At 58.1% G+C, this 82,474-nt stretch carries 75 protein-coding genes and 1 rRNA gene; 45 read left to right on the top strand and 31 right to left on the bottom strand.

From position 1 onward, the window contains the following. Window positions 1-112: 112 nt before the first annotated feature. Together CF137_RS21125 and mpl are read right to left on the bottom strand one after the other, a co-directional pair. Complete coding sequence (locus CF137_RS21125) at window positions 113-724, bottom strand: flavin prenyltransferase UbiX (RefSeq protein WP_139721481.1); 612 nt, start codon at window positions 722-724, stop codon at window positions 113-115. After that, the gene (gene mpl / locus CF137_RS21120; protein WP_139721479.1) at window positions 721-2,091 is read right to left on the bottom strand and encodes a UDP-N-acetylmuramate:L-alanyl-gamma-D-glutamyl-meso-diaminopimelate ligase; all 1,371 of its coding nucleotides are present in this window, start codon (window positions 2,089-2,091) and stop codon (window positions 721-723) included. The genes CF137_RS21125 and mpl overlap by 4 nt, the downstream gene beginning before the upstream one ends. Window positions 2,092-2,276: 185 nt before the next feature. On the opposite strand from mpl, the gene CF137_RS21115 reads away from it, so the two are divergent. After that, the gene (locus CF137_RS21115; RefSeq protein ID WP_139721477.1) at window positions 2,277-2,978 is read left to right on the top strand and encodes a phosphatase PAP2 family protein; all 702 of its coding nucleotides are present in this window, start codon (window positions 2,277-2,279) and stop codon (window positions 2,976-2,978) included. A 70-nt stretch (window positions 2,979-3,048) separates the two neighbouring features. On the opposite strand, the gene galE is transcribed toward CF137_RS21115, so the two are convergent. The 7 genes from galE to barA all read right to left on the bottom strand — a co-directional run bounded on the left by galE (window position 3,049) and on the right by barA (window position 11,961). Then, window positions 3,049-4,062, bottom strand: a complete 1,014-nt coding sequence (galE, locus tag CF137_RS21110) for a UDP-glucose 4-epimerase GalE (protein WP_139721475.1) — start codon at window positions 4,060-4,062, stop codon at window positions 3,049-3,051. A gap of 95 nt (window positions 4,063-4,157) precedes the next feature. Then, window positions 4,158-5,147, bottom strand: a complete 990-nt coding sequence (locus CF137_RS21105) for an FAD-binding oxidoreductase (protein WP_139721472.1) — start codon at window positions 5,145-5,147, stop codon at window positions 4,158-4,160. A 121-nt stretch (window positions 5,148-5,268) separates the two neighbouring features. Continuing rightward, window positions 5,269-6,918 carry a hydroxylamine reductase gene (hcp, locus tag CF137_RS21100; protein ID WP_139721470.1) on the bottom strand — a complete coding sequence of 550 codons (1,650 nt, stop codon included), beginning with the start codon at window positions 6,916-6,918 and terminating at the stop codon, window positions 5,269-5,271. 231 nt (window positions 6,919-7,149) lie between these two features. Further along, window positions 7,150-7,617 carry a Dps family protein gene (locus tag CF137_RS21095; protein WP_101348091.1) on the bottom strand — a complete coding sequence of 156 codons (468 nt, stop codon included), beginning with the start codon at window positions 7,615-7,617 and terminating at the stop codon, window positions 7,150-7,152. 146 nt (window positions 7,618-7,763) lie between these two features. Further along, on the bottom strand, window positions 7,764-8,639 hold the full coding sequence (locus tag CF137_RS21090; protein WP_139721468.1) for an N-acetylmuramoyl-L-alanine amidase: 876 nt from the start codon (window positions 8,637-8,639) through the stop codon (window positions 7,764-7,766). Between the two features lie 35 nt (window positions 8,640-8,674). Further along, window positions 8,675-9,154, bottom strand: a complete 480-nt coding sequence (locus CF137_RS21085) for a YehS family protein (protein ID WP_139721466.1) — start codon at window positions 9,152-9,154, stop codon at window positions 8,675-8,677. A 95-nt stretch (window positions 9,155-9,249) separates the two neighbouring features. After that, entirely contained in the window at window positions 9,250-11,961 is a 2,712-nt protein-coding gene (barA, locus tag CF137_RS21080; RefSeq protein WP_139721464.1) for a two-component sensor histidine kinase BarA, read from the bottom strand. A 153-nt stretch (window positions 11,962-12,114) separates the two neighbouring features. Between barA and rlmD the strand changes: the two genes are divergently transcribed. The 5 genes from rlmD (at window position 12,115) to eno (ending at window position 20,085) form a co-directional block, all read left to right on the top strand. Then, window positions 12,115-13,437 (top strand): 23S rRNA (uracil(1939)-C(5))-methyltransferase RlmD, encoded by a 1,323-nt coding sequence (gene rlmD / locus CF137_RS21075; protein WP_139721462.1) that lies wholly within the window; start codon window positions 12,115-12,117, stop codon window positions 13,435-13,437. Window positions 13,438-13,714: 277 nt separating this feature from the next. After that, complete coding sequence (gene relA / locus CF137_RS21070; protein WP_139721460.1) at window positions 13,715-15,928, top strand: GTP diphosphokinase; 2,214 nt, start codon at window positions 13,715-13,717, stop codon at window positions 15,926-15,928. 189 nt (window positions 15,929-16,117) lie between these two features. Then, complete coding sequence (gene mazG / locus CF137_RS21065; RefSeq protein WP_068977695.1) at window positions 16,118-16,915, top strand: nucleoside triphosphate pyrophosphohydrolase; 798 nt, start codon at window positions 16,118-16,120, stop codon at window positions 16,913-16,915. A 141-nt stretch (window positions 16,916-17,056) separates the two neighbouring features. After that, complete coding sequence (pyrG, locus tag CF137_RS21060; RefSeq protein WP_068977696.1) at window positions 17,057-18,694, top strand: glutamine hydrolyzing CTP synthase; 1,638 nt, start codon at window positions 17,057-17,059, stop codon at window positions 18,692-18,694. A gap of 89 nt (window positions 18,695-18,783) precedes the next feature. Further along, window positions 18,784-20,085: a phosphopyruvate hydratase gene (gene eno, locus CF137_RS21055; protein ID WP_042023643.1), complete on the top strand. Its 1,302-nt coding sequence runs from the start codon at window positions 18,784-18,786 to the stop codon at window positions 20,083-20,085. Between the two features lie 123 nt (window positions 20,086-20,208). Here eno and CF137_RS21050 read toward each other — a convergent pair whose 3' ends face one another. The 6 genes from CF137_RS21050 to CF137_RS21025 all read right to left on the bottom strand — a co-directional run bounded on the left by CF137_RS21050 (window position 20,209) and on the right by CF137_RS21025 (window position 24,041). Next, window positions 20,209-20,694 (bottom strand): GNAT family N-acetyltransferase, encoded by a 486-nt coding sequence (locus CF137_RS21050; protein ID WP_139721458.1) that lies wholly within the window; start codon window positions 20,692-20,694, stop codon window positions 20,209-20,211. Between the two features lie 145 nt (window positions 20,695-20,839). After that, the gene (locus tag CF137_RS21045) at window positions 20,840-21,376 is read right to left on the bottom strand and encodes a hypothetical protein (RefSeq protein WP_204787391.1); all 537 of its coding nucleotides are present in this window, start codon (window positions 21,374-21,376) and stop codon (window positions 20,840-20,842) included. Window positions 21,377-21,475: 99 nt separating this feature from the next. Further along, complete coding sequence (locus CF137_RS21040; RefSeq protein WP_139721456.1) at window positions 21,476-21,823, bottom strand: hypothetical protein; 348 nt, start codon at window positions 21,821-21,823, stop codon at window positions 21,476-21,478. Between the two features lie 140 nt (window positions 21,824-21,963). After that, window positions 21,964-22,302 (bottom strand): hypothetical protein, encoded by a 339-nt coding sequence (locus CF137_RS21035; RefSeq protein WP_139721454.1) that lies wholly within the window; start codon window positions 22,300-22,302, stop codon window positions 21,964-21,966. Window positions 22,303-22,586: 284 nt separating this feature from the next. Continuing rightward, on the bottom strand, window positions 22,587-23,015 hold the full coding sequence (locus tag CF137_RS21030; protein ID WP_139721452.1) for a VOC family protein: 429 nt from the start codon (window positions 23,013-23,015) through the stop codon (window positions 22,587-22,589). A gap of 429 nt (window positions 23,016-23,444) precedes the next feature. Beyond that, window positions 23,445-24,041, bottom strand: coding sequence for an MliC family protein (locus tag CF137_RS21025; RefSeq protein WP_139721490.1), 597 nt, complete (start codon window positions 24,039-24,041; stop codon window positions 23,445-23,447). 282 nt (window positions 24,042-24,323) lie between these two features. On the opposite strand from CF137_RS21025, the gene CF137_RS21020 reads away from it, so the two are divergent. The 3 genes from CF137_RS21020 to CF137_RS21010 all read left to right on the top strand — a co-directional run bounded on the left by CF137_RS21020 (window position 24,324) and on the right by CF137_RS21010 (window position 26,509). Next, window positions 24,324-24,704, top strand: coding sequence for a hypothetical protein (locus CF137_RS21020; protein WP_139721450.1), 381 nt, complete (start codon window positions 24,324-24,326; stop codon window positions 24,702-24,704). Window positions 24,705-24,890: 186 nt separating this feature from the next. Further along, the gene (locus CF137_RS21015; RefSeq protein WP_139721448.1) at window positions 24,891-25,841 is read left to right on the top strand and encodes a transposase; all 951 of its coding nucleotides are present in this window, start codon (window positions 24,891-24,893) and stop codon (window positions 25,839-25,841) included. 287 nt (window positions 25,842-26,128) lie between these two features. After that, window positions 26,129-26,509 carry a hypothetical protein gene (locus tag CF137_RS21010; protein WP_139721446.1) on the top strand — a complete coding sequence of 127 codons (381 nt, stop codon included), beginning with the start codon at window positions 26,129-26,131 and terminating at the stop codon, window positions 26,507-26,509. A gap of 172 nt (window positions 26,510-26,681) precedes the next feature. Here CF137_RS21010 and CF137_RS21005 read toward each other — a convergent pair whose 3' ends face one another. From CF137_RS21005 to CF137_RS20990, 4 genes are all read right to left on the bottom strand, one after another. Further along, the gene (locus tag CF137_RS21005; protein WP_101325762.1) at window positions 26,682-27,044 is read right to left on the bottom strand and encodes a DUF2061 domain-containing protein; all 363 of its coding nucleotides are present in this window, start codon (window positions 27,042-27,044) and stop codon (window positions 26,682-26,684) included. A 266-nt stretch (window positions 27,045-27,310) separates the two neighbouring features. Beyond that, entirely contained in the window at window positions 27,311-28,180 is an 870-nt protein-coding gene (locus CF137_RS21000; RefSeq protein ID WP_139721444.1) for a 23S rRNA (adenine(2030)-N(6))-methyltransferase RlmJ, read from the bottom strand. Beyond that, window positions 28,174-28,635, bottom strand: coding sequence for a DUF2390 domain-containing protein (locus CF137_RS20995; protein ID WP_162516001.1), 462 nt, complete (start codon window positions 28,633-28,635; stop codon window positions 28,174-28,176). The genes CF137_RS21000 and CF137_RS20995 overlap by 7 nt, the downstream gene beginning before the upstream one ends. Then, complete coding sequence (locus CF137_RS20990) at window positions 28,628-30,538, bottom strand: ABC transporter ATP-binding protein (RefSeq protein WP_139721442.1); 1,911 nt, start codon at window positions 30,536-30,538, stop codon at window positions 28,628-28,630. The genes CF137_RS20995 and CF137_RS20990 overlap by 8 nt, the downstream gene beginning before the upstream one ends. A gap of 67 nt (window positions 30,539-30,605) precedes the next feature. Between CF137_RS20990 and CF137_RS20985 the strand changes: the two genes are divergently transcribed. From CF137_RS20985 to CF137_RS20955, 8 genes are all read left to right on the top strand, one after another. Beyond that, entirely contained in the window at window positions 30,606-32,138 is a 1,533-nt protein-coding gene (locus tag CF137_RS20985) for a tyrosine-type recombinase/integrase (RefSeq protein ID WP_162516000.1), read from the top strand. A gap of 324 nt (window positions 32,139-32,462) precedes the next feature. Continuing rightward, window positions 32,463-33,047, top strand: a complete 585-nt coding sequence (locus CF137_RS20980) for a recombinase family protein (RefSeq protein ID WP_240038586.1) — start codon at window positions 32,463-32,465, stop codon at window positions 33,045-33,047. Between the two features lie 1,041 nt (window positions 33,048-34,088). Next, a complete protein-coding gene (locus CF137_RS22205) occupies window positions 34,089-34,877 on the top strand; it encodes a hypothetical protein (protein WP_204787390.1) in 789 nt (262 codons plus the stop codon). A gap of 136 nt (window positions 34,878-35,013) precedes the next feature. Continuing rightward, entirely contained in the window at window positions 35,014-35,289 is a 276-nt protein-coding gene (locus CF137_RS20970; protein WP_204787389.1) for a hypothetical protein, read from the top strand. Next, window positions 35,286-35,708, top strand: coding sequence for a hypothetical protein (locus tag CF137_RS20965; RefSeq protein ID WP_139721438.1), 423 nt, complete (start codon window positions 35,286-35,288; stop codon window positions 35,706-35,708). Before CF137_RS20970 ends, CF137_RS20965 begins: the two co-directional genes overlap by 4 nt. 161 nt (window positions 35,709-35,869) lie before the next feature. Further along, window positions 35,870-36,943, top strand: coding sequence for a hypothetical protein (locus CF137_RS20960; RefSeq protein ID WP_139721436.1), 1,074 nt, complete (start codon window positions 35,870-35,872; stop codon window positions 36,941-36,943). 99 nt (window positions 36,944-37,042) lie between these two features. After that, window positions 37,043-37,204, top strand: a complete 162-nt coding sequence (locus CF137_RS22025; protein ID WP_162515666.1) for a hypothetical protein — start codon at window positions 37,043-37,045, stop codon at window positions 37,202-37,204. Window positions 37,205-37,406: 202 nt separating this feature from the next. Then, window positions 37,407-37,820: a CBS domain-containing protein gene (locus CF137_RS20955; protein WP_139721434.1), complete on the top strand. Its 414-nt coding sequence runs from the start codon at window positions 37,407-37,409 to the stop codon at window positions 37,818-37,820. A gap of 120 nt (window positions 37,821-37,940) precedes the next feature. Here the strand turns inward: CF137_RS20955 and CF137_RS20950 are convergent, their stop codons facing one another. The 3 genes from CF137_RS20950 to CF137_RS20940 form a co-directional block, all read right to left on the bottom strand. After that, window positions 37,941-39,602, bottom strand: a complete 1,662-nt coding sequence (locus CF137_RS20950; protein ID WP_139721432.1) for a hypothetical protein — start codon at window positions 39,600-39,602, stop codon at window positions 37,941-37,943. 126 nt (window positions 39,603-39,728) lie between these two features. Continuing rightward, window positions 39,729-40,238, bottom strand: coding sequence for a hypothetical protein (locus CF137_RS20945; RefSeq protein ID WP_139721430.1), 510 nt, complete (start codon window positions 40,236-40,238; stop codon window positions 39,729-39,731). A gap of 42 nt (window positions 40,239-40,280) precedes the next feature. Then, a complete protein-coding gene (locus tag CF137_RS20940; protein ID WP_139721427.1) occupies window positions 40,281-41,672 on the bottom strand; it encodes an aminotransferase-like domain-containing protein in 1,392 nt (463 codons plus the stop codon). 116 nt (window positions 41,673-41,788) lie between these two features. Here CF137_RS20940 and CF137_RS20935 point away from each other — a divergent pair, with 116 nt between their 5' ends. From CF137_RS20935 to CF137_RS20900, 8 genes are all read left to right on the top strand, one after another. Next, window positions 41,789-42,385: a LysE family translocator gene (locus CF137_RS20935; RefSeq protein ID WP_139721425.1), complete on the top strand. Its 597-nt coding sequence runs from the start codon at window positions 41,789-41,791 to the stop codon at window positions 42,383-42,385. A gap of 125 nt (window positions 42,386-42,510) precedes the next feature. Beyond that, window positions 42,511-43,101, top strand: coding sequence for a LysE family translocator (locus CF137_RS20930; protein ID WP_101348108.1), 591 nt, complete (start codon window positions 42,511-42,513; stop codon window positions 43,099-43,101). 128 nt (window positions 43,102-43,229) lie between these two features. Beyond that, a complete protein-coding gene (locus tag CF137_RS20925) occupies window positions 43,230-43,928 on the top strand; it encodes an aspartate/glutamate racemase family protein (RefSeq protein ID WP_101348109.1) in 699 nt (232 codons plus the stop codon). A gap of 129 nt (window positions 43,929-44,057) precedes the next feature. Further along, complete coding sequence (locus tag CF137_RS20920) at window positions 44,058-45,164, top strand: 1-acyl-sn-glycerol-3-phosphate acyltransferase (protein ID WP_101325752.1); 1,107 nt, start codon at window positions 44,058-44,060, stop codon at window positions 45,162-45,164. Window positions 45,165-45,477: 313 nt separating this feature from the next. Beyond that, the gene (locus CF137_RS20915) at window positions 45,478-45,948 is read left to right on the top strand and encodes a NanQ anomerase/TabA/YiaL family protein (protein ID WP_139721423.1); all 471 of its coding nucleotides are present in this window, start codon (window positions 45,478-45,480) and stop codon (window positions 45,946-45,948) included. Window positions 45,949-46,189: 241 nt separating this feature from the next. Next, the gene (locus CF137_RS20910; RefSeq protein WP_139721421.1) at window positions 46,190-47,389 is read left to right on the top strand and encodes an acetate kinase; all 1,200 of its coding nucleotides are present in this window, start codon (window positions 46,190-46,192) and stop codon (window positions 47,387-47,389) included. Window positions 47,390-47,530: 141 nt separating this feature from the next. Continuing rightward, window positions 47,531-48,772 carry a mechanosensitive ion channel family protein gene (locus CF137_RS20905; RefSeq protein WP_101325749.1) on the top strand — a complete coding sequence of 414 codons (1,242 nt, stop codon included), beginning with the start codon at window positions 47,531-47,533 and terminating at the stop codon, window positions 48,770-48,772. Window positions 48,773-48,959: 187 nt separating this feature from the next. After that, window positions 48,960-49,886, top strand: coding sequence for a L,D-transpeptidase family protein (locus CF137_RS20900; RefSeq protein WP_101319518.1), 927 nt, complete (start codon window positions 48,960-48,962; stop codon window positions 49,884-49,886). A 68-nt stretch (window positions 49,887-49,954) separates the two neighbouring features. Here CF137_RS20900 and CF137_RS20895 read toward each other — a convergent pair whose 3' ends face one another. Continuing rightward, the gene (locus tag CF137_RS20895; protein ID WP_139721419.1) at window positions 49,955-50,848 is read right to left on the bottom strand and encodes a VirK/YbjX family protein; all 894 of its coding nucleotides are present in this window, start codon (window positions 50,846-50,848) and stop codon (window positions 49,955-49,957) included. Window positions 50,849-51,173: 325 nt separating this feature from the next. Here CF137_RS20895 and putP point away from each other — a divergent pair, with 325 nt between their 5' ends. The 10 genes from putP to rpoS all read left to right on the top strand — a co-directional run bounded on the left by putP (window position 51,174) and on the right by rpoS (window position 59,601). Further along, window positions 51,174-52,691, top strand: a complete 1,518-nt coding sequence (gene putP / locus CF137_RS20890) for a sodium/proline symporter PutP (RefSeq protein WP_101319514.1) — start codon at window positions 51,174-51,176, stop codon at window positions 52,689-52,691. Window positions 52,692-52,899: 208 nt separating this feature from the next. Next, window positions 52,900-53,217: a cell division protein FtsB gene (ftsB, locus tag CF137_RS20885; RefSeq protein ID WP_068977717.1), complete on the top strand. Its 318-nt coding sequence runs from the start codon at window positions 52,900-52,902 to the stop codon at window positions 53,215-53,217. Further along, window positions 53,210-53,902 carry a 2-C-methyl-D-erythritol 4-phosphate cytidylyltransferase gene (ispD, locus tag CF137_RS20880; RefSeq protein WP_139721417.1) on the top strand — a complete coding sequence of 231 codons (693 nt, stop codon included), beginning with the start codon at window positions 53,210-53,212 and terminating at the stop codon, window positions 53,900-53,902. Before ftsB ends, ispD begins: the two co-directional genes overlap by 8 nt. A 113-nt stretch (window positions 53,903-54,015) precedes the next feature. After that, on the top strand, window positions 54,016-54,492 hold the full coding sequence (ispF, locus tag CF137_RS20875; RefSeq protein ID WP_042021443.1) for a 2-C-methyl-D-erythritol 2,4-cyclodiphosphate synthase: 477 nt from the start codon (window positions 54,016-54,018) through the stop codon (window positions 54,490-54,492). Continuing rightward, window positions 54,492-55,550, top strand: coding sequence for a tRNA pseudouridine(13) synthase TruD (truD, locus tag CF137_RS20870; RefSeq protein ID WP_101319506.1), 1,059 nt, complete (start codon window positions 54,492-54,494; stop codon window positions 55,548-55,550). The genes ispF and truD overlap by 1 nt, the downstream gene beginning before the upstream one ends. Next, on the top strand, window positions 55,531-56,277 hold the full coding sequence (surE, locus tag CF137_RS20865; protein ID WP_101319504.1) for a 5'/3'-nucleotidase SurE: 747 nt from the start codon (window positions 55,531-55,533) through the stop codon (window positions 56,275-56,277). Before truD ends, surE begins: the two co-directional genes overlap by 20 nt. A gap of 4 nt (window positions 56,278-56,281) precedes the next feature. Then, entirely contained in the window at window positions 56,282-56,899 is a 618-nt protein-coding gene (locus CF137_RS20860) for a protein-L-isoaspartate(D-aspartate) O-methyltransferase (RefSeq protein WP_101319502.1), read from the top strand. Beyond that, on the top strand, window positions 56,896-57,477 hold the full coding sequence (locus tag CF137_RS20855) for a YqaA family protein (RefSeq protein WP_162515999.1): 582 nt from the start codon (window positions 56,896-56,898) through the stop codon (window positions 57,475-57,477). The genes CF137_RS20860 and CF137_RS20855 overlap by 4 nt, the downstream gene beginning before the upstream one ends. Before the next feature lie 9 nt (window positions 57,478-57,486). Then, entirely contained in the window at window positions 57,487-58,557 is a 1,071-nt protein-coding gene (locus CF137_RS20850; protein ID WP_139721414.1) for a peptidoglycan DD-metalloendopeptidase family protein, read from the top strand. Window positions 58,558-58,602: 45 nt separating this feature from the next. Next, window positions 58,603-59,601: an RNA polymerase sigma factor RpoS gene (gene rpoS / locus CF137_RS20845; protein WP_042021453.1), complete on the top strand. Its 999-nt coding sequence runs from the start codon at window positions 58,603-58,605 to the stop codon at window positions 59,599-59,601. A 125-nt stretch (window positions 59,602-59,726) separates the two neighbouring features. Here the strand turns inward: rpoS and CF137_RS20840 are convergent, their stop codons facing one another. Then, window positions 59,727-60,764, bottom strand: coding sequence for an alkene reductase (locus tag CF137_RS20840; protein WP_162515998.1), 1,038 nt, complete (start codon window positions 60,762-60,764; stop codon window positions 59,727-59,729). Window positions 60,765-60,963: 199 nt separating this feature from the next. Between CF137_RS20840 and CF137_RS20835 the strand changes: the two genes are divergently transcribed. After that, the gene (locus CF137_RS20835) at window positions 60,964-61,530 is read left to right on the top strand and encodes a TetR/AcrR family transcriptional regulator (protein ID WP_139721409.1); all 567 of its coding nucleotides are present in this window, start codon (window positions 60,964-60,966) and stop codon (window positions 61,528-61,530) included. Window positions 61,531-61,592: 62 nt separating this feature from the next. Here CF137_RS20835 and CF137_RS20830 read toward each other — a convergent pair whose 3' ends face one another. Next, window positions 61,593-61,937 (bottom strand): endonuclease domain-containing protein, encoded by a 345-nt coding sequence (locus CF137_RS20830; protein WP_139721407.1) that lies wholly within the window; start codon window positions 61,935-61,937, stop codon window positions 61,593-61,595. Between the two features lie 698 nt (window positions 61,938-62,635). Next, on the bottom strand, window positions 62,636-63,589 hold the full coding sequence (locus tag CF137_RS20825) for a LysR family transcriptional regulator (RefSeq protein ID WP_139721405.1): 954 nt from the start codon (window positions 63,587-63,589) through the stop codon (window positions 62,636-62,638). Window positions 63,590-63,745: 156 nt separating this feature from the next. Between CF137_RS20825 and aguA the strand changes: the two genes are divergently transcribed. Both aguA and CF137_RS20815 read left to right on the top strand, forming a co-directional pair. Continuing rightward, a complete protein-coding gene (aguA, locus tag CF137_RS20820; protein ID WP_139721403.1) occupies window positions 63,746-64,843 on the top strand; it encodes an agmatine deiminase in 1,098 nt (365 codons plus the stop codon). A gap of 125 nt (window positions 64,844-64,968) precedes the next feature. Beyond that, a complete protein-coding gene (locus CF137_RS20815) occupies window positions 64,969-66,672 on the top strand; it encodes an amidase (protein WP_139721401.1) in 1,704 nt (567 codons plus the stop codon). A gap of 172 nt (window positions 66,673-66,844) precedes the next feature. Here the strand turns inward: CF137_RS20815 and CF137_RS20810 are convergent, their stop codons facing one another. Next, window positions 66,845-68,056: an AAA family ATPase gene (locus CF137_RS20810; RefSeq protein ID WP_139721399.1), complete on the bottom strand. Its 1,212-nt coding sequence runs from the start codon at window positions 68,054-68,056 to the stop codon at window positions 66,845-66,847. Window positions 68,057-69,015: 959 nt separating this feature from the next. Here CF137_RS20810 and cphA point away from each other — a divergent pair. Then, window positions 69,016-69,780 (top strand): CphA family subclass B2 metallo-beta-lactamase, encoded by a 765-nt coding sequence (cphA, locus tag CF137_RS20805; RefSeq protein WP_139721396.1) that lies wholly within the window; start codon window positions 69,016-69,018, stop codon window positions 69,778-69,780. A gap of 215 nt (window positions 69,781-69,995) precedes the next feature. Continuing rightward, a complete protein-coding gene (locus CF137_RS20800; RefSeq protein ID WP_139721394.1) occupies window positions 69,996-71,267 on the top strand; it encodes a hypothetical protein in 1,272 nt (423 codons plus the stop codon). 74 nt (window positions 71,268-71,341) lie between these two features. Here the strand turns inward: CF137_RS20800 and CF137_RS20795 are convergent, their stop codons facing one another. The 3 genes from CF137_RS20795 to CF137_RS20785 all read right to left on the bottom strand — a co-directional run bounded on the left by CF137_RS20795 (window position 71,342) and on the right by CF137_RS20785 (window position 74,821). Further along, window positions 71,342-72,592, bottom strand: coding sequence for a DEAD/DEAH box helicase (locus CF137_RS20795; protein WP_139721392.1), 1,251 nt, complete (start codon window positions 72,590-72,592; stop codon window positions 71,342-71,344). A gap of 98 nt (window positions 72,593-72,690) precedes the next feature. Further along, a complete protein-coding gene (locus CF137_RS20790; RefSeq protein ID WP_139721390.1) occupies window positions 72,691-74,166 on the bottom strand; it encodes a GGDEF domain-containing protein in 1,476 nt (491 codons plus the stop codon). Between the two features lie 190 nt (window positions 74,167-74,356). Beyond that, the gene (locus tag CF137_RS20785; RefSeq protein WP_139721388.1) at window positions 74,357-74,821 is read right to left on the bottom strand and encodes a hypothetical protein; all 465 of its coding nucleotides are present in this window, start codon (window positions 74,819-74,821) and stop codon (window positions 74,357-74,359) included. Between the two features lie 198 nt (window positions 74,822-75,019). Here CF137_RS20785 and CF137_RS20780 point away from each other — a divergent pair, with 198 nt between their 5' ends. Next, on the top strand, window positions 75,020-75,928 hold the full coding sequence (locus CF137_RS20780; protein WP_139721386.1) for an SAM hydrolase/SAM-dependent halogenase family protein: 909 nt from the start codon (window positions 75,020-75,022) through the stop codon (window positions 75,926-75,928). 177 nt (window positions 75,929-76,105) lie between these two features. After that, the gene (locus CF137_RS20775) at window positions 76,106-79,144 is read left to right on the top strand and encodes a cytochrome c peroxidase (RefSeq protein WP_139721383.1); all 3,039 of its coding nucleotides are present in this window, start codon (window positions 76,106-76,108) and stop codon (window positions 79,142-79,144) included. A 72-nt stretch (window positions 79,145-79,216) separates the two neighbouring features. On the opposite strand, the gene CF137_RS20770 is transcribed toward CF137_RS20775, so the two are convergent. Then, entirely contained in the window at window positions 79,217-79,777 is a 561-nt protein-coding gene (locus CF137_RS20770) for a gamma carbonic anhydrase family protein (RefSeq protein WP_005343397.1), read from the bottom strand. 204 nt (window positions 79,778-79,981) lie between these two features. On the opposite strand from CF137_RS20770, the gene CF137_RS20765 reads away from it, so the two are divergent. The 3 genes from CF137_RS20765 to CF137_RS20755 form a co-directional block, all read left to right on the top strand. Then, on the top strand, window positions 79,982-80,623 hold the full coding sequence (locus CF137_RS20765) for a ribonuclease T2 family protein (RefSeq protein WP_139721381.1): 642 nt from the start codon (window positions 79,982-79,984) through the stop codon (window positions 80,621-80,623). 131 nt (window positions 80,624-80,754) lie between these two features. Further along, entirely contained in the window at window positions 80,755-81,798 is a 1,044-nt protein-coding gene (locus tag CF137_RS20760) for an NAD(P)H-dependent flavin oxidoreductase (RefSeq protein WP_139721379.1), read from the top strand. Between the two features lie 581 nt (window positions 81,799-82,379). Then, window positions 82,380-82,474, top strand: a 16S ribosomal RNA gene (locus CF137_RS20755); the annotation flags it as partial.

Raw genomic sequence — 82,474 nt, 5'->3', positions numbered from 1 at the left:
GTTACGGGAAGGGAGTGAATATCAAAGCGTGTCTGCATGAGGCGCTGGGGCACCCCATGCAACACGTAATTGGGACATAGCCTTTTTTTATGGCCGGATGGGGCGGGTCACCTCAGTGGTGGCCATAGCCCCAGCGGCTGGTCAGTGCATGCTCGACACCCAGATGATCGAGGATGCGGGCGACCATAAAGTCCACCAGATCTTCGATGCTTTTCGGCTCATGATAGAAACCGGGGGCGGCGGGCATGATGGTCACCCCGAGCCGCGCCAGTTTCAGCATGTTCTCCAGATGGATTGCCGAGAAGGGGGTTTCGCGGGGCACCAGAATCAGCTGGCCGCGCTCCTTGATCACCACATCCGCCGCCCGCTCCAGCAGGTTGTCGGAGGTGCCGTTGGCAATGGCCGAGACGGTGCCCATGGAGCAGGGGCAGACCACCATCTGCTTGGGCGCCGCCGAACCGGAGGCCACCGGCGAGAACCACTCCTCCTTGCCGCAGGCGACGATCTGCCCATCTTTGGCACCATACTGGCGACAGAGATAGGCCGAGAGCTCTTTCGGCGAGCCGGGCCACTCCTGCTGCTGCTCGGTCTTGAGTACCACACGAGCCGCCGAGGAGGCGAGCAGGTAGACCTTATAGTCCGCCTGCACCAGACACTGGAGCAGACGCAGGGCGTAGGGGGCGCCGGAGGCGCCGGTCAGCGCCAGGGTGATTGCTTTGTTCATAGTTCGCCGTGGTAATCCTTGAGGCGGGCGATCAGCTTGTCATGAATCCCGCCAAAGCCGCCGTTGCTCATGATCAGAATATGGTCGCCATCGCGGCTCTCGGCCACCAGCCGGTTGATCAGGGGCTCCAGATCGTTGAACACCTTGGCCGGTCGGCTCATGTGGGTGGTCACCTCGCCGAGATCCCAGCCGATGTTGGGGGGCTGGAAGAAGAACACCTCGTCGGCACCATCGAAGCAGCCTGCCAGCTCTTCTTTGTGCACTCCGAGCTTCATGGTGTTGGAACGCGGCTCCAGCACCGCCAGAATACGGGCCGCACCCACCTTGGCGCGCAGGCCGCCGAGGGTGGTCTCGATGGCGGTGGGGTGGTGGGCAAAGTCGTCATAGACGCTGATACCGGCCACCTCGCCCTTGAGCTCCATCCGCCGCTTGGGGGATTTGAACTGGCAGAGGGCTGCTATGCCGTGCTCCACCATCACACCGGCATGGCGGGCGGCGGCGATGGCCATCAGACCATTGTTGACGTTGTGCTCGCCGATGCACTCCCAGTGCACCTCGCCCTGCTTCACGCTATCCAGCCACACCTCGAAGGCGGAGCCGTCATCGGCCAGCTTGACCGCCTTCCACTTGGCGTCGTCCTGACCCACCAGCTCCACCTCGCTCCAGCAGCCCATCTTGCGTACGGCGGTGAGGTTGTCATCAGCTTGCGGGAACAGCACCCGGCCGTTGCTTGGCACGGTGCGCATCAGGTGGTGGAACTGGCGCTGGATGGCGGCGAGATCCGGGAAGATGTCCGCGTGATCGAACTCCAGGTTGTTCATCACCAGAGTGCGCGGGTGGTAGTGAACGAACTTGGAGCGCTTGTCGAAGAAGGCGCAGTCATACTCGTCCGCTTCGATGACGAAGAAGGGGGCAGAGCCGAGACGGGCCGATACCGGGAAGTTGCCGGGCACGCCGCCGATCAGGAAACCGGGTTCCAGCTTGGCGTACTCCAACACCCAGGCCAGCATGCTGGCGGTGGTGGTTTTGCCGTGGGTGCCGGCGACGGCCAGTACCCAGCGATCCTGCAGCACATGCTCCAGCAGCCACTGGGGGCCGGAGATATAGGGCAGATTGCGGTCCAGCACATATTCAACACAGGGGTTGCCACGGCTCATGGCATTGCCGATCACCACCAGATCCGGCGCCGGATCGAGTTGGGAGGGGTCATAGCCTTCGGTCAGCTCGATGCCCTGTTGCTCGAGCTGGGTACTCATGGGGGGATAGACGTTGGCATCAGAACCGGTCACCCGGTAACCAAGCTGTTTTGCCAACACCGCCAGACCACCCATAAAGGTGCCGCAGATCCCGAGAATGTGAATATGCATACCGCTTCCTTTCGCAGTAAAGGGAAGTGCGCATTCTAGCAAGGTGACAGAAATTTGGCAGACCCAAGGAGATCACTGGCTGGATTTAACTTCGTTAGCTTTATTTGGAGCTTGATTTCAGCTGGAATCGCCTTAAAATGCCTCGTTTTTGTGATGGCTGTCGCATATTTCTGGGGAGAGTCTGTATGGGCAAGTTTTTGCTTTGCTATCTGGTCGGTGGTCTGGTGGCCATCAGTTGGGCTGCGCTGCCAGCTCATGGTCCCTGGGACCAATGGGACCTCGCGATTTTTCATACCGTTAACGGCTGGCTCGGGCAGTCGGCGCTGTGGGCCGATCTGGTGGCTATCACCAATAACCGGCTGTTCGATCTGGCGGTACTGGCCTGTATGGGGCTGATCCTGGCCCGCAGTTTCTTCGCCCGGGATCTGGCGGGTCGTCGCCAGCTGGTGGCGATGGGCATAGTGATGTTGCTGAGCGCACTGGTGATCAACCAGCTTGGTCACAGATTGCCGGTGGCGCGACCCAGCCCGACCCTGATGGTGGCCGATGCGCTGCGGGTGACCCAGATCAGCGGCATTCCGACCAAGGACTCTTCCGGCGATAGCTTCCCGGGGGATCACGCCCTCTTTTTGATGATCTTCGCCGGTTTTGCCCTGCGCTATCTGCCGCGCTGGGCGGGTGTCACCGCATTGCTGATGGTGCCAATCTTTTCCGCGCCGCGCATTCTGGCGGGCGCCCACTGGTTTACCGACGTCTATGTCGGCGCGCTGGGGCTGGCGACCCTCTGTCTGCCCTGGTTGCTGCTGACTCCGCTGGCGGATCGGCTGATTGGGCGAATTGTTCCCTATCTGGCTCCGTTGCCACTGCTGCGCAGCCAGACCAGCTGAGTCACTGCCGCAAAATAAAACGCCCCGACATCTTGATGTCGGGGCGTTTTGTTATCAGCCCGCTAGATCATCAGCCTTGATAGCCGTTCGGGTTGTTGCTTTGCCAGCGCCAGGTATCGACCATCATCTGCTCCAGACCGCGCTCTGCCTGCCAACCCAGCTCGGCACGGGCCAGCGTCGGTTCGGCCCAGCACTCGGCGATGTCGCCCGGGCGGCGGGGTTTGATCTGGTAGGGAATGGGGCGGCCGCTGGCTACCTCGAACGCCTTGACCATCTCCAGTACCGAGTAGCCCTGACCGGTGCCCAGGTTGTAGGTGAAGACGCCGCTGTTGCTCTTGATGCGCGCCAGTGCTTTCAGGTGGCCGATGGCCAGATCCACCACATGGATGTAGTCGCGCACACCGGTGCCATCCGGGGTTGGGTAGTCGTTGCCAAATACCCCCAGCTCCTTGAGCTTGCCGACACCGACCTGGCTGATATAGGGCAGCAGGTTGTTGGGGATGCCGTTGGGGTCTTCACCAATCAGGCCGCTATCATGGGCGCCGACCGGGTTGAAGTAACGCAGCAGCACGATAGCCCAGCGGGGATCGGATTTGGACAAGTCACGGAGGATCTCTTCCACCATCAGCTTGGAGCGACCGTAGGGGTTGGTGGCGCTGGTGGGGAAATCTTCCCGCAGCGGTACCGAAGCGGGATCGCCATAGACGGTAGCCGAGGAGCTGAATACCAGCCGGAAAACGCCAGCCTTGGCCATCTCTTCGCACAGCACTAGAGTGCCGCTGATGTTGTTCTGGTAGTAGGTGAGCGGGATCTGGCTTGACTCACCGACCGCCTTGAGACCGGCGAAGTGGATCACCGATTCGATCTGGTGGTTGGCAAACAGTTGCTGCAGACAGGCTCTGTCCAGCACATCCCCTTCGACGAAGGTGACCGGCTTGCCGGTGATCTGCTCGACCCGCTTGAGTGACTCCGGTGAGGAGTTGGAGAGGTTGTCGAGTACCACGACCTGTTGCCCCGCGCTGAGCAGTTCAACCAGGGTGTGGGAGCCGATATAGCCGGCGCCGCCTGTGACCAGTATTGTCATTTTTTATCCCGTGTTCTGGTGAAACTGGGGGCAGAGTCTAGCGCCCCTGCCCACTTGGGAAAAGGCTGGGATACCGATGACGCCTTCACCACGTCTCAATAATCGAGGCTGATATCCCCCTTGGCACAGCAGGAGCAAGCCAGAGCAACGCCGCGCTCCAGATCATGCGGGCTCAATGTCATCACGCTCAGGCGCTCGATGTCACCTGTGGTGGTGCAACGACAGCTGCCACATACCCCGGCGCGACAAGCCGCCATCATGGTTTCACCCGCCGCTTCCAGCGCCGCCAGCAGGGTCTGGCCCGGCAGGATTTTCACTTTCTTGCCGCTCTTTTTTAGGGTCAGCCAGAAGTGGTCGCTGGTGGTTGTGGCGGGCTCTGCTGGAGGAAGGCCAAAGGATTCCTGATGCAGTTGCTCTGGCGGCAATCCCAGCTCCGTCAGCATGGTTCTGACCGCCGCCATATAGGGCGTGGGGCCACAGAGATAGACATGGCGAGCGAGCAGATCAGGGGCCAGTTCGGCCAGCATGGCGGGGGTGAGGCGACCAACCCAGGGGTGACCTGAAGGGGCCTGTTCCAGGATCAGGGCATGCCGTACACCGGGATGGGCCTCGGCCAAGGCTGCCAGCTCGTCGGCGAAGATCACATCCGCTGGCGAACGTGCGCTGTGGAGAAAGTGGATGTTTGCATCCGGCCGTTTGGCGAGCTCGTCTCGCACCATGGCCCACATGGGGGTGATGCCGGAACCGGCACTGAGCAGCAGCGGCCGTTCGCAGGGCAAGGCGGTCAGATTGAAATCGCCGAACGGGCCATCAGCCCTTATTTGATCACCCACCTGCAAGGTCTGGTGCAGATGGCGGGAGACCCGCCCCACCTCCTTGATGGTCACCTGCCAGTATGAATCCTGCGGGCTGGAGGAGAGGGTATAGGCACGGCACTCCGGCTGGCCATCAATCTCGGTATGCAGGGTGATGCACTGGCCAGCCAGTACGGGAGGGAGGCTGCCTGCAACCGGCGCCAGCTGCCAGCTCACCACATCGTGGGTGTTCTGTTGGCGGCCAATACAGGTGAGGGTGAGAGCGGTCATCACAAGGCTCCTTGGGTTTGATAAGGTTTGAAACAGTTTGAAAAACGTCTGATGAAAAAGCCGGATCCAGAAAAAAGGCGAGCCGGGCGGCTCGCCAAACGCTTACAACATGAGGTGCTGATCAGGCTGCCAGGATCTCGGCCAAGTCAGCCTCGGCCGTAGTGGTCCCTTTCAGGCCAAACTGCTCCTCCAGCACCTTGAGCAGAGCCGGGGTGAGGAAGGCGGGGGCGGTCGGGCCGGTACGAATGTCTTTCACCCCGAGGGAGAGCAGGGTGAGCAGAATGACGATGGCTTTTTGCTCGAACCAGGAGAGCACCAGGGTCAGCGGCAGATCGTTGATGCCGCACTCGAACGCCTCGGAGAGCGCCAATGCCAGCTGAATGGCGGAGTAGGCATCGTTGCACTGGCCCACGTCCAGCAGGCGCGGAATGCCGCCAATGTCGCCAAAGTCGAGCTTGTTGAACTTGTACTTGCCGCAGCCCAGGGTGAGCAGCAGGCTGTCTTTTGGTGCAGCCTTGGCAAATTCGGTGAAGTAGGCGCGCTCGGCCTTGTCGCCATCACAGCCCCCCACCAGAAAGAAGTGGCTGATCTCCCCGGCTTTTACCTTCTCAATCACCGCGGGGGCAGCCTGCATCAGGGCGTTGCGGGCAAAACCGATGGTGATGAAGTGCTCGAGCTCGGTGTGTTTGAAGCCATCTAGTGCCAGTGCCTTGGCAATCACGGCGGAGAAATCATCCCCCTCCAGATGGGTTACGCCTGGCCAGCCGACGATGGAGCGGGTGAAGATGCGATCTGAGTAGTTACCCACATTCGGGTCGATGATGCAGTTGGAGGTCATCACCACGGCGCCCGGGAAGTTGGCAAACTCCTTCTGCTGGTTCTGCCAGGCGGAGCCGTAGTTGCCCACCAGATGGGGGTACTGTTTGAAGAAGGGGTAGGCCAGCGCGGGCAGCATCTCACCGTGGGTGTAGACATGAATGCCGGTGCCAGCGGTCTGCTCCAGAATGAGCTTGAGATCCACCATGTCGTGGCCGGAGACCAGAATGCACTTGCCGGGGATCGGCGTGACCCTGACCTGGGTCGGTTCCGGATGGCCGAAGGCGCTGGTTTCACCCAGATCCAGCATCTCCATGATCTTGAAGTTGAGCTGACCGATCTCCATAGCGCAACTGAATAGCCGACCCATTTCGTTCGGGTCTGTGCTGAGCCAGCTCATGATGCGGTGGAATTCGGCGGCCACCTCGTCACTCTGTTGATCCAGCACCCGGGCGTGCTCCATGTAGGCGGCGGCGCCTTTGAGGCCGTAGAGGCAGAGCAGGCGCAGCCCCATGATGTCCTCGTTCACCTCACTCTTGCCCCGATTAGGGGCGGCAGGTGCGGCATGGGCGAGCTGTTCCAGCAACTCGGCGCCGGGCTCGAAGTGGGCGGACTGCGGCAAATCGTTGGCCTGCACCGCCATGGCGGTCAGACGATCGGCCAGCTGCTGGCGATAAGCGAGGGCCTGATTGACGTAAGCCACGATGCGGGCGGAGTCAAAGTTGACGTTGGTGAGGGTGGCAAAGAAGGCCTTGGGCACGAAGGCATCGATTTCGCGGTCGATGATGTTGTGCTCGCGGGCGGCCTGCGCCCAGGCGCTGAGCCCTTGCAGGGTATAGATCAGCACATCCTGCAGATCCGAGGTTTCCGCCGTTTTGCCACACATACCTTGTGCGTAGGCACAGCCATTGCCAGCCGGGGTACGAATTGTCTGTTCACATTGCACACAAAACATTATGCCTCTCCTAATTGGACATTTCAGTTGTCTGTTTTGTGGTGATTCTATTCCCCTCACGAAAAACTTAATAGGCATTCAATTTGCCAATTAAGGTTCCCTTGATGCAGATCAAAAACAAAAAAGCCGCCCAAACAGGGCGGCAAGCGGGTGGATAACAGGAGAGACAACGCTGGTTTACAACAAGGGTTTATAACGATTTCTTGCAACAACACTCATTTTAACAATGGGTTAGGCCAGGTAAGCACGCAGCATCCAGACCAGTTTCTCCTGCTGTTGCACATAGTCGGAGAGGATGGAGGCGGTGCCCTCATCACCGGCTTCGGCGGCCTGCCCCAGAATGCGGCGCTGGGCGACCAGCAGTTCACGGAAGCTCTCCAGCAGCGATTCGACACAGGCGCGGCCATCGTGCAGCCCCTTTTGCTCGGGGATGGCAGAGACTTTCAGATAGTCGCTGAAGCTGTGCATGGGCACGCTATCCAGCGTCAGGATCCGCTCGGCCAGGGTATCGACTTTGAGCAGCAGGTCGTTGTAAATCTCTTCAAATTTCAGGTGCAGTTCGAAGAACTGGTTGCCACGGATATTCCAGTGGAAGCCGCGCACGTTCATGTAGAGGATCTGGTAGCTGGCCAGCAATTTGTTCAACTCGGCTGCCAGGGCTTGTGATTGAGCAGTATCAAGACCAATCGGGCTTTTCATCATTCACCTCCAGATGTGGAAATCGGTTTGAAATTGTCTTTCGGAACGCAGTAAGAGTAACGCCTTGCAAAATAGAGGGACAATTGCTCGTGGCTAACGGTTTGATAGCTAATGGCTATCAAACCGTACGTAGTAGTGCGGGGGGATCAGGAGAAGTATTTTTCGAGCAGCGCCATCAGGATGGCCTGACATTCGCGGTCCGCTTCGCTATCGACTTTGCTGGCTCGAAAGTGGAGCTGAAAGGCGCGCATCACGGCGCGGCTCTGCTCATCCCACTGGCCAGTCTGGGGCAGACCGTAGCCGTAGCGGGCCAATTGCTGCTGCCACATGGCCACATCCCAGTCAGGCAGGGGGCTGGCCAGCAGCTCGGCCACCCTAGCTTCGTCGGGCCAGGCGCCGACCCCGTATTCCAGATAGAGCTGGCGCCAGGGGAAGTGGGGGCCGGGGTCCTGTTTGCGCTCGGGGGCGACATCGCTGTGGCCCAGTACCTGAGTGGCCGGGATCTGGTAGCGGGCGACCAGCTCCCGGCTGAGGGCGCCGACGGCGGCAATCTGCGCCGGGGTGTAGGGTTGCCAGCGCCGCGCATCGGGGGCCAGCGGCTCATCTTCTGGTGGATAGCCGAGGTTGACGATCTCGATGCCAAGGGAGCTGGCATTGAGCCCGGCATATTGGTGCCAGCGGCTGCGCCCTGCATGCCAGGCGCGTTCGCTGTCCGGCACCAGCTGATAGATCGGCAGCGGGGTCTCGCGGTTTTCGCGGGGGATCAGGTAGTGGGCGCTCACCTTGTGCTCCGGCTCGGTCAGCAGGCGCAGGGAGTTGGCATCATCTTCGTCGGTGTAATGGAGGATCAGAAAGGCGATGCGGGCGTTCTGGTTGGCACTTTGATGGCGGGTAGAGAGCTGATACTCGGCCGGCGTGCAGCCGCCCAGCAGCAAGAAGAAGAGGGGGAGTAACAAGCGCCAGCGCCATCCCCCTGCTGCAGCCGGTCCGGTGAGCGTGGTAAGAGTGAGTCGCTGGCGCATGTCGGGCTCTCTGGATCGGTCAGCCGCGCTGCTTGTTAGCCGCGGTACTTGGCAGTGAGGCCGATCAGGAAGTTGCGCAGGATCTGATCCCCGCAATCCTGAAAGTGCTTGTGATCCTTGGAGCGGAACAGGGCACTGAGCTCGGATTTGGAGAGGCTGAAGTCGGCGAGCTTGAGGGTGCCGAGCATATCCTCTTCTTTGTAGTTGAGACCAATGCGCAGCTTGCGCAGGATCAGGTTGTTGTTGATCCGGTTCGGGATCACCTGGGCGGGGGCATCCGCTCGCACACCACGGCGGGCAATGATGAAGCCATCCAGAAATTGGCTCAGGGCCGCATCGGGGCAGGCCACATAGCCTGCTTCTTGCTCTTCCCCTTCCGCCGCTTCTTTCATCAGCCAGCTGTGCAGATCGGTGTGGGTGACCGGCAAGTTGCCTTTGGCGAACATGTCGACCATCTCATCGTTGCTGATGGTGAGGGCGTAGCGCAGACGGCGCAGAATATCGTTGTTGGTCATGATGACTCCTGTTTAAACGGCGCAACTTTACCATCTGGCGGCCCCCGCGTCAGAAAAAGCGGGGACCGATACAGTTTCAATCAAGCAAATTGGCGTCAGGGAAGATAGCGGGGTGCCTCCTGACGCACCAGTTCCAGCGCATCCTGCAGCTCCAGCAGTTCGGGCTCCAGCTCGCTGACCACCATGCCGTCACGCAGTTGCTGCTCCAGCTGGGAGAGTAGCCGCTGCAAGCCGGGTACGCCGGAGTAGGCGCAACCACCGTTAAGGCGGTGGATCTGGGTCAGCACCTCCTCATCTGCAACTTCACTCGCCAGCGCGGCATCCAGCACTGGCTCGACTTCGTCGAAGTTGGCCAGCAGCATGGTCAGCATCTCTTTGGCGAGATCCTCTTTCCCCGCCGCCTGACGCACCGCCAGTGCCCAGTCGATCTGCTGGGCACCGTCATTCTGATGACGACGATGGGCAAAATCGGTGATCAGCTGGGCCAACATGCTCTCGTCGATGGGCTTGGTCAGATAGTCATCCATCCCCTGGCGGATCAGCCGCTCCCGTTCACCGGGAATGGCGTGGGCGGTCACCGCCACGATCGGGGTGGTGGTGTTGAGTGACTGGTTGCGGATCGCCTGGGTGGCGCTGATGCCATCCATGATCGGCATCTGGATATCCATAAAGATGATGTCGAATGGCTGGCTGCGGGCCTGTTTGACCGCCTCTTTGCCGTTCTTGCACACCACCACCTGACTGACCATCTCCTTGAGCATGGCGGCGATCAGCTTGAGGTTGGCGGCGTTGTCATCCACCGCCAGCACCTTGATCGGCTGCAATGGGTGGTGGGCGGGCTGCGCTGGCAGTTTGTGGCGGCTCGCTTCCGGTGAGAGCAGGGCGTGCAGCAGCTTGCGATGGTTGACCGGTTTGGAGAGGCAGTGCTGGGCACCGTGGGCCAGCATAGCTTCATAGAGCGCCGGTTCGTGGCTGCTCAGCAGCACTATGGTGTTCTGCTGCTGCCCGCTCAGGCTGTCGAGCCGCTGGAGCACTTGCTGCGGTATGTGTCGGGTGCTGCTGCCGATCAGCACCATATCCTGATCGCTTATCGCGGGCCAGGGGGCGTCAATGGCCAAGGGGTGCACGTCGAGCTGCCACTCGGCCAGCAGTGCAAGCAGCGAGGCCTGGGCGAAGGTGTCCGGTTCCAGCAGCCAGAGCCGTTTACCCTGAATACGATCCAGCGGCAGCTGGTCGGTTTGAGGCAGCGGTGAGACCTCCACATCCAGACTGAACGAGAAGGTCGAGCCCTGGTCCAGTACCGATTCAAAACGGATCTGGCCACCCATCTGCTGGACCAGCTTCTGGGTGATGACGAGTCCCAAGCCCGTGCCGCCGTAGCGGCGAGAGATGGAGGAGTCGGCCTGGTTAAAAGCCTGGAAGAGCTGGCGCTGTTGCTCTGGCGAGATGCCGATGCCGGTATCGCGGATCTGGACGTTGAGTCTCACCTTGTGGTGGCCACTGCCGATCTGTTCGATATGGACATCTACGTTGCCCTGCTCGGTGAACTTGATGGCGTTGCCAGTGAGGTTGGTCAGCACCTGTTGCAGCCGCATGGGGTCACCGGTGAGGGTGTCCGGTACGTTCGCATCCACCCGTAACGACAGTTCCAGCTGTTTGTCGTGGGCACTGGGGCCGAGCAGATGCATGGTTTCGTTGAGGGTGTCGCGCAGGCTGAATGGAATGTGCTCCAGCTGCAGCTTGCCTGCCTCCAGCTTCGAGAAGTCGAGGATGTCGTTGATGATGCCAAGCAGGTTGCGCGCCGACTTCTCGATGGTCTGCATGTAGTCGGTCTGGCTCGGGGTCAGGCTGGTTTTCAGCAACTGGCGGGTGAAGCCGATGACGCCGTTGAGCGGGGTGCGTAGCTCGTGAGACATGTTGGCCAGAAACTCCGATTTGACCCGCGCCGCCTCCTGCGCCCGTTTCTTGGCCATGTCGAGCTCGACGTTCTGGATCTCAATCTGTTCCAGCGTTTCTCGCAGATCCGAGGTGGCCTGATCGATATTCTGTTGCATCTCTTCGTGATATTCGGAGAGCGCCTTGGCCATGGCGTTGATGCCGTTTTTCAGCATATCCAGCTCGCCGGTGAGCTGACCGCTGACCCGGGTATCGAGCCGCCCCTCCCTGATCTTGTGCACCGCCTGCACCATGTTGGTGATGGGCTGGGTCACGCTCTTGACCAGCCGGAAACCAAACAGGGTGCTGAAGGCGACGCCGATGATCACCATGATGATGGCGAAGAAGGTATCGCGGTACTGCAGCAGCATGGCCCGATCTGTGGTCATCTGCATCGCGATATAACCGATCATCGGTGGCTCGGCATCGCTGGGCAGCGGGAAACCGTCCATGCTGGTTTCGGCCTGGATCGGGGTGCGCAAAATGATGTCGTCCCCCTGCAAGGTGATGCTGGTCAGATCCGGGATCGGCACCCCATCTGGCAATCTGAGCCGGGTGAAATCCCGGTGATAGTTCGAGGTGACGAACAGCTGATTGTCCTGGGTGAAGACAGCGATGGACTTGATCAGCGGAGAGTTTTTGCGGTGGGTCAGGCCAATCAGCCGTTTGAGGGACTCGCGGCTGTGCTGGGTCATGCCATATTCACTGGCAATCGCCAGGGGTTCAATGATGTTGATCCCCTGATCGATGAGGTTGTTTTCCAACTGCTGATAGCGGTGGAAGGTAAAGTAACCGGCCATCAGGCCACCGATGATCAGGGTGGGCAAAATGGTAAAGGCGAGAACGCGTGCTCTCAGGCCATATTTGGTCATACGAACAGGTCACCAGTGAACTGGATTGGCGATAGGGTCGATGGCAATACACGGGCTCTGTGGCCGTATTTGGTCATACTATTATTCTTGTGGGACAATACCCAGCTGCAGATTCCACAATCATGACATAGCCACCTATAGGCACCAAGTTTTATGGCCCAGTTTTTCAAGCCCCAAAAGAAGTCAACCCAGCTCCAACGTATTGAATTTACGATAGACAGTCTGGATCATCATTGCGTCGGTATTGGTCGTCACCAGGGTAAGGCGATCTTCGTTGAAGGGGCGCTGCCCGGCGAGGTCGTCAAGGCTCGTATCACCGAAGACAAGAAACAATATGGCCACGCGGCGTTGCAACAAGTGGTAACGCCAGCGGCCAATCGCATTGCCCCCTTCTGTAGCCACTTCCGCGAGTGCGGCGGTTGCAATGCCCAGCAGATGTCAGTGGCCGATCAGCAGAGTGCCAAGGCAGCGGGACTGGTCAGTCTGTTCGAGCGGTTGGGCAATATTCAGGCCCCGGCACTGGATCCGGTACTGACCGGTGAAGATCGCGCCTACCGCCGGGTCTGTCGACTGGCCATCAAATTTGACAAGAATGGTCGCTGCACCCGGGTCGGTTTTCGCCGTCGCAACAGCAACGATTTGGTTGAAATCGACGGCTGTCCGGTGCTGACCGCACCGCTCTCGGCACTTATCCCGCCGCTGCGTGAGTGCCTCAACCGGCTCAAGAGCCAGCGTGAGTTGGGCCACGCCGAGCTTATCCAGGCCGAGCAGGGGATCTTGATGCTGCTGCGCCATACCGGTCGCCCCAATGAGGCGGATCGCGCCCTGCTGGTGGCGTTTGCTCAGGCTCAGGGGATCGACCTCTACCTGCAGGCGGCGGATGAGCGTATCGAAGCACTACAGCAACAATTTTCCCCGTCCTACTCACTGGATGGCCTGTCTCTTGCATTTGTTCCCGGTGATTTCATTCAGGTCAATGGCCCGATCAACCAGAGCATGGTTGAGCAGGCGTTGGCATGGCTCGGCGCGACCAAAGATGACAAGGTGCTCGATCTGTTCTGCGGCATAGGTAACTTCACCTTGCCACTGGCCCATCAGGCCCGGGAAGTAGTCGGTGTCGAAGGTGAGCTGGCCATGGTGCAGCGGGCTGAAGAGAACGCCCGTCGCAACGGCATCACCAATGCCCGTTTTTACAAGGCGGACCTGAGCGGTGACATCGTCGGCATGTCCTGGGCGCGGGAAGGGTTTGATCTGGTGCTGCTGGATCCGGCTCGCCCCGGTGCGCTGGAAGTGATGGGACACGTAGTGAAACTTTCCCCCAAGCGGGTGGTCTATGTCTCCTGTAACCCGGTCACCCTGGCTCGTGACAGTCAGGTGCTGGTGAAAGGGGGCTACCGTCTGGTGCGTCTCGGCATGCTCGACATGTTCCCTCACACTGGCCATCTGGAATCCATGGCGCTGTTTGAGCGGACCTAGGAAACGGCTTCCCAGATGCTCCGCAGTGGCCATCTGGGGTCTTTGGTTCGGTTGCGCGAGAGCGACAAAAGTCCACCCTGTGTTACAGCTTGGCGCTGTTTGGGCTGTCGTGATTGGGGTAAGCTAGGCACTCGTACATAGGTAGGGTCGGTGGGGCTACTCTATTGTCTTTTTTGACAATATGCCTTGAAAAGCACCCTGAACATCCCCATTTGACGCAGTCTCATGAGGAGAGAAAGCGCTAGCTTTCGGCCCGATAATTTAAAGGATTGATACCATGGTGGCGGTTCGCGATATTCATTTGAAAGATAACTTCACTCTGGAGGAGTGGGTTGGCTCACTCGCACTGAGTGACAGTGACAAAGATCAGCTGCGAACCGTTTACCAGTATTGTCTGACGCTCGGAGACGAAGCCCTCACCAGCCGCCTGCTGGTGCGTGGCGTCGAGATGGCGGGCATCCTGTTGATGCTCAGCATGGATCTCGGCACCCTCAAGGCTGCGATCATCTACCCCTTCGTCGAGGCGGGTCTCATCAGTCAGGAGCGGATGGACGAAGACTTCGGCCCCAAGATCGCCAAGCTGGTGGAAGGGGTGCTGGAGATGGAAGCGATTCGCTCCCTGCAGACCCTCCATCGCAGTGAAACCTCGCCGGAACAGGTCGATAACGTGCGCCGCATGTTGCTCGCCATGGTCGAGGATGTGCGCGCCGTGGTGATCAAGCTGGCGGAGCGGATCGCCTGCCTGCGGGAAGCAAAGAAGGCTGATGAAGAGACCCGGGTCTTGATGGCTCAGGAGATCACCAACATCTATGCGCCGCTGGCCAACCGGCTCGGCATCGGCCAGCTCAAGTGGGAGCTGGAAGATCTCGCCTTCCGTTACCTGCACCCGGACACCTACAAGCAGATCGCCAAGCAGCTCGATGAAAAGCGTCTTGATCGGGAGCGTTACATCCGCGAGTTTGTGCAATCGCTGCGAGATGGCCTCAAAGAGGCGGGGGTCGAGGCTGAAGTCAACGGTCGTCCGAAACACATCTACAGCATCTGGCGCAAGATGCAGAAAAAACACCTCGAATTCAACGAGCTGTTCGACGTGCGTGCGGTACGGGTAGTGACCAAGCGGCTGCAGGATTGCTATGCGGCGCTCGGCATCGTGCATACCCACTTCCACCATATTCCCCGTGAGTTTGACGACTATGTCGCCAACCCCAAACCCAACGGCTATCAGTCGATCCATACCGTGGTGGTCGGGCCCGAAGGCAAGACCGTCGAGATCCAGATCCGTACCGATCAGATGCATCAGGATGCGGAGCTCGGCGTAGCGGCTCACTGGCGCTACAAGGAAGGGGCTCATGCGGTCAACAAGGCCAACAACTTCGAAGACAAAATTGAGTGGCTGCGCAAGCTGCTTGCCTGGCAGGAGGATCTTTCCGAGAGCGGTTCCCTGCTCGAAGATCTGCGTAGTCAGGTGTTCGAAGATCGGGTCTACGTCTTCACCCCGAAAGGGGATGTGATCGACTTGCCAGCAGGGGCGACTCCGCTCGACTTTGCCTATCACGTCCACAGCATGATCGGCCACCGCTGCATTGGTGCCAAAATTGATGGCCGCATCGTGCCGTTCACCTATGCGTTGCAGACCGGCGATCAGGTTGAGGTGATCACCCAGAAGGAGCCGAACCCGAGCCGCGACTGGATGAACCCCAACTCCGGTTTCCTGCGCTCCAGCCGGGCGCGGGCCAAGGTGGCGACCTGGTTCAAAAAGCTGGATCGGGACAAGAATATCGTGGCCGGTCGCGAGCTGTTCGAGAAAGAGCTGGATCGCCATAACCTCAGCATGTCCAAGATCGACAAGGGCAACATGCTGCGCCGCTTCAATCAGGAGAGCACCGACGATCTGCTGGCCGGTATCGGCAGTGGCGATATCCGCATCAACCAGGTGCTCAACTATCTCGACACCTGCTACAACAAGCCGACGGCGGAGGAAGAAGATCGCCGCCTGCTGGAGAAGCTGGAACAGAAGGCCAATGCGCCGCTGCGCCACAAACCCAAAGATCACATAGTGGTGGAAGGGGTCGGCAACCTGATGACCCATATCGCCCGCTGCTGTCAGCCGATCCCGGGAGACTCCATTCAGGGCTTCATCACCATGGGGCGCGGCGTCTCGATCCACCGGGAAGATTGCGAGCAGCTCAAGGAGCTGTCACGGCGCAATCCGGAGCGGCTGATCGATGCGGTGTGGGGGGAGAACTACTCCGGCGGATACGGCCTTACCATCCGGATCATCTCCAACGATCGCTCCGGCTTGCTGCGTGATATCACCACAGTGCTGGCAAACGAGAAGATCAACGTGATGGGGGTGCGCTCGCGCTCGAATATGCGTGAGCAGACCGCCGAGATCGACATGGAGCTGGAGATTTACAACATCAACGCCTTCAACCGGGCGTTGGCCAAGTTGAGCCAGCTTAACGATGTGATCAGCGCCAAGCGTCTCTGATTGTCATCAAGCCCCAACTCGTGACCGGCCGCTAGGTCGGTCACTGTTTTTCTCCTGTGGTACGCATCAACAAGCGAATATCCCGTGTCCCAGCGTTACGACCGCTCTCACTTGCTCGACATGAGATTGACCGGCTGCGCGGCTTGATGTTGCTTGATCCCCCTTTAACGAATCGATAGTGAGTAGCCCATGTCCCAACGTTACGACCTTCCCCAACTGCTCGACATCATGGCTCGTCTGCGCGATCCGCAAACCGGTTGCCCCTGGGATCTGAAGCAGAACTTCCAGAGCATAGTGCCGCACACCCTGGAAGAGGCCTATGAAGTGGCCGATGCCATCGAGACCGAGGATTGGCAGGGGTTGAAAGGGGAGTTGGGCGATCTGCTGTTTCAGGTGGTGTTTTATGCCCAGCTTGGTAAGGAACGAGGACTGTTCGATTTTGCCGATATCATCGATACGGTGAGTGAAAAGCTCATTCGCCGCCATCCTCACGTCTTTTCTGATGCAGACCTCGATAATGAGCAGGCGGTGAAGGCCAATTGGGAAGCGGAAAAAGCCAAAGAGCGGGCGGCCCTTGATAAAGAGAGCGTGCTGGATGATATCCCGCTCTCCTTGCCCGCCTTGACCCGCGCCGCCAAGATCCAGAAACGCTGCGCCACCGTCGGCTTTGACTGGAAGACACTCGGCCCGGTGGTGGACAAGATCCACGAAGAGATCGACGAAGTGATGGAAGAGGCACTGATGGCCGATGTGGACGAGGCGCGGGTCAGCGACGAACTCGGCGATCTGTTGTTTGCCACCGTCAATCTGGTGCGCCATCTGGGCAAGGATCCGGAGCAGGTGTTGCGAGGCGCCAATGGCAAGTTCGAGCGGCGCTTTCGTCAGGTTGAGCAGTTTATCGCCGCAGAAGGCTTGAAAATGACCGATTGCACCCTTGAAAAGCTAGATGCTGCCTGGGATCGGGCCAAGGAAACCGAGCAAAATTGATTTGGCGCAAGATGGGGTGACGATGAGCCTGATAGATTTTTGTTCATTGTTTGGGAGAGGGGTTTTTGCTATATTGTTTCCCCGTCCTGCTTCATCCCCGAAGCACCCCTTAAAACTCCCTAAACTTCTTTCAGGTTCAGCATGACGACAAAATATATTTTTGTAACTGGTGGCGTTGTTTCATCCCTCGGCAAAGGCATTGCCGCAGCTTCTCTGGCGGCCATTCTGGAAGCCCGTGGTCTGGATGTGACCATCATGAAACTGGACCCGTACATCAACGTGGATCCGGGCACCATGAGCCCGACCCAGCATGGTGAAGTGTTCGTAACCGAGGACGGGGCCGAAACCGATCTGGATTTGGGCCACTACGAGCGTTTCATCCGCACCAAGATGACCCGTCGCAACAACTTTACCACCGGCCGTATCTACGCCGATGTACTGCGTAAAGAGCGCCGTGGTGACTATCTGGGTGCCACCATTCAGGTTATCCCGCACATCACCAACGCCATCAAAGAGCGGGTGATTGCCGGTGCCGAAGGCCATCAGGTTGCCATCGTCGAAGTGGGCGGTACCGTGGGTGATATCGAATCCCTGCCGTTCCTCGAAGCGATTCGCCAGCTGGCGACCATCGTTGGCCGCAACAACGCCATGTTCATGCACCTGACGCTGGTGCCTTACCTGGCGGCTGCCGGTGAAGTGAAGACCAAGCCGACCCAGCACTCAGTTAAAGAGCTGCTCTCCATCGGTATCCAGCCGGATGTGCTGATCTGCCGCTCTGACCGTGCCATTCCGGCCAACGAGCGCGCCAAAATCGCCCTGTTCTGCAACGTGCCAGAGCGCGCCGTCATCTCGATGAAAGATGTCGACTCCATCTACAAGATCCCGGCACTGCTCAAGTCCCAGAATCTGGACTCCTACTTCACCGAACGTTTCGGTCTGGAGTGCAAGGAAGCCGATCTGTCCGAGTGGGAACAGGTTGTGTTCGAAGAGGCCAACCCGACCGCAGAAGTGACCATCGGTATGGTCGGCAAGTACGTCTCCCTGCCGGATGCCTACAAATCCGTCAACGAAGCACTCAAGCACGGTGGTCTCAAGACCCGTCTTTCCGTCACCATCAAGTACATCGACTCCCAGGATATCGAGACCCGTGGCTCCGAGCTGCTGGAAGGTCTGGATGCGATTCTGGTCCCGGGTGGCTTCGGTGAGCGTGGCGTGGAAGGTAAAATTCTGGCGGCCCAGTATGCCCGCGAGAACAAGATCCCCTACCTGGGTATCTGCCTCGGCATGCAGGTTGCCATGATCGAATTCGCTCGCAACGTCGCGGGCATGGCTGGCGCCCACTCTTCCGAGTTCAAGAAAGATTGTGCCTATCCGGTTGTCGGCCTCATCACCGAGTGGGTTGATGAAGAAGGTAACGTCGAGACCCGTACCGAAGGCTCTGATCTGGGCGGCACCATGCGTCTGGGTTCCCAGCTCTGCCACTTGGTCGAAGGTTCCAAGGTGCGTCAGATGTACGGCAGCCCGACCATTTATGAGCGTCACCGTCACCGTTACGAAGTGAACAACAAGCTGCTGCCGCAAATTGAAGCAGCCGGTTTGAAAGTGACCGGTCTCTCCGCCGACAAAAAGTTGGTGGAAATTATCGAGATCCCGGATCACCCCTGGTTTGTGGCAGCGCAGTTCCACCCGGAGTTCACTTCCACTCCTCGTGATGGCCACGCTCTGTTTGCCGGGTTTGTGAAGGCGGCAGGCGAGTATCAGAAGCGTAATTTGAAGTAATTTAAAATAAATGCGGTTGGGGCTCTGTGCCACAGCCGCTTTTTTTGGCATATTTTTGTTGTTTTTTTACGAAACCTGAGGAAATACACATGTCCAAGATCGTTAAAGTAATCGGTCGTGAAATCATCGACTCCCGTGGTAACCCGACCGTTGAGGCCGAAGTTCACCTGGAAGGTGGTTTTGTTGGTATGGCAGCAGCTCCGTCTGGCGCATCTACCGGTTCCCGCGAAGCGCTGGAACTGCGTGACGGCGACAAGAGCCGTTTCCTGGGTAAAGGCGTTCTGAAAGCCCTCGAAGCCGTAAACGGCCCGATTGCTCAAGCTCTGCTGGGTAAAGATGCCAAGGACCAGGCCGCTATCGACCAGATCATGATCGACCTCGACGGCACCGAGAACAAATCCAAGTTTGGCGCCAACGCCATCCTGGCTGTTTCCCTGGCTAACGCCAAAGCCGCCGCTGCTGCCAAAGGCATGCCGCTGTATGCTCACATCGCTGAGCTGAACGGCACTGCTGGTGTTTACTCCATGCCGCTGCCGATGATGAACATCATCAACGGTGGTGAGCACGCCGACAACAACGTCGACATCCAGGAGTTCATGATCCAGCCGGTTGGCGCCAAGACCCTGAAAGAAGCCGTTCGCATGGGCGCTGAAGTGTTCCACAACCTGGCCAAAGTGCTGAAGTCCAAGGGCTACAACACAGCAGTCGGTGACGAAGGTGGTTTCGCTCCTAACCTGAAATCCAACGCCGAAGCACTGGAAGTAATCGCTGAAGCCGTTGCTGCTGCCGGTTACAAGCTGGGCACCGACATCACTCTGGCGATGGACTGTGCTGCTTCCGAGTTCTACGACGCAGAGAAGAAAGAGTACAACCTGAAAGGCGAAGGTCGTATCTTCACCTCCAACGGTTTCTCTGACTACCTGGCTGACCTGACCACCAAGTTCCCGATCGTCTCCATCGAAGATGGCCTGGACGAATCTGACTGGGACGGTTTTGCTTACCAGACTGCTGAACTGGGCAAGAAAATCCAGATCGTTGGTGACGACCTGTTCGTAACCAACACCAAGATCCTGAAGCGCGGTATCGACAACGGCGTTGCCAACTCCATCCTGATCAAGTTCAACCAGATCGGTTCCCTGACCGAAACTCTGGCTGCCATCAAGATGGCCAAAGACGCTGGCTACACTGCCGTCATCTCCCACCGCTCCGGTGAGACCGAAGACGCGACCATCGCCGACTTGGCTGTTGGTACTGCTGCTGGCCAGATCAAGACCGGTTCCATGAGCCGTTCTGACCGTGTTGCCAAGTACAACCAGCTGATCCGTATCGAAGAAGCTCTGGGTGCCAAAGCTCCTTTCCGTGGTCTGAAAGAAGTTAAAAACCAGGCTTAATTTGCTGGTTTACCAGCCTCGGCTGGAATGAAAAAAACCGGAACCCTTGGGTTCCGGTTTTTTTATGGCTGATCCTTGCCACAACGGCCTGAGAGAGGAGGGCGTTGTGTCTCTGGTCTCGGGTCAGACAAACGGGAGCGTGCGCTGATAGCGCCCCGTATGCGCCTTGAAGCCCAGCTTTTCAAACAAGGCAATAGAGCGGACGTTATCTGCATCGATATCTGCGGTGAGGCGGGTGACCCCCAGCGTACTGGCGTGGGCGAACAACAATCCCAGCGCTTCCGACATAAGCCCTCTGCGCCAATAGGCCGCATTAAGCAGGCAGCCCACCTCGCAGCAGTGGCCCGCCTCGCTGAAACTGTGTATGCCGCAGGTGCCGATCACCTTATTGCTCTTCCGCTCGACAATCGCCCACTCCAGCGACTCCCCCGTTTGCTCCAGCCGCACCACGCTCGCCATCATCTGCGTCACCATGGCGGGGGAGGTAAAGCAGGGATCAGAGGCAAACTCCATGGTTAGTGGATTGCCATAAATCTCGAACAGATCGGCGGCATCCTGCGGGCTAATCGTGCGCAGCACAATCCGTGTGCCGGTTAAGTCAGGCTTCATTTATCTCCTTGGCGGGTGTTATGCCAGTAAATATACAGGTGAATAAAAAGACCGTATAAAAGTCGGTCTCTGAAGGCAACTGGTACTATTACGACATATTTGTATCGCGAACGTCCGATTACGCTTCGCTAATCGAACCTAGGTGCTACGGGCCTAATTCCAGTTTGTTATTTTCACTCGTTGCCTGATAAATGAGCTGACTGTAACCAAGTGACATATCTTCAATAAAATCTTCCCCAATTGTAGGAAATCCATATACTAGAGGTTCGCTTTCTATAATATTGAATAGATCATACAGATAGCTGTCACCTTTATGGGAAACATGTACAACCTCAAATGGACGATTTGTTATAATTTTTTTATTTAATTCTTTTTCACTAATGATATTGTATTGATCACCAGTTATGTCAATAGCAATATCATTAATTTCTAGCCAATAATGAGTTATGTGGTTATTTTTTCCTGTGGCTGCACTTATGCCTTTTATCTCTAGGTTTGGCCATAACAAGAGAATATGATAGGCTAAAAGCATAGAAGATAATTTACAACTCATAATGGGAAAGCATTCAATTACTAGCTTTGTATTTTTCTTATCACACCTCTCAATTAAACCTCTGAATTTAGTCGCTTCTTCTTTTATTTCAGTGATTGTTGGCAAAATATATATTCCTTGAGTATACATGATTCTGCGTTCAATAGATGGGGCATTGCATTGAAAGTTGAAGGTTCCTGTGAGCGCAGAAATTGTTTGAACCTATTATTAAAGGAGTAATTTTTCACATTATGTAGGATACAAAACCTTGCCTGTTTCTGTGATGGTAATTATATTTTTATTTTGAAGTTCTATAGCAATTCTCTCTTTATCTACATCGGATATTCCACCCTGGAATTGAAACATTGCACCGATGGAGTTGAGAAGGGTACTTTTCTTTGCAGGCTTTAGTTTCAGCAAGCGCTCAGCGACATAGGTTATGTTGTTAATTTCGCAGGCTGATTCTTCAGGCTTCCTTTGCACTGGGTACTCTTCTTCTTCCTGCTTTCTTGCTAATTGAATTAAAAGTTGGGCAAGCCTGAACTTATCTCGGTAGCTAAGCTCTTCGCATATTTTAGCAATTTCTTCGTATTTCATCGCGGATCTCCATACTGATTCTTTGAGTTTAATCTAATGCTAACTTTGGTAACGCATTAAAACTAAACTCAAACACAATAACTGTAGCCATAACTATCGAGGTTTAAAGGGCTGGTCGTTGACAATTCATCTCGAATATTTTATGCATCTAGCTCCGTCAGCCAGTAAGAGCAATAGTCTTCACCGTCATAAATAGAAGAACTCAACTGTTCGATGTTTTGTGAGCCAATTCTAGCTGTACAGTGCAGACTCACCTCTCTGATAGCTGGTAGTAAAAAACAAATCTCATATCTATTTAATGTGTTAGATTTTTCTTCTTTTTCCAGAAAGATGAGTCTCTCATTTACTCTAACTTTGATCTCAGAATATTTTTCAGATATCAGAGAAACATTCGCATGTGAATTATCAAATAAGTCCATTAGTTCAGAAAAGTCTTTCTTCAAATTTTCTAGTTCTGTTTTTATGTTCATTATTGTCATGATTATTCCTTATGTTATGCATAACAGTGATTAGACATAAAGAGGTGATAATTCGATAGTCGAGCCTTATGTATAATACTTGTTCCTTTATCAATGTTCCGGAAAATTGTTTATAACAAACCTGTCAATTTAACTTGATATATTCGCTTTAAATTATATTTTTGCTTTTACTTTAGCCATGTAAAAGAACTTTAAGAAGGAAGTTATAATACCACCATTATTAGCAAGATGTAGCCACCTAGTGATTTATTGCTGAGTTCATATTACCGTTGTTCCACCTCTTGTTAAATCCAAATCACCAACGACCCAGCACTGCGCTTTGCCTCACCGTGATAAACCGCTTCGATATTATTGCCGTCCGGATCGAGGACAAAGGCGGCGTAATAGCCGGGGTGATAATTACGCTCGCCGGGGGCGCCGTTGTCTTTACCGCCATTGGCCAGTGCTGCCTGATAAACGCGATCCACCATGGCGCGGTCTTGCGCCTGAAAGGCGAGATGGTGGCGACCGGTCAGTACTCCCAGCGCGGCGGGGCTGTCGATGGCGGTAACAAACAGTTCGTCTGCCCAGAAGTAGCCATCACCTGTGCCGCCCAGCGGAATATCGAGGGCGGCCAGAGTGGCGGTGTAAAAACGCTGGCTGGCGGCCAGATCTTTTACCACCAGCTGGATATGGTCGATCAGTCGACCACGATGCAGGGTTTGTGTTTCCATACACCACCTTGATTTGGATATTGTGAGTGGATCACCGGCTTGCCGGTTGCCTGGCTTTGACAAAAAGAGGTCGGGCAAGATGTGGCATGGCTACCGCCCCTGAATTTCAGCCTCCAGTCTGCTGCTTTTTACCAACGGGTAATGGCTGGCATGGCTCATGGGGAGACTCCGACGAGGCGTGTGTTGCCAATTGGCTATATTACTGGCGGGCAGGCTGAGGGAAAGGGGGAGATGGCGGATTCCTGAGCAAGATCAATAAATTAATGAGTAAGGCCGTTTGATCGCCAGTTGGTGGGATGGTGCGGGTCTTGCGCGGGAAGGTGAAGGGTTGGCAGGGCGTGATGTAGAAGGCGCGGTTTACTGTTGCTCGCCGCTTTCGATGTTTGCTTTTTCAAAGAAGCGGAGCGGCAGTGCCGCTCCGTATCAGATTCACCCCTTGGTCGGATTTTCCATGCAGGTGAGGGTTGGCTGGTCGTAACGCTCCAGCGTGGCTTCGTCTCCCTTGGTGAAGAAGGTGAGGTTTTGCCCTTCATAACGGGCGCCGCTGGCGCTGGGGGCTTCATAGGCGAGCACTTGCTGCTGCTTGTCGCCCTCGCTCAGGTTGATCACCGCGGCGGGTAGCTTGGCATCGTTATAGAAGTAGGTGGAGAGGGTGACCGCCTTGCCGCACTGGTAGTTGACCGGGGTTGGCACCATCAGCTGGCCGCCGCTGATCTGCAGCTCGGTGATCCGCAGCTGGTAGTTATCTTCCACGCACTGGCGCAGATCCTGCCCCTTCCAGCAGTCGTTGCGCCCCTTGATCCAGCCACGCTGCATGGCGCGCTCGGTCTTGAGCTGCTCGGGAGAGATCGCAGCAATCGCCTTGGGATAGAGGACCGCCAATTCGTTATCAAGGGCTGCCAGTCCGGCATCCTTGCAGATCAGGGTTTCGACCGCCCCGGCTGCTTTGCCGCAGTCAAAGGAGGGGGTCGCCGCAGTGGCCAGCAGAGGGGCAAACAGCAGGGTGGCAAGCAAGGTCTTGTTCATCATAGATTCCAGCAAAAAGAGGGGGCGCTGCCTACTACAGCACACTCTACAGGGCAATGCAGCAGAGGTGCCGAGCGCTTTTTGCAGGGGTGGCACCGGTTGTGGCATAGCTCACTCGGGCGCTGAGACATTTGTTATTTGATGAGACAATAACGGGTTAACAACAGAGCGGAGGCGTCGCTATTTTGAGCGAACGCCCCAGTGGGTGGCATTGCGCTTTCGCTCAGCCTCAAGTGACGTGCTAGATTGCCGACTTTTGTTCATAACAAGCAGGCTAAAAATATGTTCAGGTTTTTGATGGGGGCCTTGTTGGCCATCACGCTGTCCGGTTGCGCCGCCATGTTCAATGGCACCAGCCAACAGGTTTCTATCCGCAGTCAGGATCCGGATGCGGAGATTTACGTCAACGATATGCTGCTGGGCCATGGCAATGTGATCACCTCGTTCAAGAAGAAAGAGAACTACACCATCACGGTCAAGCGCGCCGACTGCTACTCGGTGAGCATCCCGGTCTCCAAGTCGTTTGACGCCACCACCCTGCTCGGGATCTTTATCGATTTCGGCGTTGTCTCCATTCTGGTGGTCGATGGTGTCGGCACCGGTGCCTGGCAGAAGTTTGATCAGAGCGCCTATATCGTGGATCCACTCTGCAAGAAAGCCTGATAGGCACTGATGGGGGCATCGGTTGATGCATCCCGCCAACGGTTTTTGCTGATGTGAAAAACCCGACCTTCCTTGCCGGAATGTCGGGTTTTTTGTGCGGGTAACGCAAAATGTTGGACACCCACCACTTTGACAGCAGCGTAGCATGCAGCTTCACTTGATAGGTAGCCCGTCGAGGAGTGCGCCATGACCATCGCTCGTTCACGCCAAATCAGCCTGCAAGATACCCATTACTACCATGTGGTCAGTCGCTGTGTGCGGCGGGCCTTCTTGTGTGGTGAAGATGCCCATTCTGGCCAGAGTTACGAACACCGGAGGCAGTGGGTGGTCGACAAACTGGGCCAGTTGTCACGGTTGTTTGCTATTGGCGTCTGTGCCTATTCAGTAATGAGTAATCACTATCATCTGGTGCTCAAGGTTGAGCCGGATACGGCTGCCAGCTGGAGTGAACGGGAGGTAGCCGAACGCTGGGTTGCCCTGTTTCAATGGCCGCTGCTGGTACGGCGCTGGTATCAGGGGGAATCCCTGATTGAACCCGAATTGGCTGTGGTGCAGCAACTGATAGCGGAGTGGCGTGAGCGACTGCACTCCATCAGCTGGTTTGTGAGGTTGCTAAATGAAAATTTGGCGCGGCAAGCCAATAGGGAAGATAACTGCAAGGGCCACTTTTGGGAGGGTCGCTTCAAAAGTCAGGCCTTGCTCACGGGCTCTGCCTTGCTGGCCTGCATGGCTTACGTTGATCTCAACCCGATAAGGGCGGCGCTGGCCGACCGGCTTGAATTGAGTGATTACACCAGCATCAAACAGCGCCTCAACCAGCCTCCGACTACCGATGCGTTGCCACCGTTATTGCTGCCGTTTGCCAGTCAAGGTAAACCTGATGGCCTGCCCTATGCCTTTGCTGATTATCTGACGCTGGTAGACTGGACCGGTCGCGCCATTCGGGCAGGCAAGCGTGGTCATATTTCGGCACACCTTGCCCCGATCCTGCAACGGCTGGGGTTGGATGAGGTGCGCTGGTTGAAACAGGTGATGTTGTTTAGGCGACAAGGTATCCGAGTAGTGGGGGACAGGGATCATTGCCAGCAGTTCGCCCGACATTGTGGCCAGCGACGATGTCATCAACCATCCCTGTGAATCATTAACGCCCCGTAACATATCCAACCTCGGTATATCGCCTGATGCCGGGTATGGTTCTGTTTGAAAAAGCGATGCTGAAAGCCAATGCAGACCGCAGCCTCTGTTGATAGCCTCGCCTCTGACTCGCTCCCCATCATTGCATTGCTAGCCATTTGTGTTGCAGCCAGCTCAAAAAGGTGGGTGTCCTAATTTTCTTTTCCCCAGTGGGTGGCATTGCGCTTTCGCTCCGCCTCAAGTGACGTGCTAGATTGCCAGCTTTTGTTTATAACAAGCAGGCTAAAAATATGTTCAGGTTTTTGATGGGGGCCTTGTTGGCCATCACGCTGTCCGGTTGCGCCGCCATGTTCAATGGCACCAGCCAGCAGGTTTCTATCCGCAGTCAGGATCCGGATGCGGAGATTTACGTCAACGATATGCTACTGGGCCATGGCAATGTGATCACCTCGTTCAAGAAGAAAGAGAACTACATCATCACGGTCAAGCGTGCCGACTGCTACTCGGTGAGTATCCCGGTCTCCAAGTCGTTTGACGCCACCACCCTGCTCGGGATCTTTATCGATTTCGGCGTTGTCTCCATTCTGGTGGTCGATGGTGTCGGCACCGGTGCCTGGCAGAAGTTTGATCAGAGCGCCTATATCGTGGATCCACTCTGCAAGAAAGCCTGATAGGCGCTGATGGGGGCATAGATTGATGCATCCCGCCAACGGTTTCTGCTGATGTGAAAAACCCGACCTTCCTTGCCGGAATGTCGGGTTTTTTGTGCGGGTAACGCCGGGGCCGAGGGGCGAGTTATCCAGTTGCTTGGTTAGGCGCAGTTGCTTGGTTTGCCGCAGTTGCTTAGGCCAGCGCCAGTTGCTGGCGGCTACGCCACAGCCGCTCGTGGAAGAAGAAGACCACGGTGTTGATGGCCGGTTCGATCGTCGCCATCACGCCGCCGGTGAGCAGCTCGCCGCTCAGCAGGAAGGCAACCCCGAAGGCGATGCTGAAGTGCACCAGTGCGAAGCTGCTGGTCTTGGCTTGCAGGCTGTGGTTTGGCTTGAACTTGTGCCAGCCAAGGTCATGAAAGTAGAAGGCGACCGTGTTGACGGCGGGCTCGATCAGGGCGATCAGGCTGGCGGTCAGCAGCTCACCGGTCAGCAGGTAGGCCACGGTAAAGGCAACGATAAAGTGCAGGATGGCAAAGCTGATGGTTTTTTTCATGATGGCGGCTCCCTCTGTTGATGAGATGAGTATCCGCTAGAATGAGACTAAATGAAAACTATTCTCATCTATTGTGGGCATAGAGAAAACCTATCAAGCTCGTGCCTCACCGATCCGTCATGTTCATCCCTATGCCTGAGAGAGCCCGTTGCTGCCACTGGTACTGGCGTCGAACCCTGGTGCAGTGCAAAAAGCACGGTGCGCAAAAACAGAGAAGCCCCAACACGGGGCTTCTCTTTTTAGTCAGGCTTAAGGTTTCAGGCAGCTCAGGCTTCCGCTTTATTGAGCCACTCCACCTTGTACTGGGCGCCGGCACCCTGGGCCAGCTTGGCGCACAGCGGTTTGAGGAAGGCCTCGATCTGCTCGTCCAGCATCCAGGGGGGGCTGATGATCAGCATCCCTGAGCCGTTCATGCCCCAGTCGGCGGTCTGACCGGCCACTTCCAGCTCGGCCACCAAGACGTTGCCGAAGTTTTCCCGCTTGATGGCGCGCAGCATGTCGCGGGATTTGTCCGCCTCTTGCCCGAGGATCGGATACCAGAGGGCGTAGATGCCGGTCGCCCAGCGTTTCTGCGCCTTTGTCAGGGTATCGACCACGGCGAAGTAATCTTCCTTCAGCTCGTAGGGCGGATCGATCAGCACCAGCCCGCGGCGCGGGGTCGGCGGCAGCAGGGCGATCAGCCCCTCGAAGCCGTCACGGTGGTGCACGGCCACGCGGGGGTCATAGCCCATGTTGGCGCGCAGATCGTCCACCTCGTTGTTATGCAGCTCCATCAGTGCCAGCTTGTCCTGCTCGCGGGTGAGGCGGCGTGACAGCTCGGGGGAGCCCGGGTAGTAGTGCAGCTCGCCGCCGTCTCCTTCTTGACCGGGGTTCATCTCTTCGATGACGCCGAGATAGGGGGCCATGGCAGACCACTGGGCCCGCTCATCCCACAGGCGGCCGATGCCGTCGGCATACTCGGCCTTCTTCTGGGACCAGTCGCCGCGCAGGTCGTAGAGACCGCCACCGGCATGGGTATCCAGCACGATGAAGGGTTTATCCTTCTTCTTGAGGGATTCGATGATCAGGGCCTGAACGGCGTGTTTCAGCACGTCGGCATGGTTGCCGGCGTGAAAGGCGTGGCGGTAGCTCAGCATATTAGGTCTCTGAGGGGCCCCTGTTGGGCACCCAATAACGATAGATAGTTCAACAAATTGCGGCTGTTGCCGCGATACAGGGAGAGGCTGCGCAGGGACTGCAGCAAGACCCCTTGCTGCAGTCGTTCCAGCTCCAGCTCGTGGGCCAGCATGGTTTGGTACTCCTGCGCATCGACCCGCGCCTTGGCGCTCTGGCGCAGGGCGCGCCACGGGGTCAGCACAGCTTCGGTCTGCACCAGCGCCGGTTGCAGGTCGGTCAGATCGACCACGATGCCGAGCTGATCGAGCCGGTGCAGCAGCAGCGCCAGATTGACGTTGCCCCCCTGCGCCTGCACGGTGAGCCAATCCTGACTGCGCTCACCATAGACCTTGCCGCTCCAGTGCCAGAAGCCCAGCGGCGTCGGTAACTCGTGTACCGCGATCCGCTCGCTTGCTATCAGCTGTTGGTCATGCAAAGAAGGCCTGCTCCATGGTTTCCAGCTCCTCTGAGAGGCTCATCCACTCCAGCTCTACCTCTTCCAGCTGCTCTTTGAGAGGGCCTTGGGATTTGAGCAGCTCGGAGAGCCGGTTCTTGGCGCTCTCTTCATAGATGGCAGGATCGGCCAGCTGGCTCTCGATGTCGCCAAGCTTGTCTTGCAGCTTCGCCATGCTCGCTTCGAGCTTCTCCAGCTTTTGACGCAGCGGGCGGGTCTGCTGGCGGAACTGGGCTTCAAGTCGTTTCTGATCCTTGCGTGCCACCGCCGAGTTGGCGGAGACCGGGCCATCAGCCGGTTTGGCGTTGGCCTCTTTCTCCTGCTCACCGAGCCACTTGTGGTAGTCGTCGAGATCGCCATCGAACGGCTCGACCCGGCCACCGTGCACCAGATAGAAGTCATCGGTGGTGGTACGCAGCAGGTGACGGTCGTGCGACACCACCACCATGGCCCCTTCGAAGCCTTGCAACGCCATGGTCAGGGCGTGGCGCATCTCCAGATCCAGGTGGTTGGTCGGTTCATCCAGCAGCAACAGGTTCGGTTTTTGCCAGGTGACGAGAGCCAGCACCAGCCGCGCTTTTTCGCCGCCGGAGAAGGGGGCCACCTTGTCGAGGGCCTTGTCGCCGTGAAAGCCGAAGCTGCCCAGATAGTTGCGCAGCTCCTGCTCGGATTTGTCCGGCGCGAGGCGGGCCAGATGATCGAGGGGGGTATCGTCAAGGCGCAGGGTCTCCAGCTGATGCTGGGCGAAGTAGCCGATGCTGACCCCGGCGCTCACCTCCAGCTTGCCCGACAGCGGCGGGTTGGAGCCCGACAGCATCTTGATGAAGGTGGATTTACCGGCGCCGTTGCGACCGAGCAGACCGATCCGTGAACCCGGTACCAGGTTCATTTTGATCTTCTCCAGAATGACCTTGTCACCGTAACCGGCGCACAGGTTCTCCATGGCGATCAGCGGGGTCGGCAGGGCTGACGGCTGGCGAAACTCGAAGCTGAATTCGGAGTCGGCGTGGGCGGGCAGGATTTTCTCCATCCGCTCCATCGCTTTGAGGCGGCTCTGGGCCTGACGAGCCTTGGAGGCCTTGTAGCGGAAGCGATCTACATAGGCCTGCATGTGGGTCATCTCCCGCTGCTGCTTCTCGTACATGGATTGCTGCTGGGCCAGCTGTTCGGCGCGCTGCAGTTCGAAATCGGAGTAGCCGCCGGTGTACTCGTTGAGCTTGCCGTTCTCGATATGGATGATGCGGTTGATCACCGAATCGAGGAAATCGCGGTCGTGAGAGATAAGGACCAGCGTGCCCTGATAGCCCTTGAGCCACTTTTCCAGCCAGATCACCGCATCGAGATCCAGGTGGTTGGTCGGTTCATCGAGCAGCAGCAGATCGGATCGGCAAAGCAGCGCCTGGGCGAGGTTTAGACGCATCCGCCAGCCACCGGAGAAGCTGCGCACCGGCGAGCCGAGCTGCTCGTCGCTAAAACCCAGACCATGGAGCAGTTCGGCCGCGCGGGCGCGAATGCTGTAGGCGCCTATGGTATCGAGCTTGCCATGCAGCTCGGCCACCAGCAGGCCATTGTCATCATGTTCGGCCTGCTGCAGCTGGCCTTCCAGAATGCGGAACTCTTTGTCACCGTCGATCACGTAGTCGAGGGCGGAGCAATCGAGCGCCGGGGTTTCCTGGGCGACACCGGCAATCTGCCAGCCGACCGGCAGACTGAAGGCGCCGTTGTCGATGCTCAGCTCACCGCGAACCAGTGCAAAAAAGGTGGACTTGCCACAGCCATTTTTACCCACCAGGCCCACTTTGTGGCCGGGGTGAATGGTGGCGGATGCGTTGTCCAGCAGCTTGCGGCCGCCGCGGATCAGTTCGATTTGACTGGCAACTATCATGGAGAGGGTCTGCTTGCTCAAAATGGAGGAGAAAATCTGGCGCGGATCTTACGTGGATTCCCTAATCATGACCAGTTTGACCGCAATAAACCCCGCTAAAAGCCGTCTTCAACGTGTTTCGAGGATAGCCGTTGATGTCACTACAAGAGGTAGTACAGGCAAGTCATTCGTGAGGCTGAGAAGTAATTGCGGACGTCTAGATGGCCAAATATTGACGGGAGAGGCATGGTCAGTTAGTATCGCCATCCCTACAGATGAAGACATCAATAGCTTCCGCCAATTCGTTAAACAGAAGGTAGTCCCAGTGATAAAAGCATTCGGTTCAACCGTTACCACCCAATGGGAAGCGCATGAGCTTCTACAGCGTCTTCTGCTGCAACGTGGTTATGGTGAAGCCCGTGCCCTTGCTGTTATCGCTGAGTGTGAACAGAGAAGCGCACAGCGCGGATACGTGACCCCAGAGACACCCGCCGATTTCCTGCATATGGTCAACGAGGCTGTTACCCCTTGGGGTGGCCCTATCGCACCTATCATAGAAACCCCACAAGTACCGCAGCTGCCTAGGGTCGAGACGGTGAGTGATACTTTGCTAGCCAATGTAGTAAGCCCCTCTCAAGGCATGACCATTGATGAATGTTATTCCCGCTTTGTTGAACTCAAGCGTGACGACTGGGAGACCAGCACAAGTCGGGCCTATGAGACATCACAGCGCAGACTCCAAGCTCTGGGCCTATCGTCCGTACTCGTTGCTGACTTGAAGCGGTCACAGCTCGACACAGTGCGTCAGACGATGATTGATGATGGCTTGAAAGCTGGGTCTATCAACCTGCTGTTCCGACACCTAAAGCAGGCATTGACCGACGTAGAGGCCGCGTATGGTGAAGACGAGGGTTTTGATTGGACTCGACCACTAAAGAATCTGTCCAACTTCAAGTCTCTCAAAGATGACGCCGACAAGGTTGACCGAGCGTGGCCCGTTGAAGCTATTCAGGAGGTTGCCACTAAGCTGGCCGAGAAGGCTACAGGGCCGAGGGTCAACGAGGCGAACAGGGCTAAACGCTGGGGCTCTTACTGGCAGCTCTGGCTATCCCTCGCAACGGGTGGCCGTAAGGCAGAAATGGAAGCCGTCAAAGTGTCCGACATTGTGAGAGACGATGCTTCTGATAGATATGGAATCCACATACGAGGCACCAAGACACAGAACGCAGACCGCCTTGTACCTCTTGTAGATGGTCTGAACGGTTTCAATTTGTCGGCCTTCTTGGGGTACGTTGAGACGCTGGAAGGGCCGGACGCTCTGGTCTGTGGTGGTAGTAGTCTCGATAACCTGAGCAAGCGGGAGCGAGCAAGCTACAGGATGGGCAACGGGGAGGGGCTGACCATTCACGGTCTACGGCATACCGCAGCGACTACCCTTTGTGCCCTTGGTCTTGAGCCTGCCCTCCTGAGCCAGTTTATGGGCCATGCTGCCGCTAACCAAGGTGGCGCTGAGGTGACGCTGAGATACATCACTGGGGCTCTGGATGCTCGGCGGCATGAGTGGCTGAAGTTGCACGAGGCGATAGAGCCATTGGTTGAAGCCGCTAAGAGACCTGATTAGAAAAGTATCAGAAATTTGTGAGACCCCATGTAATGATAAACGGTAGCGGGAATACCCCCATATACCCTTAAAGTTCATGCACTTAGCGCGTCCCTGTGCGGAATCAGCAGGGTCTACGCCTTGCAAGTCTTAAAGATTTCAAGCAGGAGCGCGAAGAGTTCTCATTTATGTGGTGTCATCAAACAACCGTTAGGTGATACCAGATAGCAGGGTCATTTGTTGGTGTCATCAAAATAGGTGTTGACCATAGTTGATACTGGTCACTATTATGACACCACTTTGTGACACCGCTACGTAGTAGCACCATTGAGAGACTGACACGCCATGACCAGCACCATGACCCAAGGCCGCACCTTCGCCTATTGCCGAGTGTCCACCGTTGAGCAGACCACGGAGAACCAAGTCCTTGAGATTGCCAAGCGTGGTTACACCGTAGAGCAGCACAGGGTCGTCACTGAGACCATATCGGGGTCAACCCAAGCCAGTACACGCCCAGAGTTCAAGAAGCTGCTAGAGCGTATGGAGAGCGGTGATACTTTGGTTGTCTTGAAGTTGGACAGATTGGGCAGGGATAACATTGATGTGCAGACCACCATCACCAGCCTGACCGAGAGGGGAATCAAAGTGGTCTCCCTTGACTTGCCAGTGTCCGACCTAACGTCACCAGAGGGTAAGCTCATGTTGCAGCTCATGGGGGCCTTTGCTGAGTTCGAGCGTAATCGCATCAGAGAGCGTACACAGGAGGGGCTACAGCGAGCCAAGGCCGAGGGTAAGGCACTGGGCAGACCCGTTGCGGTAGACACTACGGAAGCCGTTCAGTCAGCTAAGAGGGATGGCCTGAGTCAGAGCAAGGTGTCTGACAAGCTGGGAATCTCATTGGCGACCGTAAAGAGACATTGGAACAAGTAGAGGTGCTGGGGCGCGTGCGTCTATCCTCGTGTGTGTCCCTATCTGTATGTTCAAACCTCGGGCCTGCTGATTTGTTACATGATTGTATGTGATTATGCCCCAATTTGAATTAACCCTTACTATAGGGGGGGCAGGAACACCGAGTTCCGCAACGCTAATGCACCACCCTATCTAACCACCCATCCACACACACACAGAGTATTCCTTGGGCTTACTGTTTTGTTAAATGATTGTATATGATTTTTGCCCTGTTCTAATTAACCCCGACTATAGGGAGAGAGAAATCCCAATCCACCTCATATCACTAACTTCACTATTCACACACATCAATCTACACACAGACCGAACCCTTGAGTATTAACTCAACGCTAAGGCACTGGTGACCACGTACAGCTACCTGAAAGAGCAGACCGAAAGTCTACTTGGGGAAGGAACACATAGCTGTCAGATTGATTCCATTAACGTAGACTTAGGGCCTCAGGCACCCTTCATAGTTGAATTACAAATGACATTGGTTGCATCAAGACCAGTGTAATGAAGGAGACTTCAAAGCATTAATAGAGACCATTGGCTACAGGCCAGTCTTTGTTAATACATTAAGTTTGTCTTAATGATGTTGATTGTTTGACTTTAAGGTTAAAGATTCTTCTTCTTATATTAATAGAATAGATTCCGTAGACAATAAGTAAAACAATGAACAAACTTAATGTCATCTAATGAACCTGTGCAATCTAGACGCACTAGCGTTGCTGGTCTCTCTCAATATGATGCCTGAACCCACCTATCATCATGTTTCCCACTCTGATAAATCTACCGTAGTCAATCACTTTAATTAACCCCGACCATAGGGAGAGAGAGCGATAAAACTTTCTGCATACCCCATTCCGGTCTACTGCCATTGACCATTATCAAATATCACTCAGCCGCTTATTGTTGGTGTCTTCTTGTCTTGCCTATCCGGTTACCGTGAGGTTGCGGTGCTGAGGGCTGGACAGGAGGCAGCTTGACAAGAGGGCATCAACAATAGGAGAAACAACCAATATGAATAAGCATGAAATCAACGCATACAAACAAGCCTTAGAGAAATATAATCCGTTCCATGGGGTCAACTTCCCGATTACCTCAGTCCAACTCTGCGAGATTATTAATGGTCTCCGAGAGAAGTACAACGAGAAGGTGGTAGAACTTGAACACAAGAACTTGATAGCGAAGATAGATAGCTTTAGCCAGCTAAATTTTCAGCCCGCTGAATCTGAATATCTTGATGACCAGAATAAGCCCCGTAAGTGCTACCTCTTGGGTAAACTTGAATGCCGTGTCTTGGCGTCTACCGAGAGCAAGGCAATCAACGTCCTTATCATGACTTACCTTGAACAGCTTGAAGCCATCTTCGAGAAAGCCCAAGAGGCCAAAGCCAACGAGCTAGACCGCAAGCTATCCAAGAGCGGTATCACTTGGCGAGAGGCTTGCCGGATTGCTGGTATCCACCACCCTGACCTAGCATTTCAATACATGGTCAAGCGTGGTGTCTTCTCTAAGCAGTGGAGCCGCGATAAGCAAGCCGATGTCTGGAAGGTTCGCCCGAGTGCTATCAAAGGCGGTCTGTTCAAATACGTAAATACCCAAGGCCGAAACAATGAAGGCTTCCGAGTGTTAACCGAGGGCTATAAGAAGCTAGAGCAGAGTCGTAAGACTATTAATTGGCGTTGTCTCAAGTACTCGAAGCATCCTAAACACATTGCCCAGTATGAGCGGCACTTTGCGGAATACATGAAAGAAAATCCTGATGAGTTCGATACGTTCGGCGTATGGTTAAAACCTCAGTGGTAGTTTCCCCCGTCTAATAGACGCCCAAGTTTAAACAATCCGATAGACCCATAAGGCCGCCCATTAAGTTGGGATGGCAGGGTCATATCCAGATTTCACCAATTAACAACCATCATCATCAAATAGGAGAACCATCCACATGACCAACATCACAACCACTCACAAAGAAATGAAGTTCCTGACCAAGATTCAAATTCAGCGCCGTATGCAACAGATTCTTATTGCAGAGAATAACCCAGTGTCCCTCTCTGCTGCCGATAAAATCGAGGCAACTCTGAACGGTTATGCAGGTATTAAATATACGGGTCAGGAGGCTGGTCGCAAAGAGCGAGCCTATGTGATTGCTCGACACCAACTTACCGCAGAGAACTCATTAGCGAAAGCAGAGGCAGCCGCAAAGGAGGTGACCAAATGATTACCTTCAACGAGAAGACCCAAGCCGTAACCCTGTGCGGCCAGACCATGACCCTTGAATACCTTCAGTGTGTCCAAGCACCTCTGCTTGTCGATGCCCTTCACTGGTCAGTGCCAACCCTAGTCAACTGGATGGAAAGCGCAGGGATTCCCCTTGGTCAGTTCGCCCGAGTTCCCAAGGTGCAGAACCACCTGATTGAGCGGGAAGAGGCCCACGAGAAAGCTCGTAAAGAGCAAGCTGAGCGTGAACGCCTTGCCTATTACAACTCACCGGAACAAGTGGCCGAGCGTAAGCGTCAAGCAGAGGAATTGCACAAATACCGACTCAAGCAAGCCGCAGAGCTTCGCAGTGGTGTGAATCAGCGAGGGTTACGTGGTGGTGATGTCGATTACGCCCCGACAGCCATGTTTGATTTGTAACCACTATCGCGAATGTCCATCAATTACAGGTCAAGAGCTGTAGGCATAAACAAGAAGGTAGGCCGCTCTGGTCTGCCTTACAAGACTACCGCAAAGAAGAACCATAACCACCCAGAAGCAAGACGAAGCCTTACAACTATTACACAAGGAGACCAAACACTATGCGTAACCCAATGAATCCCATCCCGTCCCGCGAAGATCAAGTACAAGAAGCCGCTAACCGAGTCACCATCATCGACCGTGATAACGAGGCCCGTTACCGTGTCCGTGTCGAAGGTCAGAATGAAGGCTCTAACCTCTATGTGACCAACTCTGGTGCATCCACCGATTACCTGAACATGTTGGCAGAACGCCTTGAGACCGCCTTGAATGGCACGGAGTGGAAGCTCAACGCTGGTCAGGAAAGCATCTTCCGTTTCCACCGTGAAGGGGATACCCCGCCCGCAATCATGGTGCCGTCACTTACTAGCCGTTCCGTGACTGTGAACATGAAAGACCCCTACAGCAATAACACCATGCCAAGCAAGCTGACCATCCGCCAAGGTGAAACCGTAGTGTCTAAACCTGCTGATGAAACATTGATGATTAGCATGGCGTTGGAGCGCTTTGATACCGAGGTTGATGGAGTCATTACTGAGCTGACCCTGAATCAGGAAATCATGGCTATTGCTGAACAGCTTGATGAAGTCACCACCATGTCTATCTTGAAGGCCCTTGCAGATAATCCTAACTCTACCAAGTACATGGTCAAGGATAAGGTGGCTATCACTGCTTCAATGACTGCCGCCCAGCGGGTAGAGGCCATTGAGGATACGATTGATAAAGCCCTTGTTCGGGGTCGTCAGTTTGGTAACCACATCGGTGATTTCATCATTGGCTTGAATGCCCAGTCTTACCGTGATGTTGACCGTATCGCTCGCCGCTCAGGTGCTGGCTCAGTGTCAGATTTCTTGGGAACTGCTGTCTACACCTATGCAGGTGACCCCACTAATGCTGATGACCTGCTGATTGTGGTGGCCCCTAAGCGTCATGTAGCGGTGTCCTTTCGCGAAGCCTCAGATGGCAAGGTATTTGACTTCACCGTATCCCGCCAAGCTGCAACCCAGAGCACCACCCTTGAGATGGTCGCTTGTGCTGACATGCTGGTTGCTGGCTTTGTTAAAGCACAGAAGGAAGGCGGCGAGACCATTGAGGTTAACTTGCCGTTGATTCAGGCATTTACCGTAGAGTCCTGATTGATAGCCCTTAACGTTGCCGCTTCGCAAGAGGCGGCTCTTTTAAGTGTTATGTAATAACATCACCTTAATTCATGTAAACACAAAGGAGGTAACCCAATGTCCACCACCAAAGATAAAACCAAAGAGGTCATTAAGGCCCTTCTCAGAGCAAAGCCTTTGTACGCCCTGCTGTCTATCCTGCTGACCACGCTAGGGGTGACCCATGGGGAAGCCATTGCGGGACACCTACAGGCGCTCATGGCGTTGTTGCTGGCATAGCTGGCGCTACTGATAGGGTCATAACTTAGAGCCACGACACCACGGAAGCACCATGGTAAACTCAGGGTTCTACCATCCGGTAACCATTACTGATTCTTACGTGAAATGGCGATGATTTGCACTTGAGCAAAGGGCTGGCCACTGGCTGGCGCTGCAAAAACATGCCATAACAGAGAAACCAGTTCAGTTCACGGAGGTTAGCATGCATATCAGGGATATTATGACGACTCGAGTCGCCACCGTTTCTATGGATGATCGACTCAATGTCATCAAAGGTATCTTCGAGCAGGCTCACTTCCGTCATCTGCTGGTGCTGGAGGAGGATAAATTGGTGGGGGTCATCTCGGACCGGGATCTGTTCCGCGCCATCAGCCCCTACCTCGACTCCGAGGCCGAAATGAGCCGCGATACCGAGACCCTCAACCGGCGGGCTCACCAGGTCATGAGCCGTCAGCTCATTACCATCGGCCCCCATCTTACGGTGCGTGAGGGCGTCAAGCTGATGCTGGAAAAGGGGGTCTCCTGCCTGCCAGTGCTGGAGAACGGCGAGCTGGTCGGCATCATCAGCTGGAAGGATTTTCTCAAGGTGGCGCTGGCGAGTGACGCGCTGGATTGAGCCCGGCGAGCTGACACAGAACCAACTATAGAGAGAGGGGAGCCAAGGCTCCCCTCTCTCTATTTGAGCGCAACTGATAGATCGCCACTGACGCAGCCGGTCTGGGTGCTGTCCGCGTCATCACGACTCGGGTCGCCCCTCGATAAGAGATGAGGGGCCGCTGCCGGAGAGGTGCGGCTGCAAATGGGTGCGGACTTCATGCAGGGTGCGCTGGTACTGCTGGGCATGTTGATCGAGAAACGCGGGGCTGTGTTTGAGGCGTCGCTCCAGGGTGTCGACCAGCAGCGCCACCCTGGGTGCGGCCATGCCCGCCGGCCAGCCGTGTTGCAACAACTCCAGCAGGTGCCAGGCATCGCCGGGCAGGGCGGGGAACTCCTCCAGCAGCTGCAAACCCGCCTGCAGGGCGGTCTGATACTGGCGGGCCTGCATCGCCTTGTGGCGCAGCTGGCGCAGTTGACTCAGCCGTTGTTCTCGCGCCGTCAGGCGCTGGCCCAGCTCGGTCACCAGATGATGAAACAGCTGGCGGGTCAGCGGGTGGGGCGCCACTCTGGTGCGGTAGTGAGTCAGCTGGGTCAGGTAGCGCTGGGCGTGGTGGGGCAGGCCACAGAACTGGCTGACCGCAAAACCCAGCAGCAAGGCGAGATGGCTGTCGCTCGCATCGTCCGGCTGGTGATGGGCAATCAGGATCAGCGCCTCGTCAAAGCGGTACTCCAGCCCCAGCATCAGCGCATGCAGCAGCCCATATTCATGGGGTTCCAGCGTGGTCGTCCGTTTGAGGTGATCCCACTGCTGTTGCAGGGATCGCAGCCGGTTGCCGGACGGGGTTCCCCACAGCACCGCCAGACTGGCATTGAGCATAAAGCCGTCGATGGTGAGCCGGATGTGCTGTTCGGTGAAGTGACGCAGGGTCAGGCTGCTGGCCTGCTCCAGCGCTTTCTCCTCATTTTTCTGCACCAGCCCGAGCAACATGGCCAGTTGATGCCAGCGCGGCTGATGGGGGCGGATCTGCTGCAGTTCCCCCATGGTTTCCCATGCTGTCTGCCACTGATGCTGGTGCAGCTGACTGGCGAGTTGCAGCTCCAGACGAGTGGCGGCAGGCAATTTGGCCTGATGGCGCTGCAAGTCGGTCTGGGCGTTCTGCAATTTGCCCAGCCCCAGCATGGCGTAGAAGAACCCGGCGCGTGGCCAGCTCGCCAGATACTCGTTGGCACAGAGAGCGTAGTGCTGGGCGGCGGCGACCCCCTCGGCCGATTGCAGCAGCAGGTAGCCCTTGAGCCGATCCAGCCAGGGGGCCAGCGAGCGATGCTCCCGCTGAAACAGCAGGTCTTCGCACAGGGCGGTGGCCAGTTGCCACTCTCGCAGCAGGATGGGGGCGGCCAGGGAACGAGTCAGGCTGCTTAATTTCACCAGTTGCTCGAGCACGACGGTGAGCTGTTGGGTGATGAAGGGGAGCGGCAGATAGAGAGAGAAGTAGAGATCCGAGGGGAGAAAATCGGGCTCACTCTGATCGGCATCGAGCAACAGCAGTACGCAGCCGGGTTGCAGCAGGCCGAGGTAGTGAGCCTCGTGCAGCAGGCGCGCCCCCTCCAGTCCCTGCTGTTTGTCCTGCTGGCAGATGATGGCGTTGAACGCCTGTTGTTGCAGCAGGGCAAGCAGGCCGCTGTGGGAGTGGCCAGGATGGCTGTGGTAGTGGATCCGGTCGGCGGGTACTCCCTGTTCGGTCAGTTGCCGGGTGATGGCGCTGCGGAGCAGGGGAGCCTCTTCAAGCAGCAGTATCGTCATGCGCGCACTTCCTGTGAGCAAACCATTAAGTTGATTATGGTAGACCCAATGGGAACATAGTCCCAGTACTTGATGAGTGAAAAGTTAACAGTAGCTGGCAGGGGGGGGAGGGGGCACTATAAGCTGCTATTTCAATCGGTTATTGCCATCTGTCATGGCTGCCATCTGTGATTGCGGCAGGCGGGCCTGCGCCGCAAAGAGGCAGTCGGCCTGGCGGATCAACCGCGAGCCCTGGCCATGTTCCCCCTGCCAGCTTAATTCCAGCTTGCCGAGGCGACCGAGGTGGCGCAGCTCGAACTCGTAGCGTTGGCAGAGGTTGCTCTGTGGCAGGGTCGCCATGCCCGCTGGCAGCAGGTAGCGATAGCTGAGCAGCGGCCCATCTTCCAGCTTGCTGGCTACCGGCACCAGCCCCTCGGGGGTGGGTTGCGGTGTGCTGAGTGCCCGGCGCAGGCTCAGGGGGGCATCGATCGCCTTTTGATAGTGCAGGCCGTTCATCGCCGCCAACTCCTCTTCCAGCCGTTGCAACTCCCCCTCCAGCCCATTGAGCGCGGCCCCCAGCTGCTGGTGGGTCGATGATGAGGCACAGCCGCCCAGCAGCAGGGTGGCAAGCAGCAGGACGGCTCTGATGGGGGGCATGGCATCTCCTTGGCGAATGAGGGGCAATTCGGGTGGCCCTGACTATAGCAGGGGGTTGCTGGGGGGCGTCCCCTGCAGCAGTTGCGCCAGACGGGCCAGCCCTTCGCCGACCCGGGCATCGGTGGCAGGTTGGCTCAGGCTCAGGCGCACCCCTTGCGGGGCGGCGAACTGGCCGGCGGCGAAGTGTTCTCCGCTAGCCACCCCGACGTCAAGGGCATCGGCGGCGGCGACAAACTGCTGGCTGCGCCAGGGCTCCGGCAGCGGCAGCCAGGCATGCATGCTGCCCGGCTGCCAACGGGCGGCTGGCAGCAAGTGGCGCAGCAGTTCGCCACGGCGTTTCAGTATCTCTCTCTGTTGTTGGATCAGCGGCATGATCTGGCGCTGACTCACCATCTTGCAGGCCAGCTCAACCAGCAACGGGCTTACCATCCAGCTCGACAGCCGCATGGTCTGGGCGAAGGCGCTGCGCAGGGCGGGGGGCGTCAGCACGAAGCCAACCCGCAGGCCGCCGCAGGCGATCTTGGCCAGACTGCCCAGATAGATGACCCGCTCCGGTGCCAGATTGACCAGCGGCTCTGGGTGTGGCTCCGGCAGCAGGCCGTTGACGTCATCCTCGATGATCAGCAGATCGTGGCGACGGGCGATGGCGACGATGGCCTCTCGCCGCGCCAGACTCATGATGGCGGTGGTGGGGTTTTGCAGGGTCGGGGTGAGGTAGAGCAGCTTGGCCCGGCGGGTGCGGCAGGCAGCCTCCAGTGCATCGGGCAGTAATCCTTCCTCGTCCATCGCCAGACCCACCACCTGATTCTTCAGCTGGCGGGCGTTGCCCAGCATGCCGGGGTAGCTTAATCCTTCGCACAGAATGGTCTCCCCCACGCAACCAGTGGCCAGCAGAGCCAGCATGATGCCGTGTTGGGCGCCGTGGCTGAATAGCAGGCGCTCCTCGCAGCTGGTCACCCCCTGATCTGCCAGCCAGTCGACGAACTGCTGGCGCTGATCCGGCCGTCCCGCCTCCTGGTCGTAGCCGAGCAGGGCGTTGAGATCCCCGTCCGCCACTTCACCCAACAGGGGGCGAATGATGGCCGCTCGATCCAGCTGCACCGGCAGGTTCTGCCACAACTCGATGCGATGCCCCTCCTCTTTGCGGATCACCCACTCATTGGCGGGATCGGTACCGGCGCCCTTAACCCCGTTTCCTTTAACCCAAGTGCCGTGGCCCACTCTGGCCGCCAGCAAGCCGCGTCGCTCCGCTTCGCCATAGGCGCGGGTGATGGTGCCGACCGTGACGCCCAACCGATCCGCCAGGGATCTGTGGGTGGGCAGGCGGGTCTGGGCGGGCAGCTCGCCGCTCGCGATCCCCTGTTCGATCGCCTTGACCAGCTTGAGGTAGAGGGGGCCATCGAAGGCCGCCAGGTCCGGGGTCCAGATTGTCATGGTGACAATAAATCCATTGATCCAACGTTGCTGCCAATATAGCGTGGATTTCATCCCAATCACAACCAAGTAGCACACATTGTATCGATACAATGTGGCGAGGAAGGAGTCACAATATGACGATGGAGTGGTATGTCACCCTGTTCGGTTTTGCCCTGCTCACCTGCGGTACGCCGGGGCCCAACAACCTGATGCTGACCGCCTCCGGTGCCAACTTCGGGGTGCGGCGCACCCTGCCGCATCTGCTCGGGGTGGGGGTGGGTCAGCCAGTGTTGCAGCTGGTACTGGCCTTGGGGCTCTATCCCCTGTTCGAGCGCTGGCCCTTGCTGCGGCTCGGTTTGCAGATCTTCGGCAGCCTCTACTTGCTGTTGCTGGCCTGGCGCATCGCGGTGGCCGGTGCACCGGGAGATCCGGCCCGGCGCGCTCGTCCGCTGACCATGCTGGAAGGACTCGGTTTTCAGTTTCTCAATCCCAAGGCGTGGATGATGGGGATCTCCGCCATCAGTCTGTTCAGCCTCTCCGGTGCCAGTTACTGGCCGAGCCAGCTGGCGGTGATGACCATGTTTGTGCTGGTGGCGCTGCCGGTCTGTTTTGTCTGGGTGCTGTTCGGCCATCAGCTGAGCAACTGGATCAGCTCGGATCGTGGCTGGCGGCGGCTCAATGGCTCCCTTGGCCTGCTGACGGCGCTCTGTGTGGTGATGCTCTGGTATTGAACCGCGCTGCGTTGATGGACGAGGTGGCCAAGAAAGAGCCATTTCTGACTTGTCGCCACGGGGTTGGCTCTGCATATTAGAAGGCTTTCCCCATAACGGGCGCTTTGCATCAACAAGAGGTTGAGATGGATCTGAACTGGTTACTGCCCCTGGCGGGGTTTGCCTTGGTTACCTGCGGCACACCGGGGCCCAACAACATGCTGCTCACCAGCGCCGGCGCGGCGCAGGGTTTTCGCCGCACAATTCCCCTGCTGGTGGGGGTGGTGGGGGGGATCAACTTGATGATCCTCGCCACCGCGCTGGGGCTCGGGGTGGTGTTTGAGAAAGTGCCGCTGCTGCACGATGGCCTCAAGCTTATCGGCTCGGCGTATCTGCTCTGGCTGGCGTGGAAGGTGGCGACCGCCAGCGGCCCGGCCGAGGGCAACCGACCGCTGATCCCCGCCCATCAGGGTGCCATGCTGCAACTGCTCAACCCCAAGGCGTGGATGATGGCGCTCTCCGCCATCAGCGGTTTCACCCTGGCGGGAGAGGCCTACTGGCCCTCTGCGCTCTGGGTGCTGCTGATCTTCTTTATTACCGGCCTCTACACCGGGGCTTTCTGGGTGCTTTTTGGTGCCCAGGTGCGGCAAATCATTCGCACCGCCCGAGGTTGGCGACGTTTCAATCTTGGCATGGGGCTGGCGACGGCCGCCTGTGTCGGGATGATCTGGCTTTAGCCCGGGGCTGACTCGGGCCGTTACCGGCTGTCTTGTTGGCCCTGCGGGGCCTTTTTTTATCTCGCCCGCGTTGCCTTGCCTGCAAGGTGGCGTGGCTCTACCCATCCCTTGGGATGAAAGGAGTTGATATGAAATGTATCGGTCTGCTGGGTGGCATGAGTTGGGAGTCCACCGTCAGTTACTATCAGGCGCTCAACCGCGGGGTGCGGGCACAGCTGGGCGGCTTGCACTCGGCGCGAGTGCTGCTCAACAGTGTCGACTTTGCCGAGATAGAGCGGTTGCAGCATGCCGGTGACTGGCCCGCCACCGCTCGCCTGTTGGCGGCGGAGGCGCGCAAGTTGCAGGCTGGCGGCGCCGATTTCTTGCTGATCGGCACCAACACCATGCACAAGGTCGCCCCCGAGATTGAGGCGGCCATCGATATTCCGCTGCTCCATATCGCCGATGCGACCGCTGCCAAATTGCGGGCCGACGGGGTAACGCGAGTCGGCTTGCTCGGCACCCGCTTCACCATGGAGCAGGATTTCTACAAGGGGCGCTTGCAGGAGTGCTTCGGGTTGGCGGTGCTGGTGCCCGATGAAGCAGGGCGGGAGCGGGTGCACCGGATCATCTATGATGAGCTCTGCCTTGGCGAGATCCGCGAGTCATCCCGCGCCGAGTATCTGGCCATTATCGAGGGGCTGGCGGCCGCAGGTGCCGAGGCGGTGATCCTCGGCTGTACCGAGATTGCCCTGCTGGTGGGCGATGCCAGAGCAGCGGTGCCGCTCTACGACACCACCGCCATTCATGCCGAGGCAGCCGTAGCACTGGCGTTGAGCCTTGATTAATTAACTGATCAGATCGCACTATTGTTGCTTGCCGCATACCCCTTGCCATAAAAGCGTGTAAAATCGCGCCCTGAATTCTCCCGGCCAACGCAGGTTGGCCGCGACTCCCTAGCATGCAAGGCTGACATTGTGACTGACGTAGATAGATTCGCGGATATTCGCCCTTACCGCGATGAAGAAGTACCGGCCGCCATCGAACGACTGATCCAGGATGATGAGTTTATCGGGGCCATTGCCAGATATCGTTTCGGTTCTCTGATGAGCTGGTTGGGTTGGGCCATTCGCCCGCTGATCCGCCTGTTCCTGCGCCGCAAGTGGTCCAAGGTCACTACTGTGCGTCAGGTGCAGCTCGGCGTGACCCGTTATATGTCGCGGATGATTGCCACCTCCACCAAGGGGATCACCTTCTCCGGGATCGAGCATCTGAAAAAAGAGCAGGGCTACCTGTTTGTCTCCAACCACAGAGACATCGCCATGGATCCGGCGTTCGTCAACTGGGGGCTGCATAGCCATGGTTTCGATACCGTGCGCATCGCCATCGGTGACAACCTGCTGCGCAAGCCCTGCGCCACCGAGCTGATGAAGCTCAACAAGAGTTTTATCGTCAAGCGATCTGCCAAAGGGCCGCGCGAGATGATGAAGATGCTCGGGGAACTGTCGGCCTATATCGGCAACTCGGTGCACGAGGGTCACTCCATCTGGATCGCCCAGAAAGAGGGGCGCGCCAAGAATGGCGATGACAAGACAGATCCGGCCATCCTCAAGATGTTCTACGTTGACGGCAAGAAGCAGAAGATCGACTTCGTTGATTACATGCGCAGCCTCAACATAGTGCCGGTCAGCATCAGCTATGAGCTGGATCCGACCGACAAGGCCAAGGCCCGCGAGCTCTATGAAAAGTCGGTCAACGGCTGCTATGAGAAGGGCGAGTTTGAGGATATCGAGAGCATAGTCGCCGGTATCGTCGGCATGAAGGGGCGGGTACACGTCTCCTTTGGTGCCCCCATCAGCGATGGGTTTAGCGATCCGGACGAGCTGGCCGCGCTGATCGACAAGGCAATCTGGAGCAGCTACCGCCTCTTCCCGAGCAACTATCTGGCAGCCGATGTCTCTGGCAAGGCCAACACTATCGAGCAGGCAGCCTTCCTGACCCGTCAGTCGGAAGTGCCCCAAGAGCACAAAGATATCTGGCGTGCCATGTATGCCAAACCGGTGGAAAACGCCAATAAGGTTTGAATGACACCGCTTCTTATGCGGTTGTGCGAAAAAAACGGGCGCTGATGCGCCCGTTTTTGCGTCTGGTCAAAGTCGACAGTGAAAGGGTGGTGAATAATATGGTTTCAGCTGGTACGATCACCGTGAAAATGGGACTATGCCTCTTGGCAGTTACCTGATGAGTGTGTAACAGTGCTTGAGCGCTGAACATCAGCACAAGATTTAAACCCCTTTGCACGGATTGCAGAGGGCATTATTGAGGGACCTGTCACAGGTCCTTTTTCATTGGCTGGCAAAGATGCCACGCAGATATACCTAACAGGAAACAGACGCCATGATCACCGGTAGCCTGAACACCTTGCAGCGTACGCCGCTGCCCGCCCCGCTGGCCCGTATCATGGCCGAGGTGGTGAAGAGCGTGGCTCACTGGGGTGACGCACCGCTCGGCAAGACCGAGATCGATGGCCTGAAGCTGTTCTGTCTGGTGAGCGATGATCTGACCGAGCCAGCGGCAGATCGCCGTGGTGAATTCCATCAGCACTATCTCGATATCCAGCTGCTGCTGCGCGGTGAAGAGTGGATTGGTGTGGGCCCCCACGATTACGTGAGCGACGGCGCCGACCATCCCCATCCCGATCTCTGGTTTGTCGATGACGAGCAGACCAGCTATCTGGCGCTGCAGCCCGGTGATTTCGCCATCTTCTGGCCAGGGGAGCTGCATCGTCCGCTCTGCACCTTCAATCAGCCCGCCCGCGTCAAGAAGCTGGTGGTCAAGGTGCATAAAGATCTGCTGATCACCGGTTGATCGCTATTCTTGGGTGTCAGACACCCGACCACGACAGGGTCGCTTGAGATCAGCGCTGGCCTGTCGCGAATTGAAACGAGCGCTATGCACTCTTGATGCGTTACGACTCTTTCAACAGCAAGAATTTAAAAATTGGGCGCACACCCTCCTGCGACCATAAGCCCCCGGCAGGGGAATCCCATCCTCTTTTGGATGACACGACACTGTCGGCATAAAGCCGAAGCACAGGAAGATGTAGAACATGAGCAAGTTGGTATTGATCCTTAACTGCGGTAGCTCTTCCCTGAAATTTGCCGTAATGGACGCCGAAACAGGTGAGGACATGCTGTCCGGCCTGGCCGAATGCTTCAATCTGGATGATGCACGTATCAAATGGAAACTCCACGGGGTCAAGGGCGAAGCCATGCTGGGAGCGGGTGCCGCTCACCAGGCCGCCCTCGACCATATCGTGGGTCACATCCTGCCGCAGGATCCGACTCTTACCGAGCAACTGGTGGCCATCGGTCACCGCATCGTGCACGGTGGCGAGCAGTTCTCCCGCTCCGTACGTATTGATGACGGCGTGATCGCCGGTATCGAAGCGGCCATTCCGTTCGCCCCGCTGCACAACCCGGCCCACCTCATCGGCATCCGTGCCGCCCTGACGGTGTTCCCGCAGTTGGCCGAGAAGAACGTGGCCGTCTTCGACACCGCCTTCCACCAGACCCTGCCGCAAGAGGCTTACCTCTATGCGTTGCCGCACAAGCTTTATCGTGAACACGGCATTCGTCGTTACGGCGCCCACGGCACTTCCCACCGCTATATCGCGGAAGAAGTGGCCAAGGAGCTGGGCAAGCCGTTGCATGAACTGAACATCATTAACTGCCACCTGGGCAACGGTGCCTCTGTTTGCGCCATCAAGAACGGCGAGTCTGTTGACACCTCCATGGGTCTGACTCCGCTGGAAGGGCTGGCGATGGGTACCCGCAGTGGCGATATCGATCCTGCTGTGGTGTTCTTCATGCACGACCAGCTCGGTTACAGCGTGGACGAGATTAACCATGTCCTGACCCGCGAATCCGGTCTGTTGGGTCTGACTGAAGCGAGCAGCGATTGCCGCTATGTCACCAGCAACTACGCCACCGATGCCGGTGCCAAGCGTGCGCTGGATGTGTTCACCTACCGTGTTGCCAAGTATGTCGGTGCCTATGCGGCCGCCATGGATGGTCGTCTGGATGCCCTGGTGTTCACCGGTGGTATCGGTGAGAACGCCGCCATGGTGCGCGAGATGGTGCTGGCTCGTCTGGCCCTGTTCGGTTTCAAGGTGGACCAAGAGGCCAACAACGCCGCGGTACTGGGTGGCGAAGGTCGCATTACCACCGCCGACAGCCGTTGCGCCCTGGTGATCCCGACCAACGAAGAGCTGGTCATCGCTCGTGATGCCCTGAGCCTGGTCTGCTAAGTCAGCCTCGCTTTGAAACAACGCCCGGCCTGTGCCGGGCGTTGTCGTTTCTGGCGTGCGCCGATTTGACATGGGGGAGGGGAGCGGTACCCTGACCCCACTGTTTTTGCAGCCAGCGGCTGCCAGGTTCGGGAGAGAGCAATGAAAGAGGCGTTTTTTAACTGGTTGTCGGGCCTCGGGGTGGAAGTGACCAACCTGATGGCGCTGGTGATCGCGCTGGGTTTTATCGTCATCACCTCGTTGCTGCTGCACATGGTGCTGCACCGGGTGTTGCTGGTGCGGCTGGTGGGGCTCCTCGGTAAGGCCAAGCAGGTGTGGCTGCCGCCCGAGCTGCAACAGCGCCTCTTCAACCGGCTCGCCTTCGTGCTACAGGGGGCCGTGCTGCTTGGTCAGGCGGAGATCTGGCTGCCGCGCAGCTCAGATAGCCTCAAGCTGATCGAGATGGTGGCCCAGTTCTGGATCCTGCTGTTCCTGCTGCTGGCCTTCTTCGCCCTGCTCGACTGTGTGTTGTCGGTGAGCCGCTATACCCGGCTTGGGCGGGATTTGCCCCTGCGCGGTATCTTCCAGGGGGCCAAGCTGGTAGGCAGCATTCTGGTGGGCATCCTGATGATCGCCCTGCTGCTCGGCAAGTCGCCGCTATTCCTGTTCAGCGGTCTGGGTGCCATGACCGCGGTGTTGATGTTGGTGTTCAAGGATCCCATTCTCGGGCTGGTGGCGGGGATCCAGCTCTCCGCCAACCGGATGCTGAGTGTCGGCAACTGGCTGCAGATGGACAAGTACGGCGCCGATGGCGAGGTGACCGACATCGGCCTCACCACCGTCAAGGTGTCGAACTGGGACAAGACCATCACCACCATTCCCACCTATGCGCTGATCTCGGATTCTTTCAAGAACTGGCAGGGGATGACCGAATCGGGCGGCCGCCGTATCAAGCGCAGCGTCAATATCGACATGACCAGCGTGCGCTTTCTGACTGCCGATGAGCAGTTGCAGCTCAAGCAGGCGCAACTGTTGGCACCCTATCTCAGCCGCAAGGAGCAAGAGCTGAGTGCCTACAACCAGCAGCTGAGCGATGCCTTGAGCTGCCCCATCAATGGCCGCCACCTCACCAACCTCGGTACCCTGCGCGCCTATCTGGATGCCTACCTGCGTGCCCACACCGGCATTCGCAAGGAGATGACCCTGATGGTGCGCCAGCTGGCGCCCACTTCCGACGGCCTGCCGCTGGAGATTTACTGCTTCACCGCGACCACTGCATGGGCCGATTACGAAGGGATCCAGGCCGATATTTTCGACCATATCTTTGCCGTCATTGAGCAATTTCATCTGCGGTTGCATCAATCTCCTACAGGTTACGACATGCGTGGCTGGCAACGGGGATAAGCAAGGAAACCGGGTGGGTCGAGGATGCGGAAAAATCCGTATATTAATCATCGACCCATCGCTACTTGTCGGTTGAAATTTGCCGTGCAGAGGAGAAAAATGGCGGCCTTCTCTTCGCGCCCCTGATCCCCCGCTGATCAGCCGTTAGCCCTGAGATGTCACTTCAAGTCACCATCATGGGAAAGTTATGAAGATCCTTCGCAATAGTGTGGCAACACTCTGCTACAGCCTGCTGCTGACCGCTGCGCCGGTTTTCGCTGTTGAATATGTTCTGCCGGCGGCCAACAGCCGTCTGGTGGGTGAAAATCTGCAATACGTGGTGACGGCTGAAGAGAACGGCCAGCCGCTGGAGGCCATTGCGGCCAAATTCCAGTTGGGGCTCACCAACATGACCGAAGCCAACCCCGATGCGGATCCGCTGCTGGTACAGGCTGGTCAGAAGCTGGTGATCCCCCAGCAGCTGATCCTGCCGGATGCCCCCCGGGAAGGGTTGGTGCTCAACGTGGCCGAAATGCGCCTCTACTACTACCCCAAGGGTAAAAAAGTGGTGGAAGTGCTGCCCATCGGCATCGGCCAGCTCGGCACCGACACCCCGGAGAACTGGGTGACCAGCGTGCAGCGCAAGAAAGCGGGCCCGACCTGGACCCCGACCGCCAAGATGCATGCCGAATATGCCGCCAATGGCAAGAGTCTGCCCGCGGTCTGGCCGGCGGGTCCGGACAATCCCATGGGGCTGTTCGCCCTCTATATCGGCAAGATGTACGCCATCCACGGCACCAATGCCAACTTCGGCATCGGCCTGCGGGTGAGCCACGGTTGCGTGCGTCTGCGTAACGACGACATCGCCTACCTGTTCCAGCAGGTACCGGTCGGCACGCGCGTTCAGTTCGTCAACCAGCCGATCAAGGCCTCTGTGGAACAGGATGGTCACCGTTATCTGGAAGTGCACCAGCCGCTTTCGCGCAGCGAGGAGGAGTTCAACTCCAAGCTGCCGGCGCCGCTGCCGATGACCCCGGCGGTGACTCGCTTCATCGCTCACGCCGACAGCGACTCCCAGCTGGTGAAGCAGGCGCTGGAGCAGCGCAATGGCATGCCGATGGCGATCAACCGCTAAGGCCGATCCCCGTCATGACAAAGGGCGAACAGCATGCTGTTCGCCCTTTTTGTTTCTGCTGGCCTGACTCAGCTTGGCAGCAGATTTGCCTGTAGCTCGCTGCCGAGCTGATCGAGCAGCTGATAGCGCCCCTTGTAGCTGGCCCGCTTGCGGGAGGGGATCTCCTCCAGCGTCTTGCGGGGCACCTCCAGCGGCAGGCTCAGCCAGAGTTCATCCAGCACGCTGCCCTGATGCTCCTGCCACAAGCCGTCGAGATCAAACTTGACCCGATCGGCGGTGCGCTTGCTGCTCTGGTAGATGTGGCTCTGGGTGCGGATCCCGAGCAGACTCTTGCACCCTAGCCCCCGGGCCAGCTCGGCGGCCATATAGACCAGCAGGGACATGGGGCGCAGCCCGCCGCAGGCCTTGGTGACCTGCTTGATCTCCTCGCCCAGCCCCTTGCCGCCTTGCAACGAGCAGATCTCGAGAGTCGGGGTCGGTGCGGGGCGCAGATTGAGGGCCATGTAATAGAGCGCCGCGTCACCCAGCTTGAGGGTCAGGCTCATCTCCCCCTCTTTGCCCATGTGGGTTTGGTAATCCAGTTGCAGGGTCAGCGGTGCTGTCAGCTTGTCGCTCTGCCACTGGGCCAGCAGCAGGCCGCGCCCGCTGTAGATCGCCAGTTGTTGCGCTTTGGGCAACTGGCGGGCCAGTTGCTGGTAGTGACCGCTTATAAGCCCGGCTCGCAGCCTCTTGCCCAGCCCCTTGTGGCGATAGGGGTGGATCGGCTTTTCCAGAATATCGGGGAAACGGCTGATCGCCTGCGCCAGCAGCGGCTGCTCCTGTTGCTGGCGATAAAGGGCGCGGGCGCCGGAATTGAGCCAGAGACGCCCCACATACTTGGCCCGTCGGATGAGGTGACCTGATTCTTCCACCGGATGAAGGCGGCGGGCGAGGGTTCGCAGGTGTGATAGATGGGATGACATGGCGCCGACCTCTGGCTGGTGTAATGAGACAGGGCAGGGAGTGTAGGAGCGTGGCGCAGGCTTGTAAAAAATGGAGAGTAACAAAATGTGAAAACATAACGCTCAATAGCCGCTGACGCGGCGATATGGCCACCACTGCCACGGCAGAAAATCTGGCGCCATCCTCTTGATGCGGCAGATGATTTGATGCGCAAAGGTTTTTATTGTGTTTTGTGTTTGTTAAAAATGGTTGAGCTGGCGCGAACGGCTGATTAAGCTAGGCCGGTTTTTTAGGGATGAGCCCGTCACCAGAGCGGGCAGAAAATGACACAAAACGGAGTTTTGCATGACAGCTAGCACACCCATGTTAATCACCTTCCTGGTGTATATCCTCGGAATGGTGCTGATCGGCTTCGTCGCCTATCGCGCCACCCGCAACTTTGATGACTACATTCTTGGCGGCCGCCGGATGGGGAGCTGGGTCACCGCCCTCTCTGCCGGTGCCTCTGACATGAGCGGTTGGCTGCTGATGGGGCTGCCCGGCGCCGTCTTCGTCAGCGGCATCTCCGAGAGCTGGATCGCCATCGGCCTCGTTATCGGCGCCTACCTCAACTGGCGCTGGGTGGCGGGCCGCCTGCGGGTACATACCGAGAAGAACCGCAACGCCCTGACCCTGCCGGACTACTTCACCTATCGCTTTGAAGATCACAGCAAGGTGCTGCGCATTCTCTCAGCGCTGGTGATCCTGCTGTTCTTCACCATCTATTGCGCCTCCGGCGTGGTGGCCGGTGCCCGTTTGTTCGAGAGCACCTTCGGCATGGATTACAACACCGCCCTCTGGGTCGGTGCCGCCGCTACCATCACCTACACCTTCTTCGGCGGCTTCCTCGCGGTGAGCTGGACCGATACGGTGCAGGCGACCCTGATGATCTTCGCCCTGATCCTGACCCCGGTGTTCGTCATCATCGCCGTCGGTGGGGTGGATAGCGCCATGATCGAAGTGGCCGCCAAGAGCGCCACCAACCTCGACATGTTCAAGAATCTGGATCTGATCGCCATTGTCTCGCTGATGGCTTGGGGCCTTGGCTACTTCGGTCAGCCCCACATTCTGGCCCGCTTCATGGCGGCAGATTCCCACCACTCCATGGCCAATGCCCGTCGCATCAGCATGACCTGGATGGTGTTCTGCCTCGCTGGCGCGGTGGCCATCGGCTTCTTCGGGCTGGCCTACTTTGCCCGCTTCCCGGAAGTGGCGGCTGGGGTGACCGGCAACCCGGAGCGGGTCTTTATCGAGCTCTCCAAGATCCTGTTCAACCCCTGGATCGCCGGTGTGCTGCTCTCCGCCATTCTGGCGGCGGTGATGAGTACCCTGAGCTGCCAGTTGCTGGTCTGCTCCAGCGCCATCACCGAGGATCTCTACAAGCCGTTCCTGCGCAAGAATGCCTCCCAGCGTGAGCTGGTGTGGGTGGGGCGGCTGATGGTGCTGCTGATCTCGGTGATTGCCATCGCCGTCGCCATGAATCCGGAGAACCGGGTACTGGGGCTGGTGAGCTACGCCTGGGCCGGTTTCGGTGCCGCCTTCGGCCCCGTGGTGCTGCTCTCGGTGCTGTGGCCGCGCATGACCCGCAACGGCGCACTGGCAGGTATGCTGGTCGGTGCCATCACCGTCATCGTCTGGAAGCAGTTCGGCTGGCTGGGGCTGTATGAAATCATCCCGGGCTTCCTGTTCGCGCTGCTGGCTATCGTGGTGGGCAGTCTGCTGAGCGAGGCCCCTTCGAAGGCGATGCTGGAGCGTTTCCGCGAGGCAGAGGAGGAGTTTAATACCCCTGCCGAGAGCGTGGGAGAGCCGGTCGCGGTGAACTGATCCCCTTTACCGCTTTCTGATTGAGAGCCCCGCCCCCGGACAAGGAGCGCCCTGGTTGGCCATCCTTGTACCGGTTTGGCGGGGCTTTGCGCTATCTGATTCACTCTTGGGCACTTTTTTCTGTTCGGCCGGTGGCTCAGGGGTGCTGGCTTTCTTTTGTCTTGCCACCGAATATGGGACACTAGGCCGCCTGAAGGAGACCTAGTGCATGCGGCTATTCACCCTGATCCTGATCCTCCTGCTGGGGGGACTGCAATATGACCTCTGGCTGGGGAAGAACGGGCTATCCGATTATCAGAACCTGTCGGAGGCCATCTCGCAGCAACAGCGGGACAACCAGACTCTCAAGGATCGTAACGACCTCATCTACCGCGAGATAGATGATCTCACCTCTGGCCTTGCGGCCATCGAGGAGCTGTCGCGCAACGATCTGGGTTACATCAAGCAGGGGGAGACCTTCTACCGGATCATCCCCAAAGAGAAAGACAAAGAGACGACGCCGGACGATGAGCCCTACGATGACTGATGCCAGCCGGGTATTCGGCCTGACGGCGATCGTCCCTGCCGCCGGCATCGGTAGCCGAATGGGGGCCGATTGCCCCAAGCAGTACCTGCAACTGGCGGGTAAAACCATTCTCGAACATACCCTGGCGCGGCTGCTCTCTCACCCCGCCATCACACAGGTGATAGTGGCACTGGCGCCCCATGATCGCTGGTTCGAGGCCCTGCCCGTGGCGGCTGACCCGCGCATTGTGCGGGTAGAGGGAGGCGCCGAGCGCGCCTTTTCTGTCCTCAATGGTCTTCATGTGGCGCAAGGGGAGTGGGTGCTGGTGCACGATGCGGCTCGCCCCTGCCTGACCCACGGTGATCTCGATGCGCTGATTGCCGCAGCCATGGGCTGCGGTGGCGCCATTCTTGGCAGTCGGGTGCGCGATACCATGAAGCGCAGCGATAGCGAGGGCAATATCATCGCCACCGTCGAGCGCGAGCAGCTCTGGCATGCCCTGACGCCGCAGATGTTCCCGACCCGCACCCTGCAACGGGCGCTGGAAGAGGGCTTGCTGCTGGGGGCCACCATCACCGATGAGGCGTCCGCCATGGAGCGGGCCGGATTCACCGTGCGGATGGTGGAAGGGCGCGCCGACAATATCAAAGTGACCCGGCCGGAGGATCTCTCTTTGGCGGGGTTGTTTCTAAGCCAGCAGGCATAAGCCATTTTTGCAAGAGCAGTGACTAAAGGAGCTGACATGGTCCGGATTGGACAGGGTATTGAGGTGCACCAGTGTGACGGGGGCCTTCCCTGCATGTGTGGAGGATGCCAGGTATGATGCGTATCGGTCATGGTTTTGATGTCCACAAGTTTGGTGGGGAAGGCCCCTGCATGCTGGGCGGGGTGCCGGTTCCCTACGAGCAGGGGCTGATAGCCCACTCCGACGGCGACGTGGTGCTGCACGCGGTAAGCGATGCCCTGCTGGGGGCCATCGGTGCCGGTGACATCGGCCGTCACTTCCCCGATACCGCTGCCGAGTTCAAGGGGATCGACAGTCGTATCCTGCTGCGGGACGTGTTTGCCCGGGTACAGCAAGCGGGTTATGCCATCGGCAATCTGGATGTCACCATCATTGCTCAGGCTCCCAAAATGGCTCCCCATATCGACGCCATGTGCGCCGTGCTGGCCGCCGATCTGCAATGTGATTTGAACCGGGTGAACGTCAAGGCGACCACCACCGAACAGCTTGGGTTTACGGGGCGCAAGGAAGGGATCGCCACCGAAGCCGTCGTCCTACTGGTGAAACAATAATGCTGGAACAACTTGCCTATCTGCACGGGGCACCCACTGCCCGCGGTATCCTCAAGGCTGAGGCAGCCGATTTCGTAGTGAATGAAGATCTTGGTTTCGAGCCCTGCGGGGAAGGGGAGCATATCTTCGTCCGGGTGCGCAAAACCGGCGAGAACACTGCCTGGGTGGCAGGTCTGCTGGCCGATGCGGCCGGGGTCAACCGCAATGCGGTGAGCTGGGCGGGCCTCAAGGATCGCCACGCGGTCACCGAGCAGTGGTTCGGCATTCACCTGCCGGGCAAGGCTGAACCGGACTTGTCGGTCATCGAGAGTGCCAGTATCAAGATCCTGCAAGCCAAGCGCCACAACAAGAAGCTGCGGGTGGGTTACCTCAAGGGCAACCACTTCACCCTGCGCTTGACCGGTGTCAGCCAGGCCGAGGCGCTGGAAGATCGCCTGCAGGCCATCGCCACTGAGGGCGTCCCCAATTATTATGGTGAGCAGCGGTTTGGCCGCGATGGCAACAACCTGGAAGCGGCCAAGGCGATGTTCGCTGGCAAGCGGATCAAGGATCGCAACAAGCGCTCCCTCTACCTCTCTGCCGCCCGCAGCATGCTGTTCAACGCCATTGTCAGCGCCCGCATCGAGCAGGGGCTGGCCCATCAGCTGCTGGCCGGTGATTGCGTGATGCTCAAGGGCAGCCACTCCATCTTCAGCGAAGAGAGCGTCACCCCTGAGCTGGCGGCCCGCCTCGCCTCCGGCGACGTACAGCTCACCGCACCCCAGTGGGGCCGTGGCCGTCTGGCCAGCCAGGGCGCCGCTGCCGAGTTTGAACAGGCTGTGTTGGCCCCGTATGCCGAATGGTGTGATGGGCTGGAGAAAGCCGGGCTGGATCAGGATCGCCGCCCGTTGCTGCTCAAGCCGGAGCAGATGAGCTGGCAGCTGGATGGCGAGGCGCTGACCCTATCCTTCTTCCTGCCGGCAGGCGCGTTTGCCACCAGCGTGGTGCGCGAGTTAATGCTGGCCGAAGAGGCCGATCATGGTTTCAGGAATCAGACCGATGCGAATTCTGGTCAGTAATGATGATGGTGTACATGCCGAGGGCATTGCTGCCCTCAGCGAGGCGCTGCGCGCCTGTGGTGAGGTCATTGTGGTGGCGCCGGATCGCAACCGCAGTGGCGCGAGTCACTCCCTGACGCTGGAAGTACCGCTGCGGGTCACCCGCCTCAACGAAAGCGGTTACTATGCGGTGAAGGGCACGCCGACCGACTGCGTGCATCTGGCGGTCAACGAGCTGGTGCGCCCGGAACCGGACATGGTGGTGGCTGGCATCAATCACGGCGCCAATCTGGGGGATGATGTCATCTACTCGGGGACTGTTGCGGCGGCCACCGAGGGGCGCCATCTTGGCTACCCCTCCATCGCCATTTCGCTGGTGGGCAAGACCCACTTCGCCACGGCGGCCCACTATGCGGCCCTGCTGGTGAAGGGGCTGATGAAGCACCCGCTGCCTGCCGATCAGATCCTCAACGTCAACGTGCCGGACTTGCCCCTCGCGCAGATCAAGGGGATCAAGACCACCCGCCTTGGCAATCGCCACCGGGCGGAGTCGGTGATCCGCACCGAGGATCCCCGTGGCCAGCCGATCTACTGGATTGGCCCGCCAGGCAGCCAGCAGGATGCTGGAGAAGGTACCGACTTTGCTGCCATCGAGCAGGGTTATGTCTCGATTACTCCCCTGACCATCGATATGACTGCCTATGACAGTCTCGCCGGTCTGGGAGCCTGGTTAGATCTGCAGGGATGAGGGTGTGATAGTACAGCGCCTGTTAAATCAGCTTATTGCGCAGGATATTCGTGATTTTCGCGTGCTGGCGACGATTGCGAAAGTGCCGCGCCAGCTGTTTGTGGACGAAGCCATGGCGCACAAGGCGTGGGACAACACGGCGCTGCCCATTGGCCACGGTCAGACCATTTCGCAGCCCTATATGGTGGCGCGAATGACTGAATTGCTGATGCAAAATAATCCGGCCCATGTGCTGGAAATCGGCACTGGCTCCGGTTACCAGACGGCCATTCTCGCCCATCTGGTGGAGCATGTTTATACCGTGGAGCGGATCAAGTCGTTGCAATTTTTGGCCAGACGCCGATTGCGCCAGCTCGATCTGCACAATGTCTCGGCCAAGCACGGCAACGGCTGGCTGGGGTGGGCCAACAAGGGGCCTTATGACGCCATTTTGGTGACGGCTGCGGCGAGTGAAATTCCGACCGCGCTGACCGACCAGCTGGCTGAAGGTGGCCGACTGGTGTTGCCGGTGGGCGACAGCCAGCAAACCTTGCAATTGATTGAACGGTCCGGCTCCCAGTTGACCAGTCGTATTCTGGAGCCGGTCCGTTTTGTTCCCCTGATCGACGGAGATGTTGAGTGAAGTTGTTTTCCCGTTTGTATGTATTGGTAATGCAGTGGGCGCGCCACAAGTATGCCCCCTGGTATCTCTCTATTATCGCCTTCATCGAGTCAGTGTTCTGGCCGATCCCGGTGGATGTGATGCTGGCGCCCATGGCGCTCGCCAAGCCCCAGAAAGCGTGGCATTACGCCGGGTTGGCAACGACCTTTTCGGTGCTGGGCGCCCTGTTTGGTTACGCCCTTGGCTATGCCCTGTGGGATCCGGTGGTGCTGCCACTGGTGGAGTCTGTTGGCTATCAGGGCAAGATCGAGATCGCCCGCCACTGGTTTGAACAGTGGGGTATCTGGGTCATCTTCATTGCCAGCTTCACCCCTATCCCCTACAAGGTGTTTACCGTGACAGCAGGGTTGTTGCAAATGGCTCTGCTGCCCTTCATCATCACCTCCCTTATCGGTCGTGGCATGCGTTTCTTCCTGGTTGCGGGCCTGATGCGTTGGGGCGGTGAAAAGATGGAACGCAAACTGATGCACTATGTAGATGTGCTCGGTTGGCTCTGTATTGGTCTGGCCGTTGTGGCCTATTTCTGGTTTAGTCGTTAAGGATCCATTATGCGTTCGCCTATTTGGCAAGGAAGCTGTGTTGTGGTGTTGTCATGGCTGTTGCTTGCCTGTGCTTCCAGTAAAACGGCAGCTCCAGTGGACGGTGTCGGTGATGATCAGTTCGTCTCGACCATCCCGGCTCGCCAGGGTGGAGTTCAAGGGGGAGCCCCCATTCAGGGTGGTGGCTATGTAGTCAAGAAAGGGGATACCCTCTACTCCATCGCATTCAATTCCGGTAGCGATGTCCCCTCGCTGGCCAGTCTCAACAACATCAGCCCCCCCTATAACATCTATCCGGGTCAGCGGCTGCGGTTTGATTCATCCAGCTCTGTGACCACCGCCAGCAGAAGTGCCAGCACCTATGAGGTGCGTCGGGGCGATACCCTGAGCAGTATCGGCCGCCAGTTTGGTATGGCGCCGCAAACACTGGCACAGAGCAACAATTTGAGTGCCCCCTATGCGTTGCAGCCGGGTCAGGTGCTTAACGTCCAGTCTGCTGGTGGTGGTTCGACCCAGATGGTCGCGGCGACTCGTCCGGTCACTGTGACGCCGGTAGCCGTGAGCCAGCAGAGCAGTGGGCCACGTCCGCTGGCTGAGCCAAGTGGGTCAGGTCAGACCACGCCATTCATTTCGCAGAAATCCGTTGCTCCGGCAGCACCGAAAGAATACGCTCAGGTCAAAGAACAAAAAACAAGCAACTCCCAGTCGAAACTTGTTTGGCACTGGCCCGCAAAAGGCCGGATCGTCGAGGGTTTCTCTGTTGCAGAACAGGGTAACAAGGGGATCGACATAGCAGGCCAGAAGGGGCAACCCGTCTACGCGGCCAGCAGCGGCAAGGTGGTATACGCCGGTAGCGCTTTAAGGGGGTACGGCAAGCTGATCATCCTCAAGCATGATGATGACTATCTCTCCGCCTACGCTCACAACGATGAGTTGCGGGTGAAAGAAGGGGATAGCGTCAAGGGGGGCTCGGTGATTGCCAATATGGGTAGCACGGACGCGCCGGATGTGCGATTGCATTTCGAGATCCGGTACCGGGGCAAGTCGATCAATCCGATGAGCTATTTGCCAAAGCGTTAACCCCAGAGATCGAGTCTTACTCTGGTAACGTCAGGGAGACACACCATGAGCCAAGAACAACTGGTAATGCAGGATGCAGAGTTAGAGTTTGACGCTGAGTCTCATTCCCATGAGGATGACGATGAGGTAGAAGCAGAAGGGTTGCAGGAGGTCACTGCCGAGGCAGAAGAGACTATCTCCGATGAGTTGCTGGCACCGGAACTGAACAAGGTGATGGATGCCACGCAACTCTATCTGGGGGAGATAGGTTTCTCCCCGCTGCTTACTGCCGAAGAGGAAGTCTACTACGCCCGTCGTGCCTTGCGGGGTGACAAAGCAGCCCGCAAGCGCATGATCGAGTCCAACCTGCGTCTGGTGGTGAAAATCGCCCGTCGCTACAACAACCGCGGCCTGGTGCTGCTGGATCTTATCGAAGAGGGCAACCTCGGTCTTATCCGTGCGGTCGAAAAGTTCGACCCTGAGCGCGGCTTCCGTTTCTCCACCTATGCCACCTGGTGGATCCGCCAGACCATAGAGCGGGCCATCATGAACCAGACCCGCACCATTCGCCTGCCCATTCATGTGGTCAAGGAGTTAAACGTTTACCTGCGCACCGCGCGCGAGCTCTCCCATCGTCTCGATCACGAACCCACTGCCGAGGATATTGCCTTTGCATTGGATCGTTCGGTTGCCGACGTGAACCGCATGCTCAAACTCAACGAGAAGATCACCTCGGTGGATACTCCCATCGGCGGCGATCGCGACAAGGCGCTGCTGGATGTTATCTCCGACGAGCGTGGCATGGGGCCTGAACTGGAATCCCAGGATGACGACATGCGCGCCAGCATAGTGCACTGGCTGGAAGAGCTGAATCCCAAGCAGCGTGAAGTGCTGGCCCGCCGTTTCGGCCTGCTGGGCTATGAGCCTGCCACTTTGGAGGATGTCGGTGCCGAGATTGGCCTGACCCGCGAGCGGGTGCGCCAGATCCAGGTCGAGGGGCTGCGCCGTCTGCGGGAGATCCTGCTTAGCCAGGGGCTCTCCATTGAGGCCTTGTTTCGCACCTGATTTCGCACCTGAGCAGGTTGCCGTGATGGCAAAAGCTGGCTGAACGGTAGCACAAGTAGATAGCACGAGGGGAGCAACAGCTCCCCTCGTTTTTTATTGCCTGTCGTCTGGCGATGGCGGAGCGGTTATACCAGCTCAGCCAGCATGGTGTCGGCGTAGGGCACCAGCGCTTCGCCCTTCTTCACCTTGGTGAGGTAGTCCGGGTTGGCGATGAGCGGGCGACCGATGGCTATCAGATCGAAGCGGTTGGCCTCGATGGCCACGGCGGCGCGCTCGGCGTCGTAGTTGCCCACCCCGACCAGATTGCCCTTGTAGTTGGCGCGCAGATAATCGGAAGCGCGGCCACCCAGATAATCGAAGGTGAGGTTGTCATCGAAGATGCCGAGGTGGATGTAGGCCAGCGGGCGATCGTTGAGCTTGGCCAGCAGGTAGTCGAACACGGCGCGATCTTCCGGGCTGCCCGCCAGATGGACATAGGCACCGGGGGAGAGGCGAATGCCAACCCGATCACCGCCGATGCGGGCGCTGATGGCATCGACCACTTCCAGCGCGAAACGGCTCATCTTTTCCGGGCTGCCGCCGTAGTTGTCGCTGCGCAGGTTGGTGGAGTGGTGCAGGAACTGGTCGATCAGGTAGCCGTTGGCCCCATGGATCTCCACTCCGTCAAAACCCGCCTCGATGGCGTTGGCACCGGCAGTCGCGTAATCCTCTACCAGCTGGGCGATGTCGGCTTCGGTCAGGGCGCGCGGCACCAGATAGGTCAGCTCGCGCATGCGTGGCATGGTGCCCTCATGGGCCACGGCAGAGGGGGCCAGCACTTCGCCCTGATGGAAGAAGGGGTGGGAGAGGCGACCGACGTGCCACAGCTGGGCGAAGATCTTGCCGCCCTTGGCGTGCACCGCGCTGGTTACCTTCTTCCAGCCATCGATCTGTGCCTGGGTGAACAGACCCGGGGTATTGGGATAGCCCTGCGCATCGGGGCGAATGATGACGGCCTCGGAGACAATCAGGCCGATGTCGGCGCGGCGGCCGTAATAGGCAGCCATCTGCTCGGTCGGCACCAGACCGGGGCCTGCCATGCAGCGGGTGAGCGGGGCCATCATGAAGCGGTTGGCCAGGGTCAGAGTGTCATTAAGGCGATACGGCTGAAACAGGGTATTCATGATAGGTTGTCCTGAACGGGTTATTCTTGAACGTGCATTCAAGACGTTTTTTGCGTCGGGCGCAAGCTTTTTTTGAATGTGCGTTCAAGAAGGTTGGCCCGAGCAGGCGGCTGGGGTAAACTTGCCGCCCTTTCCAGCCACTCTTTATCGGCGGGCCTTGTTGCCACTTGCCGGTGAACCATTTCCCACGGGAGGAACCATGCGCATAGCCGAGTTTGATCGGGACGAGGTGCTGCGAAATGCCATGGAAGCGTTTCGCGCCAAGGGATACGCCAAGACCACCATGCAGGAGCTGGTGGCCGCCACCGGCCTGCATCCGGGCAGCATTTACGGCGCCTTCGGCAACAAGCGCGGCCTGCTGCTGGCTGCGGTGGATCACTATGTCGAGGGCAAACGCACCCTGCGCCGTTCCCTGCTCGACAACCCGAGCCCGCTGGCGGGCCTTGCTGCCTATCTAGACCGGATTGTGGGGGAGGCGCTCTGCGGCTCCTGTCTGGTGACCCGCACCATGATGGAGTTGAGCGAGCAAGATGAAGAGCTGACCCTGCGGGTCAAGGTCATCTATGGCGAGCTGGAGCAGGATCTGGCCGAGTTGCTGACGCAAGCGCAGGCAAAGGGCGAACTGGCCCCGGATAGTAATATCCGCACCCTCACCGCCTTGCTGCTGATCAACCTGCAAGGGCTGGTCACCTTCGCCCAGTGCCGCCCCGACCGTCCCCTGCTCGACGACGTAGTCGCCCAGCTGATGCGGGCCCTGCGGGCGTAAGTAGGCACTGGATTGTGTTTCCCCTTCTCCCGTTTTCACTTTGTGAATTGAGGGGAGAAGGGTCAATCAGCCTGACGTAATGAGAGCCGGATAAAATCCAGCACTGCATTGAGCCTGCCTAGCACATCGTTATTCCACACTCTTATCACCTGAAATCCCTGCTGGTTGAGATAGGCCGTTCGAGCCTCGTCATGTATTTGGTTCACTTGCTCGCCATGTTGCGAGCCATCCACTTCGATGACCAATCCCTGTTCAAGGCAGATGAAATCCACCACATAGGGGCCAATTGGCATTTGGCGGCGAAATTTCACGCCCGCCAGACGGCGATTGCGCAACTGTTGCCACAGTTTCTGTTCTGCCAGCGTGGCATCCCGTCTCAGTCGCTTGGCAAAGTGGTTGCTTTCCATAAAGGGCTCCAGTTCTGTTTGGCCCTATAGATATAGCCAGCTTCCCTTGTGTTTTCCGGTTGAGCGTCGTTTCCCCTCACCCTAACCCTCTCCCAAAGGGAGAGGGGACAGATCGAGGTGCAGTCGGGATTTGGCTGATCACTAGTGTGTTCGTTGCTGGATTCGAGCGTGGTCAGCTGGATTGGTTGATAAGCAGATGGCGATAAGTTTTTGAACGTATGGGTAATCAGCCAAGCAGATTGGCTGTCCGCGATGCAGCAAATTGTGGCGTAAAGGCTCCCTTCTCCCCTTGCGGGAGAAGGGTTGGGGATGAGGGGGAGGGAACTCCCTCACCCTAGCCCTCTCCCAAAGGGAGAGGGGACAGATCGAGGTGCAGTCGGGATTTGGTTGGTCACCCAGCGTTCATTGCCGGATTCGAGCGTGGTCAGCTGGATTGGTTGATAAGCAGATGGCGATAAGTTTTTGAACGTATGGGTAATTAGCCAAGCAGATTGGCTGTCCGCAATGTTGCAAGTTGTGGCGTAACGGCTCACTTCTCCCCTTGCGGGAGAAGGGCTGGGGATGAGGGGGAGGGAGCAGTCCTCACCCTAACCCTCTCCCAAAGGGAGAGGAAATTGATCGAGGTTCGGTTTGGGCCACATGCTCCGCCAGCAAGCACGTTCCACAGCGGCTTGTTGGGCATGCCAGACGCAGCGGTCTTACCTCGGCCCCACCAGCTCCTTCATCAAATCTTTCAGCCATACCAGCGCGGGTTGCTGCGCGTGAACGGGGTGCCAGACGCAGTTGAGGTGATAATCCGGCACGTCTGCGGGTAGCGGCAGGCTTTTCAGCGGCCAGTGGGTGGCAAGCAGCTCGGCCACCATGCTGGGCAGCACCAGCAGGTGATCGCTCTGGCTGACGATGGCGGCGGCGGACATATAGCTCTGGCTGTTGACCGAGATGGTGCGGCTAAAGCCCTGACTCTTCAGATAGCGGTCGAGGCTCGCCTCCGAGGTGCCGAGCGGCGAGTGGAACACATGGGGCATAGCGATGAGCTGCGGCAAGGTGATGCGCTCCTGCCATCGGGAGGGGTCATCCTCGGCGCCGGCAGGGGCCGATTTGGCAATGGGCAGATCGGCGCGCACCAGTCCGGCCAGCGGCTCGGTGAGCCAGGTCTCTTTGCCCAGATACCCCGGCACCTGCATGTACTCGTCAAAGCCCAGCACCAGATCGATCTCGCCACTTGCCAGCTCGGCTTCGGGCAGGGTGTCGCGCAGGATGCGGATCTCGATGGTGACCCCCGGCGCCAGCCGTCTGAGCCGCTGAATAAGCGGCGGGATCAGCACGCACTCCACGTAATCTGTGGTGCAGAGCACGAAACGGCGCCTGGAATGGATCGGCTCAAACTCCTCCTCCTCCCAGAGCTGCTGCTCCAGCAGCCGTAGCGCCTGCTGTACCCCGAGATGCAGCCGCTGGGCGCGCGGGGTCGGCAGCATCCCCTGCGGGGTACGCACCAAAAGCGGGTCGCCGATAAAAGTGCGCAGCCGGTTGAGGGAGTGGCTCATGGCGGGCTGGCTGATAAAGAGCGCTTCGGCGGCGCGGGTGACGCTCCCTTGTGTCATCAGGGCGTCAAAGGCGAGCAGCAGATTGAGGTCGAGCTGGTGCAGTTTCATGGGGGGGATTATTCGCCGTGTTTATGGGACAATCCATCCTATTCATTTGATGGATAGGGGCGCAACTTCTTACACTGCGACCCACTGTTATTTTTCAGGGTTCCCGCGCCATTTTGGGCGTAAATGGGGGCCGCAATCCATGCAAGGAGCCTTGCGATGAGCATCAAGACCATGAACACCACACCGGCCGCTGACGGCTTCACCATGCCCGCCGAGTGGGCGCACCAGCAGGCCGTCTGGATGATCTGGCCGTTTCGCCCTGACAACTGGCGTGAAGCCGGTCGCTTCGCCCAGCCCACTTTTGCCAAGGTAGCGGATGCCATCGGCGGTGCCACCCCGGTCTTTATGGGGGTGCCAGCCCGGTTTATGGAGCAGGCCCGCGCCATCATGCCCGCCCACGTCACCCTGGTCGAAATGGACAGCGATGACTGCTGGGCCCGCGATACCGGCCCAACCATAGTCACCAACGCAGCCGGCGAGTGCCGTGGGGTGGATTGGGGCTTCAACGCCTGGGGCGGCCACAAGGGCGGTCTCTACTCCCCGTGGAATCAGGATGAGGAAGTGGCGGCCCAGATGCTGGCCCAGCACGGCATGGCTCGTTACGACGCGCCGCTCATTCTGGAAGGTGGCTCCATCCACGTCGATGGCGAAGGCACCTGCCTGACCAGCGCCGAGTGCCTGCTCAACGAGAACCGCAACCCGCACCTGAGCAAAGCGCAGATCGAAGCTCACCTGCGCGACTATCTGGGCGTCACCAGCTTTATCTGGCTGGACGAAGGCGTCTATATGGACGAAACCGACGGCCACATCGACAACATGTGCTGCTTCGTGCGTCCGGGTGAAGTGGCCCTGCACTGGACTGACGACCAGAACGATCCCCAGTACGCCCGCTCCGTGGCCGCCCTCAAGGTGCTGGAAGCGGCGGTCGATGCCAAGGGGCGCAAGCTGAAAGTGTGGAAGCTGCCCCAGCCGGGCCCGCTGTTCTGCACCGAAGAGGAGTCTGCCGGTGTCGAGAGCGGCAGCGGTGTGCCGCGCGAGGCAGAAGGGCGTCTGGCCGGTTCCTATGTGAACTTCCTCATCACCAACGATCGCATCGTCTACCCGCTGCTGGATGCCGCCACCGATGGCGAAGCCCAGCGCATTCTGGAAGAGATCTTCCCCGAGCATACCGTGATCGGCGTACCGGCTCGCGAGATCCTGCTGGGCGGTGGCAATATTCACTGCATTACTCAGCAGATCCCTTCCGGTCAGTAAGAACCGGTTCCAGCTGGTATTCAAAACCCCACTCCGTGGGGTTTTATCTCTTGATGGTGTGATGGTCGCAGGCGCTGATGCGGCGATCATCATGACAAACAGTCACCCTTTTACAGGAGATCCAAATGATCGAAGTGACAGAGGTTTCCATTGCCGAGCTGCGTGCCGCGCTCGAATCTGGCCGCACCACAGCGGTCGAACTGGTCAAGGCCTATCTGGCCCGGATCGAGGCTTACAACGGCCCCGAGACACAAACCCGCCTCAACGCCGTGGTGGTAGCCAATCCCGATGCGCTGAAAGAGGCGCAAGCTTCCGATGCCCGCCGCGCTCGTGGCGAGACCCTGAGCCCGCTCGACGGCATCCCCTACACCGCCAAAGACAGCTATCTGGTCAAGGGGCTGACCGCCGCCTCCGGCAGCCCGGCCTTCAAGGATCTGGTGGCCCAGCGCGATGCCTTTACCGTGGAGCGCCTGCGCGCCGCCGGTGCCATCTGCCTTGGCAAAACCAATATGCCGCCGATGGCCAATGGTGGCATGCAGCGCGGCGTCTATGGCCGTGCCGAGAGCCCCTACAACGCCGACTACCTGACCGCACCGTTTGCCTCCGGCTCCTCCAACGGCGCCGGTACTGCCACCGCCGCCAGCTTCTCCGCCTTTGGTCTGGCCGAAGAGACCTGGTCGAGCGGCCGTGGCCCTGCCTCGAACAACGGCCTGTGTGCCTACACCCCGTCCCGTGGCGTCATCTCGGTGCGTGGCAACTGGCCGCTGACCCCGACCATGGATGTGGTGGTGCCCTATGCCCGCACCATGGCCGATCTGCTGGAAGTGCTCGACGTTGTGGTGGCCGACGATGCCGACACCCGTGGCGATCTGTGGCGCATGCAGCCCTGGGTGCAACTGCCCAAGGCCTCCGAGGTGCGTCCGGCTTCCTATCTGGAGCTGGCTGCCAAGCCCGATGCCCTCAAGGGCAAGCGCCTCGGCGTACCGCGCATGTTTATCAACAAGGATGAACTGGCCGGCACCAGCGAAAACCCCGGCATCGGCGGCCCGACCGGTCAGCGCATTCATACCCGCGAGGCCGTGATCGCGCTGTGGGAACAGGCCCGTCAGGCGCTGGAAGCCGCTGGCGCGGAAGTCATCGAAGTGGACTTCCCGCTGGTCTCCAACTGCGAAGGGGACAGACTCGGCGCGCCGACCGTGTTTAATCGCGGCATCGTGAGCCCGGAGTTTCTCAACGACGAGCTGTGGGAGCTCTCCGGCTGGGCGTTCGACGACTTCCTGCGCGCCAACGGCGATCCCAAGCTTAAGCAATTGGCCGATGTCGATGGCCCCCAGATCTTCCCCCATGATCCGGGCACCTTGCCAAACCGCGAGGGCGATCTGGCGGCGGGCATGGACGAGTACGTCAAGATGGCCAAGCGCGGTATCAAGCGCTTTGACGAGATCCCCACAGTGCCGGACGGCCTGCGCGCTCTGGAGCAGACTCGCAAGCTGGACTTGGAAGACTGGATGGACGGGCTCAAGCTTGACGCCGTGCTGTTCCCTACCGTCGCTGACGTCGCCCCGGCTGATGCGGATGTGAATCCGGCCTCCGCCGATATCGCCTGGAGCAACGGCATCTGGGTTGCCAACGGCAACCTCGCCATTCGCCATCTCGGCGTGCCGACCGTCACCGTCCCCATGGGCGTGATGGCCGATATCGGTATGCCGGTGGGCCTGACCTTCGCCGGTCGCGCCTATGACGACAACAACCTGTTGCGCTTCGCCTCCGCCTTCGAATCCACCGGCAGCAAGCGCAGGGTGCCGCCACGGACGCCACCGTTGGGGTGATTGGTTTCGGGAGTTAAATCTATCTGGGTAGTCCGAAAAAAATGAAAAAACCACCCGTTATGCGGGTGGTTTTATTTTTATATCAAATTAAATTACGACATTAATAATTGCCTGTAATTCATCTTATAGTGCAATAAAATAATTTACAGCATATAATTTTTAGTGATTATTGCTAGCTGTTAATCATCCTAATATAACTTGGCATGCGAGGGTCTGTTATTTTATAAACGCCGCGGGCTGCTTTGGTTATTATTTTTCCTTTATCTTCACGGGTGAAACGGCCAATATAGTTGCTCATGGCATTACTTGTATATTGTGTGCCAGTATCCTCTTTAATTTGAGCTATCCACTCTTGGATTGTGAATCGATTATCAGATAATTTTGCTGCAGCATACAAGATTGAAGGGAGAACAGAGGTTCTTGAAGATGTAACTGCATCGTCATAAGCCCGCTTTAGTTGACCTTCAGTGTTAATTACAGCTTTTTCTAGCGATCTAACCAAGATCGCTTGATCAATTTTATTTTTTGATTCAGAAAGAGCAACCTCAGCAGACTCTTTACAAATAAGATGTGTAAAATAGGGGAATCCATTACTAATTTCAACTATTTTATTTTTTACATCATCATCAAAATTGATACCTAATCCATTTTCTCCAGTAGTAATAATCTCATGAAGATATGCATCTTCTATACGGGGCAACTTTATTTCATGAAGGCATCTATTGACTGACTGGTGCCCTGCAATAAGAGATGCACCATCACTGGCGATTCCTATTAACAATATTTTTAATTTACTATCGCTATCACTCAATTGTTTTATTAATTCAGCAATCTCATGTTTTACTCCATCACTAACAACATCAAATTCGTCAATTAACAATATGCCTTCTAGTTCATCAAATGCTTGGCAAACTTTACTTGCAGTTAAATCTTCTTTTTCAATTGTTATTTTCTCTTCAACTGCGACATCAGCTCGAAATAGCTTTAATAAATTTAATCCTATCCCTGCCTTTGTAGTGATTTCTTTTTTTTGAGATACATAATCTTCATCGAGATGAATCACTGGTTGTTGGATGATGTCTTTGAACTTTGTTTTATTATCGCAGCGTTTAATGAAGAATGGTTGAGTAAATATTTTTGTTCTCTTTCCACCTTCCAGGGTCGAGAGCGCAAGCGAGCTTTTGCCAATGCCTCGCTCTCCATAAATCATGCAATGCTGGCCTGCAGTTGTTAATGTACCTAAAATATGCTGGACTTCCTTATCTCGTCCCTTCAAGTGAGTGTAGGCTTCGATGGGTTTTGATGGAGTGAAATAATTATCCACATTCTTTATTTTCGCCTTCTGGTCTTTAAATTGAGCGAAAATATCATTTCCTGAATTCATGCGGTTCCCATGCCTGAAGGTAGAGTGATAATCGTGTTATTTAATAGAAACTTGTGGTTTTGATCAAGTGCCTTAGGTTCGAATAGCGACGCGTATTCGGACGATTGCGGTAAGGGGTTGCCGATAGACCGCAGATGTTCGGAGTTTTCGCCTTCTCATGCCATCAGGATATTCGCGGTAAACGGACGATTACGCTGCGCTAATCGACCCTACATTATGGGGCTTATTGTTACCTCCCCCTCATCCCCAGCCCTTCTCCCGCAAGGGGAGAAGGGGGCGGAATGGATTCCGCTGATTGTGCGTTGGCTTCGGTGATTCGGGTGAATATGAGTGGCTTGGAATTGGCACGGGCCATCCCCTCTCCCTCGGGAGAGGGCTAGGGTGAGGGGGGTCGCTATCTGTGTTGTAGGGCCGTAGGTTCGAATAGCGAAGCGTATTCGGACGATCGCGAACAGGTCGTGGCTGAGAAGCTGAGGACATCCGGAGTTTTCTGCTGGTCTTGCCATGACTCGGTGCGCGGCGGTAAACGGACGATTACGCTGCGCTAATCGACCCTACATGATGGGGCTTATTGTTACCTCCCCTCATCCCCGGCCCTTCTCCCCTTGTTTGTGATCAAGAGTGGGAGAAGGGAGCAGATATGCTCCGCTGATTGAAGGTTGGCTGTGTGGTGCGGGTGAATATGTGTGGCTTGGAATTGGCACGGGCCATCCCCTCTCCCTCGGGAGAGGGCTAGGGTGAGGGGTCGCTATCTGTGTTGTAGGTTCGAATAGCGCAGCGTATTCGGACGATCGCGAATAGGAGGTCGCTGCTGATTTCTCCGGACTTTCCCCAGACTTCACTTTCTCTTCACACAACCTCATTTTCCCCTCACAAATCCCCCGTATCTTCTGCCCACTGCTTAAAAGGCCCGGCTTGCCACAGGGGTGGCGAGGGGGCGGTTGGTTCGAGGGAGCAAGATGATGAAAGGTTGGATAAAGTGCGGATTGGCCGGTGCCGTGGTGCTGATGGCGAGTTTCTGGGGTGGCAGCGTGCGGGCGGCGGGGATCGAGCTCAAGCAGGTGAGTGGCCCTGTCTATGTGGTGGAGGACAACTACTACGTCAAAGAGAACTCCATGGTCTATTTCGGGGCCAAGGGGGTGACTGTGGTGGGGGCGACCTGGACGCCGGATACCGCCCGCGAGCTGCACAAGCTGATCAAACGGGTCAGCAGCAAGCCGGTACTGGATGTGATCAACACCAACTACCACACCGACCGGGCAGGCGGTAACGCCTACTGGAAGTCCATCGGGGCCAAGGTGGTGGCGACGCGCCAGACCCGGGATCTGATGAAGAGCGACTGGGCCGAGATTGTCGCCTTTACCCGCAAGGGGCTGCCGGAGTACCCGGACTTGCCGCTGGTGCTGCCAAACGTGGTGCATGATGGTGACTTCACCCTGCAAGAGGGCAAGGTGCGCGCCTTCTACGCGGGCCCGGCCCACACGCCGGACGGTATCTTTGTCTACTTCCCCGACGAGCAGGTGCTCTATGGCAACTGCATCCTCAAGGAGAAGCTGGGCAACCTGAGCTTTGCCAATGTGAAGGCCTATCCGCAGACCATTGAGCGGCTCAAAGCGATGAAGCTGCCGATCAAGATGGTGATCGGCGGGCATGACTCACCGCTGCACGGCCCCGAGCTGATTGATCACTATGAAGAGCTGATCAAGGCGGCGCCGCAGTCCTAGCGGCTGCGCGACAGACAGCCTGCAAGCCTTGCCATTGCTGCAATCAGCGGCCATAACGGCACACCACAAAACGCCCGCTTTCAGGAAATGAGCGGGCTTTTTTCTGTTGCGGCTTTTTTGGTGGCTGTGAGTGTGCGGCATTAACGCTGTTCAAGGGAGGGCGGCTTTCATAAGATGGCCTTCTCTCTTTTCCCTGAAAGCCATCAATTTTCGTTATGCAATACGCCTCTCTCGCGCGCCTCAAGCAGGCTTTTATCACCGGGATGTGGGCCTCGCTGGTCAGCATCGTTATCGGCTTCGCCTTCAAGGTGTGGCTGGCGCAGTGGGTCGCCAAGGGGGAGCTGGCGCTGTTCAACAGCGTGGTGGATTTGATCTCCCTCTCCTTTATCCTGATGACAGGTTTTCGCTCCTCAATGGTGGTGAGCTACTCCCAGACCAGGAACGATCGGGACATCATCAATATCTTTCGCTATTTCCTCATCGGCATCGTGTTGCTCACCTGGGGGGCGGTGATCCCCTATATCAAGCACGGGCTCCATATCCGGGTGGAGTATCTGCAACTGGTGGGGGTTATCTTCGGGCTGGGGCTCAAGGTCTATTTCACCAATCTGGTGGCCATGTACCGGATGTATGAGCTCTCCAACCGGGTCACCTGGCTGGAGCCGCTGGCCAACGGCCTGCTGTTTATGGCTTGCTACTTCGGGCTGGGGATGGATGCGCTCCCTTCGCTCTTCTACGGGCTGACCTTCTCGTCGCTGGCCATCGCCGGTTATATGTATGTTTCGCGGCGCCGGGCCATTGCCACCAAGCCACTCGCCAAAGTAGCGCTCGGCCCCGAGATGGTGAGTTATGTGAAGAAGAGCTTTACCGCCTCGCTGGAGGCGGGGGCCAGCATCCTGATGATCTACATCACAGTGCTGCTCACCATCCGCCACTTCAGCATCGACGAGCTGGGGGATTTTCAGGTGGTGGTGCGCCCCATCTTCACCTACATGACGCTGCTGTTCGTCTTCCCCATCTACCGTTTTGTGCTGCCGGAGCTGGCGGTCAATCTGCGCAATGGCGATCACCGCCAGATCAGGATGATCCGCCGCTGGATCTTCCGTCTCTCCGCCATCGTCAGTCTGGCCTTCTTTGGTTTGATGCTGCTGGCGGGCAAGCCGCTGGTGCTGCTGTTGTTCCCCGCCGACTACGTGGGGGCGGTGCCGGTGCTGTTCCACTTCTCGATCTTCTTTATTTTTATGATGCTCAACGGCTATCAGCTCGCCTATATCAAGGCTCACGGCCACTTTACCCAGAGCCTGCTGATCCGGCTGGCGGGTATAGTGGCACTGGTCGCCGCTTACTATCTGGTGGCCGAGTTCACCGCCAACGTGGTGGCGATTATCGTGGCGCAGGGGCTTGGTTATCTGGTGATGTTTATTCTCTCGACCCTGGCGGAGCGGCAGATTTTGCGTTCCCTGCCACTGGTACTGGCGACCCGCTAGCTGGCGGGCGCTGGCTTGTATCGGATAACAAAAAACGCCCGTGCGGGCGTTTTTGTTGGCGGTGCAGGGGCGGCTTAACGCTTGCCCTTGCCACCCTTGTTGCCAGAGAGCGCCTGCTTTCTGGCGCGCTGCTTCTGGGCCGCCTTGCTGTTGCGGCGTGGCTCGGGCTCGAAGCGGGTCAGATCCGGCTCAAAGCCCGGGAACCACTGCTGGGGCAAGCGGGTGTCGAGCACAGCTTCCACCTTCTCCAGCAGCGGCGCATCTTCCGGGCTGAACAGGGTAACTGCGAGTCCCTTGTTGCCAGCGCGGCCAGTGCGACCGATGCGGTGGACGTAATCCTCCGCCACAAACGGGAACTCGAGGTTAATCACGTAGTTGAGATCCGTGATATCGAGGCCGCGCGCCGCCACGTCGGTGGCGACCAGCGCCTGCAGGGTGCCGGCGCGAAACTCCAGCAGTACCTTCTCCCGCGCGCTTTGCGACAGATCGCCGTGGAAGGCCAGCGCATTGATGCCCGCCTTGCCGAGCTGCTGGGCCAGCTTGTCGGCCCCCTGACGGGTGCGGCTAAAGATCAGCACCGGCGCCCACCCCTTCACCTTGATCAGGTGCTCCACCAAGGCCACCTTGCGCTCGCCATCCACCGTATAGACCCGCTGCTCCACCTCGGCCGCCGTGGTGTTGCGCGGTGCCACTTCAATCAGTTCGGGGTCGCGTAGCAGCACCTTGCTCAAGGCAAACAGGTTGTCGTCGCAGGTGGCAGAAAAGAGCAGGGTCTGGCGATCCGTCGGGATCTGTTTGAGCAGGGCTTTGATCTCGTCCATAAAGCCCATGTCGAGCATCCGATCCGCCTCGTCAAACACCAGATGGCTGAGGTGCTCAAGGCTCAGGGCCCCCTGACGCAGATGGTCGAGCAACCGACCCGGGGTGGCGATCAGCAGATCCACCCCGTTTTTCAGTGCGTCAACCTGCGCCGCGATACTCACCCCGCCGTACACTTGCGTGCTGGTGAGACCGGTGCCCTGACCGTAGCGCGCCACACTGTCGGCGACCTGCACTGCCAGCTCGCGGGTCGGCACCAGCACCAGCGCGCGGATCGGGCGGGTGGTGTCGCTTGCCGGGTGTTGCATCAGTTGCTCCAGCAGCGGCAGCACAAAGGCGGCGGTTTTGCCGGTGCCGGTCTGGGCGCCTGCCATCAGATCCCGCCCCGCCAAAATGGTGGGGATGGCGCGAGCCTGAATGGGGGTGGGGGCGGCATAGCCCAGTTCGGTCAGGGTCTGCTGCAGACGGGGGGAGAGGGCCAGTTCGGCAAAGGAGGCAATGGACATAGAGGGCACCAGTATGGGGTTATCGCGGCCAGCGGCCACAACGACACAATCATCGTGGCCGCGATGGTAACAGAAGCAGGGGGATCGGCAGAAGGCGGCTATGCCCCTGCTGCGTCCGGCAACGGGCGGATCAGCCGGATCGTGTTGCCCTCGTAGCAGGCGATGTTGTGCTTGCCCTGCTGTTTGACGTGGTAGAGCAGCTCATCGGCCAGATGCACCGCCTCGGTGACGGTGAGGTAGTCGCGAATGCGGATCACCCCGGCGGAGAAGGTGATGGGAGTAGGCAGCTCGGGGATCAACAATGGCCGATCCAGCAGGCGGCCAGCGGAGTGGACCATCATCTCGTCATCCTCCATCCCCTTGAACAACAAGACAAACTCCTCGCCGCCCCAGCGGATGGCGGTATCGACCTTGCGGATGCTGCCTTTGATATGACGGGAGAAGGCTATCAGCGCCAGATCGCCGATGGCGTGGCCATAGCGGTCGTTGATCGACTTGAAGTTGTCGATATCGAGGATCATCAGGTAGTCGTGCTCGTGCAGCAGCCTCTGGCTGAGAATGTCTCTTCGCGGCAGCCGGGTCAGGTGGTCGGTGTGGGCGAGGGTGCGCAGCCGCTGGTAGATCTGCTTCCAGGCCACCATCACCAGCAAAATGATGATGAGATAGATCTTGAAGGCGGCACCGTGCAGGGTCAGCTTGACGAAATCGAGCCAGCTGTAGGACCACTTCAGATAGAGATCTTCCCCCGCCTTGGTGCGCATAAAGGGTTTGCTCAGGCATAGGTGCCAGCGATGGCAGGGCTCGGCAGCTTCAAACGAGATGTTGGTGCGGGTCGGGTTGACGGTGTCGAAGGGGCGCAGCACATCGCGAAACGCCTCATCGACGGCGATATCGATCCCGAGCAGCCCGTATTTGTAGTCGCTGCGCCCCGACTGATGGATGAAGGGGAAGTACATCACGATGGTTTTGCGCATGCTGAAGCTGTCGATCTCGATATCGGAGACAAAGGCCTCATCGGCGCTGCAGAAGGGGCGGCCGGGCGCAAAGCTGGCGCAACCGAAGTAGTGATACCAGGCGGGCAGGTTCATCAGATCCACCTTGATTGGCGCCAGCCGGGCGGGCAGCACATTGTTGTCGGCCACCATGCCGATCAGCCGGTAGTCGTTCCAGATGGTGTAGATGTTGATCACCTCCGGGTAGGAGAGGGCATAGCGGAAGGTGTTGAGGATATTGGCGGCCGGGTATTGCAGCGGAATATCGGCAACGCGGTATTTGCTTCTCAGGTCGTAGCCATAGAGGTAGTTGGTGTTCGGCTTGTTGCGAACCAGGTGGTTGGGGGTCTCCAGCGACCGCTGGTAGGCGAGATAGCTGGTGATGTTCTCCACCTCGAGGATCTTGGCCCGCTGGTAGAAAACGTCGAACACGTTCTCCTGCTTGGCGGTGATGAGGTCCATGTCGTGCCGCAGGCTCTGATAGGTGTAATAGAACACGCAGCCCAATCCGGTCAGTATTAGCAGGATTGTCCCCAGCAGCGTCAGTTTGGGGGGGGCGATTCTAGCCTTATGCCACGCCATAGCGAGGTGCGTCTCCAGAGTGAAAGTGGTGTGATATTACTGGCAGGTCGCCAGATTAGCTGGAGTATACGTCAAAGCAAACCGGGGAGAATCCGCTGGCGCCGCTCACCGCCGACACTCGAGGGGCCACCGGCAATAGGCGGATAGCTGTTCCGTAGGGTCATGGTCTGGTGAGCGGCGGCGCAGTCAGCTATTCGACGATCAGCACGCTCTCGCTGGCCAGATGGTGCAGCCACTCCCTGACGATCAGCAGCACGACGGCAAAGTGCTCGTCGCGGGGCAGCTGGCTGGCGGCGAGGGGATCCCCTTCCGCCATGGCGGCCAGCTGGCCAAAGGCCTGCTCCACCAGAGCCCGGCTCAGTTCATTGTCCCCCAGCACTTCGGCCAGCGAAGGCCGACTGCGCAGAGTCAGTTGCAAGCCGGGCGGGATCTGCGGGGCGATGCGCATCAGCTCATCTTCCACCACCATGATGGCCCGCTCCAGCTCAAGGGGGGTGGGTGGTGCGTTGCGAAATGGCCCGGGCTGGATGGCGTGGGTGCCAAAGGCCAGCGGGTAGTGTGACGGTGCCCCATCTGGCTGGCTCAGCCAGACCTGACTGCTCTGTTCACCAATCTCCAGCAGCAGGGTCATCATCTCCGGTACGGGTTGTGTCATGGTGCTGAGCTCCTGTATTGTAAACGTTTTCCCATTCTGCCTTTGATACCCCCGCCGTCGCCGTTTGGCGAGCACAATTTCTGCGAGTCGTTCCTCACTTTGAGGCAAACCCCTTGCAAAAAAACCTACAAGTGGCAGTCTGGATGTCCAAATGGCTGTTGCCGTTTCGTTATCCTCAGATGATTCAGGAGTTCAGATATGGATATTCGCACCGCTCCCCGCGCTATCGCGCTCGCCCTCATGCTGGCCAGCGGCATCGCCGCCGCCAACGAAGCGCTGGTGATCCAGACCGATTTCGGCCTCAAAGATGGCGCCGTGTCGGCCATGAAAGGGGTCGCGTTTGGCGTAGATCGCAGCTTGCCGCTCTATGACCTGACCCACGAGATCCCGGCCTACAACATCTGGGAAGCCTCCTACCGCCTCTACCAGACCCTGCAGTATTGGCCCAAGGGCACAGTGTTCGTCAGCGTGGTTGATCCCGGCGTGGGCACCGATCGCCACTCGGTGGTGCTCAAGACCAAGAGCGGCCACTACATAGTCACTCCGGATAACGGCACCCTGACCCTGGTGGCCGAGCATTTCGGCATCGACACCGTGCGCCAGATCGACGAGAAGCTCAACCGCCTCAAGGGCTCCGAGAAGTCATACACCTTCCACGGCCGCGATGTGTACGCTTACACCGGTGCACGGCTCGCCTCCGGCGCCATCAGCTACGAGCAGGTGGGCCCGAAACTGCCCGCCGAGGTGGTGAAGATCCCTTATCAACCGGCAGTAGCTGACAAGGATGGTACCCTCAAGGGCACCATCCCGATCCTCGATGTGCAGTACGGCAACGTCTGGACCAATATCGACGATGCGCTGCTGACCAAGGCGGGGGTCAACAAGGGTGACAGCGCCTGTATCAAGATCAGCGAAGGGGATGTGGTCAAATATGACGGCAAGGCGCCTTACGTCAGCAGTTTCGGTGATGTGCCGGAAGGGCAGCCGCTGGTCTACCTCAACAGTCTGCTACAGGTGTCGGTGGCGCTGAATATGGACAGCTTCGCCGCCAAACATCAGGTGCAATCCGGCGCCAACTGGCATATCAGCCTGAAGAAGTGCTCCTGAAGATTGTCAGGCTTTCGACAAGCGGGTTTGAAGCAAGAGAGGGCAGCCAAAGAGGCTGCCCTCTCTCATTGTCTGATAAGGCGTTGTTGTCAAAAAGCATATTAATTGAATGCAATTGATAATGATTGGCATTTGGTTGGATAATCGCGCACTTGTCTGACCACCTAACCATACCGAATGAAAACCAGCCTTTTACTGCTCAGCCTACTGGCTCTGACCGCATGCAATGACAATCACAGCAATACGTCGGTGACCCCCTCACCCGAGGTGACCCCGCCGGTCGTCAAGCCGACCGAACCACCCATCACGCCGCCAATAGTACCGCCGGAAACCCATACCCGGGTGCCCCTGACCATAGAGGTCAATGTGGCCGATCGACTGGGGGCGGGGGCACTGCTTGAGGTGAAACAGGTCGCAACCGGGATCCGCGTGCAACAGGCTATCGAACCGGGCCAGCCTGTCAGCATCACCTTGCCAGCGGGTCTGCAACTGGATCAGCCGCTGGAGCTGCTCGGTAGTGACGAGGGCTATCTGCTGCGCGCGGTATCGGTGCGGGTGGCGGATCTCTCGGCCGGGATCACTCTGGCGCGCCGCAACAGCGTACCGCGGCTGGGGTTGAACGAGGAGGAGACAGCGCTCTTCCTGCTGGCGGATCAGAGCGGGGATGGCTCCCTCAGTCAGGCCGAGTGGGGCAGAGCAGAGGAGATCCGCGTGCAGCAACAGGCAGCCATTGAGGATTACGCCGCTTTCCTGCTGGCCCAGCGCCAGCCGGGCGCCGTGCTCGACTATGCCGACAGTTGGCAGATGCTGCTGGCCCTGCGCGATGACAAGCAGGCGCGCAGCTGGTATCAGCGCAGCAACAGTGCCCAGATCCAGTCCGCCCGCACCCAGCTCTATCCCGCCAACCTCAGCCAGCCGGATGAGCCGGAGACGGCGGATCTGCTGCGCCTCGATGAGCAGGGGCAGCTGGTGGTGCGGGGCCCCTGGCAGTGCCTGCACGATGTGCGCGCGGTCAGCGGGGTCAAGGGCAGCCAGTACTGGCTTTATGGCAGTGGTACTACAGCCCTGCCTGTTGCCACCCTGCCACAACTGGCTGTGGGGCCGAGCGGTTGCGGCCGCAGCGACTGGCGCCTGCCGACCCTCACCGAATTCGAGCGACTGCTGAGCAGTGACAAGTCGGCATGGCGCTACCCCAATACCTTTGCTGTCGCCCTGCCCGCCCAGCTCTGGCTGCTGGATGGTGCGGGTCAACCCCGTCTCTATCAGCTGGCGACCCGAACCTGGCTGGATGAGGGGGAGGGCAACCTGCTCTGGTATGCGCTGGCACCCTATCCAGTGCGTCCCTCCGTGGTGCGCGACAGCAGCAAGCCGGACATGGCGGCCCTGCGCGCCCAATACAGCGGTTCATCGGCCCAATGGCCTGCCGCCCGGGTGGATGAAGGGGTGGAATGGCAGGAGCTGGGGCCGCTGCCTGCCGTTCCCTTCCCGGCCGACAACCCCTATAGCCGGGCCAAGGTGGTGCTGGGTCAGCAGCTCTTTTTCGACAAGCAGCTCTCCAAGGGGCGGGATATCAGCTGTGCCAGTTGCCACGATCCGCAAAAGGGGTGGAGCGATGGCCTGAGCGTATCGGTCGGTCATCTGGGTCAGAAGGGTAATCGCAACGCCCCCTCCATCCTTAACAGCGCCTTCAGCTCGACTCAGTTCTGGGACGGGCGGGTCGCCACGCTGGAGGAGCAGTCGCTTCACCCGATCCAGAATCCCATCGAAATGGCGCTGAGCCATGACGAGTTGCTGGCCCGCTTGCAGGCCAGCCCCGACTATCAGGCAGCCTTTGCCACCGCCTTTGGCGATCAGGGGATCACGCTGGAGCGGATCGCCAAGGCGATCGCCACCTTCGAGCGCACCATCATCAGCCGCGACAGCGATTTTGAGCGCTTCGTCAAAGGGGATAGTCAGGCGCTCAGTGACAAGGCGCTGTGGGGGATGCACCTCTACCGCACCGATGGCCGCTGCATGAACTGCCACTCCGGCCCGCTGCTGAGTCAGCACGGGTTCGAGAGTGTAGGGCTCACCTATTACGGTCGTGGCAAGTTGGAAGATCGCGGTCGCTTCCTGCAGACCCGCAACAAGGCGGACATCGGTCGCTTCAAGACCCCCAGCTTGCGGGACGTCGCCTACACCGGCCCCTATATGCACAACGGCATCTTCCCGATCCTGGCCCAGCGTATCGGTGGTTCGGTGCAGGGCGTAGTGGCCATGTACAACTTTGGCGTGACCAAGTGGAGCAGCGGGGTCGGCTTCCCGACCGGCGCGGATCAATACGATCCCTTCTTCCCCAAAGCCTCCGATCACCTGCATGCCCTTGGCCTCAGCAATGACGAACTGGATGCCATCGGCGAGTTTCTGCGCAGCGCCTCGGCCGAGCCACGTCGCACCCCGGCCACGCTCGCTGAGCTGGGGGTGAGTGAGGCGGATGACCCGACCCTGGTGGGGGCGGTGATCACCGGGTTGGCGGTGCTACCTGCCCAACCTCAGCTGGAGGTGGGACGGACGCTTCCTCTGCAACTGCAGTGGCAACTGAGCGATGGCTCTCTCGGTCCGCTCGATGCGCCTGTTGATTGGCGCAGCGAACAGCCGGAGTTCGCTACCGTGAGTCCGCAGGGCGAGGTACGCGGTGTGGCGGTCGGTACGGCACGATTGGTGGCGACCACGGCTCGTCACACGTTGACCGTGACGGTGCAGGTGGTGGATGCCCAGCCCGATTTTGCCCGGGGCTGTCGTCAACCCGAGCTGGTGGCGGGCAAGCTTGCCTTTGTCTGCCAGCTGACCAAGGACGAGGCGGAGCGTCTGTCCATCTCCTATGACGGTGTGAGCAGTGACAGCGATGGCGACTACAATCCCTTCCCGCTGGAGTATGTGACCATGAGTCAGGCGCGGGCGCGGGATTACTGCCAGCAGCTGGTGGCGCGCGGTCACGATGACTGGCGTCTGCCGACCCGGGCCGAGTTGGAGGCGCTGTTTGCCGCCTACAACAAAGATGGAGCGACGGATCAGTTGCTCCAGCAGCAGGGGTGGCCGCTCTACAACCGCTACTGGAGCAGCGATGCGACTGCCAACGAGACTGGTGAGCTGCCGATGCTCGATCTGAGCACTGGTGACGCGCTATGGGATCTGGCGGATGAGGCCCATGCCGCCACCTGCGTCAGGGCCATCTAGCTTTCATAGATAGTCAGATAAAAAACGGGCGCCTCGGCGCCCGTTTTGTTCTCTGGTAATTAAAGAAAGGGATCAGAACTCGTTGGAGAGCGCCTTGTACCCTTTGACCAGATCGATATTGGTGTGGGCCACGTCTTCGGAGAACTCGGCGGCGTCGACCGAAACCCGCGGGATATGGGTCAGATCGCTCTGCTGGTTGATGCGGGTGGTGGAGGGAACGTAGAACTCCGGCGGCAGATCGCAGCCATCGATCACCGAGTTGTGACGCACCACGGCGCCATCGCCGATATGGCAGTTGAACAGCACGCTGTTGAAGCCGATAAAGACCCGGTTCCCCACTTCGCACGGCCCGTGGACGATGGAGCGGTGGGCGATGGAGGTGTACTCGCCGATGGTGACGGCGGCGCCGGATTTAGAGTGGATCACCACCCCATCCTGAATATTGGAGTTGGCGCCGATGACGATGGGTTCCATCTCGCCGTTGGCATCCACTTCGTCGGCGCGGATCACTGCATAGGGGCCGACGAAGACATTCTCTTTGATGATCACCTTGCCGCAGATGATGGCGGTCTTGTCGATATAGGCTGATTCGTCGATGACAGGCAGATGGCCGGAGGGATTCTTGCGGATCATGTTACATCCTGTGGTTGCCAAGAGGGATTATCGGGTGGTGGACGAGGAGTCTACCGGTCGGCCAGCTTACCCCTGCTCGCCCTCTGGTTAAACCCCTGACTGGTCTGACCCTTGTCGCGCGCCGTCTCGGCATGGCTGTTTCCCGCCGCCAGAATATGGGAGCATGGCGGTCATCCAAGCGTCGCGTTAGGTGGACATATAAAGATGAAGAAGATGATGGCCCTGTTGGCAGGTGGTTTGTTGCTCTCCTCTGCGGTGCAGGCGAAAGGGGAGGCGGGTGAGTTTGACTATTACGCCATGGCGCTCTCCTGGTCGCCCGAGCATTGCGCCGTCAAACCAGCAGATCGGGACCAGTGTTCCCGCAAGCTGGGGTTTGTGCTGCACGGTCTCTGGCCCCAGTACGATCGCGGTTACCCCAGTAACTGCACCCACGAACGGCTCGATCCCGATATGGAGAGCGAGTTTTCTGACCTCTACCCCAGCCGCTTTCTCTATCGTCATGAGTGGGAGAAGCACGGCACCTGCTCCGGGCTGAGCCAGCAGGCCTTCCATAAGCTGGCGAGCGATCTGCGCCAGAAGGTGAAGATCCCGGCGGCCTATCAATCCCCGGAAGAGCCGCTGCGCAAAAGCAGTTTCCAGCTCAAGGCCGATCTGGCGAGCGCCAACCAGTGGTTGGCCCCCGACAACATCACTGTGGCCTGCGCGGATGGTGGCCGCTTCCTGCGGGAGATCTACATCTGCGTCAATAAAGAGGGGACGGATGCGGTCACCTGCTCCGCCGAGATGCAAAAGCGCGAGCGCCGCTCCTGTGGCCAGCCGGACTTCCTGCTGCGCAGCGTGCGTTAAGGCTTCACTCTCTTCATCAGGCCCCTTGCGGGCCTGATGTGCAACCACAACTATCGGAAAGGAGTCTGACAGATGGATGGCAACAACCGGTTTGGCCCGACCGAGCGGGCACTGCTGCTCGGAGTGAACGAATGAGCCTGTTTACCGAGCTGGGGATGCGTTATCCCATTATTCAGGCGCCGATGGCCGGTGTGCAGGGCAGCGAGCTGGCGCTGGCCGTGACCCGTGCGGGCGGCTTGGGCTCCTTGCCCGCCGCCATGCTCGCACCAGCTGAGTTGCGTAGCGAACTGGCGCGTCTTGCCCAAAGTGGCCTTGGGCCATTTAACATCAACTTCTTCTGCCATCAGCAACGGGAGCCAGATCCCGTTGCGCTGGCCAGTTGGCAGCAGCACCTTGCTCCCTACTATGCCGAGTTTGGCGTAGAGCCCCCAGCCGTTACGACGGCGCCAAGCCGCGCCCCCTTCAATGAAGAGCATGCCGCCATGGTGGCCGAGTTCAGACCGGCGGTGGTCAGCTTTCACTTCGGCTTGCCCGCTCCCGAGCGGCTTGCCCGGGTGAAAGCGGCGGGGGCCAGGGTCTTTGCCAGCGCCACCACGGTGGCGGAGGCCGTATGGCTCGCTCACCACGGCGCCGATGCCATCATCGCCCAAGGGTTGGAGGCGGGTGGTCATCGCGGCCATTTCCTCTCTGATGATCTCGCCTTGCAGCAAGGCACCTTGACCTTGCTGGCGCAGATCCTCGCGGTGACCGATCTGCCGGTGATTGCCGCTGGCGGTATCGTCGATGGCAAGGGGATAGCCAACGCGCTGGCGCTGGGGGCCAGTGCCGTGCAGATGGGCACTGCTTTTCTCTGCTGCCATGAAGCAACCACCTCGGTGCTGCATCGCGCCGTCCTCCACTCGCCACAAGGCCAGCAGACGGCACTGACCAATCTGTTCAGTGGCCGCCCTGCGCGAGGTATCGTCAACCGTCTGATGCGGGAGCTTGGCCCGCTCTCGGAGTTTGCCCCTCACTTCCCTTATGCCAGTGGTGCACTGGCGCCGCTACGCGCCGCCGAAAAGGCAGGGGACGGCGGCTTCTCTCCGCTCTGGGCTGGGCAGAATGTATCGGGTTGTCGGGATCTCCCCGCCAGCGAGCTGATGGCGTGCTGGGTCAAAGAGGCGGGATTGGGGTAAGCCTCGCTATATATGCCTCTTTATATAGAAGCGGCCGTTGGCGCTGCGCGTCAGACGCGCCGATACGGCGATGATGTATGAGTGCCTGTACTGTGGTGAGGCGCTTATCCGGAGACAAAACCCCGCACTTCACCCACATCTGTGGATAAGTCTGTACAAAGGCTGTGTGTTGATATGAATAACTAATAAATCGCACTTTTTTGCAATTAAATTGCGGTAAAGCCTTGCCAATGTGAGCTGGATCTCTATAATACGCCACATCGACAGGGCAAGCGGCAACGCAAACAGTCTAGTCGGTAACCTCGAAAAGCCTTTGAAAATAAGGCTTGACTCGAGAAGGCGGTTGAGTAGAATTCCACTCCCGCAGCAACACACTGTTGCGTCGCTCTTTAACAATTTGAATCAAGCAATCTGTGTGGGCACTCACAGCATCGAGCATCAAAATTAATTTTTGATTTTCAATGTCTGGTGAAGTGACCAAGACGATTTCTTAGCAATAAGAAGTCGAACAGTTTATTTCAGCAATTCATTGAGCCGCTGAATGTTGTTACTTCGGTAATAACACGAAGCAAACCAAACTTAAATTGAAGAGTTTGATCATGGCTCAGATTGAACGCTGGCGGCAGGCCTAACACATGCAAGTCGAGCGGCAGCGGGAAAGTAGCTTGCTACTTTT

Source organism: Aeromonas sobria, assembly GCF_006243315.1.
Classification (GTDB): Bacteria; Pseudomonadota; Gammaproteobacteria; order Enterobacterales; family Aeromonadaceae; genus Aeromonas; species Aeromonas sobria_A.
The sequence above is the reverse complement of the archived record's forward strand: the minus strand, read 5'-3'. Positions and strand labels throughout refer to the sequence as shown.

What these genes read in the sequence shown, in the direction of transcription:
- CF137_RS21125 (WP_139721481.1), bottom strand. Translation starts at nt 724, where the DNA reads ATGAACAAAGCAATCACCCTGGCGCTGACCGGCGCCTCCGGCGCCCCC.
- mpl (WP_139721479.1), bottom strand. Translation starts at nt 2,091, where the DNA reads ATGCATATTCACATTCTCGGGATCTGCGGCACCTTTATGGGTGGTCTG.
- CF137_RS21115 (WP_139721477.1), top strand. Translation starts at nt 2,277, where the DNA reads ATGGGCAAGTTTTTGCTTTGCTATCTGGTCGGTGGTCTGGTGGCCATC.
- galE (WP_139721475.1), bottom strand. Translation starts at nt 4,062, where the DNA reads ATGACAATACTGGTCACAGGCGGCGCCGGCTATATCGGCTCCCACACC.
- CF137_RS21105 (WP_139721472.1), bottom strand. Translation starts at nt 5,147, where the DNA reads ATGACCGCTCTCACCCTCACCTGTATTGGCCGCCAACAGAACACCCAC.
- hcp (WP_139721470.1), bottom strand. Translation starts at nt 6,918, where the DNA reads ATGTTTTGTGTGCAATGTGAACAGACAATTCGTACCCCGGCTGGCAAT.
- CF137_RS21095 (WP_101348091.1), bottom strand. Translation starts at nt 7,617, where the DNA reads ATGAAAAGCCCGATTGGTCTTGATACTGCTCAATCACAAGCCCTGGCA.
- CF137_RS21090 (WP_139721468.1), bottom strand. Translation starts at nt 8,639, where the DNA reads ATGCGCCAGCGACTCACTCTTACCACGCTCACCGGACCGGCTGCAGCA.
- CF137_RS21085 (WP_139721466.1), bottom strand. Translation starts at nt 9,154, where the DNA reads ATGACCAACAACGATATTCTGCGCCGTCTGCGCTACGCCCTCACCATC.
- barA (WP_139721464.1), bottom strand. Translation starts at nt 11,961, where the DNA reads ATGACCAAATATGGCCTGAGAGCACGCGTTCTCGCCTTTACCATTTTG.
- rlmD (WP_139721462.1), top strand. Translation starts at nt 12,115, where the DNA reads ATGGCCCAGTTTTTCAAGCCCCAAAAGAAGTCAACCCAGCTCCAACGT.
- relA (WP_139721460.1), top strand. Translation starts at nt 13,715, where the DNA reads ATGGTGGCGGTTCGCGATATTCATTTGAAAGATAACTTCACTCTGGAG.
- mazG (WP_068977695.1), top strand. Translation starts at nt 16,118, where the DNA reads ATGTCCCAACGTTACGACCTTCCCCAACTGCTCGACATCATGGCTCGT.
- pyrG (WP_068977696.1), top strand. Translation starts at nt 17,057, where the DNA reads ATGACGACAAAATATATTTTTGTAACTGGTGGCGTTGTTTCATCCCTC.
- eno (WP_042023643.1), top strand. Translation starts at nt 18,784, where the DNA reads ATGTCCAAGATCGTTAAAGTAATCGGTCGTGAAATCATCGACTCCCGT.
- CF137_RS21050 (WP_139721458.1), bottom strand. Translation starts at nt 20,694, where the DNA reads ATGAAGCCTGACTTAACCGGCACACGGATTGTGCTGCGCACGATTAGC.
- CF137_RS21045 (WP_204787391.1), bottom strand. Translation starts at nt 21,376, where the DNA reads ATGTATACTCAAGGAATATATATTTTGCCAACAATCACTGAAATAAAA.
- CF137_RS21040 (WP_139721456.1), bottom strand. Translation starts at nt 21,823, where the DNA reads ATGAAATACGAAGAAATTGCTAAAATATGCGAAGAGCTTAGCTACCGA.
- CF137_RS21035 (WP_139721454.1), bottom strand. Translation starts at nt 22,302, where the DNA reads ATGACAATAATGAACATAAAAACAGAACTAGAAAATTTGAAGAAAGAC.
- CF137_RS21030 (WP_139721452.1), bottom strand. Translation starts at nt 23,015, where the DNA reads ATGGAAACACAAACCCTGCATCGTGGTCGACTGATCGACCATATCCAG.
- CF137_RS21025 (WP_139721490.1), bottom strand. Translation starts at nt 24,041, where the DNA reads ATGAACAAGACCTTGCTTGCCACCCTGCTGTTTGCCCCTCTGCTGGCC.
- CF137_RS21020 (WP_139721450.1), top strand. Translation starts at nt 24,324, where the DNA reads ATGTTCAGGTTTTTGATGGGGGCCTTGTTGGCCATCACGCTGTCCGGT.
- CF137_RS21015 (WP_139721448.1), top strand. Translation starts at nt 24,891, where the DNA reads ATGACCATCGCTCGTTCACGCCAAATCAGCCTGCAAGATACCCATTAC.
- CF137_RS21010 (WP_139721446.1), top strand. Translation starts at nt 26,129, where the DNA reads ATGTTCAGGTTTTTGATGGGGGCCTTGTTGGCCATCACGCTGTCCGGT.
- CF137_RS21005 (WP_101325762.1), bottom strand. Translation starts at nt 27,044, where the DNA reads ATGAAAAAAACCATCAGCTTTGCCATCCTGCACTTTATCGTTGCCTTT.
- CF137_RS21000 (WP_139721444.1), bottom strand. Translation starts at nt 28,180, where the DNA reads ATGCTGAGCTACCGCCACGCCTTTCACGCCGGCAACCATGCCGACGTG.
- CF137_RS20990 (WP_139721442.1), bottom strand. Translation starts at nt 30,538, where the DNA reads ATGATAGTTGCCAGTCAAATCGAACTGATCCGCGGCGGCCGCAAGCTG.
- CF137_RS20985 (WP_162516000.1), top strand. Translation starts at nt 30,606, where the DNA reads ATGACCAGTTTGACCGCAATAAACCCCGCTAAAAGCCGTCTTCAACGT.
- CF137_RS20980 (WP_240038586.1), top strand. Translation starts at nt 32,463, where the DNA reads ATGACCAGCACCATGACCCAAGGCCGCACCTTCGCCTATTGCCGAGTG.
- CF137_RS22205 (WP_204787390.1), top strand. Translation starts at nt 34,089, where the DNA reads ATGAATAAGCATGAAATCAACGCATACAAACAAGCCTTAGAGAAATAT.
- CF137_RS20970 (WP_204787389.1), top strand. Translation starts at nt 35,014, where the DNA reads ATGACCAACATCACAACCACTCACAAAGAAATGAAGTTCCTGACCAAG.
- CF137_RS20965 (WP_139721438.1), top strand. Translation starts at nt 35,286, where the DNA reads ATGATTACCTTCAACGAGAAGACCCAAGCCGTAACCCTGTGCGGCCAG.
- CF137_RS20960 (WP_139721436.1), top strand. Translation starts at nt 35,870, where the DNA reads ATGCGTAACCCAATGAATCCCATCCCGTCCCGCGAAGATCAAGTACAA.
- CF137_RS22025 (WP_162515666.1), top strand. Translation starts at nt 37,043, where the DNA reads ATGTCCACCACCAAAGATAAAACCAAAGAGGTCATTAAGGCCCTTCTC.
- CF137_RS20955 (WP_139721434.1), top strand. Translation starts at nt 37,407, where the DNA reads ATGCATATCAGGGATATTATGACGACTCGAGTCGCCACCGTTTCTATG.
- CF137_RS20950 (WP_139721432.1), bottom strand. Translation starts at nt 39,602, where the DNA reads ATGACGATACTGCTGCTTGAAGAGGCTCCCCTGCTCCGCAGCGCCATC.
- CF137_RS20945 (WP_139721430.1), bottom strand. Translation starts at nt 40,238, where the DNA reads ATGCCCCCCATCAGAGCCGTCCTGCTGCTTGCCACCCTGCTGCTGGGC.
- CF137_RS20940 (WP_139721427.1), bottom strand. Translation starts at nt 41,672, where the DNA reads ATGACAATCTGGACCCCGGACCTGGCGGCCTTCGATGGCCCCCTCTAC.
- CF137_RS20935 (WP_139721425.1), top strand. Translation starts at nt 41,789, where the DNA reads ATGACGATGGAGTGGTATGTCACCCTGTTCGGTTTTGCCCTGCTCACC.
- CF137_RS20930 (WP_101348108.1), top strand. Translation starts at nt 42,511, where the DNA reads ATGGATCTGAACTGGTTACTGCCCCTGGCGGGGTTTGCCTTGGTTACC.
- CF137_RS20925 (WP_101348109.1), top strand. Translation starts at nt 43,230, where the DNA reads ATGAAATGTATCGGTCTGCTGGGTGGCATGAGTTGGGAGTCCACCGTC.
- CF137_RS20915 (WP_139721423.1), top strand. Translation starts at nt 45,478, where the DNA reads ATGATCACCGGTAGCCTGAACACCTTGCAGCGTACGCCGCTGCCCGCC.
- CF137_RS20910 (WP_139721421.1), top strand. Translation starts at nt 46,190, where the DNA reads ATGAGCAAGTTGGTATTGATCCTTAACTGCGGTAGCTCTTCCCTGAAA.
- CF137_RS20905 (WP_101325749.1), top strand. Translation starts at nt 47,531, where the DNA reads ATGAAAGAGGCGTTTTTTAACTGGTTGTCGGGCCTCGGGGTGGAAGTG.
- CF137_RS20900 (WP_101319518.1), top strand. Translation starts at nt 48,960, where the DNA reads ATGAAGATCCTTCGCAATAGTGTGGCAACACTCTGCTACAGCCTGCTG.
- CF137_RS20895 (WP_139721419.1), bottom strand. Translation starts at nt 50,848, where the DNA reads ATGTCATCCCATCTATCACACCTGCGAACCCTCGCCCGCCGCCTTCAT.
- putP (WP_101319514.1), top strand. Translation starts at nt 51,174, where the DNA reads ATGACAGCTAGCACACCCATGTTAATCACCTTCCTGGTGTATATCCTC.
- ftsB (WP_068977717.1), top strand. Translation starts at nt 52,900, where the DNA reads ATGCGGCTATTCACCCTGATCCTGATCCTCCTGCTGGGGGGACTGCAA.
- ispD (WP_139721417.1), top strand. Translation starts at nt 53,210, where the DNA reads ATGACTGATGCCAGCCGGGTATTCGGCCTGACGGCGATCGTCCCTGCC.
- ispF (WP_042021443.1), top strand. Translation starts at nt 54,016, where the DNA reads ATGATGCGTATCGGTCATGGTTTTGATGTCCACAAGTTTGGTGGGGAA.
- truD (WP_101319506.1), top strand. Translation starts at nt 54,492, where the DNA reads ATGCTGGAACAACTTGCCTATCTGCACGGGGCACCCACTGCCCGCGGT.
- surE (WP_101319504.1), top strand. Translation starts at nt 55,531, where the DNA reads ATGCGAATTCTGGTCAGTAATGATGATGGTGTACATGCCGAGGGCATT.
- CF137_RS20850 (WP_139721414.1), top strand. Translation starts at nt 57,487, where the DNA reads ATGCGTTCGCCTATTTGGCAAGGAAGCTGTGTTGTGGTGTTGTCATGG.
- rpoS (WP_042021453.1), top strand. Translation starts at nt 58,603, where the DNA reads ATGAGCCAAGAACAACTGGTAATGCAGGATGCAGAGTTAGAGTTTGAC.
- CF137_RS20840 (WP_162515998.1), bottom strand. Translation starts at nt 60,764, where the DNA reads ATGAATACCCTGTTTCAGCCGTATCGCCTTAATGACACTCTGACCCTG.
- CF137_RS20835 (WP_139721409.1), top strand. Translation starts at nt 60,964, where the DNA reads ATGCGCATAGCCGAGTTTGATCGGGACGAGGTGCTGCGAAATGCCATG.
- CF137_RS20830 (WP_139721407.1), bottom strand. Translation starts at nt 61,937, where the DNA reads ATGGAAAGCAACCACTTTGCCAAGCGACTGAGACGGGATGCCACGCTG.
- CF137_RS20825 (WP_139721405.1), bottom strand. Translation starts at nt 63,589, where the DNA reads ATGAAACTGCACCAGCTCGACCTCAATCTGCTGCTCGCCTTTGACGCC.
- aguA (WP_139721403.1), top strand. Translation starts at nt 63,746, where the DNA reads ATGAGCATCAAGACCATGAACACCACACCGGCCGCTGACGGCTTCACC.
- CF137_RS20815 (WP_139721401.1), top strand. Translation starts at nt 64,969, where the DNA reads ATGATCGAAGTGACAGAGGTTTCCATTGCCGAGCTGCGTGCCGCGCTC.
- CF137_RS20810 (WP_139721399.1), bottom strand. Translation starts at nt 68,056, where the DNA reads ATGAATTCAGGAAATGATATTTTCGCTCAATTTAAAGACCAGAAGGCG.
- cphA (WP_139721396.1), top strand. Translation starts at nt 69,016, where the DNA reads ATGATGAAAGGTTGGATAAAGTGCGGATTGGCCGGTGCCGTGGTGCTG.
- CF137_RS20800 (WP_139721394.1), top strand. Translation starts at nt 69,996, where the DNA reads ATGCAATACGCCTCTCTCGCGCGCCTCAAGCAGGCTTTTATCACCGGG.
- CF137_RS20795 (WP_139721392.1), bottom strand. Translation starts at nt 72,592, where the DNA reads ATGTCCATTGCCTCCTTTGCCGAACTGGCCCTCTCCCCCCGTCTGCAG.
- CF137_RS20790 (WP_139721390.1), bottom strand. Translation starts at nt 74,166, where the DNA reads ATGGCGTGGCATAAGGCTAGAATCGCCCCCCCCAAACTGACGCTGCTG.
- CF137_RS20785 (WP_139721388.1), bottom strand. Translation starts at nt 74,821, where the DNA reads ATGACACAACCCGTACCGGAGATGATGACCCTGCTGCTGGAGATTGGT.
- CF137_RS20780 (WP_139721386.1), top strand. Translation starts at nt 75,020, where the DNA reads ATGGATATTCGCACCGCTCCCCGCGCTATCGCGCTCGCCCTCATGCTG.
- CF137_RS20775 (WP_139721383.1), top strand. Translation starts at nt 76,106, where the DNA reads ATGAAAACCAGCCTTTTACTGCTCAGCCTACTGGCTCTGACCGCATGC.
- CF137_RS20770 (WP_005343397.1), bottom strand. Translation starts at nt 79,777, where the DNA reads ATGATCCGCAAGAATCCCTCCGGCCATCTGCCTGTCATCGACGAATCA.
- CF137_RS20765 (WP_139721381.1), top strand. Translation starts at nt 79,982, where the DNA reads ATGAAGAAGATGATGGCCCTGTTGGCAGGTGGTTTGTTGCTCTCCTCT.
- CF137_RS20760 (WP_139721379.1), top strand. Translation starts at nt 80,755, where the DNA reads ATGAGCCTGTTTACCGAGCTGGGGATGCGTTATCCCATTATTCAGGCG.